We start from the raw sequence: 81,694 nt of genomic DNA, 5'->3' as shown, positions 1-81,694 counted from the left end.
CCCCATGCCGAACTCAGAAGTGAAACGCCGTAGCGCCGATGGTAGTGTGGGGTCTCCCCATGTGAGAGTAGGGAACTGCCAGGCATCAAATTAAGTAGTAAGCCGGTGCATTAATCCGGTGGTTACAAGCAGTCTTCGGTGGAGCGGTAGTTCAGTCGGTTAGAATACCTGCCTGTCACGCAGGGGGTCGCGGGTTCGAGTCCCGTCCGTTCCGCCACTTATTAAGACATTAAGCCTGCCTTACTGGCAGGCTTAATGGCAAAAAACTTTAGGGGCGTAGCTCAGTTGGTAGAGCACCGGTCTCCAAAACCGGGTGTCGCGAGTTCGAGTCTCTCCGCCCCTGCCATATATAATCCTTTGCTTCGGCAAAGGATTTTTTTTGCCTGAAATCCTGCAAAAACGTCTCTTCTTACTATTCAGCCAGCATTCCTGCTGGCTGATGTATCAGTCCATTACATTGATTTTTAACAGATCTTTTATCTGTGCTTGCTTATCACTGTTTTGCAGCCAAATCGCATACAGCGGTCTGGTAAGCGTGGTGGAATCCATCACCGTATGCAGCCCCGCTTTAGCGTCTGCCCAGCGAACAGGTAACCAGGTACAACCTCTCAGCAAGGGCAGTTGCTGGCAGGCGATCTCCGCAGAGCTGGTTGTTAACTGTGGAACATCATCAGGTGCAATCAATCCAGTCTCATGCTGCTGAAAATCTGGCCCCCATTCCAGGCGCAAATAGGTCAGGTCTGCCTTCATCATCAAAGGCTCAGAGGCATAAAGCGCCAGACCAAACTGGCCTACAATCTGGCTGCTAAATTCGTCCATCTTGGGGGCTTCAGTTGTGATCAGAAGATCAAGCTGACGCTCATGAAGTTGCTTAACCAGCGACTGCCGTTGCGCAATTCTCGCTTCAAATTGCAGGTGGCCGTGTGAATGATACAGCCGGGTAAGCCACTGACTTAGCATACATTCCCACAGAGAAGCGCTGGCCCCAATCGAGAACTCATTATGCCTCGAAGTATGCGCCACCTCTTTACGTGCTGCCTGCCAGGTATTCATGAGCGTTTCTGCGTACGGCAGCAGTTTTTCGCCGGCGGGCGTGAGGCGGATATTGTTGCGATGGCGGGTAAAAAGATTCACACCCAGTTGATTTTCCAGCTGTCGAATACGAAAACTGACTGCTGACTGCGTCAGGTAAAGGGCTTCAGCTGCTCGCCCAAAGTGGCGTGTTCTGCTCACTTCAAGGAAAGTTTTAAGCAATTCCGTATCCACATCTTTCTCCGCAAAATTATTTGTCGTTATGATTTAAATGTTTTGTTTTACACTCTGTCAAGCGTAACTAATACTCCGCGCCATAAATAGCTCGGCCAAAGAATTAGGAGCGTGTAGGATGGCGGAAAGCTTTACGACGACTAATCGTTTTTTCGACAATAAACATTATCCGCGCGGGTTCTCTCGTCACGGCGATTTCACCATCAAAGAAGCTCAACTGCTTGAGCGCCATGGTTATGCCTTTAACGAGCTGGATCTGGGTAAGCGTGAACCTGCAACCGAAGACGAAAAACAGTTTGTTTCTGTTTGCCGTGGTGAGCGTGAGCCTCAGTCTGAAGCGGAACGTGTGTGGATCAAGTATATGGCACGCATTAAGCGTCCAAAGCGCTTCCATACGCTGTCTGGCGGTAAGCCGCAGATGGAAGGTGCAGAAGACTACACCGAGTCTGATGACTAAGGTGATAAGAAGGGGCTATGGCCCCTTTTTTTATGCCAGCAACTTCTGCAGGTGCAGCAGCAAACGATCGATAGCGCGATAACTCAGCGCCTCCTGCAAGTGTTTCCTCTCAATGTCAGTACATCCCTCCACGTCAGCAATGGTTCTGGCCACTTTTAGCAAACGTTGCCACGCACGTATAGACAGCCCAAAGCGCGTCAACGTCTCCTCCAGCCATCCTGCATCTTCACTGTTAAGCGAACAAAACTGCCGGATCCCGGCATTATCCAGCCGCGCATTTAGCCTGTTCTGACGAGCATACTGCCGCGTCTGGGCCGCAATCACCCGCTCGCGTACATCCGCTGAGCTTTCACCCGTAATACCCGTCTGCCTGAGCAGACCCGGCGGAGGAAGGGGGATTTCGAGGGATAAATCGAAACGGTCGAGGAACGGGCCGGATAACTTACCCAGATAGCGCAACGTTTGCTCCGGCGTACAGCGGTTATGGTTGCCCTGGTAGTGGCCCGTCGGGCTGGGATTCATCGCCGCGACCAGCTGAAACTGCGCGGGATAGCTTATTTTGGCCCGCGTGCGCGAGATATGTATTTCGCCAGATTCAATAGGTTCTCTCAGTGCATCCAGCACGCGGCGCTCAAACTCGGGCAGCTCATCGAGAAATAGAATTCCATTATGGGCCAGTGAGATTTCTCCCGGCCCGGGGATAGACCCGCCGCCGACCATTGCCGTCAGTGAAGCGCTATGATGCGGGGAACGAAAAGGGCGACGGCGCCACTGTTTTTGCAACGATGCAGAACTGATGAGGCTATATATGGCAGCGCTTTCCAGCGCTTCATGATTATTGAGCGGTGGAAGCAATCCACTCAACCTGCTCGCCAGCATCGTTTTCCCCGTACCTGGTGGACCAATCAACAGAAGATTGTGCCCACCTGCGGCCGTAATCTCCAGCGCCCGTTTCCCTTGCTCCTGCCCCATAATCTCGCTGAGATCCTCCGGGACGTCGTTTATAACATCGTCACACTCCTCTGGCTCGGACAGTTCATGTCGTCCTTCCAGCCAGGCACAAACTTCCTGTAAATGTCCCGCGATGAGGCATCCTTTCTCGGCGATAAGACTCACTTCTGATGCGTTTTCATTTGCGACAATGATTTGCCGCCCGGCACGTATGGCCTCCAGCGCTCCTGATATCGCACCGGGAACGCCTCTTAACGCGCCTGTGAGCGCGAGTTCACCCACGAACTCGTACGAGCCTAGCCTTGTCGTATTAAGCTGCTCAGAAGCCGCGAGAAGGGCAATTGCGATAGGCAAATCGTATCGTCCCCCCTCTTTAGGCAGATCGGCGGGAGCAAGGTTGATGGTGATCTTCTTCGCAGGGAAGGTATAACCGCTATTTATTATTGCGCTGCGAACGCGATCCCTGGCCTCTTTAACCGTCGTTTCAGGTAAACCGACAAGCGTGAGTCCGGGTAGCCCATTACTCAAATGAACCTCAACGGAAACAAGCGGTGCCTTTACCCCGAGAGCCGCACGCGTATAAACAACTGACAGTGACATTTGCACTACCTCCTGGGGTGACTATGCCAGCGCCTTTTTTGTCTGTTTAGCGTCATTTTGCTGATTTACGCCGCCTGTTCAGGGATTTTAAGCGCACGCTGAAACAATTGCATAACCGTGGAAGCTTCCTCGCAGAATGTAAAAAGCCCCGTTTTGACGTTAAGAACTGCAGTAAAAAAATGAAAAATATTCATTTTCTAATTTCTTTATATAAAACAAAGATTTTAAGAAATATGATTCGCTGCCTAATCAAATCCGTCATAAATAAATCTTGTGTTTGATTTAAAAACTGTGATAACTCTTTAGGTATTCCTTCGAACAAGATGCAAAAAGAACTGAAAATGACAGCCCTTCTACGAGTGATTAGCCTGGTCGTGATTAGCGTGGTGGTGATTATTATCCCACCGTGCGGGGCTGCACTTGGACGAGGAAAGGCTTAGAAATCAAGCCTTAACGAACTAAGACCCCCGCACCGAAAGGTCCGGGGGTTTTTTTATGACTAAAAAACGTAAATGAGGAGCAGAGAATGACGACTAGCACAAAATTCTGTTTCTCCCGATTTATGACGGGGAACTAACTATGAATGGGGCACAGTGGGTAGTACATGCGTTGCGCGCGCAGGGAGTCGAGACAGTATTCGGTTATCCAGGTGGCGCAATTATGCCGATTTACGATGCACTGTATGACGGCGGCGTGGAACATCTCTTGTGCCGACACGAGCAGGGCGCAGTGATGGCGGCCATTGGCTACGCCCGCGCGACCGGCAAAACCGGCGTGTGTATGGCGACGTCAGGCCCGGGCGCAACTAACCTCATCACCGGCCTGGCTGACGCGCTGCTGGACTCTGTTCCCGTTGTTGCCATCACCGGGCAGGTGGCGTCTCCGTTCATCGGTACCGATGCTTTCCAGGAAGTCGACGTCCTTGGTTTATCGCTGGCCTGCACCAAACACAGCTTCCTCGTCCAGTCTCTGGAAGAGCTGCCGCGCGTAATGGCAGAAGCGTTCGAAGTGGCCAGCTCAGGCCGTCCCGGTCCGGTTCTGGTTGATATCCCGAAAGATATCCAGGTGGCACTCGGCGATCTGGAACCGCACTTCTCTACCGTTGAAAGCGACGATGCGTTTCCGGAAGCGGAAGTTGAAGAGGCCCGTCAGATGCTGGCGCAGGCGAAACAGCCGATGCTGTACGTCGGCGGTGGCGTCGGGATGGCGCAGGCCGTTCCCGCCCTGCGTGAATTTATCGCGGTAACGCAAATACCTGCCACCTGCACGCTGAAAGGGTTGGGTGCGGTAGATGCAGACTATCCGTACTATCTGGGCATGCTGGGGATGCACGGCACCAAAGCGGCAAACCTGGCGGTGCAGGAGTGCGATCTGCTCATCGCCGTAGGTGCCCGTTTTGACGACCGCGTCACCGGCAAGCTGAATACCTTTGCGCCGAACGCTAAAGTTATCCATATGGATATCGACCCGGCGGAGATGAACAAGCTGCGTCAGGCGCACGTTGCGCTGCAGGGCGATCTCAACGCGCTGTTACCGGCATTGCAGAAGCCGCTGGATATCAACGCATGGCGTCAGCACACCGCCGATATGCGCGCCGAGCACGCATGGCGTTACGATCACCCCGGCGAGGCCATCTACGCGCCGCTGCTGTTGAAGCAGTTGTCGGATCGCAAACCTGCTGATAGCGTCGTCACCACCGACGTCGGCCAGCACCAGATGTGGTCCGCGCAGCATATGACCTACACCCGCCCGGAAAATTTCATCACCTCCAGCGGGTTAGGGACGATGGGCTTCGGTCTGCCAGCAGCCGTTGGCGCGCAGGTCGCCCGCCCGAACGATACCGTTATCTGTATCTCCGGTGACGGCTCCTTCATGATGAACGTTCAGGAGCTCGGCACTGTTAAACGCAAGCAGTTGCCGCTGAAAATCGTCTTGCTCGACAACCAGCGTTTAGGGATGGTTCGCCAGTGGCAACAGCTGTTCTTCCAGGAGCGCTACAGCGAAACGACTCTCACCGATAACCCCGATTTCCTCACCCTGGCCAGCGCCTTTGGCATCCCTGGCCAGCACATCACCCGTAAAGATCAGGTTGAAGCGGCGCTCGACACCATGCTGAACAGCGATGGGCCTTACCTGCTTCATGTCTCAATCGATGAACTCGAGAACGTCTGGCCGCTGGTACCGCCTGGTGCCAGTAACTCACAAATGATGGAGAAATTATCATGATGCAGCATCAGGTCGCCGTACAGGCTCGCTTCAACCCGGAAACTTTAGAACGCGTTTTGCGTGTGGTGCGTCATCGTGGTTTTCAGATTTGCTCTATGAATATGGAGACAGCCACTGACGCCCGGAATATCAGTATCGAATTAACCGTTGCCAGCCCGCGGTCGGTCGACTTACTGTTTAGTCAGTTATCAAAGCTGGTAGACGTTGCCCATGTTGCCATCTGCCAGAGCACAACCACATCACAACAAATCCGCGCTTAAGCGTGACAGGACGAAAAAATGACGACAAAAAAAGCTGATTACATTTGGTTCAACGGTGAGATGGTTCGCTGGGAGGACGCGAAGGTCCACGTGATGTCACACGCGCTGCATTACGGTACCTCCGTGTTTGAAGGCATCCGCTGCTACGATTCTCACAAAGGGCCAGTGGTGTTCCGCCATCGCGAACACATGCAGCGTCTGCATGACTCAGCCAAAATTTATCGTTTCCCGGTATCTCAGAGCGTTGATGAGCTGATGGAAGCCTGCCGCGACGTGATCCGTAAGAACAACCTCACCAGCGCCTATATTCGTCCGCTGGTCTTCGTGGGTGACGTCGGTATGGGCGTGAACCCGCCGGCCGGCTATACCACTGATGTGATCATTGCCGCGTTCCCGTGGGGTGCTTACCTGGGTGCTGAAGCCCTGGAGCAGGGGATCGACGCAATGGTCTCTTCCTGGAACCGCGTTGCGCCAAATACCATCCCGACCGCCGCGAAAGCGGGCGGTAATTACCTTTCTTCCCTGCTGGTTGGTAGCGAAGCGCGCCGTCACGGTTACCAGGAAGGTATCGCGCTCGATGTGAATGGCTACATCTCCGAAGGCGCAGGTGAAAACCTGTTTGAAGTGAAAGACGGAATTCTGTTTACGCCGCCATTCACCTCCTCCGCGCTGCCGGGCATCACCCGTGACGCCATCATCAAGCTGGCGAAAGACCTGGGTATCGAAGTGCGCGAGCAGGTGCTGTCCCGCGAATCCCTGTACCTGGCCGATGAAGTGTTTATGTCCGGTACCGCGGCTGAAATCACCCCGGTGCGCAGCGTAGACGGTATTCAGGTGGGCGAAGGCCGCTGTGGCCCGGTCACCAAACGCATTCAGCAAGCGTTCTTTGGCCTCTTCACCGGCGAAACAGAAGATAAATACGGCTGGTTGGATCAGGTTAATCACTAAGCATAAATTTGGGACGGCACGCACCGTCCCATTACATAGTCAGACGGGAGTCAATAAAGCATGCCTAAGTATCGTTCAGCCACCACCACCCACGGCCGCAACATGGCGGGTGCCCGCGCGCTGTGGCGCGCCACTGGAATGACCGACGCCGATTTCGGTAAGCCGATTATCGCCGTGGTGAACTCCTTCACCCAGTTCGTACCGGGCCACGTGCACTTGCGCGATCTGGGTAAACTGGTAGCCGAGCAAATCGAAGCCTCCGGCGGCGTGGCGAAAGAGTTCAACACCATTGCGGTCGATGACGGTATCGCGATGGGTCACGGGGGCATGCTCTATTCACTGCCGTCGCGCGAGCTCATCGCCGACTCCGTAGAGTACATGGTTAACGCCCACTGCGCCGATGCCATGGTCTGTATCTCCAACTGCGACAAAATCACCCCGGGGATGCTGATGGCTTCCCTGCGTCTGAATATTCCGGTGATCTTCGTCTCCGGTGGCCCAATGGAAGCGGGGAAAACCAAGCTCTCTGACAAAATCATCAAGCTCGACCTGGTCGATGCGATGATCCAGGGCGCGGACCCGAAAGTCTCTGACGAGCAGAGCGATCAGGTGGAACGCTCCGCGTGTCCGACCTGCGGCTCCTGTTCCGGTATGTTCACGGCGAACTCCATGAACTGCCTGACCGAAGCGCTGGGCCTGTCTCAGCCGGGCAACGGCTCGCTGCTGGCGACCCACGCCGACCGTAAGCAGCTGTTCCTCAACGCCGGTAAGCGCATCGTTGAGCTGACCAAACGCTACTACGAGCAGGACGACGCCAGCGCTCTGCCGCGCAACATTGCCAGTAAAGCCGCGTTCGAAAACGCCATGACGCTGGATATCGCCATGGGCGGCTCTACCAACACCGTTCTGCACCTGCTGGCCGCCGCGCAGGAAGCCGAAATCGACTTCACCATGAGCGATATCGACAAGCTGTCCCGCAAAGTGCCGCAGCTGTGTAAAGTCGCACCAAGTACCCAGAAGTACCATATGGAAGACGTGCACCGTGCCGGTGGTGTAATCGGTATTTTGGGCGAGCTGGATCGCGCCGGGCTGCTGAACCGTGACGTGAAAAACGTGCTCGGGCTGACGCTGCCGGAATCGCTGGACCAGTTCGACGTGATGCTGACCAAAGACGACGCGGTGAAAAAAATGTTCCGCGCCGGTCCTGCCGGTATTCGTACCACGCAGGCCTTCTCCCAGGATTGCCGCTGGGACACGCTGGACGATGATCGCGCCGAAGGCTGCATCCGCTCGCTGGAACACGCCTACAGCAAAGACGGCGGTCTGGCCGTGCTGTACGGAAACTTTGCGGAAAACGGCTGCATCGTGAAAACCGCAGGCGTGGACGACAGCATCCAGAAATTCACCGGTCCGGCGAAGGTGTACGAAAGCCAGGATGAAGCGGTAGACGCCATCCTTGGCGGTAAAGTGGTTGAAGGCGACGTGGTTGTCATTCGCTACGAAGGGCCGAAAGGCGGTCCGGGCATGCAGGAGATGCTCTACCCAACCACTTTCCTGAAATCGATGGGCCTCGGTAAAGCCTGCGCGCTGATCACCGACGGGCGTTTCTCCGGCGGCACTTCCGGCCTCTCTATCGGCCACGTTTCCCCGGAAGCGGCAAGCGGCGGCAACATTGCCATCATCGAAGACGGCGATCTGATCGAAATCGACATTCCGAATCGCGGCATTCAGCTCAAGCTGAGCGACCAGGAGATCGCAGCCCGTCGTGAAGCGCAGGAAGCGCGCGGCGACAAAGCCTGGACGCCGAAAGATCGCCAGCGCGAAGTCTCCTTTGCCCTGCGCGCCTACGCGAGCCTTGCCACCAGTGCAGATAAAGGCGCTGTACGCGATAAATCGAAACTCGGGGGCTAACGATGGCCGAGTCACAACCCTTATCCGCCGCCCCTGAGGGGGCGGAATATCTCAGGGCGGTGCTGCGCGCACCGGTCTATGAAGCCGTGCAGGTCACGCCCCTGCAGAAAATGGAAAAACTCTCCTCGCGCCTCGACAACGTCATTCTGGTGAAGCGCGAAGACCGCCAGCCGGTGCACAGCTTCAAGCTGCGCGGTGCCTACGCGATGATGGCCGGACTGACCGATGAGCAAAAGGCGCGCGGCGTGATTACCGCGTCGGCGGGCAACCACGCGCAGGGCGTGGCGTTCTCGTCTGCTCGTCTGGGACTGAAAGCGCTGATCGTGATGCCGGTTGCTACCGCAGACATCAAAGTCGACGCGGTGCGCGGTTTCGGCGGTGAAGTATTACTCCACGGGGCTAACTTTGACGAAGCAAAAGCCAAAGCGATTGAGCTGGCGCAGCAGCAGGGTTTCACCTGGGTGCCGCCGTTCGACCACCCGATGGTGATTGCCGGGCAGGGCACGCTGGCGCTGGAGCTGCTGCAGCAGGATGCCCATCTCGACCGCGTCTTTGTTCCGGTGGGCGGCGGTGGCTTAGCCGCAGGCGTGGCGGTGCTGATCAAACAGCTGATGCCGCAGATCAAAGTCATTGCCGTGGAAGCGGAAGATTCTGCCTGCCTGAAAGCGGCGCTGGATGCCGGGCATCCGGTAGACCTGCCGCGCGTCGGGCTGTTTGCCGAGGGCGTGGCGGTGAAGCGTATTGGCGACGAAACCTTCCGCCTGTGCCGGGAATATCTCGACGATATCGTCACGGTGGATAGCGATGCGATCTGCGCGGCGATGAAGGATCTCTTCGAAGACGTTCGTGCGGTGGCGGAACCGTCCGGCGCTCTGGCGCTGGCGGGCATGAAAAAATACATCGCGCAGCACAACATTCGCGGCGAGCGTCTGGCGCACGTGCTTTCTGGTGCCAACGTGAACTTCCACGGTCTGCGCTACGTGTCCGAGCGCTGCGAGCTGGGCGAACAGCGGGAAGCGCTGCTGGCGGTGACGATTCCGGAAGAGAAGGGCAGCTTCCTGAAATTTTGTCAGCTGCTGGGCGGCCGTTCGGTGACGGAGTTTAACTACCGTTTTGCCGATGCCAAAGACGCCTGCATTTTTGTCGGCGTGCGTCTGAGCCGTGGCGTGGAGGAGCGTAAAGAGATCCTTAACCTGCTGCATGAAGGCGGCTATAGCGTAGTCGATCTCTCCGACGATGAGATGGCGAAGCTGCACGTGCGCTACATGGTCGGCGGGCGTCCATCGAAGCCGCTCAGGGAACGCCTGTTCAGCTTTGAGTTCCCGGAATCGCCGGGCGCGCTGCTCAAGTTCCTGCACACGCTGGGCACGCACTGGAACATCTCCCTTTTCCACTACCGCAGCCACGGTACCGACTACGGCCGCGTGCTGGCGGCGTTTGAACTGGGCGAGCACGAGCCGGATTTCGAAACGCGGCTGAACGAGCTGGGCTATGAGTGTCACGACGAAACCCATAACCCGGCGTTCAGGTTCTTCCTGGCAGGTTAGTGATTCGGCAATATCGTCCAGAACGCATCAATAAGCGGCTCATGCAGCCGCTTTTTTTGTGCGCACACGCCAAGCTCAAACGGCGTTTTCTCATCGCTGCGCTCCAGAATCATCACGCGATTGCGCACCGGTTCCGGGCTATTTTCCAGCACCACCTCCGGCAGCAGCGCCACGCCGCAGCCGAGCGCCACCATCGACACCATCGCCTCATGGCCGCTGACCGTGGCGTAAATCGACGGATTGCTGATTTTCTGGCGGCGGAACCACAGCTCAATACGACGGCGCACCGGCCCCTGATCGGCCATGATAAACGGTACCGTGGACCAGTCCGGTTTTTCCACCGACACCTGGTTACGCACCGGGCAGGGCAGGGCCGGGGCAATGAGTACCACCGCCAGATTCTCCAGCATGGAGAATGCCACCGCGCCCGGCAGGGTTTCAGGTTTCCCAGCAATGGCGAGATCCGCTTCGCCCGTCACCACTTTTTCCATTGCGTCGGAGGCATCGCCGGTGGTGAGCTTAATTTCAACCGACGGATGCGCCGCGCGGAAGCGGTCAAGGATGGGTGGCAGATGGCTGTAGGCGGCGGTCACGGAGCAAAAAATATGCAGCTCGCCGGAAAGTGACGGCCCCTGCTGGTCAATCGAGTGCCGCAGCTGCTGGTACTGCAGCAGCGTCTGCTGGGCAAAAATGCGTAGCTCTTCGCCCGCTTCCGTGAGGGTGACGGTGCGGTTGTCGCGCACGAACAGGGGCTGGCCGAGGTCTTCCTCAAGGCGCTGGATCTGGCGTGAAAGCGTGGAGGGGCTAACGTGCATCGCCCGGGCGCTGCGGCCAAAATGACGGCTTTCCGTCAGGTGCAGGAACATTTTCAGATCGCGTAAATCCACCGATTCCACTCCCTCTTTTTACATTGCAAAAATTGCAACATGACGTTGTGAATATATCAATTTCCGCAATAAATTTCCTGTTGTAATGTGGGTACATTCTCGCTGAAACGCGAACCGAACAATAAGACACACAACATCACGAGGTATCACCCATGGCTAACTACTTTAATACACTGAACTTGCGCCAGCAGCTGGCGCAGCTGGGCAAATGCCGCTTCATGGCGCGCGACGAATTTGCCGATGGCGCGAGCTACCTTCAGGGTAAAAAAGTGGTCATCGTCGGCTGTGGCGCACAGGGTCTGAACCAGGGCCTGAATATGCGTGACTCCGGTCTGGATATCTCCTACGCCCTGCGCAAAGAAGCGATTGCCGAGAAGCGTGCTTCCTGGCGCAAAGCGACCGAAAACGGCTTCAAAGTGGGTACCTACGAAGAGCTGATCCCGCAGGCGGATCTGGTAGTTAACCTGACCCCGGACAAGCAGCACTCAGACGTTGTGCGTTCCGTACAGCCGCTGATGAAAGACGGCGCGGCTCTGGGTTACTCCCACGGCTTCAACATCGTTGAAGTGGGCGAGCAGATCCGTAAAGACATCACCGTGGTGATGGTTGCACCGAAGTGCCCGGGTACCGAAGTTCGTGAAGAGTACAAGCGTGGCTTCGGCGTGCCGACCCTGATCGCGGTTCACCCGGAAAACGATCCGAAAGGCGAAGGCATGGCGATTGCCAAAGCATGGGCAGCGGCGACCGGCGGTCACCGTGCGGGCGTGCTGGAATCGTCCTTCGTTGCCGAAGTGAAATCTGACCTGATGGGCGAGCAGACCATTCTGTGCGGCATGCTGCAGGCCGGTTCTCTGCTGTGCTTCGATAAGCTGGTGGAAGAGGGTACCGACCCGGCATATGCGGAAAAACTGATTCAGTTCGGCTGGGAAACCATCACCGAAGCGCTGAAGCAGGGCGGTATTACGCTGATGATGGACCGTCTGTCCAACCCGGCAAAACTGCGTGCTTACGCGCTGTCTGAACAGCTGAAAACCATCATGGCACCGCTGTTCCAGAAACACATGGACGACATTATCTCCGGCGAATTCTCTTCCGGCATGATGGCGGACTGGGCGAACGACGATAAGAAACTGCTGACCTGGCGTGAAGAGACCGGTAAAACCGCGTTCGAAACCGCGCCACAGTACGAAGGTAAAATCGGCGAGCAGGAGTACTTCGATAAAGGCGTGCTGATGATCGCGATGGTGAAAGCAGGCGTTGAGCTGGCGTTCGAAACCATGGTGGATTCAGGCATCATCGAAGAATCTGCGTACTACGAATCACTGCACGAGCTGCCGCTGATTGCGAACACCATCGCCCGTAAGCGTCTGTACGAAATGAACGTGGTGATCTCTGATACCGCGGAATATGGTAACTACCTGTTCTCTTACGCCTGCGTACCGCTGCTGAAAGAGTTTATGACTACTCTGCAGACTGGCGATCTGGGTAAAGCGATTGCAGAAGGTGCCGTGGACAACGCGCAGCTGCGCGATGTGAACGAAGCCATTCGCAGCCACCAGATCGAGAAAGTGGGTCACAAACTGCGTGGCTACATGACCGATATGAAGCGCATCGCGGTAGCGGGTTAACAACAGGGGCGGGCTGATGCCCTCACCCCGCCCCTCTCCCACAGGGAGAGGGTGCAAACATTAAAGGCCTTCTCTAAGAGAAGGCCTTGCTGTTTATTTCCGGTACAGCACTTTAATGATGTGATAACCAAACTGGGTATGCAGCGGGCCGGTTGGCTCCAGCACCGGGCAGGAGAACACCACTTTATCGAACGCCGGAACCATCTGACCCTGGCGGAACTCACCCAGATCGCCGCCGCGTTTGCCTGACGGGCAGATGGAGTGCTTCTTCGCCAGCTTGCCGAAGTCGGCACCGTTTTTAATCTGCTCCAGAAGATCTAAAGCCAGTTTCTCTTCTTTAACGAGAATGTGCACTGCTGCTGCTGTTTTTGCCATGATCGTGCCTTGAATAGGTTGAAATAAATCGGGGCGCAATATACCACGCGTCAGCGGCGATAAAGCACCTTAATGATATGGTAGCCAAATTTGGTTTTTACCGGGCCGTAGGGCTTCAGAAGCGGGCAGCTAAAGACCGCCTGATCGAACGGGCCGACCATCGCACCTTGTTGAAACTCGCCGAGATCCCCACCATTGCGCCCGGAAGGGCATTTAGAGTAGCGCTTCGCCAGATGATCAAAGCTGATGCCGCGCTCCAGCTTGGCCAGGATCTCCTGGGCCAGTTTCTCTTCTTTTACCAGAATATGCAGGGCTGCTGCGGTCTTTTTCATGGTTCTGCTCTACGGGTTAAACACGATTTCTCCACTTTATCATTAGCCGGTAAATCTGCGCCCGGCTTTCTGCTACAATCCACACCCCGTTCGAAGATTGAGCAACACTCCCATGCGTTTAAACCCTGGACAACAACAAGCGGTCGAATTCGTTACTGGACCATGCCTGGTGCTGGCAGGGGCCGGTTCGGGTAAAACCCGTGTGATCACCAACAAGATCGCCCATCTGATCCGCAACTGCGGGTATCAGGCGCGACACATTGCGGCGGTCACCTTTACCAATAAAGCGGCGCGTGAGATGAAAGAGCGCGTCGGTCAGACGCTTGGCCGTAAAGAAGCGCGTGGCCTGATGATCTCCACCTTCCACACGCTGGGGCTGGATATCATCAAACGCGAGTATGCGGCGCTGGGAATGAAGTCCAACTTCTCCCTCTTCGATGACACTGACCAGGTGGCGTTGCTCAAAGAGCTCACCGAGGGGCTGATCGAAGATGACAAAGTGCTGTTGCAGCAGCTGATCTCGACGATCTCGAACTGGAAAAACGATCTGATGACCCCGGCGCAGGCCGCGGCGATCGCCAAAGGCGAACGGGATCGGATCTTCGCCCACTGCTACGGTCTGTACGATGCGCATATGAAAGCGTGCAACGTGCTGGACTTTGACGACCTGATCCTGCTGCCCACGCTGCTGCTGCAGCGCAATGAAGAGGTGCGCGAGCGCTGGCAGAATAAAATCCGCTACCTGCTGGTGGATGAATATCAGGACACTAACACCAGCCAGTACGAGCTGGTGAAGCTGCTGGTGGGGCAGCGCGCGCGTTTCACCGTGGTAGGCGACGACGACCAGTCGATTTACTCCTGGCGCGGCGCGCGCCCGCAAAACCTGGTGCTGCTGAGCAAAGATTTCCCCGCCCTACAGGTGATTAAGCTGGAGCAAAACTACCGCTCCTCCGGGCGTATTCTGAAGGCGGCAAACATCCTGATTGCCAATAACCCGCACGTATTCGAGAAGCGTCTCTTCTCCGAACTGGGCTACGGCACGGAGCTGAAAGTGCTCAGCGCCAACAATGAGGATCATGAAGCGGAGCGCGTCACGGGCGAGCTCATCGCTCACCACTTCGTCAACAAAACAGAATATAAGGATTACGCGATCCTCTATCGCGGTAACCACCAGTCGCGCGTCTTTGAAAAGATGCTGATGCAGAACCGCATTCCGTACAAAATCTCGGGCGGTACGTCGTTCTTCTCACGGCCAGAGATCAAAGACCTGCTGGCTTATCTGCGCGTGCTCACTAACCCGGATGACGACAGCGCGTTTCTGCGTATTGTGAATACGCCAAAACGCGAGATAGGCCCGGCGACGCTGCAAAAGCTCGGCGAGTGGGCGATGACCCGCAACAAAAGTATGTTTACTGCCAGCTTTGACATGGGGCTGAGCCAGACGTTAACCGGGCGTGGCTATGACTCGTTAACCCGCTTCACCCACTGGCTCGGCGAAGTACAGCGTCTCGCGGAGCGCGAGCCGGTGGCGGCAGTGCGCGATCTCATTCACGGCATCGACTATGAGTCCTGGCTGTATGAAACCTCAGCCAGCCCGAAGGCGGCTGAGATGCGCATGAAGAACGTTAACCAGCTTTTCAGCTGGATGACCGAAATGCTGGAGGGCTCTGAAATCGACGAGCCTATGACCCTGACGCAGGTCGTCACCCGCTTTACCCTGCGCGACATGATGGAGCGCGGCGAGAGCGAAGAAGAGGCCGATCAGGTTCAGCTCATGACGCTGCATGCGTCAAAAGGGCTGGAGTTCCCGTATGTCTATCTTGTTGGTATGGAAGAGGGATTGTTGCCGCACCAGAGCAGCATTGATGAAGATAACGTCGATGAGGAGCGCCGCCTGGCCTACGTGGGGATCACCCGCGCGCAGAAAGAGCTGACGTTCACGCTGTGTAAAGAGCGCCGCCAGTATGGCGAACTCGTCCGCCCGGAGCCGAGTCGTTTCCTGCTGGAACTGCCGCAGGATGACCTGATCTGGGAGCAGGAGCGCAAAGTGATTACCGCGGAAGAGCGGATGCACAAGGGGCAGGCTAACGTGGCGAACATTCGCGCCATGCTGGCTAAAGCCAAAGAGAAAGGATAATGATGAGTAGCCGGGCAAGGCGAAGCCGCCACCCGGCAATGTTCAGCGTATTACTTTACTTCCAGCACCCAGTGCACATAGCTCTGCCACTGGCACTCCTGCTCGATCATCTCGGCCCCTAACGGGTGACGTTCAATCCAGTTTTCCGGCAGCGTCAGCGAAAGCTTCTCGTCATCGGCCACAAGATTAATGGCTGGCAGCAAATCATCGCGGCGGCGGCTGGCAAACAGGATCGCCAGACGCAGCAGGCGGCAGAGATGCTCGGCCACGCGCGGCGGTACGGCGTTTTGCTGATGCAGAGAGGAGAGGTCGACTGCATTGGTCTGGTTCAGCAGCAGCGTTGCCAGCAATTTTTTCTGCGCGGGCGTGTAGCCCGGTAAATCAAGGTTGCGGACCAGATACGCTGCGTGAGCCGGTGCCTGCTTAAAATCAATGCTCAGCCCTACTTCATGTAGCGCGCACGCGCTCAGGAGTAAATCCCGGCTCAGGTGATCAAGATCCCAGACGTTAGCGACCTGATCGGCGAAGCGTGACGCCAGCTGCGATACGCGTCCTGACTGATCGATATCAACCAGAAAACGACGCTGCACGTTGCGCAGGGTACGGCTGCGGATATCCTGATCGACCGACAGATGCAGCATCCCGTAGACCAGGCCTTCACGCAGCGCACCGCCGGCCAGGGTCATACACTGGATGTTCAGCTCGGTGAAAATAGCGATAAGAATGGCCAGCCCGCTCGGGAAGACCAGCGCGCGTTCGAGCGTCAGGCCTTCAATTTCCAGCTCTTCCAGGCGTCCGCACTGAATGGCGCGCTGTTTCAACTGCTGAAGCTTAGCAAGCGTAATCCGCTCGTCCATTCCCTGCGCCATCATGATTTCCTGCAGGGCCTGCACGGTCCCGGACGCACCCACGCAGACTTTCCAGCCGTGATAGCGCAGTTCATCCATGACCGGGCGTAATACCTCGCGCGCGGCGTTTTCCGCCTCGTCGAAGTTCTCTTTACCCAGATTACGATCGGTAAAGTAGCGCTCAAGCCAGGTCACGCAGCCCATCGAGAGGCTGAACAGCGACGTTGCCTGCGCGCCGGTGCCGGTCACAAGCTCGGTACTGGCACCGCCGATATCCACCACCAGGCGGCGATCGTCACCCCCCGTGGTGTGTGCAACTCCCTGATAAATCAGACGAGCTTCTTCTTCACCGCTGATAACCTGAACCGGGCAACCGAGGATTTCCTGCGCTCTGGCAATAAAATCAACGGCGTTAACCGCCAGGCGAAGTGTCGCAGTGGCGACGACGGTGATTTGGGCATGCGGGATATCCTGCAGACGCTCGGCAAAGAGTCGCAGACACTGCCAGCCACGTTCCATGGCTTCAGGTGAGAGGTGGTTATCGCTGCTCAGGCCCGCCGCGAGGCGGACCTTGCGCTTGATGCGCGTCAGCGTTTGTATGCTTCCCGCCACCTCGCGCACAACCAGCATATGAAAACTATTCGAACCGAGATCAATTGCCGCATAAAGCGAGGTGGAGCTGAGCATATTTTCTTAACCTGAACGACGACGATTACGCGGTGCGCCGCCTGAACGACGCGGACCATTGCCGGAGCGTGGGCGGGTTAGACGCTTAGGCGGCGGCAGTTCGCTTAACAGCGCTTCCGGATTGTATTTGCTCTGCGGGATAGAGTGACCGATATAAGTCTCAATGGCTGGGAGATTCAGCGCATACTCTTCACATGCAAGGCTAATAGAGTGTCCGCTTGCGCCCGCGCGACCGGTACGACCGATACGGTGTACGTAGTCTTCGCAGTCGTCTGGCAGATCGTAGTTAAAGACATGCGTCACGGCTGGAATGTGTAAACCACGTGCCGCCACGTCGGTTGCGACCAGAATATCGAGATCGCCACGGGTGAACTCTTCCAAAATACGCAGGCGTTTTTTCTGTGCGACGTCGCCGGTCAACAGGCCAACACGGTGACCGTCTGCAGCCAGATGGCCCCAGATGTCTTCACAACGATGTTTGGTGTTCGCAAAGATGATGGCGCGATCTGGCCACTCTTCTTCGATCAGCGTTTGCAGCAGACGCATTTTCTCTTCATTGGAAGGATAGAAGAGCTCTTCTTTAATGCGGTGACCCGTTTTCTGCTCAGGTTCCACTTCTACATATTCGGCGTTGTTCATCTGTTCGAACGCCAGTTCGCGTACGCGGTATGAGAGGGTTGCAGAGAACAGCATATTCAGACGCTGATTGGCCGGAGGCATACGGCGGAACAGCCAGCGAATGTCTTTAATGAAGCCGAGATCGTACATGCGGTCAGCTTCATCGAGCACCACAACCTGGATGGCACCGAGGTTAATGTGGTTCTGTTTGGCGTAATCGATAAGACGGCCGGTGGTACCGATCAGGATATCCACACCGCTTTCGAGCACTTTCAGCTGTTTATCGTAGCCGTCGCCGCCATAGGCCAGGCCAATCTTCAGGCCCGTAGCCTGCGCCAGGGGTTCAGCGTCTGCGTGGATCTGTACCGCCAGTTCTCGCGTCGGGGCCATAATTAGCGCGCGCGGCTGGTTAACTTTGCGGTCTGCAATCGCTGGGTGAGAAAGTAAATAATGAAACGTTGACGTTAAAAACGCCATCGTTTTGCCGGTACCGGTTTGCGCCTGCCCGGCAACATCGCGACCGGCCAGCGTCAGCGGCAGCGCGAGGGCCTGAATGGGCGTGCAGTTATGAAACCCTTTATTTTCAAGGGCTTCAATCACCTTCGGGTGCAGCGCGAAGTCGGAAAACTTCTGTTCTGTTAAATGTGTTTTGCTCATAGTGTGGTAGAATATCAGCTTACTATTGCTTTACGAAAGCGTATCCGGTGAAATAAAGTCAACCTTTAGTTGGTTAATGCGACATCAACACGTCGTTGGTGGAGACAAAACCAACGTACCAGGCTTATTCCTGTGGAGTTATATATGAGCGATAAAATTATTCACCTGACTGACGACAGTTTTGACACGGACGTACTTAAGGCTGACGGGCTGATCCTCGTCGATTTCTGGGCTGAATGGTGTGGTCCTTGCAAAATGATCGCCCCGATTCTGGATGAGATCGCCGACGAATATCAGGGCAAACTGACCGTTGCCAAGCTGAACATCGACCAAAACCCGGGCACCGCACCAAAATACGGTATCCGTGGCATCCCAACCCTTCTGCTGTTCAAAAACGGCGAAGTGGCAGCAACCAAAGTGGGTGCGCTGTCCAAAGGTCAACTGAAAGAGTTCCTGGACGCTAACCTGGCGTAAGGTTTCTCCGCTGTGCGTTCAGAGCTCCCGGCTAAATGATGTGGAACTCTGGACGCCCGGCTGAAGTCGTGCTAAGTTAGCTATGACTTCGTTTTAAACATATCTTGTTGTTTGAATCTTGTTTTACCCGATACTTCCCGTTGTTGACATGAACAGTGCGTGAAGTGGCTAAATTCCGGGCTTGTCGCTCAATCCGTCTTGTCGTTTCAGTTCTGCGTTCTTTCCCTGTGACCAGACAGCGAACAGACATGAGTTGATGGCCGCTAAACAGGCATGGATGACCCTGCCATACCATTCACAACATTAAGTTCGAGAATCACCCCGAGTTTAAGAACCCACACCATTATGAATCTTACCGAATTAAAGAATACGCCGGTTTCTGAGCTGATCACTCTCGGCGAAAATATGGGGCTGGAAAACCAGGCTCGTATGCGCAAGCAGGACATCATTTTCGCCATCCTGAAGCAGCACGCTAAGAGTGGCGAAGATATCTTTGGCGACGGTGTGCTGGAGATATTGCAAGACGGATTTGGTTTCCTCCGCTCTGCAGACAGCTCCTACCTCGCCGGCCCTGACGACATCTACGTATCCCCCAGCCAAATCCGCCGTTTCAACCTCCGCACTGGTGACACCATTTCAGGTAAGATTCGTCCTCCTAAAGAGGGTGAACGCTACTTTGCGCTGTTGAAAGTCAATGAAGTTAACTTCGACAAACCGGAAAACTCGCGTAATAAGATCCTCTTTGAGAACTTAACGCCGCTGCACGCGAACTCTCGCCTGCGCATGGAGCGTGGTAACGGTTCTACTGAAGACTTAACCGCGCGTGTACTGGATCTGGCATCACCAATTGGTCGTGGCCAGCGTGGTCTGATTGTGGCGCCGCCAAAAGCGGGTAAAACCATGCTGCTGCAGAACATCGCTCAGAGCATCGCCTATAACCACCCAGACTGCGTGCTGATGGTGCTGCTGATTGACGAACGTCCGGAAGAAGTGACCGAGATGCAGCGTCTGGTTAAAGGTGAAGTGGTTGCTTCTACCTTCGACGAACCGGCATCTCGCCACGTTCAGGTTGCGGAAATGGTTATCGAGAAGGCGAAACGCCTGGTTGAGCACAAGAAAGACGTGATCATCCTGCTCGACTCCATCACTCGTCTGGCGCGTGCCTACAACACCGTGGTGCCGGCGTCCGGTAAAGTCCTGACCGGTGGTGTGGATGCTAACGCCCTGCATCGCCCAAAACGCTTCTTCGGTGCAGCACGTAACGTGGAAGAGGGCGGCAGCCTGACCATCATTGCGACGGCGCTGATCGATACCGGTTCTAAAATGGACGAAGTGATTTACGAAGAATTTAAAGGTACAGGCAACATGGAACTGCATCTTTCTCGTAAAATCGCTGAAAAACGCGTCTTCCCGGCTATCGACTACAACCGTTCCGGTACTCGTAAAGAAGAGCTGCTCACCACCCAGGAAGAGCTGCAGAAAATGTGGATCCTGCGTAAAATCATCCATCCAATGGGTGAAATCGACGCAATGGAGTTCCTCATTAACAAACTGGCGATGACCAAAACCAACGACGATTTCTTTGACATGATGAAACGCTCGTAACGCAAATAAAGCCAGCAAACGCCACGTTTTTACGTGGCGTTTTTCTTTTATGGACTATACGCTAGTACCATCTACTCCCAATTTTGACCGGTCGGTGCGACAATAGGGCCGTTTCTGCAGCCAAAGAAATAATTGATTGAAAAATATACAAAGGGAGTTGTAAGAAGCCATCTTTATTACTTCTGAGGCTGTGGCTTCATGGTTATACTTCCGGGACTAACATTTGTTGAGAGCAATCCATTGTGAATCTATTCACCGCCGTTACTGAACTGATCAGTATTTTTTTATTCACAACCTGTTTTTTGTTCATTGCGCGCAAGGTGGCAAAACGAATAGGGTTGGTGGATAAGCCTAATTTTCGTAAACGCCATCAGGGACTTATTCCTTTAGTCGGCGGGATTTCTGTTTACGCAGGGATTTGCTTCACGTTTGGTATTGCTGACTATTATATCCCGCATGCCGCCCTCTATATTGCCTGCGCCGGTGTCCTGGTGTTAGTCGGGGCTCTTGATGACCGCTTCGATATCGCGGTGAAAATACGCGCCACCGTTCAGGCGGCCATTGGCGTGGTGATGATGGTTGTCGGCGGACTGTATCTGCGTAGCCTCGGCTATGTGTTTGGCCCGTGGGAGTTAGTTCTGGGTCCATTTGGCTTCTTCCTGACGCTCTTTGCCGTCTGGGCGGCAATCAATGCTTTCAACATGGTGGACGGCATTGACGGCCTGCTCGGTGGACTGTCATCCGTTTCTTTCGCCGCTATTGGCATTATCTTATGGTTTGATGGCCAGTACAGCCTGGCAATGTGGTGTTTTGCCATGATTGCCGCCATTCTGCCTTATATCCTCTTAAACCTCGGCGTGCTGGGCCGTCGCTATAAAGTCTTTATGGGGGACGCGGGCAGTACGCTGATTGGTTTTACGGTTATCTGGATCCTGCTTGAAACCACGCAGGGTCAAACCCACCCGATAAGTCCGGTAACCGCGCTGTGGATTATTGCCATTCCATTGATGGATATGGTGGCGATTATGTATCGCCGCCTGCGCAAAGGGATGAGTCCTTTCTCTCCAGACCGCCAACACATTCATCATCTCATCATGCGTGCGGGTTTTACTTCTCGTCAGGCGTTTGTGCTGATTACTCTGGCCGCTGCTATTTTGGCCGCAATTGGCGTAGCTGCAGAATATTCTCATATCATTCCTGAGTGGGTTATGTTGGCATTATTCTTGCTAGCATTTTTCCTGTACGGCTACTGCATTAAGCGCGCATGGAAAGTAGCGCGGTTCATAAAACGTATTAAACGCCGGATGCGTCGTAACAGTGGCAAAAACACAACATTAACTAAGTAAAACCGGGACTATGATGACTCAACCGTTGGCGGGAGCGAAATCAGTGGTAACTGAGAATGAACTGGATATTCGGGGTTTGTTTCGCGTGTTATGGGCAGGCAAACTTTGGATTGCGGGGATTGCGCTGGGTTTTGCACTGTTAGCGCTGGCCTATACGTTCTTTGCAAAACAAGAATGGAGCTCCACGGCAATCACGGACAAACCAACGGTTAACATGCTTGGGGGATACTATTCCCAGCAGCAATTCCTGCGAAACCTGGATATCAAAGCCAACCTCGCCACGCCAGATCAGGTCTCCGTTATGGATGAGGCTTATAAAGAGTTTGTGATGCAACTGGCTTCGTGGGATACGCGCCGCGACTTCTGGTCTCAGACGGATTATTACAAGCAGCGTCGAGTTGATAACACTAAAGCCGATGCCGCTCTGCTGGACGATCTGATTAACAATATTCAGTTTATGCCGGGCGATGCGCTGCGTAACGTGAACGACAGCGTCAAACTGATTGCAGAAACCGCGCCGGATGCTAACAACCTGTTGCGTCAGTATGTCGCGTTTGCCAGCCAGCGTGCCGCAAGCCATCTTAACGAAGAGCTTAAAGGCGCCTGGGCGGCTCGTACAATCCAGATGAAAGCACAGGTGAAACGTCAGGAAGAGGTGGCTAAAGCCATTTTCGCTCGTCGTGTTCATAATATTGAGCAGGCGCTGAAAATTGCGGAACAGCACAATATTTCCCGCACTGAGACGGACGTGCCGGCTGATGAGCTGCCTGATTCAGAGATGTTCCTCCTTGGCCGCCCCATGCTGCAGGCGCGCCTGGAAAACCTCCAGGCCGTCGGTCCTGATTTTGACCTCGATTACGATCAAAATCGCGCGATGCTCAACACGCTTAATGTAGGTCCTTCTCTGGACCCGCGTTTTCAGACCTATCGTTATTTGCGAACGCCTGAAGAACCTGTAAAACGCGATAGTCCGCGTCGTGCATTCCTGATGATTATGTGGGGGATTGTAGGCGCACTGACGGGCGCTGGCGTGGCGTTAACGCGTCGTCGCAAAAACTAAGAACGCCGTCTACGATGAAGGCTGCGGCCTTCATCGCCTAATCGAAGAGAATCGATGTGAAAGTACTAACCGTATTTGGCACCAGGCCGGAGGCCATTAAGATGGCACCTCTGGTTCATGCGCTTGCCAGCGATCCGGATATTGAAGCAAAAGTCTGCGTCACGGCCCAGCACCGTGAGATGCTCGACCAGGTCTTAACGCTCTTTTCCATCGTCCCGGATTACGACCTCAATATTATGAAACCGGGGCAAGGTTTAACGGAGATAACCTGTCGCATTCTGCAAGAGCTTAAGCCGATCCTGGAGTCATTCAAGCCTGACGTGGTGCTGGTACACGGTGACACCACCACTACCGTGGCGACAAGCCTGGCCGCGTTTTACCAGCGAATTCCTGTGGGGCATGTTGAGGCGGGTTTGCGTACCGGCAATCTTTATTCGCCGTGGCCGGAGGAGGCCAACCGCACGTTAACGGGCCATCTGGCGATGTACCACTTTGCGCCGACGGAGAATTCTCGTCAGAACCTGCTGCGTGAAAATATCGCCGATAACAAAATCTTTGTGACCGGCAATACGGTCATTGATGCGTTAATTTGGGTGCGTGACCGCGTTCTGGCAAATAGCGATCTTCAGAAAGACCTCGCTGCCCGCTATCCATTCCTGCGCAACGGCAAAAAAACCATCCTGGTCACCGGCCACCGTCGCGAAAGCTTTGGCCGGGGTTTTGAGCAAATCTGTCACGCGCTGGCTGAAATCGCTGCGCAAAATGACGATGTGCAAATTGTCTATCCGGTCCATCTCAATCCTAACGTCAGCGAGCCGGTTAATCGCATTCTGGGCCATGTCGACAATGTTCTACTGATTGAACCGCAGGACTACATGCCGTTTGTCTGGCTAATGAATCACGCCTGGCTGATCCTCACCGATTCCGGCGGCATTCAGGAAGAAGCGCCCTCTCTCGGCAAGCCGGTACTGGTGATGCGTGAAACGACCGAACGTCCGGAAGCCGTCAAAGCCGGTACGGTGCGTCTGGTCGGCACCAACGCGCAGCTCATCGTCGAAGAGGTCACGCGCCTGCTGCATGACGATGAAGCGTATCAGGCGATGAGCCGGGCCCATAATCCGTATGGAGACGGGCAGGCTTGTGGCCGTATTTTGCATGCACTTAAACACAATCGGGTATCGCTATGAGTTTTACTACCATCTCTGTCATTGGTCTTGGCTACATTGGCTTGCCTACTGCGGCCGCGTTTGCCTCTCGTCAAAAACAGGTTGTCGGTGTGGATATTAACGCCCGCGCGGTAGAAACCATTAACCGTGGCGAAATTCATATTGTGGAACCCGATCTGGATCGTGTGGTGAAAGAGGCGGTGGAAGGAGGCTTCCTGCATGCCAGCACGACGCCCGTTGAAGCGGATGCCTATCTAATTGCAGTCCCAACCCCCTTTAAAGGCGACCACGAGCCCGACATGGCGTTCGTCGAGGCGGCGGCAAAATCAATCGCGCCTGTGCTGAAAAAAGGGGCGTTGGTAATCCTCGAGTCCACGTCTCCGGTGGGGGCGACTGAACAGATGTCGCAGTGGCTGGCAGAGGCCCGTCCAGACCTGAGCTTCCCACAGCAGGTTGGCGAGCAGGCGGATATCAACATCGCCTACTGCCCGGAGCGCGTACTCCCGGGCCAGGTCATGGTCGAACTGATTAAAAACGACCGCGTCATTGGCGGTATGACGCCAGTCTGTTCCGAACGTGCCAGCGCGCTGTATAAGATTTTCCTGGAAGGCGAGTGCGTGGTGACAAACTCCCGCACCGCCGAGATGTGCAAGCTGACGGAAAACAGCTTCCGTGACGTGAATATCGCCTTTGCGAACGAACTTTCACTCATCTGCGCCGATCAGGGAATTAACGTCTGGGAGCTGATTAGCCTGGCGAATCGCCATCCGCGTGTGAATATTCTCCAGCCAGGCCCGGGGGTGGGCGGACACTGTATTGCCGTCGACCCGTGGTTTATCGTGGCGCAGAATCCAGCGCAGGCGCGCCTGATTCGCACCGCGCGTGAAGTGAACGACAGCAAACCTCACTGGGTGCTCAATCAGGTCAAAACCACGGTAGCGGATTGTCTGGCAGAGAGCGGCAAGCGCGCCAGCGAGCTGAAAATTGCCTGTTTCGGTCTGGCATTCAAACCCAACATTGACGATCTGCGTGAAAGCCCGGCGATGGAAATTGCTGAGATGATTGCCGGATGGCACAAGGGTGAAACGCTGGTGGTTGAGCCGAATATCCATGAATTGCCGACAAAACTGGCGGGGCACTGCACGCTGACGGCGCTGGATGAAGCGCTCGCGACGGCGGACGTGCTGGTGCTGCTGGTGGATCATAAAGAGTTTAAAGCGACTTCCGGTGATGCCGTTCGTCAGCAGTATATTGTGGATACCAAAGGTGTCTGGCGTTGAACAGCCTGAAAGGGGGGCTCGAGTCCCTGCAGTGGGAGAGTGCCTTTTTTGGCCTGCCGTCGGCCATCGTGCGTCTGCGCGATAACGCGCCGGTGCTGGCTGAATCGGATTTTACCGCCTGGCAACGGGTGCAGGCGAAGATCCCTGCGGAGCGTGCCGATCTGCTTGACGCGCTCCAGCAACACGGCTTTCAGCTGGTTGAAGGCGAGGTCGATCTTTCCATTACCCTCACCCGGCACGATGCGTCAGGCGCGGAAATTGCAACGGATCAGGACATCCCCGTGCTGCGTCAGATGGCGACCCAGGCGTTTGCGCAGAGCCGCTTTCGTGCGCCCTGGTATGCACCTGACGATAGCGGGCGTTTCTATGCCCAGTGGGTAGAGAATGCGGTTAAAGGCACCTTTGACCACGTCTGCCTGGTTTTCCGTGCAGGAGACGGTCAAATCAAGGGGTTCGTCTCGCTGCGTAAGCTCAACGAGCGCGAGGCGCGTATTGGCTTATTAGCCGGGCGCGGCATGGGTGAAAAACTCATGCAGGCGGCGCTGCACTGGTCGCAACAGCAACAGCTAGTGACGCTGCGGGTAGCGACCCAACTGGGCAACACCGCGGCGCTTAAACGTTATATTGCGAGTGGTGCCAACATCGACGCCACCGCCTACTGGTTATACAGGTGACAAGATGATTCCATTTAACGCACCACCCGTTGTCGGAACTGAACTCGACTATATGCAGTCTGCTATGGGCAGCGGCAAACTCTGCGGTGACGGCGGTTTCACCCGGCGCTGTCAGCAGTGGATGGAACAGCGTTTTCGCAGCGCCAAAGTGCTGCTGACCCCGTCCTGTACGGCATCGCTGGAAATGGCGGCACTGTTGCTGGATATCCAGCCCGGTGATGAAGTGATTATGCCGAGCTATACCTTCGTTTCCACCGCGAACGCTTTTGTCCTGCGCGGGGCGAAAATTGTCTTCGTGGATATCCGCCCGGATACCATGAACATTGATGAGACGTTGATTGAAGCGGCGATCACTGACAAAACGCGCACGATCGTGCCGGTTCACTACGCGGGCGTGGCCTGTGAAATGGACACCATCATGGCGATCGCCAAAAAACATAACCTGTTTGTGGTGGAAGATGCCGCGCAGGGCGTGATGTCCACCTACAAGGGACGCGCGCTGGGCACGATCGGCCACATCGGCTGCTTTAGCTTCCACGAAACCAAAAACTACACTGCGGGTGGAGAAGGTGGTGCGACGCTGATTAACGACCGGGCTCTCGTGGAGCGTGCAGAAGTGATCCGCGAAAAAGGCACTAACCGCAGCCAGTTCTTCCGGGGTCAGGTAGACAAATACACCTGGCGCGATATCGGCTCCAGCTATTTGATGGCGGATCTGCAGGCTGCGTACCTGTGGGCGCAGCTGGAAGCGGCGGAGCGTATCAACCTTCAGCGTCTTTCCCTGTGGCAAACCTATTACGATGCGCTTGAGCCTCTGGCAAAAGCCGGGCGTATTGAACTGCCAACCATCCCGGCAGATTGCGTCCACAACGCGCATATGTTCTACATCAAGCTGCGCGATAACGACGACCGCAGCGAGCTCATCGCCTGGCTGAAAGAGGCCGAAATTATGGCGGTGTTCCACTATATCCCGCTGCACTCCAGTCCGGCCGGAGAAGCGTTTGGCACGTTTGCGGGTGAAGACCGCTACACCACTAAAGAAAGTGAGCGTTTGCTTCGCCTGCCACTGTTCTACAACCTCGCGCCCGTTAACCAGCGTACGGTGATTAATACCCTTCTGAGTTATTTCGGCTGATATGTCTCTGGCAAAAGCATCGGTGTGGACCGCCGCGTCCACGCTTGTAAAAATTGGCGCCGGGCTGTTGGTCGTCAAGCTGCTGGCCGTTTCATTTGGCCCCTCTGGTGTGGGGCTGGCGGGTAATTTCCGTCAGCTTATCACCGTCCTTGGTGTGCTGGCCGGTGCCGGTATCTTCAACGGCGTGACCAAATACGTTGCGCAGTATCACGATGATGCGGCTCAGCTGCGCAGAGTGGTGGGCACCTCTTCGGCTATGGTCACGGGTTTTTCAACCCTGATGGCGATTGTCTTTCTGCTGGCGGCGGCACCCATCAGCCAGGGATTGTTCGGGCACACCCATTACCAGGGGCTGGTGCGTCTGGTCGCATTGGTTCAGATGGGGATTGCCTGGGCTAACCTGCTGCTGGCGCTGATGAAAGGGTTTCGTGATGCTGCCGGAAACGCGCTTGCGTTAATCCTGGGCAGCGTCATCGGCGTGATTGCCTATTACTTTTGCTATCGCCTGGGCGGCTATGAAGGCGCACTGCTGGGGCTTGCGCTGGTCCCGGCGCTGGTGGTTGTTCCTGCGGCATTTATGCTGATGCGCCGGGGCGTCATCCCTCTTAGCTACCTGAAACCGCAATGGGACAAGGTCCTTGCCAGCCAGCTGGGTAAATTTACCCTGATGGCGCTCATTACCTCCGTCACGCTGCCGGTGGCCTACGTGATGATGCGAAACCTGCTGGCAGCGCATTATAGCTGGGATGAGGTCGGGATCTGGCAGGGCGTAAGCAGTATTTCCGACGCCTATCTCCAGTTTATTACGGCTTCCTTTAGCGTTTACCTGCTGCCAACCTTATCGCGACTGACGTCCAGACAGGAAATAACGCGCGAGATTTTCCGATCGCTGCGCTTTGTGTTACCGGCCGTCGCGGCTGCCAGCTTTACCGTCTGGCTACTGCGCGATGTCGCCATCTGGCTGCTGTTCTCGGCGAAATTCATCGCCATGCGCGATCTCTTTGCCTGGCAGCTGGTGGGGGATGTGCTGAAAGTGGGTGCATACGTTTTCGGCTACCTGGTGATTGCAAAAGCGTCCCTGCGGCTGTATATCCTGGCGGAAATTAGCCAGTTTGCGTTACTGACAGCATTTTCGCACTGGCTGATACCCATGCACGGCGCGCTGGGGGCGGCTCAGGCCTACATGGCAACCTATATCGTTTATTTCGCTGCCTGTTGCGGCGTATTTTTATTGTGGCGTAAACGCGCATGACTGCACTGATTCACATCCTGGGATCGGACATCCCACACCATAACCAGACCGTTTTGCGGTTTTTCAACGACGAGCTGGCATCGGGTAATCCAGATGCGCGTGAGTTTATGGTTGCAGGTCAGGATAAGGGCCTGAGCGAGGCGTTTCCGGCGCTGACGATTCGCTTCTGGCCGGATAAGGCCACGCTGGCGAAGGCGGTTGTTGCCAAAGCGAAAGCCGACCGCGAGCAACGATTCTTCTTCCACGGACAGTTTAATACCGGCCTGTGGCTGGCGCTTCTCAGCGGGGGGATTATACCCTCCCAGTGCAGCTGGCATATCTGGGGAGCCGATCTCTACGAAGTCTCCCAAGGCTGGAAATTCCGTCTTTTCTATCCGTTGCGCCGCATGGCGCAGGGGCGCGTGGGCTGCGTTTTTGCTACCCGCGGCGATCTCAACTATTTTGCTAAACAGCACCCCAACGTGCGCGGCGAGTTGCTTTATTTCCCCACCCGCATGGATCCGGCGCTTAACGCCATGGCGAATGACACGGTGCGTGAAGGCAAACTAACGATCCTGGTGGGGAATTCCGGCGATCGTAGTAACGAACACGTCGCGGCGCTCAGGGCGGTGCATCAGCAGTTCGGCGACACGGTGAACGTGGTGGTGCCGATGGGCTATCCTGCCAATAACGACGCTTACATAGATGAGGTTCGCCGACAGGGGCTTGCGCTGTTTAGCGCAGAAAATCTGCACATTCTCAGCGATAAGCTGGAATTTGAGGAATATCTCGCGCTGCTGAGAAAATGCGATCTCGGCTATTTCATCTTTGCCCGACAGCAGGGGATTGGCACGCTATGTCTGCTGATTCAGGCGGGGGTACCGTGCGTGCTAAACCGCGAGAACCCGTTCTGGCAGGACATGGCCGAGCAGCATATTCCCGTGCTGTTTACCTCAGACACGCTGAACGTCGAGGTGGTACGGGAAGCCCAACGCCAGCTCACGCTGGTGGATAAAAATAGCATTGATTTTTTCAGCCCGAATTATCTCACGCCGTGGCACCGCGCGCTGCGTATCGCTTCAGGAGACAAAGTATGAGTCAGTTGCAATTCAGCGGCTTACTGATTGTCTGGCTTCTGAGCACCCTGTTTATCGCCACGCTTACCTGGTTTGAATTCCGCCGGGTGCGCTTCAACTTTAACGTGTTCTTCTCGTTACTGTTTCTGCTGACCTTCTTTTTCGGCTTCCCGCTAACCAGCATTCTGGTATTCCGTTTTGACGTGAGCGTCGCACCGCCGGAAATCCTGCTCCAGGCGCTTCTGGCGGCAACCTGCTTCTATGCCGTCTACTACGTCACCTATAAAACGCGTCTGCGTTCAGCGCAGACAGCTGCCCCGCGTCGGGCGCTCTTTACCATGAATAGGGTGGAGACCCACCTGACGTGGGTGATGCTGATGACCATCGCCCTGGTCAGCGTCGGCATCTTCTTCATGCATAACGGCTTCCTGCTGTTTAAGCTCCACTCCTACAGCCAGATTTTTTCGGCCGAGGTTTCGGGCGTGGCGCTTAAGCGTTTCTTCTACTTCTTCATCCCGGCGATGCTGGTGATCTTCTTCCTGCGCCAGGACAGCAAAGCGTGGCTGTTCTTCCTGGTTAGCACCGTCGCGTTTGGCATCCTGACCTACATGATCGTGGGCGGCACGCGCGCGAACATCATCATCGCCTTCGCGATCTTCCTGTTTATCGGCATCATCCGCGGCTGGATCTCATTGTGGATGCTGGTTGCGGCAGGCGCGTTTGGCATTGTGGGTATGTTCTGGCTGGCGCTAAAGCGCTATGGAATGAACGTGGCGGGAGATGAGGCGTTTTACACGTTCCTTTACCTGACGCGCGATACCTTCTCGCCGTGGGAAAACCTGGCATTGCTGCTGCAAAACTACGACAAGATTGATTTCCAGGGGCTGGCGCCGATTGTTCGCGACTTCTACGTATTTATCCCTTCCTGGCTATGGCCGGACCGGCCTGGCGTGGTGCTTAACACGGCAAATTACTTTACCTGGGAAGTGCTGAACAACCATTCTGGTCTGGCAATCTCGCCAACGCTGATTGGTTCCCTGGTGGTGATGGGAGGAGCGTGGTTCATTCTCCCCGGGGCGGTTGCCGTGGGGCTGATTATCAAGTGGTTCGACTGGCTTTACGTGCGTGGCAACGAAGAGACCAACCGCTATAAGGCCGCCATTTTGCACAGTTTCTGCTTTGGTGCCATTTTCAATATGATCGTTCTGGCGCGCGAAGGGCTGGACTCGTTCGTTTCGCGCGTGGTGTTCTTCATGGTTGTTTTCGGCCTCTGCCTGTTACTGGCCAAACTGCTGTACTGGCTGTTTGACAGCGCAGGGCTTGTGCACAGGCGCGAGCGGCAGGGCAGCACAACGCTGTCGCAAGTCTGAGTAAGGATAGTAATGACTGATAAAATTTCTGCACCGCGCTATGCGCTACGTGGCCTGCAGCTTATTGGCTGGCGCGACATGCAGCACGCGCTGGACTTTCTTTTCGCCGACGGCCAGATGAAATCCGGTACGCTGGTGGCGATCAACGCGGAAAAAATGCTGGCGGTTGAGGATAACGCGGAAGTCAAAAGCCTAATTGAAGCGGCGGAATTTAAATACGCGGACGGGATCAGCGTGGTCCGCTCTATCCGTAAAAAGTATCCTGACGCTAATGTATCTCGCGTGGCGGGGGCCGATCTCTGGGAGCAGCTTATGGCCCGCGCAGGTGAACAGGGCACGCCCGTGTTCCTGATTGGCGGGAAGCCGGAGATACTGGCCCAGACTGAGGAGAAACTGCGTCGTCAATGGAATGTTAATATTGTCGGCAGCCAGGATGGTTACTTCAAACCGGAAGATCGGCAGACGCTCTTTGAGCGCGTTCGTGACAGCGGGGCAAAGATTGTCACCGTGGCGATGGGCTCCCCGCGCCAGGAGATCCTGATGCGCGACTGCCGTCTGGTCTGTCCGGATGCCCTCTACATGGGCGTCGGCGGTACGTACGATGTCTTTACCGGCCACGTTAAGCGTGCGCCCAAGGTCTGGCAAAATCTGGGGTTGGAGTGGCTGTACCGTCTGCTATCGCAACCGACACGCATTAAACGACAGATCCGTCTGCTTCGCTACCTCGCCTGGCATTACACCGGGAAAATGTAATCAAAATGTAGCGCGATATGCTATTCGCGCTGCAACTCGCCTGCAAAACTGCTGATAATCTGTGCAATGCATTCATTTTTTTAATGCATCGTTTGCCATTTGGCAGATTTTAAGAAACCATTCGCTCCGTATTTTAGTACCCCTAAAAAACAATACCCGGTATTAAGCCGGGAAACAGCAAACACAATCGAGGATCTATGGCAGAGAAAAAACCGGAGCTACAGCGTGGGCTGGAAGCTCGTCATATTGAACTGATAGCGCTGGGTGGCACTATCGGCGTGGGCCTGTTTATGGGCTCTGCAAGCACGCTCAAATGGGCAGGCCCTTCCGTATTACTGGCGTACATTATTGCCGGGCTGTTTGTTTTCTTCATCATGCGTTCCATGGGCGAAATGCTCTTCCTGGAGCCGGTAACCGGCTCCTTCGCCGTTTACGCGCATCGTTATATGAGCCCGTTCTTCGGCTACCTGACGGCCTGGTCATACTGGTTTATGTGGATGGCGGTGGGCATCTCAGAGATCACCGCGATAGGGGTCTACGTCCAGTTCTGGTTCCCAGACATGGTCCAGTGGATACCCGCGCTCATTGCCGTGGGGCTGGTGGCGCTGGCCAACCTGGCTGCCGTGCGCCTTTACGGTGAGATTGAGTTCTGGTTCGCAATGATCAAAGTCACCACGATTATCGTGATGATTGTCGTCGGCCTGGGCGTGATTTTCTTCGGCTTTGGCAACGGTGGACACGCTATCGGCTTTGGCAATCTGACCGAAAACGGCGGCTTCTTTGCCGGCGGCTGGAAGGGCTTCCTGACGGCGCTGTGTATCGTTGTGGCCTCGTATCAGGGCGTGGAGCTGATCGGTATTACCGCCGGTGAAGCGAAAAACCCGCAGGTCACGCTGCGTAGCGCGGTGGGCAAAGTGTTGTGGCGTATTCTGATTTTCTATGTGGGCGCGATCTTCGTTATCGTGACCATCTTCCCGTGGAACGAAATTGGCACGACGGGTAGCCCGTTTGTTTTAACCTTTGCCAAAATTGGCATCACGGCAGCGGCGGGTATCATCAACTTTGTGGTCCTGACGGCCGCGCTGTCAGGCTGTAACAGCGGGATGTACAGCTGTGGACGTATGCTCTATGCGCTTTCGAAGAATAATCAGCTGCCTGCGGTGATGAGTAAAGTTTCACGTGCCGGCGTGCCGGTGGCGGGTGTGGCGGTTTCCATTGCAATACTGCTGATTGGCTCTTGCCTGAATTACATTATTCCTAACCCGCAACGCGTGTTCGTTTACGTTTACAGCGCCAGCGTGCTGCCGGGCATGGTGCCGTGGTTTGTTATCCTCATCAGCCAGCTGCGTTTCCGTCATGCGCATAAAAAAGCGATTGAAAGCCATCCGTTCCGCTCAATTCTGTTCCCGTATGCGAACTATTTGACGATGGCGTTCCTGATTTGTGTATTAATCGGGATGTACTTTAATGAAGATACCCGCATGTCGCTGTTTGTCGGGGTGATCTTCCTGGCGGCTGTGACGGCCGCATATAAGCTTTTTGGCCTGGGTCGCCGTGCCACCACGCAGAAAGTGGAGGAATAAGCGGCAAAATGTGCAAACCATAACCAAACGCGCATTTTTTTCAAAAAAGCACTAGACAGCGGGGACGGAGGTACGTAATATCCAGCCCCGCAACGGCGCTAAGCGCCCGTAGCTCAGCTGGATAGAGCGCTGCCCTCCGGAGGCAGAGGTCTCAGGTTCGAATCCTGTCGGGCGCGCCATTTTAGTCCCGGCGCTAGAGCTGCGGTGGTCTGAGAAGTAGTCAGTACCGCGTGAAAGAATACAGTGGTGGCTATAGCTCAGTTGGTAGAGCCCTGGATTGTGATTCCAGTTGTCGTGGGTTCGAATCCCATTAGCCACCCCATTATTTGAAAGAGTTGTGAATTGCGAAGGTGGCGGAATTGGTAGACGCGCTAGCTTCAGGTGTTAGTGTCCTTTGGATGTGGGGGTTCGAGTCCCCCCCCTCGCACCACGACTTTTTAAATGAATTGAACTAAAAATTCAAAAAGCAGTACATCGGCGAGTAGCGCAGCTTGGTAGCGCAACTGGTTTGGGACCAGTGGGTCGGAGGTTCGAATCCTCTCTCGCCGACCAATTTTGAACCCCGCTTCGGCGGGGTTTTTTGTTTTCTGAGATTCTTCATCCTTGTAGTCATTCCCCAACAACGTCCTTTTTCATTGTCGCAATCCAGAGACATGCAACTCATTGAAAGTTAAATGAATATTTATTTCTGGGTTTTGCTGTCTCCTCCTAGCAACATATGCCCGCCTTTTCCCGATACGTTGTAGAGCTTAAAATGGTGCTTAACAGCATAATTTCCTTTTATCTTAAAATGTTGCTTTATGTAAAAGTTCTGGCTGTCATGTTGGCACGTTACGTGCAATAATATGCGTGTAGATGCTCATTCCATCTCTTATGTTCGCCTTAGTGCCTCATAAACTCAGGAATGACGCAGAGCCATTTACGGTGCTTATCGTCCACTGACAGATGTCGCTTCGGCCTCATCAGACACCATGGACACAACGTTGAGTGAAGCACCAAATATGTTGTCTTACAGACCTGTTTTAACGCCTGCTTTTATAGCAGGCGTTTTTTTATGCCTTATTCCCGATACCGGCGCACGATCAGGGCAACCATCACCAGAGCCGTTGCGGAGACAGCATAGAGTGCCGCTACTGAGCCAAACCCGGCAGCCACTGCCGCTGCAATGCCGGTGAAGAGAGAGGCGCTGAGCGTTTGCCAGCGCCAGGCTTTCCCACTGGCCGAAGCGGTTTGAGTAATATGAAAACTACTGAGAACGCCAAACGTCCCGGCCGCGAAGAGAATATTCGAAGCCAGATGCGCGATAAAGATCGCCCCCAGCGCACATGCCATCCACCCGGACAACAACGGCAGCATTCCATAAGCGGCCAGAAAGATGCCCAGACAAACGATGATGCGCGGTGTGCGAGCGGCAAAGCGCGTCAGACTCTCTTTTTTTAGGAGCATGGGGCCGCAAAGCTGTCCCATGCTCCTTGCAAAAAGCAGAGGCAGGGCAAGACCCGCCGCATCCTGAGGATGGATTTGCTGTGCCAGGGCCGGAAGCAGCGCCATGGCCGGTGAGCCAACGGCCGCCAGCGACGGCAGGATGAGCAGACTGCGTTTCTGCCGAACGGTCAACGTCCGCCAGCATAATGCCGCAGGGGCTTCCTCTTCCTCGAGGGGCGGGAGTGAAGGCGCAGAAAACCGGCGTCCAGCCAGCCATAGCATGAGCAGTGATCCGAGAAAGCTGGCGGCATCAATGGCCAGCAGGGTAAACACGGACGTCTTCTGGAACAGCACCACGCCCAGACCTGTCCCTAATAATACCTGAGAAGCAAAAATCACATTTTCCAGACAGGTTGCAGCAGGCAGCTCTGCTTCGCTGAGACCGCGCTTAAAGAGCAACGTCAGCGCGGGCCAGCTCATCCCGCTGAGCAGCGCCTCGGTGGATTGCACAGCGAGCAATGCGGCAACGCTGTGGTAACCCACGCCAAGCAGGGGAAAGAGCAGGGCGAGCAGGCCCAGCCCTTCGGTCAGTATCAGCAGGGATATCGGAGAACAGCGTGAGCACAGCTTTTCGCCGATCGTACTGCCGATAAATCCCGGTATCGTAGCGAAAAGAAAAGCGAGTGTGAGCAGACCGGGCGGAGCTGACCACGCTAACAGCAAGCCGAAGACCACGATCTGGGTTAAGCCATTCCCCAGCGAAGAAAAGATAAAAGCACAGGCAAGCAGGCGCAGCCAGCGGTGGCAGCGCAGCGCTTCAATAAGCGCATACAAAAGCGAGTTCATGACGATTTCCTTCAAAAACGATTTAGTCCACGCTGCAGAAAGTGCGCGTGTGTGAAAAAAAGTTAATGAAAAGACATCGTTACATTGGCGGGTTCGTTTGCGGATGCGGGTGTAAAGAATGTAGCAGGAGAAATGCGATAAAAAAAGGAGGCCATCTGGCCTCCTGATGAATTACTGCTGCGTACCGTTATTTTGCAGCGTCAGCAACAGCCCATCACGGCGCATGGCGGCCGCCTCTTCCGGCTTATGCTGCTTGTCCAGCGTATCGGCAAGCCACGCGTAGTCGAAGGCATCCGGACGCTGCTTCAGCGCCGCGCGGAAGGCGAGGCTTGCCTCCTGCCATTCGCCGTGCTTCATCAACGACTGGCCAAGCGTGCTCCACAACAGCGGGCGGTCACCAACGGTTTTAATCTGCTGGCGCAGCACTTTTTCTATTTGCTCAGGATTGTTGGTTTTCAGGCGCGGGATTACCATCACCGGGCGATCGTCGTACTGGCGCTTCAGACCGTCGAGGAGGATCTCCTGAGCCGTGTCGTGATCGTCACACTCAATGAGGTGTTCCGCCATTGCCACCTGCAGAGGAACCTGCTGGCGCGTTTTACGGCTCTGATTCTTCCACCACGTTTTCAGACCGTCGCTGCCCAGGTCAGCGCGCGCCTGATCCATCAGGCCAATCCACGCCAGACGCTGAAGCTCGTCACGATGTTCATCGTCGCCTACCTCGGCCTTCGCCATCGACGGAATGATGTCCAGCAGTGAACCCCAGGCGCCGGTACGAATATAGGCCTGCTCGGCAAGACGCAGCACTTCCGGATGACGTGGCGCGACTTCCAGCAGACGGTCGATACCGTGGCGAGCCGCGTGATTCTCATTGCGTGCCAGCTGCAGACGAACGCGCGTGATTTCCACCGGAATCGGGTCGCCGTGAGCCAGCTCAGCTGCCCGCTCCAGGTGCTGATTAGCTCGGGCTTCATCACCGCGCTGCTGCGCCGCTTCGGCCGCCAGCAGATAGTTCACTACCGGCTGTTCGGCGTGGTCGGCGTTTTTCGACATCAGCTTTTCAACCTGCTGATAGTCACCCTCGGCGAGCTTAAGCAGCGCCTGCTCGGTCTGTTTACGGGCGCGGCGGCGCTTACGGCCAACGAACCAGCCGCGCGTATGGGCACCGGTACGGAAAATACGGCGCAGGATCCACTCGATCGCAAACAGAACCACCACGCCGAGGATCAGAATGATCGTCAGACCCGTTACGCTAGTTTCAATGTTGTAGTTATCGGTCTGGATCAGGACGTAACCCTGATGACCCGCAAGCATAGGCCCGAGGACGATCCCGGCGATCAGCAGGATGAAGAGTAAGAGAACTTTTAGCATCATTACTCTCCTTGCGGTGCGCTTTCAGGCGCAGGAGCCGGAGCAGGTGCCGCTCCGCTCGTCTGCTCTGCAGGTACGCCCGGCTGCGCCAGAAGATTGCGTACGCGCGTCTGCATCAGTTTCTCCAGAATCGGCTGGCTGGCCAGCTTGTCCGGCACGTTCATGGTGATGTTCTGCTGGCTTAACTTATCAATGTCTTCGAGGAAGGCGGTGGTCGTCGCATCATCGGTGTTGTAGTAGGCGCGTACCCACGTTGAGACGTTATCAAGCGCCTGTTTATAGGTCTCTTCCTGATGACGCGGCACGGCCTGGGCCGCCACCAGCAGGCGGGAACGAATGTTCTCGCGCAGATAGATGTCCTGGTTCGGCGCGAGCAGCGGTACGGCAGTTTCGTCGCGACGGCGGATCGTGATAAAGCTGTCCATAAAGTTCTGCCAGCTTTTTTGCAGGTTTATGCGCCATTCGCTCAGGGAACTGGAAAGCTCGGTACCGTCGGAATCCATCGGGGAGTCGTCGTCGTTGTTATCCGCCAGCTGCAGGTTATCAATCTGATTCGACAGCTGATTCACTTTAAGGATAATGCCGTCGTAATCCACCTGTGAGACGGCGGAGAGGTTGGCGATGTCTTCGGTAATCGCGCGACGAGCGGTGATAAGGCTTGGATCGTTCATGTCGGCCAGGCTTGCATCGGCGCTTTTCAGCAGTGCGGCGGCGGTGGTCACGTCCTGGTCGCTCCAGAGCTTACGTCCGGCGAGCTTCACCAGGAAGTCGGCCTGCGAGAGCAGCCAGGTTTTGGCATCGGTGCCGGAAATGGTGGCGACTTTCTGCTGTACTTCACCCAGCTGTTTAGTCAGCTCTTCCTGTTTGCCGTTCGCTTCGGCAAGCGCGGCGGCCTGCTGCTTAATCACGGATTCCAGCTCGGTTTTCTGCGTCTCCTGCTCTTTTTGCAGGGCAGTGAGCTGATTCACCAGCGCGTCGCTGGTGGACGTCTGGTTAGCGCTCTGTTGTTTCACCAGCCCGTACAGGCCAACCCCCGCTGCCAGCGCAATGGCGATGGCAATCGCGCTCAGCGCGAGGCTCGTTTTGTTGCTGCTGTTTTTCTTCTCAGCGGTTTTCTCAGTCGTCTCTGGCTGTGGCGTCGTCTCCACAGTCTCCCTGGTCTCTTCAACCACGGCGGAGGATTTGTCGTGTTCCGTCATTATGGCTTCCCATTTGAGAGTTATTGTAATGCGCGCAGCAGCGCATCGTTGTCGGCGTTATCAGCGATCCGAATATCCTGCCAGCCCAGTTCCCGGGCCTGGTTCGCCAGACGCTCACTGACGACCAGAAGCCGACAGCGGAGTAACCAGTTTTCGCGATACCAAAGCGGTATCAGCGACCAAAGCTGTTGTAACATTTCACCGCTGGTGACCACCAGCGTATTAATGCCGCGCGCGTGCCAGCGCATCGCCTCTTCCGCGCCATCGTAGTGTTTTGCACAGCGCTGGTAGCACTCAATAAACGTCACGTTCGCACCGCGTTCACGCAGCGTTTCACCCAGCAGCTCGCGGCCACCGTTGCCGCGCAAAATGAGCGCACGCTTTCCGGCAATAGTTTGTAATTCAGGTAATTGTAGCAAGACTTCACTGATTTCCCGATCTAACGGGTAACGAACGTCCGCGCCGCTTACGGTATGCAGCGCCAGTGCCGTTGTTCGGCCAATCGCGAAATAGCAGGGGGCGGCTGGCCAGGCCAGGTCCTGCTGCTGCAGCTGAGCGTGGGCAAATTCCACGGCATGTTGCGACAGCGCAAACAGCAGGTCACCTTCCTGAAGGGTATTCATCTGGTCGGCGAGCGCAGAGAGCTCCCGACCGGGGGAGAATTCAATGAGAGGAAAACTCCAGGCCACCTGCCCCAGTGCGCGCAGACGGCTCACTAACTGCTCTCCTGCGGGAGAAGGGCGGGTGACGAGAATACTCATGCAGGGGGTTCTCCGTTGTAAACGTCAGCCAGAATCTCGCGGGCGCCGTTATCCAGTAATTCTTCCGCCAGCGACACGCCAAGCTGCTCGGCATCTTGCGCCTTGCCGCGACGTTCGCCGCGTACCATCTGCGAACCGTCCGGGGCGCCCACCAGCGCGCGCAGCCACAGTTCGCCATTCGTCAATTCAGCATAGCTGCCAATTGGAACCTGGCACCCGCCTTCGAGGCGGGTATTCATCGCCCGCTCCGCTTTTACGCGGGTAGCGGTCTCGTCATGGTTCAGCGGTGCGAGCAGTTCGCGGGTACGCGCATCGTTCAGGCGGCACTCGATGCCGACTGCACCCTGGCCCACGGCCGGCAGCGACAGCTCTGGCGGCAGCGCCACGCGAATGCGCGACTCCAGCCCCAGACGCTTCAGACCGGCAACGGCGAGGATAATGGCATCGTAATCGCCGTTATCCAGCTTGCCCAGACGCGTGCCGACGTTACCGCGCAGTGAGCGGATGATCAGGTCAGGACGGCGCTCCGCCAGCTGACATTGACGGCGTAAACTGGACGTGCCAACCACGCTACCCTCCGGCAGCGCGTCGAGCGAGTCGTAGTGGTTGGAGACAAACGCATCGCGCGGATCTTCGCGCTCGCAGATGGTCACCAGCCCCAGCCCTTCCGGGAACTCGACGGGCACGTCTTTCATCGAATGTACGGCGATATCGGCGCGGTTCTCAAGCAATGCCAGTTCCAGTTCTTTGACAAACAGGCCTTTGCCGCCCACTTTCGCCAGAGGCGTATCGAGGATCACGTCACCGCGCGTGACCATCGGCACCAGTTCGACGCGCAATCCACTGTGGCAGGCTTCCAGGCGCTGCTTCACATAATGTGCCTGCCAGAGCGCGAGAGGGCTTTGGCGTGTGGCAATTCTCAAAACATTGTCTAACATGCTTGTTACCGTCATTATCAATCGCTAACCATCCTAACATTGTTGACTCTGGGATGGCAGTTTTACGGTTGATGAGCGTGAGAGGGACAAGGCGGCGTATTCGTCAGCCAGAGCCGTATTCAGGAATTTACACGTACAGAACGGTGCTACACTTGTATGTAGCGCATCTTTCTTTACGGTCAACCGGCAAGGTGTTAAATTGATCACGTTTTAGACCATTTTTTCGTCGGTACCACCAAAAATGATAAGGGCGAAAAAGGGTAACGGTTATCTTTTTGAAATACTGCGGGTCCGCTGTTACTCGTGTTTTGAATAGCTTGCGACACCCGGAAACATCAGGCGATACGTCTTGTACCTCTATATTGAGACTCTGAAACAGAGACTGGATGCCATAAATCAACTGCGTGTGGATCGCGCGCTTGCTGCCATGGGCCCTGCTTTCCAGCAGGTATACAGTCTGCTGCCGACATTATTGCACTATCACCATCCGCTGATGCCTGGCTACCTTGACGGTAACGTTCCCCAGGGCATTTGCCTTTTCACGCCTGATGAAACCCAACAGCATTATCTGAACGAGCTGGAACTTTACCGCGGCATGCCGCCACAGGAATCTCCAAAAGGTGAACTGCCTATTACCGGCGTTTACTCAATGGGGAGCACCTCATCGGTAGGGCAAAGCTGTTCTTCGGACCTGGACATCTGGGTCTGTCATCAGTCCTGGCTCGATAACGACGAGCGTCAGCTACTGCAGCGTAAATGCAGCCTGCTGGAGAGCTGGGCGGCCTCGCTCGGCGTGGAAGTGAGCTTCTTCCTGATTGATGAAAACCGTTTCCGCCATAACGAAAGCGGCAGTCTGGGTGGTGAGGACTGCGGCTCGACTCAGCACATCTTACTGCTGGATGAATTTTACCGTACTGCTGTGCGCCTGGCCGGGAAGCGTATTCTGTGGAATATGGTCCCGTGCGAAGAAGAAGAGCATTACGATGACTACGTCATGTCGCTTTACGCGCAGGGCGTACTGACGCCAAACGAATGGTTGGACCTCGGCGGCCTCAGCTCTCTGTCAGCAGAAGAGTATTTTGGCGCAAGCCTCTGGCAGCTCTATAAGAGTATCGACTCACCTTATAAAGCGGTGCTGAAAACGCTGCTGCTGGAAGCCTATTCCTGGGAATACCCTACGCCGCGCCTGCTGGCGAAAGATATCAAGCAGCGTCTGCACGACGGGGAAATCGTCTCCTTCGGGCTGGACGCCTACTGCATGATGCTGGAGCGCGTAACCGAGTACCTGAAAGCCATCGATGACACCACGCGTCTTGACCTGGTGCGTCGATGTTTCTATCTCAAAGTCTGTGAGAAATTGAGCCGCGAACGCGCCTGCGTGGGCTGGCGTCGTGAAGTGGTCAGTCAGTTAGTGAAAGAGTGGGGATGGGACGAAGCGCGTCTGTCCATGCTCGACAACCGGGCCAACTGGAAAATCGATCAGGTGCGTGAAGCGCACAACGAACTGCTCGATGCGATGATGCAAAGCTACCGTAACCTGATCCGCTTTGCGCGCCGTAACAACCTCAGCGTTTCCGCCAGCCCGCAGGACATCGGGGTATTGACCCGTAAGCTGTACGCCGCGTTTGAAGCGCTGCCGGGTAAAGTCACCCTGGTTAACCCCCAGATTTCGCCAGACCTGTCAGAACCAAACCTGACCTTTATCTACGTACCGCCGGGCCGCGCGAACCGCACCGGGTGGTATTTGTACAACCGTGCGCCAAGCATGGATTCAATTATCAGCCATCAGCCGCTGGAGTATAACCGCTATCTGAACAAGCTGGTGGCCTGGGCCTGGTTTAACGGCCTGCTGACCTCGCGCACGCGCCTGTTTATCAAAGGCAACGAGGTGGTTGATCTTGCTAAGCTGCAGGAGATGGTCGCGGATGTGTCGCACCACTTCCCGCTGCGTCTGCCTGCCCCAACGCCGAAAGCGCTCTACAGCCCGTGCGAGATTCGCCATCTGGCGATTATCGTCAACCTGGAATACGACCCGACGGCGGCCTTCCGCAATCAGGTGGTTCATTTTGACTTCCGCAAGCTGGACGTCTTTAGCTTTGGCGAGCAGCAAAACTGCCTGGTAGGCAGTGTCGATCTGTTGTACCGCAACTCGTGGAACGAAGTGCGTACCCTGCACTTCAACGGCGAGCAGGCAATGATCGAAGCGCTGAAAACGATTCTTGGCAAGATGCACCAGGATGCCGCACCCCCGGACAGCGTTGAGGTGTTCTGCTACAGCCAGCACCTGCGCGGTTTAATTCGTACCCGCGTGCAGCAGCTGGTTTCTGAGTGTATCGAACTGCGTCTCTCCAGTACTCGTCAGGAAACCGGTCGCTTTAAAGCGCTGCGCGTCTCCGGACAGACCTGGGGACTGTTCTTCGAGCGCCTGAACGTGTCGGTACAGAAGCTGGAAAACGCCATCGAGTTTTACGGCGCGATTTCACACAACAAGCTGCATGGCCTGTCGGTGCAGGTGGAAACCAACCACGTTAAGCTCCCGCAGGTGGTGGACGGATTCGCCAGCGAAGGGATTATTCAGTTCTTCTTTGAAGAGTCGGGCGACGATGCCGGATTCAACATCTACATTCTGGATGAGACCAACCGCGCCGAGGTGTATCACCATTGTGAAGGCAGTAAAGAGGAGCTGGTGCGCGACGTCAGCCGCTTCTACTCCTCTTCGCATGACCGCTTTACCTACGGCTCAAGCTTTATCAACTTTAACCTGCCGCAGTTCTACCAGATTGTGAACGTCGACGGCCGTACGCAGGTGATTCCGTTCCGCACCCAATCCGTCACGCCAACCGCGCCTGCCAATCAGGACACCGCGCCGCTGTTGCAGCAGTATTTCTCCTGAGCCTTTTCGCCGGGTGGCGCTCACGCTTACCCGGCCTACGGTTCGAGCCGTTGTAGGCCCGGTAAGGCGCAGCCGCCACCGGGCAAGAAAACTACCTGAAACTCACGTTCTCACCCGCCTGCGCGGTCGCCGCCTGTTCCAGCAGATCCCAGAACGGTACGCCGCTGCGGTCGCAAACCCATTCCCCGTCTTTCAGATCGAAATGATAGCCGCCCTGTTTAGCGGCCAGCCACACCTGGTGAAGCGGCTCCTGGCGGTTAATAATAATTTTGCTGCCATTTTCGAAGCTCAGGGTCAGAATGCCGCCGTTGATTTCACAATCGATATCGCTGTCACCGTCCCAGTCGTCAAGACGCTCTTCGATGGTCATCCACAGGTTGTCGGCAAGGCGATGGAATTCACTGTCGTTCATGGTTTTGTTCCTGTTTTTCGTGATGCCGGCAGTATAACCCTAAATAATTCCCGTTACAGGAAAGCGGCAAACTCTTGCTTTTGTGTCTTCTCCTGCGATGATAGAAACAGATTTGAACTTACGGGCAACTTTATAATGAAAAACGCTTTCCGAACGCTTGCCGTTCTCATCACGCTGTTTAGCCTGACTGGCTGCGGACTGAAGGGACCACTGTACTTTCCGCCTGCGGATAAAACCGCACCGCCGCCGACGAAACCGGTTAACAGCGGCATTGAGTCTACCACGCCAAATACTAACGACCGTGGCGACAACGGTGGCCCGACTCAGGTTAATCTCTGACGACAACGTTCTGTACCCGCGCAATGGAGCAAATGATGCAGTTCTCTAAAATGCATGGCCTTGGCAACGATTTTATGGTCGTCGACGCGGTAACGCAGAATGTGTTTTTCTCGCCTGAACTGATCCGTCGCCTGGCGGATCGGCATCTGGGCGTTGGGTTCGATCAGCTGCTGGTGGTCGAGCCACCGTACGATCCCGATCTTGATTTCCACTACCGTATTTTTAACGCGGACGGCAGCGAAGTTAACCAGTGCGGCAACGGCGCGCGCTGTTTCGCCCGCTTTGTCCGCCTGAAAGGGCTGACCAACAAGCGTGATATTCGCGTCAGCACGGCCAATGGTCGCATGGTGCTCAGCGTCACCGATGATGAGCTGGTGCGCGTGAACATGGGCGAGCCTAACTTCGAGCCCTCCGTCGTGCCGTTTCGCGCAAACAAAGCGGAAAAGACCTATATTATGCGTGCGGCCGAGCAGACAGTATTGTGCGGCGTCGTCTCAATGGGTAACCCACACTGCGTGATTCAGGTTGATGATGTGGAAACTGCCGCGGTCGAAACGCTCGGCCCGGTACTGGAAAGCCACGAACGTTTCCCGGAGCGCGCGAACATCGGCTTTATGCAGGTGGTGAAGCGCGAACACATTCGCCTGCGGGTTTACGAGCGCGGCGCGGGTGAGACTCAGGCCTGCGGAAGCGGTGCCTGTGCTGCGGTGGCCGTGGGCATCTCCCAGGGGGTACTGGCTGAAGAGGTTCGCGTGGAATTACCGGGCGGTCGGCTTGATATCGCCTGGAAAGGACCGGGTCATCCACTGTATATGACTGGCCCGGCGGCACATGTCTATGACGGGTTTATCCATCTATGAAACAACCAGGGGAAGAACTGCAGGAAACAGTGACGGAACTGGACGACAGGGCTGTTGTTGATTATCTGCTGCGCAATCCTGAGTTTTTTATTCGCAATGCACGCGTCGTCGAAGAGATGCGCGTGCCGCACCCGGTTCGCGGAACCGTGTCGCTGGTCGAATGGCACATGGCGCGCTCGCGCAACCACATCAGCCAGCTTGAAGAGAACATGACGCTGCTGATGGAGCAGGCCAGCACCAACGAAAGCCTGTTCTATCGACTGCTGCATCTGCAGGCGCGTCTGGCGTCGGCGCACAGCCTCGACGAGTTCCTCAGCCGTTTCCACCGCTGGGCGCGCGAGCTGGGGCTGGCGGGCGCAACGATTCGTCTTTTCCCTGACCGCTGGCGCATCGGCGCGCCGTCGGGATTTACCCATCTGGCACTCAGCCGTCAGGCATTTGAACCGCTGCGCATTCAGCGTCTGGGCCATGATCACCACTATCTGGGGCCGCTGAACGGGCCTGAGCTGCTGGTGGTATTACCGGAAGCCAAAGCGATTGGCTCGGTGGCGATGTCGCTGATGGGGCGCGATGGCGATCTGGGCGTCATATTATTTACCAGCCGCGACGCGCATCACTACGAGCAGGGGCAAGCCACGCACCTGCTGCAGGAGATCGCCCTGATGCTGCCTGAGCTGCTGGAGCGCTGGATTGAGCGCGTATGACGGACGGACTGCTCGCCACTGACGTCTCGCGCTTTCTGCGCTATCTCGGCGTGGAACGTCAGCTTAGCCCCATTACGCTGCTTAACTATCAGCGTCAGCTTGATGCCATCATGCAGATCGCCGACGAAATCGGCCTGAAAAGCTGGCAACAATGTGACGCTGCGACGGTACGCGGGTTTGTCGTGCGTAGCCGTAAAAAAAATCTCAGCCCGGCGAGCCTGGCGCTCAGGCTCTCAGCGCTGCGCAGCTTCTTCGACTGGCTGGTCAGCCAGGGGGGCTTAAAAGCCAACCCGGCAAAGGGGATAGCCACGCCGAAGGCGCCGCGCCATCTGCCTAAAAATATTGACGTTGACGACGTAAACCGCCTGCTGGATATCGACCTTAACGATCCGCTGGCCGTGCGCGACCGCGCGATGCTGGAGGTGATGTACGGTGCCGGGTTACGTCTGTCTGAGCTCGTTAACCTCGACCTCAAGCATCTCGATCTGGAATCGGGCGAAGTGTGGGTAATGGGTAAGGGCAGCAAAGAGCGCCGCCTGCCGATTGGCCGCAATGCGGTCTCCTGGATTGAGCACTGGCTTGATCTGCGCGGGCTGTTTGGCACCGACGAAGATGCGCTGTTCCTGTCAAAACTCGGCAAGCGGATCTCGGCGCGTAACGTGCAGAAGCGCTTTGCGGAGTGGGGCATTAAGCAGGGGCTGAACAGCCACGTTCACCCGCACAAGCTGCGCCACTCCTTTGCGACACACATGCTTGAGTCGAGCGGCGATCTGCGCGGCGTGCAGGAACTGCTTGGCCACGCAAATCTGTCGACCACTCAAATCTATACCCACTTAGACTTCCAGCACCTTGCCTCGGTGTATGACGCGGCGCATCCACGCGCCAAACGGGGGAAATAATGCGTTTTTACCGCCCACTCGGTCAGATCTCAGCCCTGACGTTTGACCTTGATGACACTCTTTATGACAACCGCGAGGTGATCCTGCGCACCGAGCAGGAGTCCCTGGCGTTTGTGCAGAACTACCATCCCGCGCTGAAGGCGATACAGAACAAGGACTTCCAGAAGCTGCGCCAGTCCCTGCGTGAGACCGAGCCGGACATTTACCACGACGTGACCGAATGGCGTCGTCGCGCGGTTGAGCAGGCGATGCTCAACGTGGGTCTGAGCACACAGGATGCTGCCATTGGGGCGGAAGCGGCCATGGAAAACTTTGCTAAATGGCGCAGCCGTATCGACGTGCCGCAGGAAACCCACGACACGCTGGCGAAGCTTGCCGAAAAGTGGCCGCTGGTGGCCATCACCAACGGCAATGCCCAGCCGGAGCTTTTTGGCCTGAGTGATTACTTCGAATTCGTGCTGCGTGCGGGTCCTCACGGGCGCGCGAAGCCGTTCAGTGACATGTACCATCTGGCGGCAGATAAGCTTAACCTGCCGCTGGGTGAGATCCTGCACGTGGGGGATGACCTGACCACAGACGTGGCCGGCGCCATCCGCTGCGGGATGCAGGCCTGCTGGATCAAGCCGGAAAATGCTGACCTGATGATCGCCTCCGATAGCCGTCTTCTGCCGCACGTGGAAATTTCACGGTTGGCATCCCTCACGACGCTGATATAATCATCAATTGTTCTGTATAAATTAACAGGGTTTTGGCGAATGCTATTCGCCTGCCCGACATGACGTGACGGTGCCAATGGACGTTTCTTACCTGCTCGACAGCCTTAATGACAAACAGCGTGATGCGGTTGCCGCCTCGCGCACCAACCTGCTGGTGCTGGCTGGAGCGGGCAGTGGTAAGACGCGCGTGCTGGTTCACCGTATCGCCTGGCTGCAGAGCGTGGAAAACTGCTCGCCGTACTCCATCATGGCGGTCACGTTCACCAACAAGGCGGCGGCGGAGATGCGCCACCGCATCGCCCAACTGATGGGCACCAGCCAGGGCGGCATGTGGGTCGGCACCTTCCACGGCCTGGCGCACCGCCTGCTGCGCGCACACCACATGGACGCCAACCTGCCGCAGGATTTCCAGATCCTCGACAGCGAAGACCAGCTCCGTCTGCTGAAACGCCTGATCAAGGCGATGAACCTCGACGAGAAGCAGTGGCCGCCGCGTCAGGCGATGTGGTACATCAACGGTCAGAAAGACGAGGGGCTGCGCCCGCACCATATTCAGAGCTTCGGCAACCCGGTGGAGCAGACCTGGCAGAACGTCTACAAGGCCTACCAGGAAGCGTGTGACCGCGCCGGGCTGGTGGACTTTGCCGAACTGTTGCTGCGCGCCCACGAGCTGTGGCTGAACAAACCGCACATCCTGCAGCACTACCGTGAACGCTTCACCAATATCCTGGTGGACGAATTCCAGGATACCAACAACATCCAGTACGCCTGGATCCGCCTGCTGGCCGGGGATACCGGCAAGGTGATGATCGTGGGCGATGACGACCAGTCGATCTACGGCTGGCGCGGGGCGCAGGTGGAGAACATTCAGCGCTTCCTCAACGATTTCCCCGGCGCCGAAACCATCCGTCTGGAGCAGAACTACCGCTCGACCAGCAATATCCTCAGCGCGGCCAACGCCCTGATTGAAAACAACAACGGGCGTCTGGGTAAAAAGCTGTGGACCGACGGCGTCGACGGCGAACCGATTTCGATTTACTGCGCCTTCAACGAGCTCGACGAAGCGCGCTTCGTGGTCAACCGCATCAAAACCTGGCAGGACAACGGCGGCGCGCTGGAGCAGTGTGCCATTCTCTATCGCAGCAACGCCCAGTCGCGCGTGCTGGAAGAGGCGCTGCTGCAGGTGGGGATGCCGTACCGCATTTACGGCGGTATGCGCTTCTTCGAACGTCAGGAAATCAAAGATGCGCTCTCGTATCTGCGTCTGATTGCCAACCGTAACGACGACGCGGCGTTTGAACGCGTGGTGAACACCCCAACCCGCGGGATTGGCGACCGTACGCTGGACGTGGTGCGTCAGGCCTCGCGCGACCGCCAGCTGACGCTGTGGCAGGCGTGCCGCGAGCTGCTGCAGGAAAAAGCGCTCGCCGGACGTGCCGCCAGCGCATTGCAGCGCTTCCTTGAGCTGATTGACGCCCTCGCGCAGGAAACGGCCGACATGCCGCTGCACGTGCAGACCGACCGGGTGATTAAAGATTCCGGCCTGCGCACCATGTACGAGCAGGAAAAAGGCGAGAAGGGCCAGACCCGTATTGAGAACTTAGAGGAACTGGTCACGGCAACGCGCCAGTTCAGCTACAACGAAGAAGACGAAGACCTGATGCCGCTGCAGGCGTTCCTCTCCCACGCCGCGCTGGAAGCGGGGGAAGGGCAGGCGGATACCTGGCAGGATGCGGTTCAGCTCATGACCCTGCACTCCGCCAAAGGACTGGAGTTCCCGCAGGTATTCATTGTCGGAATGGAAGAGGGGATGTTCCCAAGCCAGATGTCGCTGGATGAAGGCGGCCGTCTGGAAGAGGAACGCCGTCTGGCCTACGTGGGCGTGACGCGCGCGATGCAAAAGCTGACGCTGACCTATGCGGAAACCCGCCGTCTGTACGGGAAAGAGGTCTATCACCGTCCGTCGCGCTTTATCGGCGAACTGCCGGAAGAGTGCGTGGAGGAGGTGCGTCTGCGGGCAAGCATCAGTCGTCCTGTCAGCCATCAGCGCATGGGATCGCCGATTGCGGAAACCGACACTGGCTACAAGCTGGGCCAGCGCGTGCGCCATTCGAAGTTTGGCGAAGGTACCATTGTGAATCTGGAAGGCAGCGGCGAGCACAGCCGCCTGCAGGTGGCGTTCCAGGGGCAGGGGATCAAATGGTTGGTGGCCGCCTACGCGAAGCTGGAAACAGTCTAACTTTCAGAAAAATATCATTATTTTGTAATAATCTGCTAGCCTTATACGCTGAAGGTCAATTAATGCCCTTCAGCGTTCCGTTGCGTGTTGACGCCATAGTTATAGCTGGCGTAACATGCGCGCACGATTACGCTAAGAGGACATTCGCCTTGGACACACCCAGTAGATACTGGCTCAATTCCCTGTCATCCAGGAACAACTCCTAAGGCTATCTCCTCTTGCTGATGGCCTTAGTGGTTGTCAGCGACTGCATTATTCCCGTCGCGCTGAGTCAGGCTGTTTAATGGTCTGAAACCCAATTTGTTTCTGTGTGCCCACCGAACTGTCCGATATTTTTTGCATTGGGAGTCCCGGTCATGTTGAGCGCATTTCAACTCGAAAATAACCGACTGACTCGGCTTGAAGCCGAAGAGTCACAGCCCCTCATTGATGCCGTATGGGTGGATCTGGTCGAGCCGGACGACGATGAGCGCCTTCGCGTACAATCTGAGCTGGGGCAAAGCCTGGCAACCCGCCCGGAACTGGAAGACATCGAAGCATCCGCGCGTTTTTTTGAAGACGAAGACGGTCTGCATATTCACTCCTTCTTCTTCTTTGAAGATGCGGAAGACCACGCGGGTAACTCCACCGTGGCGTTTACCATTCGCGACGGCCGCCTGTTTACGCTGCGCGAGCGCGAGCTGCCGGCATTCCGTCTCTACCGCATGCGCGCCCGCAGCCAGGCAATGGTGGATGGTAACGCTTACGAGCTGCTGCTCGATCTGTTCGAGACCAAAATTGAACAGCTGGCGGACGAAATTGAAAACATCTACAGCGATCTGGAAAAGCTGAGCCGCGTGATCATGGAAGGCCATCAGGGCGATGAGTACGACGAGGCACTCTCCACGCTGGCGGAGCTGGAAGATATCGGCTGGAAGGTGCGTTTGTGCCTGATGGATACCCAGCGCGCGCTGAACTTCCTGGTGCGCAAGGCGCGTCTGCCGGGCGGTCAGCTGGAGCAGGCGCGTGAGATTTTACGAGACATCGAATCCCTGCTGCCGCACAACGAATCTCTGTTCCAGAAGGTGAACTTCCTGATGCAGGCGGCGATGGGCTTTATCAACATCGAGCAGAACCGCATCATCAAGATCTTCTCGGTAGTGTCCGTAGTGTTCCTGCCGCCAACGCTGGTGGCATCCAGCTACGGGATGAACTTTGAGTTTATGCCGGAGCTGAAGTGGAGCTTTGGTTACCCGGGGGCGATTATCTTTATGATCCTCGCGGGGCTGGCACCGTATCTGTACTTTAAGCGCCGGAACTGGCTGTAAAAATCTGGCGGGTGGCGCTGCGCTTACCCGCCCAACGATCGAATTCCCTCTCCCTGTGGGAGAGGGTTAGGGTGAGGGCAACATTACAGCCCTTTGCGCCCCCTGCGCTGGGTATAAATCGCATCGGCGACGAAAATCGCCAGCGCCACCCAGATAAAGGCGAACGTCACCATCTTATCCGCCCCCGGCACCTCGCCGTAAAACACCACCGCCAGCAGGAACATTAGCGTCGGGCCAATGTACTGGAAGAAACCCAGCGTGGAGAGACGCAGGCGCGTCGCCGCACCGGTGAAGCACAGCAGTGGAATAGTGGTCACCACGCCCGCCGCCATCAGCATCAGGTTCAGCGACCACGGGTTGCTGCCCATGTGGCTGGTTGGGCTGTCGGCGATGCCGAAAAGATAAATCGCCGCCACGGGCAGCAGCCACAGGGTTTCAAACAGCATCCCTGTCTGCGCTTCCACCGCAATCTTCTTACGCACCAGGCCGTAGAACGCAAAGCTGAACGCCAGGCCGAGGGCAATAATCGGCAGCGAGCCGAAGGTCCAGAGCTGCACCAGTACGCCGCAGAAGGCCAGAATCACCGCCACCCACTGCATCCGGCGGAAGCGCTCACCGAGGAAAATCATCCCCAGCACGATATTCACCAGCGGGTTAATGAAGTACCCCAGGCTCGCTTCGAGCATGTGATGGTTATTCACCGCCCAGATAAACAGCAGCCAGTTGCCGCCAATCAGCACGGCAGAGAGTGCCAGCAGGAAGATCTTCTTCGGGGTTTGCAGCAGCGTTTTGACGCCCGACCACTGACGGCTGAGGCTCATCAGCGCAATCATAAAGAAGAACGACCAGATGACGCGGTGAGTCAGGATCTCATCGGCCGGAACGTAGGCGATAAGCTTGAAATACGCCGGGGCGATACCCCAAATAAAATAAGCGGCAAGGGCGAGTAAAACGCCCTGCCGCGTCTGTTTAGCATCCATCGGGAAAATCCGTTACAAAAAAGTGAATTAATTTTACCCGATTTTGCCGCCTCAACCCACCATATAAGTGGCGGTTGCGCTGGCGATATACACCTGTTCTTCGTTGTGTAATTCAACGCGCGCCACGGCGACTTTATTCCCCGCGCGCAGCAGGCTGCTGGTACAGGTAAAGCGATTTCCGCGCCCCGGGCGAAGATAGTCGACGCGCAGATCGATGGTGCCCATGCGCGCCAGACGCTGGCGGAGTTCGTCTTCGTTGATGGTGTCATGGCGGGTCAGCGTGCTGCCCACGCAGACCAGACCTGCCGCCACGTCCAGCGCGGAGGCAATCACGCCGCCGTGCAAAATACTTTGCGCCCAGTTACCTACCATCATCGGCTGGTTGTTGAAGCTCAGCTGGGCAAAGTCTTTCTCGTAACGCTCCAGCTCCAGTCCCAGCGCGCGGTTAAACGGCATATGGTAAACAAAAATCTCGCCCACGAGTTTTAACACTTCTTCGGCGGTAAGCATGGCTGACATGAGGCATCACATCCTTATTGTTAATAAAATGTTGATTTTATGCCTCGGCAACAAGGAATTCCACTTTCAGAAATGAGGATGCAGCAGTTGTCGCATAAGTCTGTAGAATGTCCGCCACATAACTATTCAGGTAATTTTACTCTTTTGCAGGAGAACACCACCGATGCGGACGTATCTGGCCTGGTTACTGGCGGCGATTTCGCTGCCCCTCACAGCCTATGCGCAGGAAGCGACAATCAAAGAGGTACATGATAAGCCTGCCGTTCACGGTAGCATTATCGCGAACCTTCTTCAGGAGCATGACAATCCGTTCACGCTCTATCCGTATGACACCAACTACGTGATTTACACCCAGACCAGCGATCTCAACAAAGAGGCGATAAGCTCCTATAACTGGTCTGATAATGCGCGTAAAGATGAGGTGAAGTTCCAGCTCAGCCTCGCTTTCCCGTTCTGGCGCGGCATTCTGGGACCGAACTCGGTGTTTGGTGCCTCCTATACGCAGAAGTCCTGGTGGCAGCTCTCTAACAGCGGGGAATCCTCGCCCTTCCGCGAAACCAACTATGAGCCCCAGCTGTTCCTCGGCTTTGCAACGGATTATGAGTTTGCGGGCTGGACGTTACGCGATGTGGAAGTGGGCTTTAACCATGACTCTAACGGACGTTCCGATCCGACATCCCGTAGCTGGAACCGTGCCTATACGCGCCTGATGGCGCAGAACGGTAACTGGATGGTGGAAGTGAAGCCGTGGTATGTGGTCGGCAGCACTGATGACAACCCGGACATCACCAAATATATGGGCTACTACCAGCTTAAAGTCGGCTACCAGTTAGGTGATGCCGTGCTGAGTGCGAAAGGTCAGTACAACTGGAACACCGGCTACGGCGGCGCGGAAGTGGGCTTAAGCTATCCGGTAAGCAAGCATGTCCGCCTTTATACGCAAGTCTACAGCGGTTACGGCGAGTCGCTTATCGATTACAACTTCAACCAGACCCGCGTCGGCGTGGGCGTGATGCTGAACGATATTCTCTAGACTGTTCGAATGTTTTTGCGTTAAACGTTGAAGTTTCTCTCTCAGGCGCTGAAAATAGCGCCTGTTTCATTTCAGGCATATGGGGTTAACGTGGCGCAGGCGGAAGTATTGAATCAGGAGTCGCTGGCTAAACAGGTTTTGCATGAAACCTTTGGCTACCAGCAGTTCCGCCCTGGCCAGGAAACCATCATTGAAACGGTGCTGGAAGGTCGTGATTGCCTGGTGGTGATGCCTACCGGTGGCGGCAAGTCCCTCTGTTATCAGGTGCCCGCGCTGGTGCTTAACGGCCTGACGGTCGTGGTATCCCCCCTCATTTCTCTAATGAAAGACCAGGTTGACCAGCTGCTCGCCAACGGAGTGGCGGCGGCCTGTCTCAACTCGACCCAAACCCGGGAGCAGCAGCAAGAGGTGATGGCCGGGTGTCGCACCGGGCAGATTCGCCTGCTGTATATCGCGCCGGAACGCCTGATGCTGGATAACTTCCTCGATCACCTGGCGCACTGGAACCCGGTCCTGCTGGCGGTGGATGAAGCGCACTGTATTTCCCAGTGGGGACACGATTTCCGCCCGGAATACGCCGCCCTCGGCCAGCTGCGTCAGCGCTTCCCCGAGCTGCCGTTTATGGCGCTTACCGCTACGGCAGATGACACTACGCGGCTGGATATCGTTCGCCTGCTCGGGTTGAACGACCCCTATATTCAGGTCAGCAGCTTCGACCGCCCCAACATCCGCTATATGCTGATGGAAAAATTCAAGCCGCTGGATCAGCTTCTGCGCTACGTGCAGGAGCAGCGCGGCAAGTCCGGCATCATCTACTGCAACAGCCGCGCAAAGGTGGAAGACACCGCCGCGCGTCTGCAAAACCGCGGCTTTAGCGCCGCCGCCTATCACGCCGGATTAGAGAACCACATCCGTGCCGACGTGCAGGAAAAATTCCAGCGCGATGACCTGCAGATCGTGGTCGCGACGGTGGCGTTTGGGATGGGGATCAACAAGCCCAACGTGCGCTTCGTGGTGCATTTCGACATTCCGCGCAATATCGAATCCTACTATCAGGAAACCGGCCGCGCCGGGCGTGACGGCCTGCCTGCGGAAGCGATGCTGTTTTACGATCCGGCCGATATGGCGTGGCTGCGCCGCTGTCTGGAAGAGAAGCCGCAGGGACAGCTGCAGGATATCGAGCGCCACAAGCTCAACGCGATGGGCGCGTTTGCCGAAGCGCAAACCTGCCGTCGTCTGGTTCTGCTCAACTACTTTGGTGAAGGGCGCCAGGAGCCGTGCGGCAACTGCGATATCTGCCTCGACCCGCCGAAGCAGTACGATGGCCTGATGGACGCGCGTAAGGCGCTCTCAACCATTTACCGCGTGAACCAGCGCTTCGGGATGGGCTACGTGGTGGAAGTGCTGCGCGGTGCCAACAACCAGCGTATCCGCGACATGGGCCACGACAAGCTGCCTGTCTACGGTATTGGCAAGGACCAGAGCCACGAGCACTGGGTGAGCATCATTCGCCAGCTGATCCACCTCGGCTTCGCTACGCAGAACATTGCTCAGCACTCCGCGCTTCAGCTCACGGAGGCCGCGCGTCCGGTGCTGCGCGGTGACGTTGAACTGAAGCTCGCCGTGCCGCGCGTCATCGCCCTGAAGCCGCGCGTGATGCAGAAATCCTACGGCGGCAATTACGACCGCAAGCTGTTCGCCAAACTGCGCAAGCTGCGTAAAGCCATCGCCGACGAGGAAAACATCCCGCCTTACGTGGTGTTCAACGACGCGACGCTGATTGAGATGGCCGAGCAGATGCCGCTCAGCGCCAGCGAAATGCTCAGCGTCAACGGCGTCGGCACGCGCAAGCTGGAGCGCTTCGGTAAAGAGTTTATGGCGCTCATCCGCTCTCACGCCGACGGTGACGATGAGGAGTAGTCAGCCGGGCGAAAAAGTGCCAGGATGATGACTCACTAAATTATTTCCCCGCGAGCTAATTATGTTAATGCTATTTCTCACCGTGGCATTAGTGCACATCGTTGCGCTGATGAGCCCCGGCCCAGACTTTTTCTTCGTGTCACAAACGGCCGTCAGCCGCTCCCGAAAAGAGGCGATGATGGGCGTGCTCGGTATCACCATGGGCGTTATGGTCTGGGCGGCCGTTGCGCTGCTCGGTCTGAACCTGATCCTGGCGAAGATGGCCTGGCTGCATAACATCATTATGGTCGGCGGCGGGCTATACCTGTGCTGGATGGGCTACCAGATGCTGCGCGGGGCGCTGAAGAAAGAAGAGAAAAAACCGGAAGAGCCAAAGGTGGAGCTGGCAACGGGCGGTCGCAGCTTTGTAAAAGGGTTGCTGACTAATCTGGCGAACCCAAAAGCGATTATCTATTTCGGCTCCGTGTTCTCGCTGTTTGTCGGCGATAGCGTCGGTGCGGGCGCACGCTGGGGCATCTTCCTGCTGATCGTCGTTGAAACCTTTGCCTGGTTTACTATCGTGGCCAGCCTGTTCGCCTTACCGGCGATGCGCCGCGGCTACCAGCGTATCGCGAAGTGGATTGACGGCTGCGCCGGCGCGCTGTTCGCCGGCTTCGGCATTCATCTCATCATTTCTCGCTAAGCATGACGCGCTGACGCAAGCAGCGCGCCAACCAGCATAAACAGCGAGCCAAAGACTTTATTCAGGGCCTTCATCTGCTTAGGCCCTTTAATCCACGCCGCAATTCGCTGCGCCAGCGTCGCGTAACCAATCATCACGATGATATCGACGATAATGGTGGTCGCGCCCAGCACCACGTACTGCATCACCTGCGGCTGATGCGGAACGATAAACTGCGGGAACAGCGCGGCGAGGAAAACGATGCTCTTCGGGTTGGTCAGGTTGACGAACACCGCCCGCTTAAACAGATGGCCGCGGTTTTGCGTCTGCGCGAGAGTATTCAGGTTGATGGAACCTGCCGCGCGCCACTGCTGGATGCCGAGCCAAATCAGATAGGCTGCCCCGGCCCATTTCAGCACTTCAAACGCCAGCACCGAGCGGGAGAAAAGTGTCCCCAGACCAATCCCAACCAGCACAATATGAATGCCCAGCCCGGCCTGCAAACCGGCAATCGACGCCACCGCACCGCGGTAACCGTGGTTGATGGAGGTAGTCATGGTGTTAATAGCACCCGAACCCGGAGAAAGGCTGAGGATAATGGATGTCAGCAGGTAGGCGAACCACCACTCGAAGGTCATTTGAAACTCCCGAACCGTCTATTTTTATGCCACAATACGCTATTATTGAGTCATTTTGTGACCGGTGACGAAAAAAACGATATTCCCTGGATTACGTGAGTGGAAACCCAATGTTTCAGCAGAAAAAGGACTGGGAAACACGAGAAAACGCTTTTGCTGCTTTCTCTATGGGGCCGCTGACCGATTTCTGGCGGCAGCGTGAGGAAGATGAGTTTACGGGCGTCGGGGGCATCCCGGTGCGTTTCGTTCGTTTCCGAAATGAAAAAAATGACCGGGTGATTGTGGTCTGCCCTGGGCGTATTGAAAGCTACGTTAAATACGCTGAGCTGGCCTACGACCTGGTCCATATGGGGTTCGATGTCCTGATTATCGACCATCGTGGACAGGGGCTGTCCGGACGTATGCTTCCGGACACGCACCGTGGGCACGTCGATCGCTTCAGCGATTACGTCGACGATTTTGCCGCGTTCTGGCAGCAGGACGTTCAGCCCGGTCCCTGGCGTAAGCGATACATCCTTGCGCACTCCATGGGGGGCGCGATATCGACGCTGTTTTTGCAGCGTTATGAACACCAGTGCGATGCCATTGCGCTGACCGCGCCGATGTACGGTATCGTTATCCGTTTTCCTGACTGGATGGTGCGCCATCTTCTTGACTGGGCTGAGGGCCATCAGCGCATTCGTGAAGGTTACGCAATAGGTACAGGACGCTGGCGCGCGCTGCCGTTCGCCATCAACGTCTTAACCCATAGTCGGCAGCGTTATCGCCGCAACCTGCGCTTTTATGCCGATGAACCACGCTTACGCGTCGGCGGCCCGACCTGGCACTGGGTGCGGGAGGGTATTATGGCCGGTGAGCAGGTGCTGGCGGGCGTAGGCGATGATGACACGCCGACGCTTCTGATTCAGGCGGAAGAAGAGCGTGTGGTGGATAACCGCATGCATGACCGCTATTGTGAACTGCGCGCTGCAGCCGGTCACCCTTGTGAAGGGGGTAAACCGCTGGTCATTAACGGCGCGTTCCATGAGATCCTTTTTGAAAAGGACGCTATGCGCTCAGTCGCGCTCAACGCCATTGTTGAATTTTTCAACAGGCATAATTGATTTTTGTTTTCCACCAGAGGTTGAAATCCCTATGTACCAGGTTGTTGCATCTGATTTAGATGGCACGCTGCTTTCCCCCGACCACACCCTGTCGCCTTACGCGAAAGAGACCTTAAAACTCCTGACTGCACGTGGTGTGAACTTTGTGTTCGCCACCGGCCGCCACCACGTCGACGTGGGGCAGATCCGCGATAATCTCGAGATCAAATCGTACATGATCACCTCCAACGGTGCGCGCGTGCATGATACCGACGGCAACCTGATCTTTACCCACAACCTGGATCGCGATATTGCCGCCGATCTGTTTGGCGTGGTGCATAACAACCCGGCTATCGTCACTAACGTTTACCGCGACGACGACTGGTTTATGAACCGCCACCGCCCGGATGAAATGCGTTTCTTCAAGGAAGCGGTATTCAACTACTCCCTTTACGAACCGGGCCTGCTGGAGCCGGAAGGGATCAGCAAGGTGTTCTTCACCTGCGACAGCCACGAAGAGCTGCTCCCGCTGGAACAGGCGATCAACGCTCGCTGGGGCGATCGCGTCAACGTAAGCTTCTCAACCCTGACCTGTCTTGAAGTGATGGCGGGTGGCGTCTCCAAAGGTCACGCGCTGGAAGCGGTTGCGAAACGCCTGGGCTTCGGGCTCAAAGACTGTATCGCCTTCGGTGACGGCATGAACGACGCCGAGATGCTTTCAATGGCAGGCAAGGGCTGCATCATGCAGAACGCGCACCAGCGTCTGAAGGATCTCCACCCTGAACTGGAAGTCATTGGTTCTAACGCTGACAACGCGGTACCGAAGTATCTGCGCAAGCTGTTCCTTGAATAATCTTCGCTTGATTGTTTATTGCTCAGTTGTCAACTAAAGAGTTCGCTACAATGCCTCTCCTTCTTTCTGAGAGACAAGCATTGTGGCGCTACTCATTATCACCACTATCCTGTGGGCCTTCTCCTTTAGCCTGATTGGCGAATACCTTGCCGGTTCGGTCGACAGCTACTTCTCGGTGCTGATGCGTGTGGGGCTGGCGGCACTGGTGTTCCTGCCGTTTCTGCGCACGCGCGGGCAATCGCTGAAAACGATTGTGCTGTATATGCTGGTGGGGGCGATGCAGCTCGGCATCATGTATTTGTTCAGCTTCCGGGCTTACGTCTATCTGTCCGTCTCGGAATTCCTGCTCTTTACCGTGCTGACGCCGCTCTACATCACGCTGATTTACGATCTGCTGAGTAAACGCCGTCTGCGCTGGGGATACCTGCTGAGCGCGGCGCTGGCGGTGATTGGCGCGGCGATTATTCGCTACGACAAAGTAAGCGATCACTTCTGGACCGGGCTGATGTTCGTCCAGCTCGCCAACATCAGTTTCGCTATCGGCATGGTGGGCTACAAACGCCTGATGGAAACCCGTCCGATGCCGCAGCATAACGCGTTTGCCTGGTTTTATATGGGCGCCGCGATTGTCGCGGTAGCGGCGTGGTTTATGCTCGGTAACCCGCAAAAGTTGCCGACTACGTCCGTGCAGTGGGGCGTGCTGATCTGGCTGGGCGTCGTGGCTTCCGGGTTGGGGTACTTCATGTGGAACTACGGCGCGACGCAGGTCGACGCCGGTACGCTGGGGATTATGAACAACGTGCATGTCCCGGCAGGGCTGCTGGTCAACCTCGCTATCTGGCAGCAACAGCCGCACTGGCCGAGCTTCCTTATTGGGGGAGCGGTGATCCTGGCTTCGCTGTGGGTCCATCGCCGATGGGTCGCTCCGCGCTCCGCACAAACGGAAGATGGTCGCACGCGTGGTTCCGCGCTGAGCGAATAAACGCCTCCGTAATCGGCTGACGCTGCTCGCCATCGCGCACGGCAGCGTACAGCCGGCTCCACAGTCCTTCTCCCAGGGTTTTGGTCACCACCAGACCCTGGCGTTCAAAGCTCTCCACCACCCAGTGCGGCAGCGCCGCGATACCCATTCTGGCCGCCACCATCTGAATCAGCAGCAGGGTGTTATCCACGCTTTTTAGCTGCGGGCTAATGCCCGCGGGCTGCAGGAAGTGACGCCAGATATCCAGACGACTGCGCTGAACCGGGTAAATCAGCAGCGTTTCCGTCGCCAGGTCTTCCGGCGTGATACGCGTTTTGGCCGCCAGCGGATGGTCCGGCGCCAGCACCAGGCGCACTTCATAATCAAACATCGGCGAATAGTGCAGGCCGCTGCGCGGCAGAATGTCAGAGGTCATGACCAGATCCAGCTCGCCCTGCTGCAGCGAAGGCTGCGGGTCGAACGTCACGCCGGATTTAAAGTCCATCTCCACCTGCGGCCACTTCTGGCGGAAGTTCTCAAGCGCGGGGGTCAGCCACTGAATACAGCTGTGGCACTCAATAGCGATACGCAGTTTGGTCTGCTGCGGTTCGTTACACGCCTGCAGCGCGCTCGCGATTTGCGGCAGAACCTGATTCGCCAGCTGAAGGAGAATTTCACCCTGCGGCGTAAAGCGTAGCGGCTGGCTTTTACGCACAAAAAGACGGAAGCCGAGGCGTTGTTCCAGATCGCTGAACTGGTGAGAAAGGGCGGACTGTGTCTGGTGCAGCGTGGCCGCAGCAGCCGCGAGCGAACCGCAGTTTCGCAACGCTTGTAGCGTTTTCAGGTGTTTAATCTCGATCATGAAAGTCCTTCACTTCGCCATGAACATTTTGCGCTTGAGGAATATACAGTACCTGCCAATTATAGAAGTGTAAACATCTGGACGTCTAAATAACGAATTTCACAAGGGGTACACCATGACAATCCGCAATCACACTCTCGGTTTCCCTCGCGTTGGCCTGCGTCGCGAGCTGAAAAAAGCGCAAGAAAGCTACTGGGCAGGGAACGCCACGCGTGAAGAGCTGCTGGCAGTGGGACGCGAGCTGCGCGCCCGCCACTGGGATCAGCAGAAGCAGGCGGGCATTGACCTGCTGCCGGTGGGCGATTTCGCCTGGTACGACCATGTTCTGACGACCAGCCTGCTGCTTGGCAACGTGCCGGCTCGTCATCAGAACAAAGATGGATCGGTAGATATCGATACCCTGTTCCGCATCGGCCGTGGCCGTGCCCCAACGGGTGAGCCAGCGGCAGCGGCGGAAATGACTAAGTGGTTTAACACTAACTATCACTATATGGTGCCGGAGTTCGTAAAAGGTCAGCAGTTTAAACTGACCTGGACGCAGCTTCTGGATGAAGTGGACGAAGCGCTGGCGCTGGGCCACCAGGTTAAACCCGTGCTGCTGGGGCCAGTGACCTATCTGTGGCTGGGGAAAGTCAAAGGCGAGCAGTTCGATCGTCTGAGCCTGCTGAAGGACATTCTGCCGGTCTACAAACAGGTGCTGATTGAGCTGGGCAAACGCGGCATTCAGTGGGTGCAAATCGACGAACCGGCGCTGGTGCTCGAGTTGCCTCAGGAATGGCTCGATGCCTTCAAACCGGCGTATGATGCGCTCACCGGGGAGGTGAAGCTGCTACTGACAACCTATTTCGAAGGCGTGACGCCGAACCTGAACACGATTACCGCGCTGCCGGTGCAGGGCCTGCACGTAGACCTTGTACACGGTAAAGATGATGTGACGGAGCTGCATAAGCGCCTGCCCGCAGACTGGCTGCTCTCCGCCGGTCTGGTGAATGGCCGTAACGTCTGGCGCGCCGATCTGACCGAGAAATATGCACAAATCAAAGACATCGTCGGTAAACGTGAGCTGTGGGTGGCCTCGTCCTGCTCGCTGCTGCACAGCCCGATCGACCTGAGCGTGGAAACCCGTCTCGACCCTGAAGTAAAGAGCTGGTTTGCCTTCGCGCTGCAAAAATGTGAAGAGCTGGCCCTGCTGCGCGACGCGCTGAACAGCGGCGACACGGCGGCAATTACCGAATGGAGCGCCCCGATCCGGGCGCGCCGCCACTCCGCGCGCGTGCATAACCCGGCGGTGGAAAAACGTCTGGCGGCCATCACCGCCCAGGACAGCCAGCGCCAGAGCCCGTATGAGGTGCGCGCCGAAGCCCAGCGCGCCCGCTTCAATCTGCCTGCGTGGCCGACCACGACGATTGGTTCCTTCCCGCAGACCACCGAGATCCGCGGCCTGCGTCTGGACTTTAAAAAGGGCAATCTGGATGCGAATCACTACCGCACCGGGATCGCGGAACACATCAAGCAGGCGATTATCGAGCAGGAACGCCTTGGGCTGGACGTGCTGGTGCACGGTGAAGCAGAGCGTAATGACATGGTGGAATACTTTGGCGAGCACCTGGACGGCTTCGTCTTTACCCAGAACGGCTGGGTGCAGAGCTATGGCTCCCGATGCGTGAAGCCGCCGGTGGTCATCGGTGACGTCAGCCGTCCGGAAGCGATCACGGTTGAGTGGGCGAAGTACGCCCAGTCCCTGACCGACAAGCCGGTGAAAGGCATGCTCACCGGTCCTGTGACCATTCTTTGCTGGTCCTTCCCGCGTGAAGACGTGACCCGTGAAACCATCGCCAAACAGATCGCCCTGGCGCTGCGTGATGAGGTGGCGGATCTGGAAGCCGCAGGCATTGGCATTATTCAGATTGACGAACCGGCCCTGCGCGAAGGTCTGCCGCTGCGTCGCAGCGACTGGGACGCCTACCTGCAGTGGGGCGTGGAGGCGTTCCGCATCAACGCCGCGGTGGCGAAGGACGACACTCAGATCCACACCCACATGTGTTACTGCGAATTTAACGACATCATGGATTCTATTGCCGCGCTGGACGCCGACGTGATCACTATTGAGACCTCGCGTTCAGATATGGAGCTGCTGGAGTCGTTTGAAGAATTCGACTACCCGAACGAAATCGGGCCGGGCGTGTACGACATCCACTCCCCGAACGTGCCGAGCGTGGAGTGGATTGAAGCCCTGCTGAAAAAAGCGGCCCAGCGTATTCCGGCAGAGCGTCTTTGGGTAAACCCGGACTGCGGACTGAAAACCCGCGGCTGGCCTGAAACCCGCGCAGCGCTGGCGAACATGGTGAAGGCAGCGCAGAATTTGCGTCAGGCGTAGGGGTATTGGATGGCCCGGTAAGGCGTAACCGCCTCCGGGCTTATTGTTATTACGCTTTCTTACCGCCGTACTGGCTAAACCACGCCAGCATTCTCTGCCAGCCATCTTTGGCTGATTCCGCGTGATAGCTCGGACGATAATCGGCGTTAAACGCATGCCCGGCATCCGGGTACACCACAATCTCCGCCTTCGCATTGGCCGCACGCAGCGCATGGCGCATGGTTTCTACCGAATCCAGCGAAATACCGGTGTCCTGACCGCCATAAAGCCCTAACACGGGGGCATTTAACTCGGTGGCGATATCGACGGGATGTTTAGGCGAATTCAGCGTTTTTTCACCCACCAGTTTGCCGTACCAGGCGACAGCAGCTTTGAGCTGCGGGTTATGCGCGGCATACAGCCAGCTAATGCGACCGCCCCAGCAGAAACCGGTGACCAGCAGACGATGCGGATCGCCGCCGTTGCGCGCCGCCCAGCTGGCGACATGATCGAGATCGGCCAGCACCTGCGCGTCCGGGACTTTGCTGACCAGGTTGCTGAGCAATGTTGGAATATCACTGTAGTCGTTCGGATTGCCCTGACGGAAGTAGAGCTCTGGCGCAACGGCCAGATACCCTTCCAGCGCCAGCCGGCGGCAGAGGTCGCGAATGTGTTCGTGAACACCAAATATTTCCTGAATCACAATCACGATGGGTAGCGGACCCTCTGCCGATTTTGGTCGGGCGTGATAAGCAGGCATATTCTCCCCCTGCGAGGGAATAGAGGTCTCGCCCGCGGTAATTGCCGCTTCTGGAGTCGACACGATGGTTGAAGCATGTGGGGCCGCAGCAGGTGCAAAACCGGTTTTTTCAGTCATGGCATTCTCCGTACCAATGAGTTAGCGCAAAGGTAAATATAGACACCAGGTTAACAACTCACAGTGCCTTAAACGGTCTATCTTTTGTGCAGCACCTGGCGATATAACTTGTTAATGTGATGTAAATCACTTTTTTATGGAAATTCAATGTAACCATTTTCATTCATGGTGAGGTTCGTCACGAAAATATGCTTACTGCTTCTGTAAAGTACCGTTTTACTTCTTCTGACTAACCGACCCACAGAGGAGTCACCTATGTCTAAGTCTGATGTTTTTCATCTCGGCCTCACTAAAAACGATTTACAAGGGGCTACGCTCGCCATCGTCCCTGGCGATCCGGAGCGTGTGGAAAAGATCGCCGCGCTGATGGATAAGCCGGTCAAGCTGGCTGCCCATCGTGAGTTCACCACCTGGCGCGCAGAGCTGGATGGCAAAGCGGTGATCGTGTGCTCTACCGGTATCGGTGGTCCGTCTACGTCTATTGCTGTTGAAGAGCTGGCGCAGCTGGGCATCCGCACTTTCCTGCGTATCGGTACGACCGGCGCTATTCAGCCGCATATCAACGTCGGCGACGTTCTGGTCACGACCGCGTCCGTCCGTCTGGACGGCGCAAGCCTGCATTTTGCACCAATGGAATTCCCGGCAGTGGCTGATTTCGAATGTACCACCGCGCTGGTTGAAGCTGCGAAATCCGTAGGCGCAACCACTCACGTGGGCGTAACCGCGTCTTCCGACACCTTCTACCCGGGCCAGGAGCGTTACGATACCTTCTCAGGCCGCGTGGTTAGCCGTTTCAAAGGCTCAATGGAAGAGTGGCAGTCCATGGGTGTGATGAACTACGAAATGGAATCCGCAACGCTGCTGACCATGTGCGCAAGCCAGGGTCTGCGTGCCGGTATGGTGGCGGGCGTTATCGTCAACCGTACCCAGCAGGAGATCCCGAACGCCGAAACCATGAAGCAGACCGAAAGTCATGCAGTGAAAATCGTGGTGGAAGCAGCGCGTCGCCTGATCTAGTCCTCTCTTCTTAAATCAAAGGCCGACACGTTCGGCCTTTATTTTTTGCGTAGCGCCTCGCAGGAAAACCCTTTCAAACTGGACGTTTATACAGCACAATTCTATTTTGTGCGGGTAATACGTTGATGCAGGGGGCATTGTGGATATCTCAATCCTGATTTACGCGGTGATTGCGTTGGTGAGCTTAGGGATTGGCTGGCTGATTTCCAGCTACCAGCATGCGCAGCAGAAGGCCGACCAGCTGGCTGAGCGAGAAGAGATGGTCGCTGATTTAAGCGCTATAAAACAGCAGCTTGCGCTGAGCGAACACTGGCGCGATGAGTGTGAGTTGCTCAACAACGAGCTGCGCAACCTGCGTGATATCAACACGTCACTGGAGGCCGATCTCCGCGAAGTGACCACCCGCCTTGAATCCACCCAACTGCATGCGGAAGACAAAATCCGCCAGATGATCAACAGCGAGCAGCGTCTCAGCGAACAGTTTGAGAATCTCGCGAACCGCATTTTTGAGCACAGCAACCGCCGCGTTGACGAACAAAACCGCCAGAGCCTGAACAGTCTGCTGACGCCTCTGCGCGAGCAGCTGGACGGTTTTCGTCGTCAGGTGCAGGACAGTTTTGGTCAGGAAGCCCGTGAGCGGCACACCCTGGCTCATGAGATTCGTAATCTTCAGCAGCTGAATGCCCAGATGGCACAAGAAGCGGTCAACCTCACCCGAGCGCTCAAAGGGGACAACAAAACCCAGGGCAACTGGGGTGAGGTGGTGCTGACCCGCGTACTGGAAGCTTCTGGTCTGCGGGAAGGATATGAATACGAAACGCAGGTGAGTATCGAAAACGACGCCCGCTCACGAATGCAGCCGGATGTGATCGTGCGGCTGCCGCAGGGCAAAGATGTGGTGATTGACGCTAAAATGACGCTGGTGGCGTATGAACGTTACTTTAATGCGGACGATGACTACACGCGCGAGTCAGCTCTGCAGGAGCACATTGCCTCCGTACGTAATCATATTCGCCTGCTCGGCAGAAAAGACTACCAGCAGCTGCCGGGTCTGCGCTCGCTGGACTATGTCCTGATGTTTATTCCGGTAGAGCCCGCGTTTCTGCTGGCACTCGACAGGCAGCCTGAGCTTATAACCGAAGCGCTCAAAAATAATATTATGTTGGTCAGCCCCACCACGCTGCTGGTGGCGTTACGCACCATTGCGAACCTGTGGCGCTATGAGCACCAGAGTCGCAACGCGCAGCAGATTGCCGATCGTGCCAGCAAGCTGTACGACAAAATGCGCCTCTTTGTGGACGACATGTCTTCAGTCGGGCAAAGCCTGGATCGTGCGCAGGATAACTATCGCCAGGCGATGAAAAAACTCGCCTCCGGACGTGGCAATCTGCTGGCGCAGGCTGAATCATTCCGCAGTCTGGGAGTAGAAGTTAAACGCGAGATTAATCCGGAATTGGTCGAGCAGGCCACCGCCCAGGACGACGAGTTTCGCCTGCGAGAAGGGGCGAACGAACAAAAGACAAACAGTGAAGACAACACGTTAGCGGCGGATTCATCACCAGACGAGATTCCAGCGCGTTTTTTTCGCGGTGGTTGAAACGTAGGGCAAACGCGCCCAATCTGATACACTTCACGAACATTTTACTGATAAGCAGGCTCTAAGATGGCTGACGATTCACAAGACACAACGCACTTTGGCTTTCAGACTGTCGCCAAAGCGCAGAAAGCTGACATGGTGGCCCACGTATTTCATTCCGTGGCGGCGAAGTACGATGTGATGAATGACCTGATGTCGTTCGGCATTCATCGCTTGTGGAAGCGCTTCACCATTGACTGTAGCGGCGTGCGTCGCGGACAAACGGTGCTGGATTTAGCTGGCGGTACGGGCGATTTAACCGCGAAATTCTCTCGTCTGGTGGGTGAAACCGGTCGCGTTGTTCTCGCCGATATTAATGACTCCATGCTGAAAATGGGACGCGAAAAGCTGCGTAACATCGGTGTGGTGGGGAATGTTGAATATGTGCAGGCAAACGCCGAAGCGCTGCCGTTCCCGGACAATACCTTTGACTGCATCACTATCTCCTTCGGTCTGCGTAACGTGACCGATAAAGAAAAAGCGCTGCGCTCCATGTACCGCGTGCTGAAGCCGGGTGGACGCCTGCTGGTGCTTGAATTCTCCAAACCGATTATTGAGCCGCTGAGCAAAGCTTACGACGCCTATTCCTTCCACGTGCTGCCGCGCATCGGTGAGCTGGTGGCTAACGACGCTGAAAGCTACCGCTATCTGGCGGAATCTATCCGTATGCACCCGGATCAGGACACATTAAAAGCCATGATGCAGGATGCAGAATTTGAGAACGTTGAATATTTCAACCTGACGGCGGGTGTCGTCGCGCTGCATCGCGGTTACAAGTTCTGAGTGGAGGTGTCCCGTGCCCTTTAAGCCCTTAGTCACCGCAGGTATCGAAAACGTACTGAATGCCTTTCTCTATCGTGCTCCGGCGCTGAAAGCAGCGCGTCAGCGGCTAAACGGGAAGATATTACGTATTGTTTTAAAAGAGTTCTCGACGCCGCTTGTGCTGGTATTCAGCGAACGCCAGCTTGACGTTCTGGGGGCGTGGGAAGGTGAAGCTGACTGCTCGGTCATCACGCACATGAGCGTGCTGCCAAAACTGCGCGATCGCCAGCAATTAACGGCGCTTATCCGCAGCGGTGAGCTGGAGGTGGAAGGCGACATTCAGGTCGTGCAGAACTTCGTTGCTCTCACCGATCTGGCGGAGTTCGATCCGGCAGAGCTGCTCGCGCCTTTTATCGGCGACATTGCTGCCGAAGGCATCGGGAAAGTCCTTCATGGTGGCGCCTCCTTTGCGCGTAAAAGCCTCCAGCGCCAACAACGCTATGTGGCGGAAGTGATGACTGAGGAGTGGCGAATGGCGCCCGGGCCACTGGAAGTTGCATGGTTTGCGGAAGAAACCGCTGCTGTTGAACGCGCGGTTGATGCGTTTACCAAACGGCTGGAAAAACTGGAGGGCAAATGACGCCTGGTGAAATTCGGCGCCTCTATTTTATTATTCGCACCTTTTTGAGCTACGGGCTCGACGAGCTTATTCCCAAAATGCGCATCACGCTGCCGCTTCGCATCTGGCGGCGGATGCTGTTCTGGATGCCCAATCGCCACAAAGGTCAACCGCTGGGTGAGCGTCTGCGCCTGGCGCTGCAGGAACTCGGTCCGGTATGGATTAAATTCGGGCAGATGCTTTCGACCCGCCGCGACCTCTTCCCGCCTCTCATTGCCGATGAGCTCGCAATGCTTCAGGACCGCGTCGCACCCTTTGACGGCGCGCGCGCGAAAAAGCAAATTGAAGAGGCGATGGGAAATGTACCCGTCGAGACCTGGTTTGACGATTTCGATATTCAGCCGCTGGCGTCGGCCTCTATCGCGCAGGTGCACACCGCGCGTTTGAAAGAAAACGGCAAAGAAGTCGTTATCAAAGTTATTCGTCCGGACATCCTGCCAGTCATCAAAGCGGACATGAAGCTGATTTATCGTCTGGCGCGCTGGGTGCCACGCTTGCTGCCGGACGGGCGTCGCCTTCGTCCACTGGAAGTGGTGCGGGAATATGAAAAAACGCTGATTGATGAGCTTAACCTGCTGCGCGAATCGGCAAATGCCATTCAGCTGCGCCGTAACTTTGAAAACAGCCCGATGCTCTATGTACCTGAAGTCTATTCTGACTACTGCAGCCAGAACATGATGGTGATGGAGCGTATCTACGGTATTCCGGTTTCGGATGTCGTAGCCCTGGAGAAGCAGGGAACAAACATGAAGCTCCTGGCCGAACGTGGCGTACAGGTCTTCTTTACCCAGGTATTCCGCGACAGCTTTTTCCATGCGGACATGCATCCGGGCAATATCTTTGTGAGCTACGAACACCCTGAGGACCCGAAATATATCGGTATCGACTGCGGGATTGTGGGGTCGCTGAACAAAGAAGATAAACGGTATCTGGCTGAGAACTTCATCGCGTTCTTCAACCGCGACTACCGTAAGGTGGCCGAGCTGCACGTCGATTCCGGCTGGGTTCCGCCGGACACTAACGTCGAAGAGTTCGAGTTTGCGATCCGGACCGTTTGTGAACCGATTTTTGAAAAACCACTGGCGGAAATCTCCTTTGGGCACGTACTGTTGAACCTGTTCAACACGGCTCGCCGGTTTAATATGGAAGTTCAGCCACAGCTAGTTTTACTTCAGAAAACATTACTTTACGTTGAGGGTGTAGGCCGACAGCTCTATCCTCAGTTAGACTTGTGGAAGACTGCGAAACCTTTCCTTGAATCCTGGATTAAGGATCAGGTTGGCATTCCGGCGCTGGTGCGCTCGCTGAAAGAGAAGGGCCCGTTCTGGATAGAAAAAATGCCTGAAATTCCCGAACTGGTTTATGACAGTTTGCGTCAGAGCAAGAACCTTCAGCACAGCATGGATAAAATCGCCCGCGAGCTTCAGTCCAGCCGTGTTCGCCAGGGACAGTCCCGCTATCTCTTTGGGATTGGCGCAACGCTGCTGTTGAGCGGTACGCTGCTGCTGATCAACCGTCCGGACTGGCAGATGATGCCAGCCTGGCTGATGGCTGGCGGGGTGGTAGTCTGGCTTGCCGGATGGCGAAAAACGCGCTGAGTTTGCGTCGCCATCGATGGGTCGCATACGTATAATGCGACCTGACTCATTAATCATCTATCCCTGAGGAACATGTATGGGTGGTATCAGTATCTGGCAATTGTTGATCATTGCCGTCATCGTCGTGCTGCTGTTTGGCACCAAAAAGCTCGGTTCTATTGGTTCCGATCTGGGCGCGTCTATCAAAGGCTTTAAGAAAGCGATGAGCGATGATGAGAGCAAGCAGGATAAAACCAGCCAGGACGCTGACTTTACTGCTAAATCCATCTCCGACAAGCAAGAAGAAGCCAAAAAGGAAGACGCCAAACGCCACGATAAAGAGCAGGTATAAGTCGTGTTTGACATTGGTTTTGGTGAGCTGCTGCTGGTCTTTGTGATTGGCCTGATCGTGCTGGGGCCGCAGCGTCTGCCGGTGGCGGTGAAAACCGTTGCGGGCTGGGTGCGTGCGATGAGATCGCTGGCATCGACCGTTCAGAATGAGCTGGCGCAGGAGCTTAAGCTGCAGGAATTTCAGGAAAGCCTCAAAAAGGTCGAGAAGGCGAGCATGGATAATCTGACGCCGGAACTGAAAGCCTCAATGGATGAACTGCGTGAAGCGGCGGAATCCATGAAGCGCTCTTACAGCGTCAACGATCCTGAAAAAGCGAGCGATGAAGCGAACACCATCCATAACCCGGTGGTGAAGGGCAGCGAAGAGCAGCGCGAGGGCGTAACGCCTGCCAGCGCTGAACATCAGGCTGCTGCGCCAGAACAGACGCCGCAGGAAACCGAAGTGAAAAAACAGGCGCAGCCGGAAGAACCGGTAACTAAAACGGCGGAAGTAAAGCCCGCTGCGTCCGTTTCCGAATCATCCCCCTCGTCGAGTGATAAAGCGTAAACATGGCAGTAGATGATACTCAACCGCTGATTACGCACCTCATAGAGCTGCGTAAGCGCCTGTTAAACTGTATTATTGCAGTTTTCGTTATTTTTCTATGCCTGGTTTATTTCGCCAACGATATCTACCAGGTTGTCTCTGCACCATTAATTAAGCAGATGCCGCTGGGCGCAACGATGATTGCGACGGATGTGGCTTCTCCGTTCTTTACCCCCATCAAGCTGACCTTCTGGGTGTCGTTGATAGCCTCTGCGCCCGTCATTCTTTACCAGGTATGGGCGTTTGTGGCGCCCGCGCTGTATAAACACGAACGCAAGCTGGTTATCCCGCTGCTGGTGTCCAGCTCGCTGCTGTTCTATATCGGCATGGCGTTTGCCTATTTCGTTGTCTTCCCGCTGGCCTTCGGCTTCCTGACGCATACCGCGCCGGAAGGGGTCCAGGTGTCGACGGATATTGCCAGCTACCTCAGCTTTGTGATGGCGCTGTTTATGGCGTTTGGCGTGGCATTCGAAGTGCCGGTGGCCATTGTACTGCTTTGCTGGGTAGGGGTTACGACTCCGGATGACCTGCGTAAGAAGCGTCCGTATATTCTGGTGGGCGCCTTCGTGGTCGGCATGCTGCTAACGCCGCCGGATGTGTTCTCGCAGACGCTGCTGGCCATACCGATGTACTGTCTGTTTGAGGTCGGCGTTTTCTTCTCGCGTTTCTACGTGGGTAAAGGACGTCGAGTGGATGACGAAGACGATACGTCCGACAAGACCACTGAAGAGTAAAACCAGCCGCCCGTGAGGGCGGTTGTTATATGGGGATTTGCATGTTTGATATCGGACTCAACCTGACCAGCTCGCAGTTTGCGAAAGATCGTGATGAGGTGGTTGCGCGTGCGTTTGCCGCCGGGGTGAAAGGGCTGCTGCTGACGGGCACCAACCTGCATGAGAGCGAGCAGGCCCAGCAGCTGGCGCAACGATACGATCGCTGTTGGTCTACTGCTGGCGTGCATCCTCACGACAGCAGCCAGTGGACCGCGCAAAGTGGCGACACCCTACGCAGGCTGGCAAAGACACCAGAAGTGGTGGCGATTGGCGAGTGCGGCCTCGATTTCAACCGTAACTTTTCCACGCCTGAAGAGCAGGAAAAGGCATTCACTGCCCAGCTTGCGCTAGCGGCAGAGCTTGAAATGCCCGTATTTATGCACTGCCGCGACGCGCATGAGCGTTTTCTGACTCTGCTTGATCCGTGGCTCGATAAACTGCCCGGCGCGGTGCTGCACTGCTTCACCGGCTCACGGCAGGAGGCGCTGGAATGCCTGGAGCGTGGGCTTTATCTGGGGATTACCGGCTGGGTTTGCGATGAGCGCCGCGGGCTTGAGCTTCGGGAGCTGTTGCCAGCGATCCCGGCTGACCGGTTGCTCCTTGAAACGGACGCACCTTATCTGCTGCCGCGCGATATGAAACCCAAACCGGCATCGCGACGAAATGAGCCCGCTTATCTGGGGCACATTATTGAGAGCGTCGCGAAGCGGCGCGGAGACGATCCGCACTGGCTTTCGGCACAGACGGATGACAACGTGCGTAAGCTGTTCGGGATAAATGTTTAAAGTTTACGGAAGTCGGTGTTTTTAACGCTCTGCAGCACCTGCTTGTTCAGCAGATTAAGCAACAGCATAGAGCGCGCTTCCCCGTCCGGCTCGGCAAAAATCGCCTGCAGGCCTTCGAAAGCCCCTTCGGTAATCACGACGCTATCGCCCGTATAGGGGGTTTCGGGGTCGGTGAGACCTTCGGGCTGTTGGTAAATCGACAGCTGATGAATGACCGTTGACGGAACCGTTGCCGGGTGGGCACCAAAACGAACGAAGTGGCTGACGCCGCGCGTTGCGCTGATGGTGGTGGTGTGGATGACTTCCGGGTCGAATTCCACGAAGAGGTAGTTCGGGAACAACGGCTCGCTGACGGTTGTGCGCTTCCCGCGCTGCATTTTTTCAAGCGTGATCACGGGCGTCAGGCAATTTACAGACTGACGTTCAAGATGTTCCTGCGCGCGCTGAAGTTGCCCGCGTTTGCAATACAGTAAATACCAGGCCTGCATAATCACTCTTTCCCTTAGTTCGGGGCGCAAGCATATCAAAACCCTGGCGGGATCGCTAAGTTGATTATAATGGGCGAAAATGGGACAGAACGCATAACTTCACGCTAATTTAACAAAATTACAGCATCAAGCAGGCTTACGCCGTATAATGAAGCGCTTACAGAGAGGCCATGATTAACTGCATGAAATACCACGATCTCCGCGACTTCCTGACGCTGCTGGAAAAGCAGGGTGAACTCAAGCGTATTACACTTCCTGTTGATCCTTATCTGGAGATGACAGAAATTGCTGACCGCACCCTGCGTGCCGGTGGCCCCGCGTTACTGTTTGAAAATCCAAAAGGTTACTCAATGCCGGTTCTGTGCAACCTGTTTGGTACGCCGCGTCGCGTCGCACTGGGGATGGGGCAGGAAGACGTCACGGCGCTGCGTGAAGTCGGTAAGCTGCTGGCCTTCCTGAAAGAGCCGGAGCCGCCGAAAGGCTTCCGCGATCTGTTCGACAAACTGCCGCAGTTTAAGCAGGTGCTGAACATGCCCACCAAACGCCTGCGCGGCGCGCCGTGCCAGCAGAAGGTGCTGGAAGGCGATGCGGTTGATTTGACTAAAATCCCTATCATGCAGTGCTGGCCGGAAGATGCCGCGCCGCTGATCACCTGGGGACTGACCGTCACGCGCGGCCCGCACAAAGAGCGCCAGAATCTTGGTATTTACCGCCAGCAGTTGATTGGCAAGAATAAGCTCATCATGCGCTGGCTGTCGCATCGCGGCGGCGCGCTGGATTTACAGGAGTGGTGTGCTGCGCGTCCGGGTGAACGTTTCCCGGTATCTGTCGCCCTGGGCGCCGATCCGGCCACCATTCTGGGAGCCGTCACGCCCGTGCCGGATACGCTCTCTGAATATGCCTTTGCAGGCCTGCTGCGCGGGACGAAAACGGAAGTTGTGAAGTGTATCTCTAACGATCTCGAAGTCCCGGCCAGTGCAGAAATTGTGCTGGAAGGTTACATTGAGCAGGGTGAAATGGCGCCAGAAGGCCCTTACGGCGACCACACCGGCTATTACAACGAAGTGGATAACTTCCCGGTGTTTACCGTGACGCACATTACGCAGCGTGAAGATGCGATTTATCACTCCACGTATACCGGGCGTCCACCGGATGAACCCGCGGTACTGGGCGTGGCGCTGAACGAAGTGTTTGTGCCGATTCTGCAAAAGCAGTTCCCGGAAATTGTTGATTTTTATCTGCCGCCTGAAGGATGCTCCTATCGCATGGCGGTGGTCACGATGAAGAAGCAGTATCCTGGTCATGCTAAACGCGTAATGATGGGCGTGTGGTCTTTCCTGCGCCAGTTTATGTATACCAAATTTGTTATTGTCTGCGATGATGACGTTAACGCCCGCGACTGGAATGACGTAATCTGGGCCATTACCACGCGAATGGACCCGGCGCGCGATACGGTGTTAGTCGAAAACACGCCGATTGATTATCTGGATTTTGCCTCGCCGGTTTCCGGTCTTGGCTCAAAGATGGGACTGGATGCCACAAATAAATGGCCTGGCGAAACCGACCGTGAATGGGGTCGCCCGATCAAAAAAGATCCTGCTGTGACCGCGCGCATTGACGCGATCTGGGACGAGCTGGCCATAATGAATAACGGTAAACCCTGAGCTGACCGTTAAGCCCTATAGACTTCCCGACAGAGAGAGCGAATGACAACCTTAAGCTGTAAAGTGACCTCGGTAGATGCCATCACCGACACCGTATATCGCGTCCGTTTAGTGCCAGAAGCGCCATTCTCTTTCCGCGCGGGTCAGTACCTGATGGTTGTGATGGATGAGCGTGATAAGCGTCCTTTCTCCATGGCCTCCACGCCAGCGGAGCAGGAATTTATTGAGCTTCATATTGGTGCGTCAGAGCTTAACCTGTATGCAATGGCGGTGATGGATCGGATCCTGAAGGAACGTGAAATCGTGGTGGATATTCCGCACGGCGATGCGTGGCTGCGCGATGACGAAGACCGTCCGCTGATCCTGATTGCCGGTGGTACAGGCTTCTCCTATGTGCGCTCCATTCTGTTAACCGCCCTGGCGCGTAACCCGGACCGTGATATCACGATCTACTGGGGTGGCCGTGAAGAGAAACACCTGTATGACCTGTCTGAACTGGAAGCGCTGAGCGTAACCCATCCTAACCTGCGGATTGAGCCGGTGGTTGAGCAGCCGGAAGAGGGCTGGCGCGGGCGTAGCGGGACGGTGCTGACGGCGGTGCTGCAGGATCACGGCACGCTGGCAGGGCACGATATTTATATCGCTGGCCGTTTTGAGATGGCGAAAATCGCCCGCGATCTGTTCTGTAACGAACGTGACGCGCGTGAAGACCGCCTGTTTGGCGATGCGTTTGCCTTCATTTAAGTAAAAAGCCCGCCCCTGACAGGCGGGAAGAACGGCAACTAAACTTCTGCCGGGTCGCATTTGCGACCCGGTTTTTTATCACACTCTCTCAAACACCGTCGCGATACCCTGACCCAGCCCAATACACATCGTTGCCAGACCAAACTGGGCATCTTTGCGTTCCATCAGGTTGATCAGCGTCGTGCTGATACGCGCCCCGGAGCAGCCCAGCGGGTGACCGAGGGCGATCGCGCCGCCGTTGAGGTTAATCTTCTCGTCGATCTGCTCCATCAGCCCCAGATCCTTAATGCACGGCAGGATCTGCGCGGCGAACGCTTCGTTCATCTCAAACAGGTCGATGTCGCTGGCGGTTAATCCCGCTTTTTTCAGCGCCAGCTTTGAAGCCGGAACCGGGCCGTAGCCCATGATCGACGGATCGCAGCCCACGACCGCCATCGAGCGTACCCGAGCGCGAGGCGTTAATCCTAGCTCGCGGGCGCGGCTTTCGCTCATCACCAGCATCGCGGCGGCACCGTCTGACAGCGCCGACGAGGTCCCTGCTGTGACCGTACCGGTGACCGGGTCAAACGCCGGACGCAGCGTAGAAAGCGCTTCGACGGTGGTTTCCGGGCGGATGACTTCGTCGTAGCTGAACTGCTTCAGAACGCCGTCTGCATCGTGGCCGCCGGTCGGGATGATCTCATTCTTAAAGGCGCCGGACTGCGTGGCGGCCCATGCGCGAGCGTGAGAGCGCGCGGCAAAGGCATCCTGCATTTCGCGGCTGATGCCGTGCAGGCGGGAGAGCATCTCGGCGGTGAGACCCATCATCCCCGCGGCTTTCGCCACGTTGCGGCTCATCCCCGGGTGGAAATCGACCCCGTGGCTCATCGGCACGTGCCCCATGTGCTCGACGCCGCCCACCAGGCAGGCCTGCGCATCACCGGTCATGATCATGCGTGCCGCGTCGTGCAGCGCCTGCATTGATGAACCGCACAGGCGGTTGACGGTGACGGCCGGAACCGAATGTGGGATCTCCGCCAGCAGCGACGCGTTGCGGGCGATGTTGAAGCCCTGCTCCAGGGTCTGCTGCACGCAGCCCCAGTAGATATCGTCCAGCGCAGCCGGATCCAGCGCCGGGTTACGCGCCAGCAGGCTACGCATCAGGTGCGCAGAGAGGTCTTCCGCACGCACGTTACGGAACGCGCCGCCTTTTGAACGGCCCATCGGGGTGCGAATTGCATCAACAATGACAACCTTTTCCATTGTGACTCCTTAAGCCGTTTTCAGCTCGCCAACCGGACGGGCTGGCTCAACTGCGGGATAGTAGGGTTCGTTATGGCGCGCTTTGCTACGCAGACCTTCCGGCACCTCATAAAGCGGGCCGAGGTGCTGATACTGCTGAGCCATATCGAGATAGCGGGCGCTGCCGAGAGTGTCCAGCCAGCGGAACGCGCCGCCGTGGAACGGAGGGAAGCCCAGGCCGTAAACCAGCGCCATGTCGGCTTCTGCCGGGCTGGCGATGATGCCTTCTTCGAGGCAGCGCACCACTTCGTTGATCATCGGGATCATCATGCGGGCGATGATCTCATCGTCGGTGAAGTCGCGTTTTGGCTGGCTAACGTCGGCCAGCAGGCTATCCACCGCCGCGTCTTCTTCTTTCTTCGGTTTGCCTTTGCTGTCTTCTTTATAGCGCCAGAAGCCCAGACCGTTTTTCTGGCCGAAGCGGTTAGCGTCGAACAGCGCGTCAATGGCGTCGCGATAGTCTTTCTGCATGCGCTGCGGGAAGCCTGCCGCCATCACCGCCTGGGCGTGGTGGGCGGTATCAATGCCTACAACGTCCAGCAGATACGCCGGGCCCATCGGCCAGCCGAACTGCTTTTCCATCACTTTGTCGATTTTGCGGAAGTCCGCGCCGTCGCGCAGCAGCTGGCTGAATCCGGCGAAGTAAGGGAACAGCACGCGGTTGACGAAGAAGCCCGGGCAGTCGTTAACAACGATCGGCGTTTTGCCCATCTTGCTCGCCCATGCCACCACTTTAGCGATGGTTTCGTCAGAGGTTTTTTCCCCTCGGATCACTTCGACCAGCGGCATACGATGTACCGGGTTGAAGAAGTGCATACCGCAGAAGTTTTCCGGACGCTTCAGCACGCTCGCCAGTTCACTGATTGGAATGGTGGAGGTGTTAGAGGCCAGCACGGTATCCGGGCGAACCTTGTCTTCCGTTTCCGCCAGCACCGCTTTTTTGACCTTCGGGTTCTCGACGACGGCTTCGACCACCACGTCGACACGATCAAAACCGCTGTATTCCAGCACGGGCTGGATGGTGGAGATCACGCCTGCGAGCTTCAGCCCGTCAATTTTGCCGCGCTCAAGCTGTTTGTTCAGCAGCTTGGCCGCTTCGGTCATGCCCAGCGTCAGGGATTTTTCGCTGATGTCTTTCATCACTACCGGCACGCCTTTCCAGGCCGACTGGTAAGCGATGCCGCCACCCATAATCCCCGCGCCGAGTACCGCCGCATGTTTTGGCGTCTCAACGTTTTTAGTCAGCTGTTTGGCTTTCCCTTTTACGAACTGATCGTTGAGGAAGATACCGACCAGCGCGCGGGCTTCATTGGTGTGCGCCAGCGGGACAAAGCTCTGATTTTCGAGCTTCAGCGCTTCATCGCGACCAAGGCGGGCAGCAGCTTCAATGGTTTTCACCGCCGTGATCGGCGCCGGGTAGTGTTTACCCGCCGTCTGCATCACCATGCCTTTGGCGATGGTGAAGCTCATGGTGGCTTCAATCTTGCTGAGTTTTAACGGTTCCAGCTTCGGCTGGCGTTTGGCTTTCCAGTCGAGATCGCCGTTGATTGCCTGACGCAGAATGGCGAGTGCGCCTTCAACCAGCTTCTCAGGTTTTACAACGCCGTCGACCAGGCCAATTTTCTGCGCCTGTTCGGCGCCGACATCTTTACCTGCGGCAATGATCTCCAGGGCGCTGTCGGCACCCAGCATGCGCGGCATACGCACGGAGCCGCCAAAGCCCGGCATGATGCCCAGCTTGGTTTCCGGCAGGCCGATGCGCAGGTCCGGCGTCGCCAGGCGGTAGTCGGTCGCCAGCACGCATTCGCAACCACCGCCCAGCGCATAACCGTTAACGGCGGAAATGGTCGGGACAGGCAGATCTTCCAGACGATTAAAGACGCTGTTGGCAAAGTGCAGCCACTGGCTCAGCTGTTCTTCCGGAACCAGGAACAGCGAAAGGAACTCGGTGATATCGGCACCGACGATAAAGGCCGCTTTGTTCGAACGCAGCAGCAGCCCTTTTAATTCAGGTTGTTTTTCAAGAACATCCAGCGCCTGGCCAAGACTGGCCACCGTCGCGGTATCAAGTTTGTTCACTGAGCCGGGGGCATCGAACACCAGTTCGGCAATGCCATCTTCCAGCCAGTGGAGGTACAGGGTGTCGCCTTTGTAGAGCATGTCAGTCTCCTGAATCCAGCAATTGGATCTGGTCATACCAGATGAATCGGAGTGTGGGATTTATGTTAATAAAATGCAAATTACTCATTAAGAAAATGCTGCATTGATCACGGTCGGTGGAAATCACGCAGCCGGAGTGAGGTGTGCTAAGATGCGATGACTTGAGGTCAAAAAACGAAAGGAATAATGATGGACTCACTGGCTTCGCTTTATAAAAATCATATCGTTACCCTACAGGAACGTACCCGCGATGTACTGGCCCGCTTTAAGCTGGATGCGCTGCTGATCCACTCCGGCGAGCTGATGAATACCTTTCTGGATGACCACGCTTATCCGTTTAAGGTGAACCCACAGTTTAAGGCCTGGGTGCCGGTGACGCAGGTTCCCAACTGCTGGCTGCTGGTAGATGGTGTGAACAAGCCGAAACTGTGGTTCTACCTGCCGGTTGATTACTGGCACAACGTTGAGCCGCTGCCGACCTCTTTCTGGACGGAAGAAATTGAGGTCATTGCGCTGCCAAAAGCGGACGGCATTGGCAGCCAGCTGCCTGCAGCGCGTGGCAACATCGCCTATATTGGCCCTGTTCCGGAGCGTGCATTGGGCCTGGATATTGCGGCAGACAAACTCAACCCGAAAGGGGTGCTGGATTACCTCCACTATTACCGAGCCTATAAAACCGACTACGAACTTTACTGCATGCGTGAAGCGCAAAAAACGGCGGTAAATGGACACCGTGCGGCGCATGAAGCATTCCAGTCGGGTATGAGCGAGTTCGACATCAATCAGGCTTATCTGACCGCGACAGGCCACCGTGATACCGACGTGCCGTACAGCAACATCGTCGCGCTGAATGAGCACGCGTCTGTACTCCACTACACCAAACTGGATCATCATGTTCCGTCGGAAATGCGCAGCTTCCTGCTGGACGCAGGGGCAGAATATAACGGCTACGCGGCCGATCTGACCCGTACCTGGGCGGCGAATGCGGATACCGATTTCGCGCAGCTTATTAAAGACGTGAACGATGAACAGCTGGCGCTTATTGGCACCATGAAGGCGGGAACCAGCTATGTGGATTACCACATTCAGTTCCATCAGCGCATTGCTAAACTGCTGCGTAAGCACCAGATTGTGAAAGACATGAGCGAAGAGGCGATGGTTGAGAACGATCTGACCGGGCCATTCATGCCGCACGGTATCGGCCACCCGCTGGGCCTGCAGGTTCACGACGTTGCGGGCTTTATGCAGGATGATACCGGCACGCACCTGGCGGCACCGTCTAAATATCCTTACCTGCGCTGCACCCGTATTCTGGAGCCGCGTATGGTGCTGACGATTGAGCCGGGGATCTACTTTATTGAATCCCTGCTGGCGCCGTGGCGTGAAGGCCAGTTCAGCAAGCACTTCAACTGGGAAAAAATTGACGCGCTGAAGCCGTTTGGCGGTATTCGTATCGAAGATAACGTTGTGGTTCATGAAAACGGTATCGAGAACATGACGCGAGACCTGAAGCTGGCCTGATGGAAAGCTGGCTGATACCGGCTGAACCGGTCACCTTTGTTGAGGAAATCAAGAAAAGCCGCTTTATTACGCTGCTGGCGCATACCGACGGCGTAGAGGCGGCAAAGGCGTTTGTCGAGTCCGTTCGGGCTGAGCATCCTGACGCCCGCCACCACTGCGTGGCGTGGGTAGCAGGGCCGCCGGACGATTCACAACAGCTGGGGTTTTCCGACGACGGTGAACCGGCGGGCACGGCCGGTAAGCCTATGCTTTCGCAGCTGATGGGCAGCGGCGTGGGCGAAATAACCGCCGTGGTGGTGCGCTACTACGGCGGCATTTTGTTAGGCACCGGTGGGCTGGTAAAAGCCTATGGCGGGGGCGTGCAGCAGGCGCTTAATATGCTGGTCACTACCCGCAAAACGCCGCTTACCGAATATACTTTATTATGCGATTACGCCCAGCTATCGGGTATTGAAGCGCTGCTGCGGCAGTTTAACGGTGTCATCGCACACAGCGAATATCAGGCAATGGTGCAATTACGCGTGGCGCTTCCTCAGGCGGAACTGGCTGCTTTTTCAGCAAAACTGGCTGATTTTAGTCGTGGTTCGTTGCAATTGCTGCCGATTGAAGAATAATCCCCACCTCACTTTTGAATACCAAAGGAAGCGGCAGAGATGCATTTTCGTGCCATAACCCGAATCGTTGGACTGCTGGTCATACTCTTTTCCGGGACGATGATTCTCCCAGGACTGGTGGCGCTTATCTACCGGGACGGTGCGGGGCGGGCATTCACCCAGACCTTCTTTGTCGCGCTGGCGATTGGCTCGCTGCTGTGGTGGCCAAACCGTCGTCAGAAAGGTGAACTGAAATCTCGCGAAGGATTTTTGATTGTGGTCCTGTTCTGGACGGTGCTGGGGAGCGTCGGTTCGCTGCCCTTTATCTTCTCTGAACAGCCTAATCTGAGCATCACGGATGCCTTTTTTGAATCGTTCTCGGGTTTAACAACCACTGGGGCGACGACGCTGGTCGGGCTGGATTCACTACCCCACGCCATTCTCTTTTATCGCCAGATGCTGCAGTGGTTCGGCGGTATGGGGATCATCGTCCTTGCAGTGGCTATTCTCCCTATTCTGGGCGTTGGTGGCATGCAGCTCTATCGCGCCGAAATGCCCGGGCCTCTGAAAGATAACAAGATGCGCCCGCGTATTGCCGAGACGGCGAAAACCCTGTGGCTGATTTATGTCTTGCTGACGGTAGCCTGTGCGCTGGCGCTATGGTTTGCCGGGATGCCTGCTTTCGACGCCATTGGACACAGTTTCGCGACGATTGCCATTGGCGGGTTCTCTACCCACGATGCCAGCGTGGGCTACTTCAACAGCCCAACGATTAACACTATCATTGCCATTTTCCTGCTGATCTCTGGCTGTAACTACGGTTTGCACTTCTCTTTACTGAGCGGGCGCAGCCTGAAGGTGTACTGGCGTGACCCTGAGTTCCGCATGTTCATTGGGGTCCAGCTTACGCTGGTGATCATCTGTACTCTGGTGCTGTGGTTCCATGATGTCTATAACTCCGCGCTGACCACGCTAAATCAGGCGTTCTTCCAGGTGGTATCGATGGCGACGACAGCCGGGTTTACCACGGACAGTATCGCCCGTTGGCCGCTGTTCCTGCCGGTGCTGCTTTTATGCTCTGCATTTATTGGGGGCTGTGCGGGGTCCACGGGCGGTGGCCTGAAGGTGATTCGTATTCTGCTTCTGTTCAAGCAGGGCAACCGTGAGCTGAAGCGTCTGGTCCACCCGAACGCGGTCTACAGCATTAAGCTAGGGAACCGCGCGCTGCCGGAACGTATCCTCGAAGCGGTGTGGGGATTCTTCTCGGCGTATGCGCTGGTCTTTATCGTCAGTATGTTGGCGATTATCGCGACGGGTGTGGATGATTTCTCCGCCTTTGCGTCCGTGGTGGCAACATTGAATAACCTCGGGCCTGGCCTGGGGGTTGTGGCGGATAACTTTGCGAGTATGAACCCCGTCGCGAAATGGATCCTCATCGCCAATATGCTGTTTGGTCGCCTTGAGGTCTTTACGCTGCTGGTGCTCTTCACCCCTACATTCTGGCGCGAGTAAGGAGCCGTTGATGAAAACACTCATTCTTTTCTCTACGCGAGACGGGCAAACGCGTGAGATTGCCGCGTATCTGGCATCTGAACTCAAAGAGCTGGGGATATATTCGGATGTGGTAAACCTGAACCGTGCGGATCAGATAACCTGGCAGGATTACGATCGCGTGGTAATTGGCGCGTCAATTCGTTACGGGCATTTCCATCCGGCGCTGGATCGCTTTGTGAAAAAGCACACCGCGGTGCTCAAGAAATTGCCCGGAGCGTTTTACTCGGTAAATCTGGTCGCACGTAAAGCAGAGAAGCGTACGCCGCAGACTAACAGCTACACGCGCAAGTTTTTACTCAGCTCGCCGTGGCAGCCAGACCTTTGCGCTGTCTTTGCCGGTGCGCTGCGCTACCCTCGCTATCGTTGGTATGACCGCTTTATGATCCGTCTTATTATGAAGATGACCGGAGGTGAAACCGATACGCGTAAAGAAGTGGTTTATACCGACTGGTCGCAGGTGGCTAGTTTTGCCCGGGAAATCGCACATTTAACGGGCGATTCGCGACTTAAATAAGCGTTAAGCTTGAAAAGTGAGCGAACGATAAGTTTTTTGTATTTTGTGCTTGTCACGTCGGAATAACTCCCTATAATGCGCCTCCACTGACACGGAACAACGGCACACACGCCGCCGGGTTAGCGGAGTTCAGCGATGAACGCCAGCAGAGAAAAGCGAAAATAAACGCTTGACTCTGAAGCGGGAAAGCGTAATATGCACACCCCGCGCCGCTGCGAAAAGCGAAGCGGCACTGCTCTTTAACAATTTATCAGACAATCTGTGTGGGCA

General features: G+C 56.1%; 75 protein-coding genes and 6 tRNA genes. 60 read left to right on the top strand and 21 right to left on the bottom strand.

Translation table 11 applies throughout. The features are described from left to right. Window positions 1-140: 140 nt before the first annotated feature. Together USH94_RS19975 and USH94_RS19970 are read left to right on the top strand one after the other, a co-directional pair. Window positions 141-217, top strand: a tRNA-Asp gene (locus USH94_RS19975). A 53-nt stretch (window positions 218-270) separates the two neighbouring features. Beyond that, window positions 271-346 (top strand) — tRNA-Trp (locus USH94_RS19970). A 98-nt stretch (window positions 347-444) separates the two neighbouring features. Here the strand turns inward: USH94_RS19970 and hdfR are convergent. After that, window positions 445-1,266 carry an HTH-type transcriptional regulator HdfR gene (hdfR, locus tag USH94_RS19965; RefSeq protein ID WP_111963500.1) on the bottom strand — a complete coding sequence of 274 codons (822 nt, stop codon included), beginning with the start codon at window positions 1,264-1,266 and terminating at the stop codon, window positions 445-447. Window positions 1,267-1,384: 118 nt separating this feature from the next. Between hdfR and USH94_RS19960 the strand changes: the two genes are divergently transcribed. After that, entirely contained in the window at window positions 1,385-1,723 is a 339-nt protein-coding gene (locus USH94_RS19960; RefSeq protein WP_008501577.1) for a DUF413 domain-containing protein, read from the top strand. 30 nt (window positions 1,724-1,753) lie between these two features. Here the strand turns inward: USH94_RS19960 and USH94_RS19955 are convergent, their stop codons facing one another. After that, on the bottom strand, window positions 1,754-3,274 hold the full coding sequence (locus USH94_RS19955) for a YifB family Mg chelatase-like AAA ATPase (RefSeq protein ID WP_111963501.1): 1,521 nt from the start codon (window positions 3,272-3,274) through the stop codon (window positions 1,754-1,756). A gap of 341 nt (window positions 3,275-3,615) precedes the next feature. Between USH94_RS19955 and ilvL the strand changes: the two genes are divergently transcribed. From ilvL to ilvA, 7 genes are all read left to right on the top strand, one after another. Then, the gene (gene ilvL / locus USH94_RS19950; protein ID WP_001311244.1) at window positions 3,616-3,714 is read left to right on the top strand and encodes an ilv operon leader peptide; all 99 of its coding nucleotides are present in this window, start codon (window positions 3,616-3,618) and stop codon (window positions 3,712-3,714) included. Window positions 3,715-3,800: 86 nt separating this feature from the next. Next, entirely contained in the window at window positions 3,801-3,851 is a 51-nt protein-coding gene (ilvX, locus tag USH94_RS19945; protein ID WP_166792073.1) for a peptide IlvX, read from the top strand. Window positions 3,852-3,853: 2 nt separating this feature from the next. After that, on the top strand, window positions 3,854-5,500 hold the full coding sequence (ilvG, locus tag USH94_RS19940) for an acetolactate synthase 2 catalytic subunit (RefSeq protein WP_111963503.1): 1,647 nt from the start codon (window positions 3,854-3,856) through the stop codon (window positions 5,498-5,500). Then, the gene (gene ilvM / locus USH94_RS19935; RefSeq protein WP_024907956.1) at window positions 5,497-5,760 is read left to right on the top strand and encodes an acetolactate synthase 2 small subunit; all 264 of its coding nucleotides are present in this window, start codon (window positions 5,497-5,499) and stop codon (window positions 5,758-5,760) included. The genes ilvG and ilvM overlap by 4 nt, the downstream gene beginning before the upstream one ends. Window positions 5,761-5,778: 18 nt before the next feature. Further along, a complete protein-coding gene (gene ilvE / locus USH94_RS19930) occupies window positions 5,779-6,708 on the top strand; it encodes a branched-chain-amino-acid transaminase (RefSeq protein ID WP_023309654.1) in 930 nt (309 codons plus the stop codon). A 60-nt stretch (window positions 6,709-6,768) separates the two neighbouring features. Continuing rightward, window positions 6,769-8,619 carry a dihydroxy-acid dehydratase gene (ilvD, locus tag USH94_RS19925; RefSeq protein WP_111963504.1) on the top strand — a complete coding sequence of 617 codons (1,851 nt, stop codon included), beginning with the start codon at window positions 6,769-6,771 and terminating at the stop codon, window positions 8,617-8,619. A gap of 2 nt (window positions 8,620-8,621) precedes the next feature. Then, on the top strand, window positions 8,622-10,166 hold the full coding sequence (ilvA, locus tag USH94_RS19920; protein WP_039267211.1) for a threonine ammonia-lyase, biosynthetic: 1,545 nt from the start codon (window positions 8,622-8,624) through the stop codon (window positions 10,164-10,166). Here the strand turns inward: ilvA and ilvY are convergent. Further along, window positions 10,163-11,053: an HTH-type transcriptional activator IlvY gene (gene ilvY / locus USH94_RS19915; RefSeq protein ID WP_111963506.1), complete on the bottom strand. Its 891-nt coding sequence runs from the start codon at window positions 11,051-11,053 to the stop codon at window positions 10,163-10,165. The genes ilvA and ilvY overlap by 4 nt on opposite strands. A 152-nt stretch (window positions 11,054-11,205) precedes the next feature. On the opposite strand from ilvY, the gene ilvC reads away from it, so the two are divergent. Continuing rightward, window positions 11,206-12,681: a ketol-acid reductoisomerase gene (ilvC, locus tag USH94_RS19910; protein ID WP_021242831.1), complete on the top strand. Its 1,476-nt coding sequence runs from the start codon at window positions 11,206-11,208 to the stop codon at window positions 12,679-12,681. A 93-nt stretch (window positions 12,682-12,774) separates the two neighbouring features. Here ilvC and ppiC (USH94_RS19905) read toward each other — a convergent pair whose 3' ends face one another. Then, on the bottom strand, window positions 12,775-13,056 hold the full coding sequence (gene ppiC / locus USH94_RS19905) for a peptidylprolyl isomerase PpiC (protein WP_023309650.1): 282 nt from the start codon (window positions 13,054-13,056) through the stop codon (window positions 12,775-12,777). Window positions 13,057-13,106: 50 nt separating this feature from the next. After that, window positions 13,107-13,388 (bottom strand): peptidylprolyl isomerase PpiC, encoded by a 282-nt coding sequence (gene ppiC, locus USH94_RS19900; protein WP_004886860.1) that lies wholly within the window; start codon window positions 13,386-13,388, stop codon window positions 13,107-13,109. A 112-nt stretch (window positions 13,389-13,500) separates the two neighbouring features. On the opposite strand from ppiC (USH94_RS19900), the gene rep reads away from it, so the two are divergent. Beyond that, a complete protein-coding gene (rep, locus tag USH94_RS19895; protein ID WP_111963508.1) occupies window positions 13,501-15,525 on the top strand; it encodes a DNA helicase Rep in 2,025 nt (674 codons plus the stop codon). A gap of 50 nt (window positions 15,526-15,575) precedes the next feature. Here the strand turns inward: rep and gppA are convergent, their stop codons facing one another. Continuing rightward, complete coding sequence (gene gppA / locus USH94_RS19890) at window positions 15,576-17,060, bottom strand: guanosine-5'-triphosphate,3'-diphosphate diphosphatase (protein WP_111963510.1); 1,485 nt, start codon at window positions 17,058-17,060, stop codon at window positions 15,576-15,578. A gap of 6 nt (window positions 17,061-17,066) precedes the next feature. Further along, window positions 17,067-18,335, bottom strand: a complete 1,269-nt coding sequence (gene rhlB / locus USH94_RS19885) for an ATP-dependent RNA helicase RhlB (RefSeq protein ID WP_111963512.1) — start codon at window positions 18,333-18,335, stop codon at window positions 17,067-17,069. A 144-nt stretch (window positions 18,336-18,479) separates the two neighbouring features. Between rhlB and trxA the strand changes: the two genes are divergently transcribed. From trxA to USH94_RS19800, 17 genes are all read left to right on the top strand, one after another. Further along, complete coding sequence (gene trxA / locus USH94_RS19880) at window positions 18,480-18,809, top strand: thioredoxin TrxA (RefSeq protein ID WP_006179218.1); 330 nt, start codon at window positions 18,480-18,482, stop codon at window positions 18,807-18,809. 345 nt (window positions 18,810-19,154) lie between these two features. Then, window positions 19,155-20,414, top strand: coding sequence for a transcription termination factor Rho (rho, locus tag USH94_RS19875; protein ID WP_008501566.1), 1,260 nt, complete (start codon window positions 19,155-19,157; stop codon window positions 20,412-20,414). Between the two features lie 242 nt (window positions 20,415-20,656). Then, on the top strand, window positions 20,657-21,760 hold the full coding sequence (gene wecA, locus USH94_RS19870) for a UDP-N-acetylglucosamine--undecaprenyl-phosphate N-acetylglucosaminephosphotransferase (RefSeq protein WP_111963514.1): 1,104 nt from the start codon (window positions 20,657-20,659) through the stop codon (window positions 21,758-21,760). Window positions 21,761-21,773: 13 nt separating this feature from the next. Beyond that, a complete protein-coding gene (gene wzzE, locus USH94_RS19865; RefSeq protein WP_111963515.1) occupies window positions 21,774-22,820 on the top strand; it encodes an ECA polysaccharide chain length modulation protein in 1,047 nt (348 codons plus the stop codon). 56 nt (window positions 22,821-22,876) lie between these two features. Further along, window positions 22,877-24,007: a non-hydrolyzing UDP-N-acetylglucosamine 2-epimerase gene (gene wecB / locus USH94_RS19860; protein ID WP_111963516.1), complete on the top strand. Its 1,131-nt coding sequence runs from the start codon at window positions 22,877-22,879 to the stop codon at window positions 24,005-24,007. After that, on the top strand, window positions 24,004-25,266 hold the full coding sequence (wecC, locus tag USH94_RS19855) for a UDP-N-acetyl-D-mannosamine dehydrogenase (RefSeq protein ID WP_111963517.1): 1,263 nt from the start codon (window positions 24,004-24,006) through the stop codon (window positions 25,264-25,266). Before wecB ends, wecC begins: the two co-directional genes overlap by 4 nt. Then, entirely contained in the window at window positions 25,263-25,940 is a 678-nt protein-coding gene (gene rffC / locus USH94_RS19850) for a dTDP-4-amino-4,6-dideoxy-D-galactose acyltransferase (protein WP_111963518.1), read from the top strand. Before wecC ends, rffC begins: the two co-directional genes overlap by 4 nt. Before the next feature lie 4 nt (window positions 25,941-25,944). Continuing rightward, window positions 25,945-27,075 carry a dTDP-4-amino-4,6-dideoxygalactose transaminase gene (gene rffA / locus USH94_RS19845; RefSeq protein WP_111963519.1) on the top strand — a complete coding sequence of 377 codons (1,131 nt, stop codon included), beginning with the start codon at window positions 25,945-25,947 and terminating at the stop codon, window positions 27,073-27,075. Between the two features lies 1 nt (window position 27,076). Continuing rightward, window positions 27,077-28,327 (top strand): lipid III flippase WzxE, encoded by a 1,251-nt coding sequence (gene wzxE / locus USH94_RS19840; protein ID WP_111963520.1) that lies wholly within the window; start codon window positions 27,077-27,079, stop codon window positions 28,325-28,327. Then, the gene (locus USH94_RS19835; RefSeq protein ID WP_111963521.1) at window positions 28,324-29,403 is read left to right on the top strand and encodes a TDP-N-acetylfucosamine:lipid II N-acetylfucosaminyltransferase; all 1,080 of its coding nucleotides are present in this window, start codon (window positions 28,324-28,326) and stop codon (window positions 29,401-29,403) included. The genes wzxE and USH94_RS19835 overlap by 4 nt, the downstream gene beginning before the upstream one ends. Further along, window positions 29,400-30,752: an ECA oligosaccharide polymerase gene (gene wzyE / locus USH94_RS19830; RefSeq protein WP_111963522.1), complete on the top strand. Its 1,353-nt coding sequence runs from the start codon at window positions 29,400-29,402 to the stop codon at window positions 30,750-30,752. Before USH94_RS19835 ends, wzyE begins: the two co-directional genes overlap by 4 nt. A 12-nt stretch (window positions 30,753-30,764) precedes the next feature. Then, window positions 30,765-31,505 carry a lipopolysaccharide N-acetylmannosaminouronosyltransferase gene (gene wecG, locus USH94_RS19825; protein WP_111963523.1) on the top strand — a complete coding sequence of 247 codons (741 nt, stop codon included), beginning with the start codon at window positions 30,765-30,767 and terminating at the stop codon, window positions 31,503-31,505. Between the two features lie 197 nt (window positions 31,506-31,702). Beyond that, window positions 31,703-33,088 carry a bifunctional threonine/serine APC transporter ThrP gene (gene thrP / locus USH94_RS19820; protein ID WP_111963524.1) on the top strand — a complete coding sequence of 462 codons (1,386 nt, stop codon included), beginning with the start codon at window positions 31,703-31,705 and terminating at the stop codon, window positions 33,086-33,088. A gap of 102 nt (window positions 33,089-33,190) precedes the next feature. Further along, window positions 33,191-33,267, top strand: a tRNA-Arg gene (locus USH94_RS19815). A 67-nt stretch (window positions 33,268-33,334) separates the two neighbouring features. Beyond that, window positions 33,335-33,410 (top strand) — tRNA-His (locus tag USH94_RS19810). A 22-nt stretch (window positions 33,411-33,432) separates the two neighbouring features. Next, window positions 33,433-33,518: transfer RNA gene (locus tag USH94_RS19805), tRNA-Leu, on the top strand. A gap of 45 nt (window positions 33,519-33,563) precedes the next feature. Beyond that, window positions 33,564-33,640 (top strand) — tRNA-Pro (locus USH94_RS19800). 507 nt (window positions 33,641-34,147) lie between these two features. Here the strand turns inward: USH94_RS19800 and USH94_RS19795 are convergent. The 5 genes from USH94_RS19795 to hemC form a co-directional block, all read right to left on the bottom strand. Beyond that, window positions 34,148-35,359: an MFS transporter gene (locus USH94_RS19795; RefSeq protein ID WP_111963525.1), complete on the bottom strand. Its 1,212-nt coding sequence runs from the start codon at window positions 35,357-35,359 to the stop codon at window positions 34,148-34,150. A 171-nt stretch (window positions 35,360-35,530) separates the two neighbouring features. Further along, complete coding sequence (gene hemY, locus USH94_RS19790) at window positions 35,531-36,730, bottom strand: protoheme IX biogenesis protein HemY (RefSeq protein WP_111963526.1); 1,200 nt, start codon at window positions 36,728-36,730, stop codon at window positions 35,531-35,533. 2 nt (window positions 36,731-36,732) lie between these two features. Next, the gene (hemX, locus tag USH94_RS19785; protein WP_111963527.1) at window positions 36,733-37,929 is read right to left on the bottom strand and encodes a uroporphyrinogen-III C-methyltransferase; all 1,197 of its coding nucleotides are present in this window, start codon (window positions 37,927-37,929) and stop codon (window positions 36,733-36,735) included. Between the two features lie 20 nt (window positions 37,930-37,949). Continuing rightward, entirely contained in the window at window positions 37,950-38,690 is a 741-nt protein-coding gene (hemD, locus tag USH94_RS19780; protein ID WP_111963528.1) for a uroporphyrinogen-III synthase, read from the bottom strand. Then, complete coding sequence (gene hemC / locus USH94_RS19775) at window positions 38,687-39,628, bottom strand: hydroxymethylbilane synthase (protein WP_143345649.1); 942 nt, start codon at window positions 39,626-39,628, stop codon at window positions 38,687-38,689. The genes hemD and hemC overlap by 4 nt, the downstream gene beginning before the upstream one ends. A gap of 349 nt (window positions 39,629-39,977) precedes the next feature. Here hemC and cyaA point away from each other — a divergent pair, with 349 nt between their 5' ends. Beyond that, window positions 39,978-42,521, top strand: a complete 2,544-nt coding sequence (gene cyaA, locus USH94_RS19770; RefSeq protein WP_111963530.1) for a class I adenylate cyclase — start codon at window positions 39,978-39,980, stop codon at window positions 42,519-42,521. Between the two features lie 91 nt (window positions 42,522-42,612). Here the strand turns inward: cyaA and cyaY are convergent, their stop codons facing one another. Further along, window positions 42,613-42,933, bottom strand: a complete 321-nt coding sequence (gene cyaY, locus USH94_RS19765; RefSeq protein ID WP_111963531.1) for an iron donor protein CyaY — start codon at window positions 42,931-42,933, stop codon at window positions 42,613-42,615. A 135-nt stretch (window positions 42,934-43,068) separates the two neighbouring features. On the opposite strand from cyaY, the gene lptM reads away from it, so the two are divergent. The 8 genes from lptM (at window position 43,069) to corA (ending at window position 49,997) form a co-directional block, all read left to right on the top strand. Next, window positions 43,069-43,272, top strand: a complete 204-nt coding sequence (gene lptM, locus USH94_RS19760; RefSeq protein ID WP_024907980.1) for an LPS translocon maturation chaperone LptM — start codon at window positions 43,069-43,071, stop codon at window positions 43,270-43,272. 35 nt (window positions 43,273-43,307) lie between these two features. Further along, window positions 43,308-44,132 (top strand): diaminopimelate epimerase, encoded by an 825-nt coding sequence (gene dapF, locus USH94_RS19755; RefSeq protein WP_111963532.1) that lies wholly within the window; start codon window positions 43,308-43,310, stop codon window positions 44,130-44,132. After that, window positions 44,129-44,836, top strand: a complete 708-nt coding sequence (locus USH94_RS19750; protein WP_111963533.1) for a DUF484 domain-containing protein — start codon at window positions 44,129-44,131, stop codon at window positions 44,834-44,836. The genes dapF and USH94_RS19750 overlap by 4 nt, the downstream gene beginning before the upstream one ends. Then, window positions 44,833-45,735: a tyrosine recombinase XerC gene (gene xerC, locus USH94_RS19745; RefSeq protein WP_023345086.1), complete on the top strand. Its 903-nt coding sequence runs from the start codon at window positions 44,833-44,835 to the stop codon at window positions 45,733-45,735. The genes USH94_RS19750 and xerC overlap by 4 nt, the downstream gene beginning before the upstream one ends. Continuing rightward, a complete protein-coding gene (gene yigB / locus USH94_RS19740) occupies window positions 45,735-46,451 on the top strand; it encodes a 5-amino-6-(5-phospho-D-ribitylamino)uracil phosphatase YigB (RefSeq protein WP_111963534.1) in 717 nt (238 codons plus the stop codon). The genes xerC and yigB overlap by 1 nt, the downstream gene beginning before the upstream one ends. 76 nt (window positions 46,452-46,527) lie before the next feature. Further along, window positions 46,528-48,690, top strand: a complete 2,163-nt coding sequence (gene uvrD / locus USH94_RS19735; RefSeq protein ID WP_021242849.1) for a DNA helicase II — start codon at window positions 46,528-46,530, stop codon at window positions 48,688-48,690. 149 nt (window positions 48,691-48,839) lie between these two features. Beyond that, window positions 48,840-48,896, top strand: a complete 57-nt coding sequence (gene ysgD / locus USH94_RS19730) for a YsgD/CorL family protein (protein ID WP_212743980.1) — start codon at window positions 48,840-48,842, stop codon at window positions 48,894-48,896. Window positions 48,897-49,046: 150 nt separating this feature from the next. Further along, window positions 49,047-49,997: a magnesium/cobalt transporter CorA gene (gene corA / locus USH94_RS19725; RefSeq protein WP_008501540.1), complete on the top strand. Its 951-nt coding sequence runs from the start codon at window positions 49,047-49,049 to the stop codon at window positions 49,995-49,997. An 83-nt stretch (window positions 49,998-50,080) separates the two neighbouring features. Here the strand turns inward: corA and rarD are convergent, their stop codons facing one another. Together rarD and yigI are read right to left on the bottom strand one after the other, a co-directional pair. Further along, window positions 50,081-50,977, bottom strand: coding sequence for an EamA family transporter RarD (gene rarD / locus USH94_RS19720; protein WP_008501539.1), 897 nt, complete (start codon window positions 50,975-50,977; stop codon window positions 50,081-50,083). A gap of 51 nt (window positions 50,978-51,028) precedes the next feature. Beyond that, complete coding sequence (yigI, locus tag USH94_RS19715) at window positions 51,029-51,496, bottom strand: acyl-CoA thioesterase YigI (protein WP_008501538.1); 468 nt, start codon at window positions 51,494-51,496, stop codon at window positions 51,029-51,031. Between the two features lie 163 nt (window positions 51,497-51,659). On the opposite strand from yigI, the gene pldA reads away from it, so the two are divergent. The 3 genes from pldA to rhtC all read left to right on the top strand — a co-directional run bounded on the left by pldA (window position 51,660) and on the right by rhtC (window position 55,131). Further along, complete coding sequence (pldA, locus tag USH94_RS19710) at window positions 51,660-52,529, top strand: phospholipase A (RefSeq protein ID WP_045417650.1); 870 nt, start codon at window positions 51,660-51,662, stop codon at window positions 52,527-52,529. A gap of 90 nt (window positions 52,530-52,619) precedes the next feature. Further along, a complete protein-coding gene (recQ, locus tag USH94_RS19705) occupies window positions 52,620-54,449 on the top strand; it encodes an ATP-dependent DNA helicase RecQ (RefSeq protein WP_047345452.1) in 1,830 nt (609 codons plus the stop codon). Between the two features lie 61 nt (window positions 54,450-54,510). Then, entirely contained in the window at window positions 54,511-55,131 is a 621-nt protein-coding gene (rhtC, locus tag USH94_RS19700; protein ID WP_111963536.1) for a threonine export protein RhtC, read from the top strand. Here the strand turns inward: rhtC and rhtB are convergent. Then, entirely contained in the window at window positions 55,128-55,748 is a 621-nt protein-coding gene (rhtB, locus tag USH94_RS19695) for a homoserine/homoserine lactone efflux protein (RefSeq protein ID WP_111963537.1), read from the bottom strand. The two genes, rhtC and rhtB, sit on opposite strands and share 4 nt — an antisense overlap. A gap of 110 nt (window positions 55,749-55,858) precedes the next feature. On the opposite strand from rhtB, the gene pldB reads away from it, so the two are divergent. The 3 genes from pldB (at window position 55,859) to USH94_RS19680 (ending at window position 58,665) form a co-directional block, all read left to right on the top strand. After that, window positions 55,859-56,851: a lysophospholipase L2 gene (pldB, locus tag USH94_RS19690; protein ID WP_111963538.1), complete on the top strand. Its 993-nt coding sequence runs from the start codon at window positions 55,859-55,861 to the stop codon at window positions 56,849-56,851. 31 nt (window positions 56,852-56,882) lie between these two features. Further along, complete coding sequence (yigL, locus tag USH94_RS19685; RefSeq protein WP_029741831.1) at window positions 56,883-57,683, top strand: sugar/pyridoxal phosphate phosphatase YigL; 801 nt, start codon at window positions 56,883-56,885, stop codon at window positions 57,681-57,683. 82 nt (window positions 57,684-57,765) lie between these two features. Further along, window positions 57,766-58,665 (top strand): carboxylate/amino acid/amine transporter, encoded by a 900-nt coding sequence (locus tag USH94_RS19680; RefSeq protein WP_111963539.1) that lies wholly within the window; start codon window positions 57,766-57,768, stop codon window positions 58,663-58,665. On the opposite strand, the gene metR is transcribed toward USH94_RS19680, so the two are convergent. Next, window positions 58,553-59,506, bottom strand: a complete 954-nt coding sequence (gene metR, locus USH94_RS19675) for an HTH-type transcriptional regulator MetR (RefSeq protein WP_045357166.1) — start codon at window positions 59,504-59,506, stop codon at window positions 58,553-58,555. The two genes, USH94_RS19680 and metR, sit on opposite strands and share 113 nt — an antisense overlap. A gap of 115 nt (window positions 59,507-59,621) precedes the next feature. Here metR and metE point away from each other — a divergent pair, with 115 nt between their 5' ends. Then, the gene (gene metE, locus USH94_RS19670) at window positions 59,622-61,883 is read left to right on the top strand and encodes a 5-methyltetrahydropteroyltriglutamate--homocysteine S-methyltransferase (RefSeq protein ID WP_111963540.1); all 2,262 of its coding nucleotides are present in this window, start codon (window positions 59,622-59,624) and stop codon (window positions 61,881-61,883) included. Window positions 61,884-61,932: 49 nt separating this feature from the next. Here the strand turns inward: metE and USH94_RS19665 are convergent, their stop codons facing one another. Then, window positions 61,933-62,739, bottom strand: a complete 807-nt coding sequence (locus tag USH94_RS19665; RefSeq protein ID WP_111963541.1) for a dienelactone hydrolase family protein — start codon at window positions 62,737-62,739, stop codon at window positions 61,933-61,935. Window positions 62,740-62,994: 255 nt separating this feature from the next. Between USH94_RS19665 and udp the strand changes: the two genes are divergently transcribed. The 9 genes from udp (at window position 62,995) to tatD (ending at window position 70,905) form a co-directional block, all read left to right on the top strand. Next, complete coding sequence (gene udp, locus USH94_RS19660; RefSeq protein ID WP_003860792.1) at window positions 62,995-63,756, top strand: uridine phosphorylase; 762 nt, start codon at window positions 62,995-62,997, stop codon at window positions 63,754-63,756. Window positions 63,757-63,895: 139 nt separating this feature from the next. Next, the gene (gene rmuC, locus USH94_RS19655; protein WP_111963542.1) at window positions 63,896-65,353 is read left to right on the top strand and encodes a DNA recombination protein RmuC; all 1,458 of its coding nucleotides are present in this window, start codon (window positions 63,896-63,898) and stop codon (window positions 65,351-65,353) included. A 66-nt stretch (window positions 65,354-65,419) separates the two neighbouring features. Next, window positions 65,420-66,175, top strand: a complete 756-nt coding sequence (gene ubiE / locus USH94_RS19650) for a bifunctional demethylmenaquinone methyltransferase/2-methoxy-6-polyprenyl-1,4-benzoquinol methylase UbiE (protein ID WP_023309612.1) — start codon at window positions 65,420-65,422, stop codon at window positions 66,173-66,175. A gap of 13 nt (window positions 66,176-66,188) precedes the next feature. Then, on the top strand, window positions 66,189-66,794 hold the full coding sequence (gene ubiJ / locus USH94_RS19645; protein WP_111963543.1) for a ubiquinone biosynthesis protein UbiJ: 606 nt from the start codon (window positions 66,189-66,191) through the stop codon (window positions 66,792-66,794). Further along, complete coding sequence (gene ubiB / locus USH94_RS19640; protein ID WP_111963544.1) at window positions 66,791-68,431, top strand: ubiquinone biosynthesis regulatory protein kinase UbiB; 1,641 nt, start codon at window positions 66,791-66,793, stop codon at window positions 68,429-68,431. The genes ubiJ and ubiB overlap by 4 nt, the downstream gene beginning before the upstream one ends. Before the next feature lie 76 nt (window positions 68,432-68,507). After that, window positions 68,508-68,762, top strand: a complete 255-nt coding sequence (tatA, locus tag USH94_RS19635) for a Sec-independent protein translocase subunit TatA (RefSeq protein WP_020882874.1) — start codon at window positions 68,508-68,510, stop codon at window positions 68,760-68,762. Between the two features lie 3 nt (window positions 68,763-68,765). Beyond that, window positions 68,766-69,308 carry a Sec-independent protein translocase protein TatB gene (gene tatB / locus USH94_RS19630; protein WP_111963545.1) on the top strand — a complete coding sequence of 181 codons (543 nt, stop codon included), beginning with the start codon at window positions 68,766-68,768 and terminating at the stop codon, window positions 69,306-69,308. A gap of 2 nt (window positions 69,309-69,310) precedes the next feature. Beyond that, window positions 69,311-70,081, top strand: coding sequence for a Sec-independent protein translocase subunit TatC (gene tatC / locus USH94_RS19625; RefSeq protein ID WP_111963546.1), 771 nt, complete (start codon window positions 69,311-69,313; stop codon window positions 70,079-70,081). Window positions 70,082-70,122: 41 nt separating this feature from the next. Continuing rightward, a complete protein-coding gene (tatD, locus tag USH94_RS19620; protein ID WP_111963547.1) occupies window positions 70,123-70,905 on the top strand; it encodes a 3'-5' ssDNA/RNA exonuclease TatD in 783 nt (260 codons plus the stop codon). Here tatD and rfaH read toward each other — a convergent pair. After that, the gene (rfaH, locus tag USH94_RS19615) at window positions 70,902-71,393 is read right to left on the bottom strand and encodes a transcription/translation regulatory transformer protein RfaH (RefSeq protein ID WP_111963548.1); all 492 of its coding nucleotides are present in this window, start codon (window positions 71,391-71,393) and stop codon (window positions 70,902-70,904) included. The genes tatD and rfaH overlap by 4 nt on opposite strands. Before the next feature lie 170 nt (window positions 71,394-71,563). Here rfaH and ubiD point away from each other — a divergent pair, with 170 nt between their 5' ends. Together ubiD and fre are read left to right on the top strand one after the other, a co-directional pair. Next, window positions 71,564-73,057: a 4-hydroxy-3-polyprenylbenzoate decarboxylase gene (gene ubiD, locus USH94_RS19610; RefSeq protein ID WP_111963549.1), complete on the top strand. Its 1,494-nt coding sequence runs from the start codon at window positions 71,564-71,566 to the stop codon at window positions 73,055-73,057. A 42-nt stretch (window positions 73,058-73,099) separates the two neighbouring features. Continuing rightward, complete coding sequence (fre, locus tag USH94_RS19605; protein ID WP_008501516.1) at window positions 73,100-73,801, top strand: NAD(P)H-flavin reductase; 702 nt, start codon at window positions 73,100-73,102, stop codon at window positions 73,799-73,801. Between the two features lie 78 nt (window positions 73,802-73,879). Here the strand turns inward: fre and fadA are convergent, their stop codons facing one another. Together fadA and fadB are read right to left on the bottom strand one after the other, a co-directional pair. After that, the gene (fadA, locus tag USH94_RS19600; RefSeq protein WP_008501515.1) at window positions 73,880-75,043 is read right to left on the bottom strand and encodes an acetyl-CoA C-acyltransferase FadA; all 1,164 of its coding nucleotides are present in this window, start codon (window positions 75,041-75,043) and stop codon (window positions 73,880-73,882) included. A gap of 9 nt (window positions 75,044-75,052) precedes the next feature. Beyond that, window positions 75,053-77,242, bottom strand: coding sequence for a fatty acid oxidation complex subunit alpha FadB (gene fadB / locus USH94_RS19595; RefSeq protein WP_111963550.1), 2,190 nt, complete (start codon window positions 77,240-77,242; stop codon window positions 75,053-75,055). A 189-nt stretch (window positions 77,243-77,431) separates the two neighbouring features. On the opposite strand from fadB, the gene pepQ reads away from it, so the two are divergent. Genes pepQ through hemG form a run of 4 tightly spaced genes read left to right on the top strand, consistent with a single transcriptional unit; the run spans window position 77,432 to window position 81,424 of the window. After that, the gene (pepQ, locus tag USH94_RS19590) at window positions 77,432-78,763 is read left to right on the top strand and encodes a Xaa-Pro dipeptidase (RefSeq protein ID WP_111963551.1); all 1,332 of its coding nucleotides are present in this window, start codon (window positions 77,432-77,434) and stop codon (window positions 78,761-78,763) included. Further along, a complete protein-coding gene (locus tag USH94_RS19585; RefSeq protein ID WP_024908007.1) occupies window positions 78,763-79,377 on the top strand; it encodes an IMPACT family protein in 615 nt (204 codons plus the stop codon). Before pepQ ends, USH94_RS19585 begins: the two co-directional genes overlap by 1 nt. Window positions 79,378-79,416: 39 nt before the next feature. Next, window positions 79,417-80,868 carry a Trk system potassium transporter TrkH gene (trkH, locus tag USH94_RS19580; protein ID WP_111963552.1) on the top strand — a complete coding sequence of 484 codons (1,452 nt, stop codon included), beginning with the start codon at window positions 79,417-79,419 and terminating at the stop codon, window positions 80,866-80,868. 10 nt (window positions 80,869-80,878) lie between these two features. Continuing rightward, on the top strand, window positions 80,879-81,424 hold the full coding sequence (hemG, locus tag USH94_RS19575) for a menaquinone-dependent protoporphyrinogen IX dehydrogenase (RefSeq protein WP_111963553.1): 546 nt from the start codon (window positions 80,879-80,881) through the stop codon (window positions 81,422-81,424). The last annotated feature ends 270 nt before the right edge of the window (window positions 81,425-81,694 follow it).

Origin of the sequence: Enterobacter sp. 148H3 (genome assembly GCF_034107425.1) — a bacterium.
Lineage (GTDB): Bacteria > Pseudomonadota > Gammaproteobacteria > Enterobacterales > Enterobacteriaceae > Enterobacter > Enterobacter vonholyi.
This window is presented reverse-complemented; position numbering and strand designations above follow the sequence as displayed.

Coding starts and splice junctions, on each gene's coding strand:
- USH94_RS19960 (WP_008501577.1), top strand. CDS start 1,385: ATGGCGGAAAGCTTTACGACGACTAATCGTTTTTTCGACAATAAACAT.
- USH94_RS19955 (WP_111963501.1), bottom strand. CDS start 3,274: ATGTCACTGTCAGTTGTTTATACGCGTGCGGCTCTCGGGGTAAAGGCA.
- ilvL (WP_001311244.1), top strand. CDS start 3,616: ATGACAGCCCTTCTACGAGTGATTAGCCTGGTCGTGATTAGCGTGGTG.
- ilvG (WP_111963503.1), top strand. CDS start 3,854: ATGAATGGGGCACAGTGGGTAGTACATGCGTTGCGCGCGCAGGGAGTC.
- ilvM (WP_024907956.1), top strand. CDS start 5,497: ATGATGCAGCATCAGGTCGCCGTACAGGCTCGCTTCAACCCGGAAACT.
- ilvE (WP_023309654.1), top strand. CDS start 5,779: ATGACGACAAAAAAAGCTGATTACATTTGGTTCAACGGTGAGATGGTT.
- ilvD (WP_111963504.1), top strand. CDS start 6,769: ATGCCTAAGTATCGTTCAGCCACCACCACCCACGGCCGCAACATGGCG.
- ilvA (WP_039267211.1), top strand. CDS start 8,622: ATGGCCGAGTCACAACCCTTATCCGCCGCCCCTGAGGGGGCGGAATAT.
- ilvC (WP_021242831.1), top strand. CDS start 11,206: ATGGCTAACTACTTTAATACACTGAACTTGCGCCAGCAGCTGGCGCAG.
- ppiC (WP_023309650.1), bottom strand. CDS start 13,056: ATGGCAAAAACAGCAGCAGCAGTGCACATTCTCGTTAAAGAAGAGAAA.
- ppiC (WP_004886860.1), bottom strand. CDS start 13,388: ATGAAAAAGACCGCAGCAGCCCTGCATATTCTGGTAAAAGAAGAGAAA.
- rep (WP_111963508.1), top strand. CDS start 13,501: ATGCGTTTAAACCCTGGACAACAACAAGCGGTCGAATTCGTTACTGGA.
- gppA (WP_111963510.1), bottom strand. CDS start 17,060: ATGCTCAGCTCCACCTCGCTTTATGCGGCAATTGATCTCGGTTCGAAT.
- rhlB (WP_111963512.1), bottom strand. CDS start 18,335: ATGAGCAAAACACATTTAACAGAACAGAAGTTTTCCGACTTCGCGCTG.
- trxA (WP_006179218.1), top strand. CDS start 18,480: ATGAGCGATAAAATTATTCACCTGACTGACGACAGTTTTGACACGGAC.
- rho (WP_008501566.1), top strand. CDS start 19,155: ATGAATCTTACCGAATTAAAGAATACGCCGGTTTCTGAGCTGATCACT.
- wzzE (WP_111963515.1), top strand. CDS start 21,774: ATGACTCAACCGTTGGCGGGAGCGAAATCAGTGGTAACTGAGAATGAA.
- wecC (WP_111963517.1), top strand. CDS start 24,004: ATGAGTTTTACTACCATCTCTGTCATTGGTCTTGGCTACATTGGCTTG.
- rffA (WP_111963519.1), top strand. CDS start 25,945: ATGATTCCATTTAACGCACCACCCGTTGTCGGAACTGAACTCGACTAT.
- wzxE (WP_111963520.1), top strand. CDS start 27,077: ATGTCTCTGGCAAAAGCATCGGTGTGGACCGCCGCGTCCACGCTTGTA.
- USH94_RS19835 (WP_111963521.1), top strand. CDS start 28,324: ATGACTGCACTGATTCACATCCTGGGATCGGACATCCCACACCATAAC.
- wzyE (WP_111963522.1), top strand. CDS start 29,400: ATGAGTCAGTTGCAATTCAGCGGCTTACTGATTGTCTGGCTTCTGAGC.
- wecG (WP_111963523.1), top strand. CDS start 30,765: ATGACTGATAAAATTTCTGCACCGCGCTATGCGCTACGTGGCCTGCAG.
- thrP (WP_111963524.1), top strand. CDS start 31,703: ATGGCAGAGAAAAAACCGGAGCTACAGCGTGGGCTGGAAGCTCGTCAT.
- USH94_RS19795 (WP_111963525.1), bottom strand. CDS start 35,359: ATGAACTCGCTTTTGTATGCGCTTATTGAAGCGCTGCGCTGCCACCGC.
- hemY (WP_111963526.1), bottom strand. CDS start 36,730: ATGCTAAAAGTTCTCTTACTCTTCATCCTGCTGATCGCCGGGATCGTC.
- hemX (WP_111963527.1), bottom strand. CDS start 37,929: ATGACGGAACACGACAAATCCTCCGCCGTGGTTGAAGAGACCAGGGAG.
- hemD (WP_111963528.1), bottom strand. CDS start 38,690: ATGAGTATTCTCGTCACCCGCCCTTCTCCCGCAGGAGAGCAGTTAGTG.
- hemC (WP_143345649.1), bottom strand. CDS start 39,628: ATGTTAGACAATGTTTTGAGAATTGCCACACGCCAAAGCCCTCTCGCG.
- cyaY (WP_111963531.1), bottom strand. CDS start 42,933: ATGAACGACAGTGAATTCCATCGCCTTGCCGACAACCTGTGGATGACC.
- lptM (WP_024907980.1), top strand. CDS start 43,069: ATGAAAAACGCTTTCCGAACGCTTGCCGTTCTCATCACGCTGTTTAGC.
- dapF (WP_111963532.1), top strand. CDS start 43,308: ATGCAGTTCTCTAAAATGCATGGCCTTGGCAACGATTTTATGGTCGTC.
- USH94_RS19750 (WP_111963533.1), top strand. CDS start 44,129: ATGAAACAACCAGGGGAAGAACTGCAGGAAACAGTGACGGAACTGGAC.
- xerC (WP_023345086.1), top strand. CDS start 44,833: ATGACGGACGGACTGCTCGCCACTGACGTCTCGCGCTTTCTGCGCTAT.
- yigB (WP_111963534.1), top strand. CDS start 45,735: ATGCGTTTTTACCGCCCACTCGGTCAGATCTCAGCCCTGACGTTTGAC.
- uvrD (WP_021242849.1), top strand. CDS start 46,528: ATGGACGTTTCTTACCTGCTCGACAGCCTTAATGACAAACAGCGTGAT.
- corA (WP_008501540.1), top strand. CDS start 49,047: ATGTTGAGCGCATTTCAACTCGAAAATAACCGACTGACTCGGCTTGAA.
- rarD (WP_008501539.1), bottom strand. CDS start 50,977: ATGGATGCTAAACAGACGCGGCAGGGCGTTTTACTCGCCCTTGCCGCT.
- yigI (WP_008501538.1), bottom strand. CDS start 51,496: ATGTCAGCCATGCTTACCGCCGAAGAAGTGTTAAAACTCGTGGGCGAG.
- pldA (WP_045417650.1), top strand. CDS start 51,660: ATGCGGACGTATCTGGCCTGGTTACTGGCGGCGATTTCGCTGCCCCTC.
- rhtC (WP_111963536.1), top strand. CDS start 54,511: ATGTTAATGCTATTTCTCACCGTGGCATTAGTGCACATCGTTGCGCTG.
- rhtB (WP_111963537.1), bottom strand. CDS start 55,748: ATGACCTTCGAGTGGTGGTTCGCCTACCTGCTGACATCCATTATCCTC.
- pldB (WP_111963538.1), top strand. CDS start 55,859: ATGTTTCAGCAGAAAAAGGACTGGGAAACACGAGAAAACGCTTTTGCT.
- yigL (WP_029741831.1), top strand. CDS start 56,883: ATGTACCAGGTTGTTGCATCTGATTTAGATGGCACGCTGCTTTCCCCC.
- metR (WP_045357166.1), bottom strand. CDS start 59,506: ATGATCGAGATTAAACACCTGAAAACGCTACAAGCGTTGCGAAACTGC.
- metE (WP_111963540.1), top strand. CDS start 59,622: ATGACAATCCGCAATCACACTCTCGGTTTCCCTCGCGTTGGCCTGCGT.
- USH94_RS19665 (WP_111963541.1), bottom strand. CDS start 62,739: ATGACTGAAAAAACCGGTTTTGCACCTGCTGCGGCCCCACATGCTTCA.
- udp (WP_003860792.1), top strand. CDS start 62,995: ATGTCTAAGTCTGATGTTTTTCATCTCGGCCTCACTAAAAACGATTTA.
- ubiE (WP_023309612.1), top strand. CDS start 65,420: ATGGCTGACGATTCACAAGACACAACGCACTTTGGCTTTCAGACTGTC.
- ubiB (WP_111963544.1), top strand. CDS start 66,791: ATGACGCCTGGTGAAATTCGGCGCCTCTATTTTATTATTCGCACCTTT.
- tatA (WP_020882874.1), top strand. CDS start 68,508: ATGGGTGGTATCAGTATCTGGCAATTGTTGATCATTGCCGTCATCGTC.
- tatC (WP_111963546.1), top strand. CDS start 69,311: ATGGCAGTAGATGATACTCAACCGCTGATTACGCACCTCATAGAGCTG.
- tatD (WP_111963547.1), top strand. CDS start 70,123: ATGTTTGATATCGGACTCAACCTGACCAGCTCGCAGTTTGCGAAAGAT.
- rfaH (WP_111963548.1), bottom strand. CDS start 71,393: ATGCAGGCCTGGTATTTACTGTATTGCAAACGCGGGCAACTTCAGCGC.
- ubiD (WP_111963549.1), top strand. CDS start 71,564: ATGATTAACTGCATGAAATACCACGATCTCCGCGACTTCCTGACGCTG.
- fre (WP_008501516.1), top strand. CDS start 73,100: ATGACAACCTTAAGCTGTAAAGTGACCTCGGTAGATGCCATCACCGAC.
- fadA (WP_008501515.1), bottom strand. CDS start 75,043: ATGGAAAAGGTTGTCATTGTTGATGCAATTCGCACCCCGATGGGCCGT.
- fadB (WP_111963550.1), bottom strand. CDS start 77,242: ATGCTCTACAAAGGCGACACCCTGTACCTCCACTGGCTGGAAGATGGC.
- pepQ (WP_111963551.1), top strand. CDS start 77,432: ATGGACTCACTGGCTTCGCTTTATAAAAATCATATCGTTACCCTACAG.
- USH94_RS19585 (WP_024908007.1), top strand. CDS start 78,763: ATGGAAAGCTGGCTGATACCGGCTGAACCGGTCACCTTTGTTGAGGAA.
- trkH (WP_111963552.1), top strand. CDS start 79,417: ATGCATTTTCGTGCCATAACCCGAATCGTTGGACTGCTGGTCATACTC.
- hemG (WP_111963553.1), top strand. CDS start 80,879: ATGAAAACACTCATTCTTTTCTCTACGCGAGACGGGCAAACGCGTGAG.